The following is a 114660-nucleotide window of genomic DNA, read 5'->3' on the forward strand; positions in this document are numbered from 1 at the left end:
GCTCCGCCTGTTGGCCCCCGTGCTGTCGTTCGCTGCGGAGGAGTCCTGGTCGTGGTTCGAAGAGGGCTCCGTGCACACGGCCGCGTGGCCGACACCGCTCGGCATCGACGGCGACCCCGCCGTCCTCGCCGCGGCGAGCGAGGCGCTGATCGGCATCCGGCGAGCGAAGACCGAGGCGAAGGCGTCGCAGAAGACTCCGGTCTCACGTGCCGCGATCGCCGCTCCCGCCGCGAAGCTCGAGGCGCTGCGTGCCGCCGCCGATGACCTCCGCGCCGTCGGCCGCATCGCCGAACTCGAGTTCAGCGAGGCGGAGGAGTTCGCGGTCACCGCGATCGAGCTCGCTCCGGTCGAGGCTCCGTGATGCAGCTGGGCACCCGCTGGGCCGCGGGATCGGAGCCGCCGGCTTCGGTCCCCGCCTCGTTGCGGCCGGCCATCGCCGACGTGGAGGCGCAGGGCCTGATCGGTCACTGGACCCTCACCTGGCTCGAGGGACGTGCGATCGCTGAGTTCGACGCCGGCTGGGAGGTCTTCCAGACCGCATCCGGTGAGATCGTCGCCCGCCCCTTCGAGGACTGACGCGATACTCCGACAGACGATCGAGACCCCTGGTAGCCGCGTGGCCGCCAGGGGTCTCGTCGTCACCGGAGTATCTCGGCGCGATCGGGTGCGGTCAGCGCCGCGGCGCTCCCATCTGCGCCAGCAGGTGATCCACCGCACCGGGATCGTGTCGTCGCGCCTGCTGCTCACGAAGGATGTCGAGGGCAAGCATGCGCCTCTGCGCGCGCCGGGCGATTCGGTGTTCGACGTACGCGGTGAGACGGCCGGCCAATCGGAGCAGACCGCGCTCCGCCTGAGTCGGTGCCGCGAGGTGAAGCGTCGCGCTGGTCATGATTCCTCCACGGTCTCGACGGTCGGTGCGGACCCCGCCGGCGAGGGTGTCGGCAGGTCGAAGAGCTCGGCACGCAGTGAGACCCGTCGCACGTCGGGGCCGGTCTGCCCGCGGAAACGCTCGATGGCGCTCTCGATGACCGTCTCCAACTCTTCGCGGAGCGACATCGCCTGCGGCGCCGTCATGTCGAGGTGAGTCGTCAGGGTGACACCGATCTCGCGCCACTCCTCGGGCACCTCCGACTGCGGACGGTTCAGGTATGCCATCAACGTCTCGTGCCGCAGCCGGAAGAACTCGGAGGTCACGATCTGTGCCGCCGCGCGATTCGCCGGCGAGGTCATCTCATCGGGACCGGGCACGTCGATGCGGCCCTTCGGCCGTTCCCACCATCTCTCTCGTGCGGTGCCGCGTCCTTCGACCTCGCGGATGAGATCGTGCGCGGCGAGAGCGCGCAGGTGGTAGCTGGTCGAACCCGAGGTCTCTCCCACGAGCGCCGCGAGCGAGCTGGCCGTCTGCGGTCCCCGCGCAGCCAGCAGGTCGAAGATCTTCACGCGGAGAGGGTGAGCCAGGGCCTTCAGTGCCCCGGCGTCGAGGGTGCGGACCTGTGTCTCGTTCGTCATGCATGCAAAGATACCGTTGCAAAGAAATCTTTGCAAGCTTTCCTTTGCACGTGGTGTCGAGTGCACCTGCCGGGTGAGGGACCCGCACGCGAGCCCCCGAGAACCCGGGTCGCTGCGCCGCACGCATGGTTAGGCTCGGAGGATGACCGACGCCACGAATCCGCTGCTGCAGCCGTCCACGCTCCCGTACGGACTCCCCGACTACCGCGCGATCAAGCCGGAGCACTACCTCCCCGCGTTCCAGGCCGGGTTCGAGGAGCATCTCCGCGAGATCGCGCGGATCACCATGGTGCGGTCGATGCCGACCTTCGAGAACACGTTCGAGGCGCTGGAACGCTCGGGCGAGCTGCTCGACCGGGTGGCGCACGCGTTCTACACCGTGAGCTCGGCAGATGCGACGCCGGAGATCCAGGCGATCGACGAGCAGCTCGCACCCCTGATGGCCGCACATCAGGACGCGATCACGCTCGACGGGCCGCTGTACTGGCGAGTGCGGCAGGTCTACGAACAGCGCGACGCTCTCGCCCTGGACCCCGAGCAGCGCTACCTCGTGGAACGTCACCACCGCGAGATGACCCACGCGGGTGCCGCGCTCGACGACGCGGCGAAGGAGCAGCTGACCGCGCTGAACCAGAAGCTCTCCACTCTGACCAACACGTTCGAGCGCAATCTGCTGAACGACACGAACGACCTCGCCGTGGTGTTCGACTCGGCGTCCGAGCTCGATGGCCTCAGCCAGGGCGAGCTGTCGGCTGCTGCGCGGTCCGCGGCCGACCGAGGGCTCGACGGCAAGTTCCTGATCACTCTCCCTCTCTTCACCGGGCACCCCGCTCTGGCTCAGACGCGCGTACGGGAGTCGCGACGTCGCATCATGGCGGCATCGCTCGCCCGGGGGTCGCGTGACAACACCCACGACAACCGGCCCGTTCTGCTCGAGATCGTGCGGCTGCGCGCGGAGCGCGCGAGTCTCCTCGGCTACGACTCGCATGCGGCCTCTGTGACCGCCGACGAGACGGCGGGAACCCCGGATGCCGTCGAGCAGATGCTCCGGCGGCTCGCGGCGCCCGCGGCACGCAACGCGCTCGCCGAGCGGGCTGCGCTCCAGGCGATCGTCGACGAGACGGAGCCCACCCCCTTCCCGGTCGAAGCCCATGATTGGGCGTTCTACACCGAGCGCGTGCGCACGGCCCGATATGACATCGACTCGAGCGCGCTGCGTCCTTGGTTCGAAGCGGAGCGCGTCCTGCAGGACGGTGTCTTCTTCGCCGCCACGCGCTTGTACGGAGTGACGTTCTCCGAGCGCGAAGACCTCGTCGCCTACCACCCCGGCGCGCGGGTCTTCGAGGTGCGCGACCCCGACGGCTCCCCCGTCGGCCTGTATGTGCTCGACCTCTACACCCGCGACTCCAAGCGGGGCGGCGCGTGGATGAACGCGATCGTGAGTCAATCCCGTCTGCGCGGCACCGCACCGGTGGTGGTCAACAACCTGAACGTGCCGCTGCCCGGTGAAGGAGAGCCGACGCTGCTGACCCTCGACGAGGTCACCACCCTGTTCCACGAGTTCGGCCACGCGCTCCACGGCCTCTTCGCCACCGTGACCTACCCGCACTTCGCGGGCACCAACGTGTTCCGCGACTTCGTCGAGTTCCCGAGCCAGGTGAACGAGATGTGGATCCTGTGGCCGGAGGTCCTCGACAACTACGCCCGCCACCACGAGACGGGCGCACCGCTCGACCCGGCCGTCATCGAGCGCCTTCGTGCGACCGAGACCTTCGACCAGGGACACGCGACCAGCGAGTACCTGGCGGCGGCCTGGCTCGACCAGGCCTGGCATCGGCTGAGCGTCGAGGGCGCCGGCCTCGACGACGTCACGGGCTTCGAAGCGGCCGCCCTCACTGACATCGGGCTGCACGACCCCGCGGTTCCCACCCGTTACTCGTCGACCTACTTCGCGCATGTCTTCTCCGGCGGCTACAGCGCCGCGTACTACTCGTACATCTGGAGCGAGGTGCTCGACGCCGACACCGTCGACTGGTTCCATGAGAACGGCGGTCTGACGCGCGAGAACGGCGACCGGTTCCGTGAGCGCCTTCTCGGAGTGGGCGGGTCGAAGGACCCGCTGGAGGCGTACCGCGACTTCCGCGGCCGCGATGCCGAGATCGAACCGCTCCTGAAGCGTCGTGGACTGGATTCGTGAGCCATGAGACCCTGAGCGCATGAACGCATTCCCGGACGCCCCTTTCGGCCCCCTCGAACAGCTCGACCTGGAAGCCACTCCTCTCGCCGTCATCCGCCACAACGGCCTTCGCCTCACAGATCTGCAGGATGCCTTCGACGCGGGATACTCCGCGATCGCCTTGACCTTCGCCGGCGACGTGCTGATCCCGACGGGTCCCGCGCTGGCGATCTACCACGGCGACCCGATGGACGTGTTCGATCTCGAGCTCGGTTTCCCTGTGCAGTCTCCGCTCGCGAACCCGATCCCCACGGCGAGCGGGAGTGTCATCGTCGCCTCGGCGCTCCCGTCCGGTCGCGCCGTCGCGACCACGGTGCTCGGCTCCTACGACGAACTCGGCGCCGGGTGGGCCGGACTCGTCGAGCGCGCCGGCACGGAAGGGCTCCGCCCCGGCGGGGTCTGGATCGAGGTGTACGTCTCGGATCCTGGCACGACTCCGGAGGAACTTCGCACCGATCTCCTCATGCCGACCGCCTGACCTCGCGACGGCGCCACCGCCGGTGCGTCTACCGCGGCGGTGCGGTGTACAGCTCGGCCGAGCAGCCGAGTTCGCCCGGCTCCAGCCAGATCCGGTCGTACGACGGGGAGACGATCTCTCCGTCGGGAAGTCGCACCCGCAGGACGCAGTCGCTTCCCGGTGTCACCCCCACCGCCACGACTCGCTCCCCTGCCGGAGTGTCGACAGCCTCGACCGTGAACTGCGATCCGGGGAACTCCGCACGGAGCGCATCCACGAGATCCGCGACGCCCGTAGCAGTAGCCACCAGAAGCGCTCCGATCCGCTCCGCCGCGTCGGCCGGCAGCTCGGGGCGGTTCGACGAGGGCGGTGCCGCCGACTCCGTGAGCCCTTTGCACGGGATCTCCTCGTACGCGGCATCCTGCGACACCGAAACCGTGTATCGGTAGCATCGCTCGGCCGAGCCCGCTGAGGTGTGCGGGGCGAAGAGCGCTCCGCTGGAGCTCTCCGCGACGACGGCGCTGATGCGCGCCTCGATCGTGATCCCCTTCCCCTCGCCGAGGCTCCCGCTCCAGGTCAACGGCTCGACCGAGGCGCTGCGCGAGTGGAACATCTCTGCGGCGACAGTCTCGGCGTCGGTGAGATCTCGCGCGCCGCGCAGATCGTCGACCAACGCTCGGGCGACGTGTTCGACCTGGTCGGCCGCCAGATCGTCGCCGTCCTTGTCCTGCATCGACACGACGATCACGATGACGAGCACGATCCCGGCGAGAACGACCACCGCGGCCGGGATCGCGAGCACCGTCGCGGTCAGCTTCCACGGCGACCGGTGGGGCTTCACGCGCTCTTGCGCTTGCGCTCCATCACGATGGTGGGGGGCGCGCCTTCGTCGACGGCCGCGCGGGTCACGATCACCTTGGCCACGTCTTCGGCCGACGGGATCTCGAACATGATCGGGCCGAGGACGTCTTCGAGGATCGCCCGGAGACCACGCGCACCGGTCTTGCGATCGACGGCGAGGTCGGCGATGGACCGAAGGGCTTCCTCTTCGAACTCGAGCTGCACGCCGTCGATCTCGAACATGCGCTGATACTGCTTCACCAGCGCATTGCGCGGCCCGGTCAGGATGTCGATGAGCGCAGCCTGGTCGAGCGGCGAGACGGAGGTGACCACGGGCAGACGACCGATGAACTCGGGGATCAGCCCGAACTTGTGCAGGTCTTCCGGAAGCACCTCGCTGAACAGATCGAGGTCCTTGCCCTTGTCGTGCAGCGGGGCGCCGAAGCCGATGCCGTGCTTGCCGACGCGGGCGGACACGATGTCCTCGAGGCCCGCGAAGGCTCCGGCGACGATGAACAGGACGTTCGAGGTGTCGATCTGCAGGAACTCCTGGTGCGGATGTTTGCGTCCGCCCTGCGGCGGCACCGAGGCCACCGTGCCCTCGATGATCTTCAGGAGCGCCTGCTGAACGCCCTCGCCGGAGACGTCGCGGGTGATCGAGGGGTTCTCCGCCTTGCGGGCGATCTTGTCGACCTCGTCGATGTAGATGATGCCCTGCTCCGCGCGCTTGACGTCGTAGTCTGCGGCCTGGATGAGCTTGAGGAGGATGTTCTCCACGTCTTCGCCGACGTAGCCCGCCTCGGTCAAAGCAGTGGCGTCCGCGACGGCGAACGGCACGTTGAGACGCTTGGCCAGGGTCTGGGCGAGATAGGTCTTGCCGCAGCCGGTCGGCCCGATGAGCAGGATGTTGCTCTTCGCGATCTCGACCTCTTCGGCCTTCTGCTCCGCCGGCTGAAGGGTGCCGTGCGCGCGGATCCTCTTGTAGTGGTTGTACACGGCGACGGAGAGCGCACGCTTGGCGGGCTCCTGGCCGACAACGTACTCCTCGAGGAACGAGAAGATCTCGCGGGGCTTGGGAAGCTCGAACTCGGCGACGCCGTCAGCGGACGACTCCGCCATCCGCTCCTCGATGATCTCGTTGCACAGCTCGACGCATTCGTCGCAGATGTACACGCCGGGGCCGGCGATGAGCTGCTGGACCTGCTTCTGGCTCTTTCCGCAGAAAGAGCATTTGAACAGGTCAGCGCTTTCACCGATGCGTGCCATGCGCGTCCTCCTATGGGGGATCAGAGATCGTCCTTCGAGCCTAACCTCTGCATGCGACACAGGGCCGCATTGGCGCGGACTCGTCCTCCGACGAGTCCGCGCCGGGGGTCAACCGCCCCAGTGCCTCCGGACGACTCCTTCGAGGATCGACGCGAGGCCGTACAGCAGCAGGGAGGAGACGGTGATCGCCACGACGCACGCCCAGACGAACGTGTTGTCCGATCGTCCGATGGCCGACACGATCCCGTAGCCGAGGCCGTTGCCCGTCGCAAGCCACTCGGCGAGCAGAGCACCTCCGATCGCGCCGGGGATGGCGATGCGGATCGACGAGAACAGCGCCGGAAGCGCCGCGGGGATGCGGACCATCCGCATCACGGTGGGTCCTCGTCCGCCGTACACGCTGACCAGGTCCGTCATCTGCGGCGGTGTGCTGCGCAGTCCCATGGTGAGGTTCACCAGCGCCGGGAAGAAGACCACGAGACCGCCGATCACCGAGAGCGTCATGATGTCGCGCCCGAAGATCAGGATGACGATCGGGGCCAGCGCCACGAGCGGCACCGAACGCATCATCATCGCCAGCGGCATGATCGCGAACTCGAGCGCCGGGATCAGGACGAAGAGCATGGCGACGATGATCGCCACACCGAGCCCGGCGGTGAAGCCGATCGCCGCATGTCCGAGCGTGGTCGCGGTCTCCCCGAGGATCTGCACGCGGTTCGACGCGGCGTCCTCCGCGGTGAAGAAGAACCCGGCGACGTCGAGCGGGCTCTTGCCGACGAAGGGCGACACGTCGAACACCCGCAGCGCGATGTCCCAGAGCGCGACGAGCACGACGACGGTGAGGAGACTCCACGCGACCGCGCGCCAGCCACCACGGCCGCGCAGGGCATCGTCGGTCGCGAATCCGGCGGTCGTGGCTTCGGCGACGAGTCCGCCCCGGCGAGCGATCCACTGCAGTCCCCCGATCAGCGCGAACGAGCCGCCGGCGATCACCGCCGCGATCAGGGCGACCGCCCAGGTGCGCTCGACGTCCATGTTCTGCTGCGCGTTGACCATCGCGGCTCCGAGGCCCCGATCGACGCCTCCCACGTACTCGCCGAGGATCGCACCGAGCAGTGCTCCGGGAGCAGCGATCTTGAGAGCGCTGAAGATCGACGGCAGCGCGGAGAAGAGCTGCACCTTTCGCAGTCGGGTCACCGGGCCACCGCCGTACGCGGTCACGAGGTCGAGCGCGCGACGATCCGCGGAGCGGAATCCCAGCAGGGCGTTCACGACGGTCGTGAAGAACACGGCGAACGCGGCGAGCACGATCGCGGTTCCCGAGGGCGCTCCGCCACGGGGTGCGCCGACGAGCAGGTAGACGATCGGTCCGATGGCCACGATCGGAACGCAGTAGCTGATCACGGCGAGCTGCACGACGAAGCGCTCCGTCACCGGGACCACCAGCGCCACGGCCGCAGCGAGCAGGCCGAGCCCCACCCCGATGCCGTAACCCTGAATGGCCTCGAGCATCGTGACCGAGGCGTTGGTCCAGTAGAAGGCGAAGCCGTCGCCGACGAGCTGGCCGATCACGGCCGGCGGCGTCGGCACCGTGCCGGCCGCCGCAAGAGGACCTGCCGCGAGCAGCCACCAGATCGCGAGGACGGCGAGCGTCCCCAGCAGCCCCATCAGCCGCGGGTCGATGCTGCGTCGACGCGACAGGGAGCCGACCGCGACCGCGACCGTCGCGCTCATCGCTGCTCTCCGGCGGGCAGGCCGTTCTTCTCCTCGAAGAGCAGCTCGGTGGCGTGGTCGACGAGCTCATGGAACTCGGGCGAACGCAGCAGCTCCGGCGTCCGCGGGCGCGGCAGGTCGATCTCGAGGATCGTCTTGACCCGTCCCGGCCGCGCACTCATCACCGCGACCCGGTCGGCGAGGAAGATCGCCTCGGTGATGCCGTGTGTCACCAGCAGCGTCGAGGCCGGCTTCGCGGCGAGGATGCGCTGCAGCTCGAGGTTCATCCGCTGCCTGGTCATGTCGTCGAGCGCGCCGAACGGCTCGTCGAGGAGCAGCACGGACGGCTGCACGGCCAGCGCCCTGGCGATCGAGACACGCTGACGCATGCCGCCGGACAGCTGCGCCGGTCGCGCGTTCTCGAAGCCTTTGAGCCCGACGAGCCCGATCAGCTCGGTGAGCTGCTCGCGATCCACGTCCACTCCGGAGATCTCCAGGGGCAGTCGGACGTTCGCGTACACACTGCGCCACGGCAGCAGCGCCGAGTCCTGGAACGCGATCCCCATCTGGTGCTGTGCACGGATGCGCGCCGGATCCTCGCCGTGCACGAGCGCCTCGCCCGCGCTGGGCTCGTCGAGGCCCGCGAGGATGCGCAGGATCGTGGACTTGCCGCAGCCGGACGGGCCGAGAAGGGCGAGCAGCTCGCCGCGTCCCGTCTCGAGCGAGACGTCGGAGAGAGCCGTCACCGTACCGCGTCCACGGCCGAAGGTCTTCGTGAGCCCTCTCAGAGAGAAGCCTCCGGATGCGTCGGGGACGGACGACGGCGATGCGGACAGGTCCGCCAGAGGGGCGCTCACTTGGTCACCTTCAGGAGTTCGGGGTGCTCGGCGTAGATCTCCTCGAGCAGGCTCATGTCGAACAGATCCTCGGCGGCGATGTCGACCCCCGCGAAGGAGATGGCCTCGACGTTGCGCTCGATCGCCTCTGGGGTGAGGAGGAACAGGCCCGACTCGATGCTGCTGTCCGGGTAGACATAGCCGACCTGGATCTCGGCCTGTGCAGCCTCCTTCTCGGGGTTCAGCCCGAGGTCGGCCCCGTACTCCTCCAGCGCCAGGTCGACGCCCTTCTGGGGATCGGCGACGGCCTGGGTCCACCCCTTGATCTCCGCGAGGAGGAATGCCTTCACGCGATCGCGGTCCTCCGCGAGCGCCTCCTCCGTGACGATGAAGCTCGTACCGGCGAACGGCAACCCGTTCTCCGCGAGCGGGAGCGAGACGACCTTCTCGCCCTGCTGCTCCAGCACGATGCGCTCGTTGGTGTCGAGGCCGAAGTAGCCGTCGACCTCGCCATTGGTCAGCAGCGCCGGGTTTCCCTCAGCCGGCACGAACTCGATCGAGTCGGGATCGATGCCGTTGGCATTGGCCAGCGCCTCGACGATGGTCTGCGCGGTACCGGCGGTCACACCGATGCGGGCACCTTCGAGATCCTCGGGCGTGCGGATCGCGGTCGGCCCGTCCATCGACAGGATGGTGAATGCATTGAGCTGATAGACGGATCCGATGATCTTCACCGGCATGCCTTCGGCCGCGATGACGTTGGCCGTCGTGAGCGCCGTCGAGAATCCGACATCGGCTTTTCCTGAGGCGACGGAGGCCTCCACCGCCGTCGGGCCGGCGATCAGGTCGACGCTGCTGAATCCTTCGTCGAGATAGAGCCCCTCGCTGTCGGCGATGTACTCGCCGCTGTTCTGGGCGTTCTTGACGAACGAGAGCTGCAGCGCGAGATCACCGAACGACGGCTCGCCGTCCGCGCCGGAGCCGGAGGCGGACGCGGAGCAGGAGGTCAGGGCTGCGAGCAGGGTCACCGCAGAGGCGGCGGCGAGCACGGAGCGGGTGCGGATGGACATCATTGTTTCTCCTCGATCGGGGTCGGGTGTGGGAGTGGATGAGGGAGGGTCACGCGCCGGCGTGGCCGATGTGGGCCTGGAGTCCGCCGCTGCGCCGCGGGCGGCTGATCGCTGCGAGGGCGAGCGCGACGGCATCTGCGGGCGAGTCGACGAACTCGAGCTCGGCGCTGCGGCGTTCATCGAGCCACCGTTCGTCGACGAGCGAGTCGCGGATGCGGTCGGACCAGCCGCCGCTGCCGCGGAGAACCACGACCGGGGTGCCCACGTCGTACGCGATGGTGAGCTCGTTGAGGGTGCCGACGCCTCCGCCGATCATGACGATCGCGTCGCAGCAGCGGGCGGTGAGGATGTTGCGCATGGTACCCATGCCGGTCGGGAACGCCACGTCGAGGTGGTCGTTGGCGTGCGTGTAGTCCGCCTGCGGCAGGAATCCGATGGTGAAGCCTCCTGCAGCCTTGGCTCCCTCGGCCGATGCGTCCATGACTCCACCGGTACCGCCGTTGACGAGTACGGCTCCGGCGTCGGCGATCAGGCGCCCCACCTCTCGCGCCGATGCGAGCAGCTCCGGAGCCAGCACGACGCCCGGTCTCGCGGCGTTGCCGATCACGCCGATCGTGGTCTTCCTCATAGGGGGGTCACTCCTTCTCGAACGCGCGCGATGCGCTGGGCAAGGTCTTCGGTGGCGGGTGCCGCCAGGTCGAGCGGGCTCGCCGCGTCGAGGGCGTAGGTCGCGTAGGCCGAGGCCTCGACGGCCGCGGACAGCAGGTCGCGTCCGGCGGCCCGCGCGGTGGCGAAGGTCCCGCAGAACACATCGCCCGCGCCCGTGGCGTCCAGGTGCTCCCCGACGGGGTACGCGGGAACAGCCCAGGCCTCGCCCGACCTCGCATCGGAGACGAGTGCGCCGTCGGCACCGCGCTTCATCACGACGACGGGCGCGCCGTACTCGTGGAACCGTGCGACCAGATCGTGGTGGTCGACGCCGGGCGCGAAGACGTCGGTGTCCGAGCTGCTGGGAAGGAAGACGTCCACCAGGGACAGGTGGTCCTTGAGCACGGCGTCTCCGTCGCGGCGCAATTCGAAACGAGCCGGGCAGTCGACCTGGATGTCCGCTGCCCCCGCGTCGCGGAGCCCGGTCACCAGCTCGGCGAAGCGCACGGCAGGCAGGAGCCCGAGGTGCCACCGGGCAGCCCGCGTCGGGGCCAGGTCGGCGGCGGTCGGCAGCGTTGCCAGCGTGAGCGCCGGGTCACGGGTCGTGTCGGCGAACTCCGGTCGAACCGTGTCCGGGAGGACCGCGACTGCTCCGGCGGGGGCCGGCTGCGCCCGGGAGCCGTCCGGCCGATAGGCGAAGGTCACACGGGCGTTGCGCGCCGCGTCCGAGCGACGGACACCTGAGACGTCGATACCGCGGGTGGCGATCGTCGCCAGGTCAGCCGGCGAGTAGTCTGCCCCGACGACGGCGTGCGCGACGGGGGCTCCTCCGGCAAGTACGCCCGCCCCCATGGATGCCCACAGCGCATTGCCGCCGAGCTGTCCGGTGGACCAGGTTCCATCGGCGCGGATGATCGCATCGATGGTGAAGCCGCCCACGATGTCGACTCGGTTCTCCGACTGCACTGTCTCACCTCTGTTTAAACAAACGAACTACAATGTCTATTGCTCGACAAGATACTACACATTGAGACCACGCGGAGGACTTTGCCAGAATGACGATCATGAATCTCCCTCCGGTCCGCGATCGCCGTCCGCTGGCCGTGCAGGTGTACGACCGCCTGTTCGATGCCCTCTCCAACGCATCCGGCTCCCCCGCCGCCCTCCCGACGGAAGAAGAGCTGACACGCCAACTGGGCGTGAGCCGCACCACGGTCCGGCAGGCGCTGGCCCTCCTCGAGGAGGACGGCGTGATCGAGCGCGGCCCGGGGCGCCGTCGCCACGTCGCCGGAACCGCTCCGGCGCGCGCCGGCACGGTTGTCGCTCTCGAGACCATGGTCCGCGCGCCGGAGCGTATCCTCGTGCGCCGCATAGCCCGCACCCTCTCCCCCGCCACGGAGTGGAACTCGCGACTGCTCGGCATCGACCGCGGCGACGAGATCGTGACCTGGGAGAGCGAGCTGCTGATCGACGACACCGTCGTCGCCAGTGCGCTGGAGTTCATCCAGGCATCGGACGAACCGGTGACGCAGACGGAGGACGCCACGCTCTTCGCACAGCTCGGTGCCCAGTATCAAGCGAAGGCGGAACTCGCCTCGCTGCGGATCGCGCCGTACATCACCGACACGCGTCGCATCGGTCGCAGAAGACAGGGGGCGTCGCTGATCACTCTCACCTTCACCACCCGCGCCCCCGGGAAGCCGACCTATCTCGCGAAGCACGTGGTCGATCTCGACGCCGTGCCGCTCGAACTGCTGACGGGCTCAGCGGCGGCCGATGCCGAGGGAGGGGACGAGGAGACCGGCTGACTCGTCCGCATGCGCGGAGGGCCCTGCAGCGCTTCACGCGCCGCAGGGCCCTCCGTCGATTCGTGACAGCTGTTACACGAGACTCTTGGTGTGCCAGACGGTCTTCACCTCGGTGAAGGCGCCGATGCGCTCCGGGGAGGCGACGACCTCACCGGGGGCGAGGACGCGCTTCAGAGTCTCGGCGGCGGCGATCTGCATGTCGACCCAGTCGAGGTCGCCCGCACCGGCCAGGTCGAGCGCGTTCACGTCCTGATGGGACGCCAGCCACGGAGCGATCTCCGCCGGAGAGCCGGTGAGCACGTTGACGACTCCGCCGGGGACATCGCTGGTGGTCAGAACCTCGGCGAGGCTGATGGCCGAGAGCGGGTGACGCTCGCTCGCGACGACCACCACCGCGTTGCCGGCGACGAGTGCCGGCGCGACGACCGACACCAGACCGAGCAGCGCCGAATCCTGCGGAGCGACGATCGCGACGACACCGGTCGGTTCCGGCACCGAGATGTTGAAGTACGGCCCCGACACGGGGTTCGCATTGCCCGCGACCTGCGCGTACTTGTCGCACCAGCCCGCGTACCAGACCCAGAGATCGATCGCCTCGTCCACCTGCGCTCCGGCGGCGGCGGTCGACCCGCCCTCCTGCGCGACGATCTCGTCGATGAACTGTGCGCGTCGGCCTTCGAGGACCTCGGCGACGCGGTAGAGCACCTGGCCACGGTTGTAGGCGGTCGCGCCCGACCATCCCTTGACGGCCGCGCGCGCGGCGACGACGGCATCGCGAGCATCCTTGCGGGATCCCTGCGCGGCGTTCGCGAGGAAGGCCCCCTGGGGACTGAGCACCTCGTACGTGCGGCCGGACTCGCTCCGCGGGAAGGCCCCGCCGATCGCCAGCTTGTACGTCTTCGGAACACTGAGTCGGTTGCTGGCACTGGGTCGCTTGCTCATGCTGCGGCTCCCTTGAGGTAGGCGGTGAGCCCCTGGCGGCCGCCCTCGCGGCCGAATCCGGACTCCTTGTAGCCGCCGAACGGGCTCGACGGATCGAAGCGGTTGAAGGTGTTGGCCCAGATCACGCCGGCACGCAGGCGATCGGCCACCGCGAGGATGCGCGAGCCCTTGTCGGACCAGATCCCTGCGGACAGACCGTAGGGCGTGTTGTTCGCCTTCGCGATCGCCTCGGCGGGCGTACGGAAGGTGAGCACCGAGAGCACGGGGCCGAAGACCTCGTCACGCGCGATGCGATGCGACGCCTCGACACCGGTGAAGATCGTCGGTGCGAACCAGAAGCCCTGTTCCGGAATCGCGCAGTCTGCGGTCCAGCGCTCTGCGCCCTCTGCCTCACCGATGTCGCTGAGCTCACGGATGCGAGCGAGCTGCGCGGCGGAGTTGATCGCACCGATGTCGGTGTTCTTGTCGAGCGGATCGCCGAGACGAAGGGTCGACAGGCGCGTCTTGAGCCGGTCGACGACCTCGTCGTGGATCGACTCCTGCACCAGCAGACGGCTTCCGGCGCAGCAGACGTGACCCTGGTTGAAGAAGATCCCGTTCACGATGCCTTCGACGGCCTGGTCGATGGGCGCATCGTCGAAGACGATGTTCGCAGCCTTGCCGCCGAGCTCCAGCGTCAGCTTCTTGCTCGTGCCGGCCACGGCCCGCGCGATGTCGCGGCCGACTCCGGTCGAACCGGTGAAGGCGACTTTGTCGACGCCGGGGTGGCGCACGAGCGTGGAGCCGGTGGCGCCGGCCCCGGTCACGATGTTCACGACGCCGGCCGGAAGGTCGGCCTGCTGCAGGATCTCCGCGAAGATCAGCGCCGTGAGCGGAGTGGTCTCGGCCGGCTTGAGCACGACCGTGTTGCCTGCGGCGAGAGCGGGAGCGATCTTCCACGCCAGCATCAGCAGCGGGAAGTTCCACGGGATGATCTGCCCCGCGACGCCGAGCGCGCGAGGGTTCGCCCCGAGCCCCGCATGATCGAGCTTGTCGGCCCAGCCGGCGTAGTAGAAGAACCAGGAGGCGACGAGCGGCACGTCGACGTCGCGGCTCTCCTTGATCGGCTTCCCGTTGTCGAGGCTCTCCGCGACGGCGAGCTCGCGGGCGCGCTCCTGCACGAGTCGGGCGATGCGGAAGAGGTACTTCCCCCGGTCGCGGCCGCTCATCTTCGACCAGGTCTTGTCGTAGGCACGGCGCGCGGCGGCGACCGCACGGTCGACGTCCTCGTCACTGGCCGAGGCGATCTCGGCGATGTGCTTTTCGGTCGCCGGCGAGATGGTGTTGAACGGGGTGCCGGAGCCGTCGACGAACTCGCCGCCGATGAACAGGCCGTAGCTGTTCTTGAGGTTCAGGACCGCGGTGGACTCCGGTGCCGGAGCGTATTCCAGAAATGACATGTTCGTCTTCCCGTCAGTCGATCGTGACGTAGTCGGGGCCCGAGTAGTGGCCGGAGCTGAGCTTCTGACGCTGCAGGAGCACGTCGTTGAGGAGGCTGGAGGCGCCGAAGCGGAAGAGGTGCGGCTGCAGCCACTCCTCCCCGACCGTCTCGGCGACCGTGACGAGATACTTCACCGCGTCCTTCGAGGAGCGGATGCCACCGGCCGGCTTCACGCCGATCTTCTCGCCCGTTCCCCGATGCCAGTCGCGCACGGTCTCCAGCATGAGGAGCGTCGTCGGAAGCGTCGCCGCAGGCTGCACCTTGCCCGTCGACGTCTTGATGAAATCGCCTCCGGCCAGGATGCCGAGCCAGGAGGCGCGCTTGATGTTGTCGTAGGTGTTCAGCTCACCGGTCTCCAGGATCACCTTGAGCGAGGCGTATGAGCCGTCCTCACGACGGCATGCCTCCTTCACCTGGGCGATCTGATCGAACACGAGGCCGTATCGGCCGGAGAGGAACGCCCCCCGATCGATGACCATGTCGATCTCGTCGGCCCCGGCCGCGACCGCTTCGGCGGTGTCCGCGAGCTTGATCGCGAGCGAAGCACGGCCGCTCGGGAACGCCGTGGCCACGGCGGCGACCGAGATCAGACCGTCATCGGGGTCGCCGTGCAGGCTGCCGAGCGCGGTGACCGCGTCACCGACCATGTCCCCGTACACGCACACCGCGGCGACCCGCGGCGTCGTCGGGTCAGCGGCATCCGGGGTCTTCGCCTTGGCGACGAGCGAGCGCACCTTGCCGGGGGTGTCGGCGCCTTCGAGGGTGGTGAGGTCGATCAGCTTGATGATCGTGTCCAGCGCCCACGCCTTCGAGGTGGTCTTGATGGATCGCGTGCCGAGTCCGGCAGCCCGCTGTTCCAGACCGACGGCGTCCACACCGGGGAGTCCGTGCAGGAAGCGCCGGAGCGTGGCGTCGTCGGGCTCACCGCCGAGAACATCCACCGCCGTCCTGCGGCTGAGTTCTTTGGTCGTCACTGTTCCTCCAACAATGCTCGTGCTGTGGTCTCATCGGTCACCAGTACGCCGCACAGGCCGCTGGTCACGACTGTACGCGCGATGTCGTGCTTGGCGGGGCCCGCCGTGACGAAGATCGCGCGGGTGGCTCCGCGCAGCCGGTCGAGCGAGACGCCGACCGTTCGGGCGTCGAGCTGCGAGTCGACGATGTTGCCCTCGGCATCGACGTATCGGCCGAGAACATCGCCGACCGCGCCGCGTCGGGCGAGCTCTTCCACGTCCTCCGCGCTGAGGTATCCGTTCTCGACATGGGCGGACGAAGCATCGCAGGGGCCGGCGGTGAACAGGAAGGCCTGAGCCTCCGCGGCCTCTTCCAGGACGGCCGCGACGGTGCGGTCCGACTCGATGGCCTGCTTGGTCTCGACGCGCTCCAGGATGGCGGGACTCGGCAGCAAGGACACCTGGCCCGAAGCGCGCTGCGCGATCGTGACGGCCAGTCCGGCCGCCCCGCCGGAGCGACGGTTCAGACTCACTCCCCCGTTGAGCTGCACGACGGTGACGCCGTTGGCCCAGCCGTCCGGGAGCGCCTCGGCGACGGCGCGCAGCGTGCGGCCCCAGCTCACCCCGAGCGTGCGGGGAACCGGCCGCAGGGCGGTCAGGAAATCGGCGGCGGCCTGTGCGACGCGCTCCAGGGTGCCGTCATCGCCCTCGGGTGCGGGCACCACGACGGCGTCCGTCAGACCGAAGCGATCCACCAGAAGCCTCTCGAGGCCGAGTCGACGCGCGCGGGGGTGCACGATCTCGATACGCACGATGCCGCGTTCTCGCGCCTGCGTCAGGAGGCGTCCGACCTTCCAGCGGGAGATCTTCAGGAGTCCGCCGATCTCGTCCTGGGTCTTGTCCTCGTCGTAATACAGCTCGGCGACGCGGACCATGAGCAGATCTTCTTCCACGGCATCCTCCTTCCATCTCCAGCGTAGGCGGTGAACTGCGTTCGCGCATCTGGATGCTCATATGCGCACCGTCGCGTAGGGCCGCTGCACATCCGCCGGAGACGACGAAAGGACGCCCGCCATGATGACGGACGTCCTTTCGAGGTCGAGCGGGTCAGACGCGCTTGCGCGTCGTGAGCACCTGGTCGACGATGCCGTACTCCAGCGCCTGAGCCGCGGAGAGGATGTTGTCGCGATCGATGTCGCGGTTCACCTGCTCCGGAGTGCGCTTGGTGTGCCCGGCGAGGGTCTCTTCGAGCCAGGTCCGCATGCGGAGGATCTCCGCGGCCTGGATCTCGATGTCGGAGGCCTGACCGTGGCCGGCCTCCCCCATCGCGGGCTGGTGGATCAGCACGCGGGCGTTCGGAAGTGCGAGGCGCTTGCCCGGCGCACCGGCCGCCAGCAGCACGGCCGCAGCGGATGCCGCCTGGCCGAGCACCACGGTCTGGATCTGCGGCGCGACGTACTGCATCGTGTCGTAGATCGCCGTCATCGCGGTGAACGAGCCACCGGGCGAGTTGATGTACATCGTGATGTCGCGCTCGGCATCCTGGCTCTCCAGGACGAGGAGCTGCGCCATGACGTCGTCGGCCGAGGCGTCGTCGACCTGCACGCCGAGGAAGATCACGCGGTCTTCGAACAGCTTGTTGTACGGGTCCTGACGCTTGAAGCCGTAGGCCGTGCGCTCTTCGAACTGCGGCAGCACGTAGCGGCTGGAGGGCAGGTCACCGGCTGAGCGGAAGGTGGGTGTGTACATGAGCGTCCTTTCGCTTTCCGTTACTCGGTGTCCTGGTCGGTTCCGCCGCCGCCGATGACGTCGGAGGCCGATTCCCGGATGTGGTCGACGAAGCCGTACTCGAGCGCTTCCTCGGCGGTGAACCAGCGGTCGCGGTCACCGTCGGCGTTGATCTGCTCGACCGACTTGCCGGTCTGCGCCGCCGTGATCTCGGCGAGGCGGTTCTTCATCGACATGATGAGCTGCGCCTGCGTCTGGATGTCGCTCGACGTACCGCCGAAGCCACCGTGCGGCTGGTGCAGCAGCACTCGCGCGTTGGGCGTGATGTACCGCTTGCCCTTGGTGCCGGCGGTCAGCAGCAGCTGACCCATCGACGCGGCCATTCCGATGCCGACCGTGACGATGTCGTTCGGCACGAACTGCATCGTGTCGTAGATCGCCATACCGGCGGTGATCGAGCCGCCGGGTGAGTTCACGTAGAGATAGATGTCTCGCTCGGAGTCTTCTGCGGCGAGAAGAAGGATCTTCGCGCAGATCTCGTTCGCGTTCTCGTCGCGCACCTCCGAACCCAGCCAGATGATGCGGTCCTTCAGCAACCTGTCGAAGACGCTCGTTGCGAGGAGGGGTTCTGCAGCCATGTCAGCTCCTGATTCCGTGTTTCAGTGATTCGAATCTACCGGCGACAACGCAGCGCTCAGGCCGTGTTCGCCGTCGGCATATCAGGTGTCGGCGTCCGCGATCTCGCGGGCGTACGCCGTCATCGAGCGGTGGTAGCGCGGGAGGTGCGGCACCAGGGCGAGCAGCGCCACCGAGAGGCCCTGCGCCGGCCGTCCTGCGCTTGCGAGGATCAGGGCGTGGACCGAGGCGATGGCGTCTCGATACGGGCCGTCGCCCGACAGCTCCTCCTCGGCGCGGATCACCGCCAGCGCTTCGTCGTATTCGCCGAGGTTCCGCAGCGAGCTGGCCATCTGGATCACGCACGGCGGACGATGATCCTCATCCAGCCCGAGCGCCAGCGCACGTCGATACAGCTCCACCGCCTCGGCCGGTCGCCCTGCGGAGTCCCGCGCACCGGCGCGCTCGAACTCGGCACGGCCGTCGTCCGGTCCACGCTCTGCGGCAAGAGCATCGATGCGGGCGATCGTGTCGTCGCCGACCTCTTCGCCTGTCGCGTCGTCCCACACCTCGTCGATGCGCTCATCCCACGTCTTCATCGCTGCCTCTCCTGGATGGAAAAGAGGGCGGATGCCGCAGCATCCGCCCTCTTCACTGGATCGTGTCCGATCACTCGGCCTTGTCGGCCGCCTTCTTGGCCGGAGCCTTCTTGGCGGCGGGCTTCTTGGCAGCAGGCTTCTTCTCGGCGGGCTCCTCCGCAGCATCGGCGTCGGCCTTCTTGGCCGGAGCCTTCTTCGCAGGGGCCTTCTTGGCCGGAGCCTTCTTCGCCGGCTTCTCCTCGGCCTCCGCCTCAGCCTCAGCGGCCTCGTCGTCGGTGACGATGAAGTCGGACAGATCGACGGGCTTGCCGTTGCTGTCGACGACCTTCACCTTGCCGAGCGCGATCGCGAGCGCCTTGTTGCGGGCGACCTCGCCGACGAGCGCCGGCAGCTGGTTGGAGGACTGCAGCGCCTCGACGAACTCCTGCGGCGCCATGCCGTACTGCGCAGCCGACTGGATGAGGTACTGGCTGAGCTCTTCCTGCGACACCTGCACGTCGGCCTGCTCGGCGATCGTGTCGAGGAGCACCTGCGTGCGGAACTGCTTCTCGCTCGCCTCGGTGACCTCGGCACGGTGCACGTCGTCTTCGAGACGACCTTCGCCCTCGAGGTGGCTGTGCACCTCGTCCTCGATGAGCTGCGGCGGGACGGGGATCTCGATCTGCTCGAGCAGCGCCTCGACGAGCTTGTCGCGCGCGGCCGAGCCCTGCGTGAACACGCCCTGCTGCGCGACGCGCTCGGCCAGGCTCTCGCGGAGCTCGGCGATCGTGTCGAACTCGCTCGCGATCTGCGCGAAGTCGTCGTCGGCCTCCGGGAGCTCGCGCTCCTTGACGGCCTTGACCGTCACCGAGACCTCGGCCTCGGAGCCGGCGTGGTCGCCGCCGACGAGAGCCGAGCGGAAGGTGGTGTCCTCGCCTGCGGTGAGCGACTCGATCGCGTCATCGATGCCCTCGAGCAGCTCGCCGGAGCCGATCTCGTAGGAGACGCCTTCGGCGCGGTCGATCTCGGCACCGTCGATCGTGGCGACGAGGTCGAGCTCGACGAAGTCGCCCTTTGCGGCAGGACGGTCGACGGGGACGAGCGTGCCGAAGCGGGCGCGCATGTTGTCGAGCTCGGCGTCGAGCGCGGCCTCGTCGGCCTCGACGGCGTCGACCGTCACGGTGATGCCGTCGTACGAGGGGAGCTCGATCTCGGGGCGGACGTCCACCTCGATGTCGACGAGCAGATCGCCGGAGAAGTCCTTCTCATTCGGCCACTGCGTGATGTCGGCGGCCGGGCGACCGACGACGCGCAGCTTGTGCTCGACCGTCGCGTCGCGGAAGAACTTGTCCAGGCCCTCGTTCACCGCGTGCTCGATCACGGCACCGCGACCGATGCGCTGATCGATGATCGGCGCCGGGACCTTGCCCTTACGGAAGCCGGGGATCTGGACATCCTGAGCGATGTGCTCATAGGCGTGAGCGATGCTCGGCTTGAGGTCGTCCGGGGTGACCGTGATGCTGAGCTTGACCCGGGTCGGGGTCAGCTTCTCGACGGTGCTGTTCGCCATGCTGGTGTGTTCTCCTTGTGATTTCCGCATCGGATCGCGGCTGTAAAGGTCTGTGGGGGCCGTGTCGGGGCGACAGGAGTTGAACCTGCGACCTCCCGCTCCCAAAGCGGGCGCTCTACCAAGCTGAGCTACGCCCCGGGGAATCCGCACGCAGATTCAGCCCCACCGAGTCTAACGGACAGGAGCATGCGTCAGAGTCCGGTATAGTCGATGAGTCGGTACCGAGCCTTCCGAGGCCCGGATCCGGGGCTGTAGCTTAGTGGTAAAGCCTTAGTCTTCCAAACTAATGATGCGGGTTCGATTCCCGTCAGCCCCTCGGATCTCAGAAGGCCCTCACCTCACGGTGGGGGCCTTCTCGCATCCCGCCCCTGCTCGTCGAATACGCTGACAGCATCGCTGCACGCAGTCTCCGATCGGAAGGCACCATCGAATGGGCACGACGTGACCGTCCCCACCCGCCTGGGCACCGACGCGCCTCCGTCCTCTCCGCTCACCGGCGGGCATCAGCTCCCGACGCTCTTCTCCGCGGGGACCACCACCCCCGCTGCCGCACCACGACCGGCGAGGCGCAAGGGCCTCGTCTTCGGGCTGCTCGGCGCCGTCGGTGTGATCGCTGCGCTGGCCATCACCCAGCTGAGTGCGAACCTCGGATACGACGGCGCAGCAGCGCAATACGACGATGCCGCCCAGCAGGCGACCACGGCGAAGGCGGACGTCCGCGCGGACACCGCCGATCTGCGCGGCACCACCGACGCGGGTGGGACGGTGCTCTCGGTGGAGAACCGACCGCTCGTCGTCACGGACGAGGTCGAGACCGCACTGACGGCGGCCGTCGCTGACGGGACCGCGGTCGCCTCCGATGCGGAGGGCGTTCTCGCCACGGGTATCGCCGCAGTGGGCACGAAACCCGTCTGGTTCTGGGAGCTGTTCGGTGCCGCGTCCGCCCTGGAGCAGCGAGGCGCCGAGGTCATTCTCCTGACCGACGACCTCGCGGCGGTGTCGACGGACATCTCGGACGCCCGCGCAGCGATCACCGAGAGCGGCCTGACCCTTCTTTCCGCCGCCGCAGAGGCGGCCCCCGGCTTCGAGACAGCTCACCTCTCCGCGCGCAACGACGCGGTGATCGCCCTGCGGAACGCGGCGGCCTCCGTGACCGCGGCACGCACGATGGACGGATCGGCGGCGACAGCGTACCTCTCGCTGCAGGAGGCGGCGGCACGGGTCATCGCGACCGAGAGCGAGGAGCTGTCCGAGAAGGCAGGACCGCTGATGGATGTCAGGCTCGAGATCGAGGCCTTCGCCCGCTCCCTTGCCCCGGGCGTTCTCCTGGACTTCGACTGGGCTCCGACGGTGAGCGGCGCCGGCGACAACGGCAGCATGGGCGGCTACACGACCTGGTGGTGGGACGATCCGGGACGCGCGACCATCCAACTCTCGAACTCGGTCGCGGAGCAATGGCCGGCGGAGCGGAGCAAGGCGCTCGTCGCGCACGAGGTCGGTCACGCGATCAGCGTGAAGTGTCAGGGCATGTACGACGCATCCACACAGGACAGCATCGAGAAGTGGGCGACCGCGTGGGCCATCAGCATGGGCTTCACCGATGACGCCAACGGGGTCTGGGCCTATGGCTATCCGCCGCAGAACTACATCGACGCGGCAGCCGGGTGCCGCTGATCCCCCGCGCTTTCGGCCGGGCACGGAAGAAGCCGCCGCGATCTCTCGCGGCGGCTTCTTCGATGTCAGCTCGAGGTCACTGCCCCCGGCGCTCACGCAGCTGCGTGAGCGCATCGTCCAGAAGCTGGACGGCCTCCTCGTCGGTACGACGCTCCTTCACATACGCGAGGTGCGTCTTGTACGGCTCCGCCTTCGCGAGAGCAGGAGGGTTCTCCTTGTCGCGCCCGGCGGGCAGCCCGGACTGCGGGTGGTCGATCGTCTCCGGGATCTCCTCTTCGGGGAGGCCCGCAGCGAAGTAGCGCACGGTCTCGTTGCCGAGGCCGTCCCAGTACGACACGGCGATGCGGTCGGCGTGATAGCCGTGGTCCTGCTCCCCCATCGGGCCGGAGCCCACTCGTGTGCCGCGGATCGCGTTTCCACCGGTTGCCATCAGATGACCTCGAATTTCGTGATGAGGCCCAGCGCGACGATGGCGACGAACCATGTCAGAGCCAGGACGACGGTGAAGCGGTTCAGGTTCCGCTCCGCGAGCCCGGAAGAGCCGACAGCGGAGGTCATGCCTCCACCGAACATGTCGGACAGGCCGCCGCCGCGACCTTTGTGCAAGAGGATGAGGAGGGTCAGCAGAACGCTGGTGATGCCCAGCACGACCTGCAGGACGAACTCGAGAATTGCCACGAGAAAGAGCCTTTCGCTGGGGCCGGAGCGCCCCCGTAACGGTCAAGTATACGGTGCAGCGGGGCCGCAGCCCCGCTGCACTCACACGCCGACGTGCTTCTCGAAGCGGATGATCGCAGCGAACTCGTCCACGACGAGGCTCGCCCCGCCGACCAGGGCGCCGTCCACATCGGGCTCGCGCATGAAGCTGGCGATGTTCGCCGCCTTCACCGAGCCGCCATAGAGGATGCGCGTCCGTGCCGCCGCCTCGTCGCCGAGGACCTTCGCGATGACGGCGCGGAGCGCGGCGCAGACGTCCTGCGCCTGCTGCGGCGTCGCCGCCTGGCCGGAGCCGATCGCCCAGACGGGCTCGTACGCCACGACGATGTCGGCCTTCGGCGAGACGCCCTGGAGCGCCGCCTCGAGCTGCGAGACCGGAACAGCGCTCGCACCGAACTTCTCCAGGTCACCCGCGGTCTCGCCGACGCAGATCACCGGCACCAGGCCGTGCTTGAGCGATGCCTGCACCTTGGCCGCCACGACGTCGTCGCCCTCGGCGTGATACTCACGACGCTCCGAGTGGCCGATGATGACGTACTTCGCATCGAGCTTCGCCAGGAACGCACCGGACACCTCGCCGGTGTACGCACCGGAGTCGTGAGCGGAGACATCCTGCGCGCCCAGTGCGAACGGGATCTTGTCCGCGTCGATGAGCGTCTGCACGCTGCGGATGTCCGTGAACGGCGGGAAGACCGCCACCTCGACAGACCCGTCCTCGTGCTTCGCATCCTTCAACGTCCAGTGCAGCTTCTGCACGAACGCGACCGCCTGCAGGTGGTCGAGATTCATCTTCCAGTTTCCCGCGATCAGCGGGGTACGGGCGTTCACACCCATCCGAGGACCTCCAGCCCAGGTAGTTTCTTGCCCTCGAGGAACTCGAGGCTCGCGCCGCCGCCGGTCGAGATGTGACCGAACTGATCGTCGGAGAAGCCCAGCTGACGCACGGCGGCAGCGGAGTCGCCCCCACCCACGACGCTGAGGCCGTCGACCTCGGTGAGCGCCTGCGCCACGGTCTTCGTACCCGCCGCGAAGGCCGGGAACTCGAACACGCCCATGGGACCGTTCCAGAACACCGTCTTCGACTCCCGGATCACCTCGGCGAAACGTGCCGCCGTCGCCGGTCCGATGTCCAGTCCGATTCCGGAGGCACCGAACGGCGTCGACTCGATGGCATCGGCGGCGGCGATCTCATGAGCTGCGTCCGCACCGAAGGAAGCCGCGACGACCACATCGGTGGGGAGCACGAGCTCCACGCCGCGCTCCGCCGCTTCCGCGATGTAGCCGCGAACCGTCTCGAGCTGGTCCTCTTCCAGCAGGCTCGAGGCCACGGCGTGACCCTGCGCCTTGAGGAAGGTGAAGAGCATGCCTCCGCCGACGAGGATCCTGTCGACGCGCGGCAGCAGATGCGAGATCACGCCGAGCTTGTCGCTGACCTTGGAGCCTCCGAGGACGACCGCGTACGGGCGCTCGGGGTTCTCGGTCAGACGGTCCAGCACGTCGAGCTCCGCTGCGATGAGCAGACCTGCCGCGGACGGGAGCAGCTCGGCGAGCTCGTAGACGCTCGCCTGCTTGCGATGCACGACCCCGAACCCGTCGGAGACGAGCACGTCGCCGAGTTCCGCGAGCTCGGCCGCGAAGGCGGCACGTGTGGCGTCGTCCTTCGAGGTCTCCCCCGCGTTGAACCGCAGGTTCTCGATGACGACGACCCCGCCGTCCTCGAGCGAGGCCACCGCATCCCGCGCCGACTCGCCGACCGTGTCGCGGGCGAACGCGACAGGGGCGCCGAGAAGCTCGGACAGTCGCTGAGCCACCGGCTCCAGGCTGTACTGCGGGTCGGGCGCGCCATCCGGCCGTCCGAGGTGGGAGCACACGACGACGCGGGCGCCCGCGTTGATCAGTGCGTTGAGGGTCGGCAACGAGGCACGAACACGGCCATCGTCCGTGATGATCCCATCCCGCAGGGGGACGTTGAGATCACAACGGACGATGACGCGTTTGCCCTCGAGCGACCCCAGGGTGTCCAGGGTGCGCAGAGTCATGTTCCTGAGCTTAGAGGCGCTCGGCCACGTACTCGGTCAGGTCGACCAGGCGGTTGGAGTAGCCCCACTCGTTGTCGTACCAGCTGGAGACCTTGATCAGGTTGCCGCTGACGTTGGTGAGCGTGGAGTCGAAGATCGACGAGTGCGGGTTGTGCACGATGTCGCTCGAGACGATCGGGTCCTCGTTGTACTGGAGGTATCCGGCGAGACGACCCTCGGCCGCAGCCTTCTTGTACGCCTCGTTGACCTCGTCGACCGTGAGGTTCTCGCGGTCGGTGATGAGGGTGAGGTCGACGATCGAGCCGGTGGGGACCGGCACGCGGTACGACGAGCCGCTCAGCTTGCCCTGGAGCTCCGGGAGCACCTCGCCGATGGCCTTCGCCGCACCGGTCGAGGCCGGGGTGATGTTGATCGCGGCGGCGCGTGCACGACGGAGGTCGCTGTGCGGGCCGTCCTGCAGGTTCTGGTCGGCCGTGTAGGCGTGCGCGGTCATCATGAAGCCGCGGTCGATGCCGAACGCGTCGTTGAAGACCTGCGCCAGCGGCGCGAGGCAGTTGGTGGTGCACGAGGCGTTGGAGATGATGTGGTCCGTCTCCGGGTTGTACGTGTCCTCGTTCACGCCCATCACGAACGTGCCGTCGACGCCCGTGCCGGGAGCCGAGATGAGAACCTTCTTCGCGCCGGCCTCGAGGTGCTTCTTGGCGAGCTCGGCCTTGGTGAAGAAGCCGGTCGACTCGATGACGATGTCGACACCCAGCTCACCCCACGGGAGGCCTGCGGGGTCGCGCTCGGCGAAGGCCTTGATCGTCTTGCCGTTGACGGTGATGCTGTCGTCGTCGTAGCTGATCTCGGCGTCGAGGACGCCGCCGACCGAGTCGTACTTCAGCAGGTGCGCCAGGGTCTTGTTGTCGGTGAGGTCGTTGACGGCGACGATCTCAAGGTCCGCTCCCTGCGCGAGAGCCGCGCGGAAGTAGTTGCGTCCGATGCGGCCGAAGCCGTTGATACCGATCTTGACAGACACTCAGGTCTCCCTGTTTCTCGTGCGCTGCACACAGCTTTTCAGCATGCGTGAAGCGCGGGGTTTTTTGGCTGAGAGGGCGTCCCGACGAGCCGTGGCCCGTCGGGACGCGACCCGATTACGACAGTACCAGCAGGCCGTTCGTCTGCTTGCGGGCGACCTCGAGGCGCTGGGCGACGTTCTCCCAGTTAGCGATGTTCCACGCGGCCTTGACGTAGTCCGCCTTGACGTTGAGGTAGTCGAGGTAGAAGGCGTGCTCCCACATGTCGAGCTGGAACAGCGGGATCGTGCCCTGGGCGGTGTTCGACTGCTGGTCGAACAGCTGCTGGATGATCAGCCGCGAACCGATCGAGTCCCAGCTGAGGACGGCCCAGCCGGAGCCCTGGATGCCGGTCGCCGCCGCCGTGAAGTGCGCCTGGAACTTCTCGAAGGAGCCGAAGTACTCGTCGATCGCGGCCTTCAGTTCGCCCTCGGGCTGGCCCCCGCCGTTCGGCGAGAGGTTCGTCCAGAAGATCGAGTGGTTGACGTGGCCGCCCAGGTTGAAGGCGAGGTCCTTCTCGAGCTTGTTGACGTTCGCGAGGTTGCCGCTCTCGCGGGCCTCCGCGAGCTGGTCGAGTGCGGTGTTCGCGCCGGCGACGTACGTCGCGTGGTGCTTGTCGTGGTGCAGCTCCATGATCTTGCCGCTGATGTGCGGCTCGAGGGCTGCGAAGTCGTAGGGAAGGTCGGGGAGCGTGTAGGTCGCCATATCGCTTTCATCCAATCCGCGCCGCGCCGCGGCGCTTGCCGATCCTCCGCGCCGCCGATGTGCGGCGTAGAGCGGACGTGATTCATCCTACTGACGACAACGCGGGTGCGCCCCGGAACCTTCCGCCATGTGACGCTTCTTCCGCTGAGCGCGGATCCGGTCGGGGCCGACTCAGGCGTTCAGACCCATCTGTCGAATGCCGAGGGCGAACGGGCTCAGTGCGAGCTTCCGGCGCTCGACGTACAGCAGGGAGTCCTGGCGGAGGGCCGTCGGATCCGGCGCTCCCGTCGCCACGATCTGCCCCAGGAGCGATGCAGCGGCGGCAGACGCGTTCTCGACCGTCGCGGGGAACGAGATGCGCTCGGCAAGGGCCCTCGCCCCGACCGGCATCACATAGATCTTGCCTGCTCCCGCCTTGAAGGCGATGGTCAGGGATGTCTTTCGGCGGGCCGCCCATCGATCGGGTCTGGCGAGAGCGTCATGCGCCGGGTCGGCGTACCAGACGTGCAACTGCGCCTCGGACCTGCCTTCACCCAGCGCCGCCGTCGTCTCGTACAACGTAGCCAGCGTCTGGGTCATCACGGCACCCAAGGCATCGAAGCCGTCGATCGACCGCTCCCCCGGGAGGTATGTGCCGTCGGGGAGCAGAGCGATGTCGTCGGCACGCCACCGGTACGGGAGAGCCGAGTCGGGCGACGACTCGAAGTCGCGGTACTCCTCGTCCGCCGCCGCAGCAGCGTCTTCGACGACGACGCTCGTACTCCCGGCGGACGAAGGCCGGACAGTGATCAGTCGGTCACCGGCGTACCACCGGACGAAGGGGCCGTCGGCGATCGTCGGAGCGACGCCGAGCACCGACGTCGCTTCCCGCAGCACCGCGGCGAACGGCGCCTGCATCATCGAAGTACCGAACCCCGCACCACACCAGTCGAAATGATCCACGCGGAAAGTGTCTCAGACGTCGAGCCCGACCGGCACTGCGGCCTCGGTGCCGGGGATGCCCTCCTGCTGTGCGCGCTTGTCCGCCATCGCCAGCAGGCGGCGAATACGTCCGGCGACGGCATCCTTGGTCAATGGCGGATCGGCGTGGTGACCGAGCTCGTCCAAGCTCGCATCGCGATGCGCGAGGCGCAGTTCGCCGGCGACCTTCAGGTGATCGGGCACCTCGTCGGCCAGGATCTCGAGTGCCCGCTCGACGCGTGCGCAGGCGGCGACGGCGGCCTGTGCGGAGCGACGGAGGTTCGCGTCGTCGAAGTTGACCAGGCGGTTGACCCCCGCGCGCACCTCGCGGCGCTGGCGGAGCTCTTCCCATGCGATGGCGGTCTTGTGCGCGCCCATCTCGTTGAGGATGGTGCGGATCGCCTCACCCTCGCGAACCACGACGCGCGGCATCCCGCGCACCTCGCGCGCCTTGGCGGCGACGCCCAGACGGTGGGCGGCGCCGACGAGCGCCATCGCGGCTTCCGACGAGGGGCAGACAACCTCGAGCATGGCGGAACGGCCGGGCTCGCTCAGCGTGCCCGCCGCCAGGAAGGCCCCACGCCAGAGACCGGCGACCTCGGCACGGGAACCGGTGGTGAGACGGTTCGGCAGCCCGCGCACCGGCCGCCGACGCTGGTCCAGGAGTCCGGTCTGACGGGCGAGCGTCTCGCCCTGGGCGATCACACGCACCGCCCACCGCGCGCCTTCGTTCGCGGTGCTCGACTGCACCTGTGCGATCTCGGGGCGCACCCCGTAGATCTCGGCCAAGTCCCGTGCGACGCGACGTGCGAGCGTCTCCGCATCCACCTCGGCCTCCACGGCCACGCGACCGGCGATCGAATGCAGACCACCGGCGAACCGGAGGATCGCGGTCACTTCCGCGACGCGCACCGTCGGGGGTGCATTGCGGATGCTGACCAGCTCGGCCTTGACGTCGGTGGTTAGTGCCACGACACTCCTTCACGTTCACGCGCCGGGTCGCGGCGCAAACGTCCAGCTTACTCGGCCGAGCGGCTCGCTATTCTCGGCCCAGGTCCCGGTGACGGACGTTCACGGCGACACCGGGGATGGCTGCGAGCCGACGAGCGAGCTCCTCCGACATCGCGACCGAGCGGTGCTTTCCGCCGGTGCAGCCGATGGCGATGGTGGAATGGCTCTTGTTCTCGCGCTGATACCCCTCGAGCACCGGCACGAGCGCTGACGAATAGGCGTCCAGGAACTCCATCGCGCCCTCGCGGGAGAGGACGTACTCGCGCACCGTCTCGTCCTGTCCCGTCAGGCCGCGCAGCTCCTCGTTCCAGAAGGGGTTCGGAAGGAAGCGCATGTCTGCGACAAGGTCGACGTCGGTCGGGAGACCGTACTTGAACCCGAAGCTGAGCAGGGTGACCCGGTGCCGGGCCTCACCCTCCTCCGAGAAGATGTCCGAGACCTGCGTCGCCAGCTGATGGATGTTGAGCGTGGACGTGTCGATCACGAGGTCCGCAGCTTCGCGAATCGGCGCGAGTCTGGTCCGCTCGATGCGGATGCCGTCGAGCAGAGTGCCGTCCCCCTGCAGCGGATGCGGACGCCGAACCGACTCGAAGCGCCGCACGAGGACATCGTCGGAGGCGTCGAGGAACAGCACCCGGACGGAACCGCGCGAACGCAACGCCCGCGCGACCCCGGGGAAGTCGTCGAACAGGTTGCGACCTCGGACGTCGACCACCGCGGCGACCTTGGGCAGCGCGGTGCCGCCCATGTCGGTCAGATCCAACAGGGGGCGCAGGATCTGAGGCGGCAGGTTGTCGACGACGTACCAGCCGAGATCCTCCAATGCGTTCGCCACCGTGGTCCGGCCCGCACCGGACATCCCTGTGACGATGAGGAACTCGCCCTTCTCCCCGTCAGTCATCGTTCAGCGCTCCCTCTCCCCCTCGGCCTCCAGCCTAGCGAGTGGACAGGTGCGTATGGATGTTCTGGGCGAGCACGGGCCCGATTCCCTGGACTTCCTCGATCTCGCCGGGGGCCGCGGCCCGCAGCGCGGTCACCGACCCGAAGTGCTTCAGCAACACCTTGATGCGCGACGCACCGAGCCCGGGCACCTCGGCGAGCACAGAGCTGATGTCGTTGCGACGCCTCTTGCGCTGGTGCGTGATCGCGAAGCGGTGCGCCTCGTCGCGCAGTCGCTGCAGCAGGTAGAGCGCCTCGCTCGTGCGCGGAAGGATCACCGGGAAGTCGTCGCCCGGGAGCCACACCTCTTCGAGTCGCTTGGCGATGCCGCAGACCGCGATCTCGGTGTGACCGGCGTCTCGGAGCGCTCTGGCCGCAGCCTCGACCTGAGGCTTCCCGCCGTCGACGAGGAGGAGCTGGGGCGGGTAGGCGAAACGCGGTTTGCGCCGGACCGTCGCCTCACCGACGTCTTCCGCGACGACCTCCTCGGTCGTCGGATCGATCAGCTCCAGCTCTTCCGGACGGTCGAGGTGGGCGAGCCGGCGACGAAGGACCTGATACATCGAGTCGGTGTCGTCCGTCGTCTCTGCGATGTTGAACGACCGATACTGGTCCTTGCGGGGAAGCCCGTCCTCGAACACGACCATCGATGCGACCACGTTCGTGCCACCGAGGTGCGAGATGTCGAAGCACTCGATGCGCAGCGGCGCCTCGGTCATCCCCAGCGCTTCCTGCAGATCGGTGAGCGCCTGGGTGCGTGCGACGTAGTCGGTGGTGCGCCGGGTCTTGTAGCGGATCAGCGCCTGCTGCGCGTTGAGCGTCGCCGTGCGCATCAGATCGGCGCGCTGTCCGCGCTGAGCGACGGCGATCTCGACCTTCTTGCCGCGACGTTCCCGCAGCCACAGCTCGAGTTCCGCCGCGTCATCAGGGAGGGTGGGGACCAGGATCCTGCGAGGAACGTCCTGCGCATCCCCGTATGCCTGCTGCAAAACCTGATCGACGAGCTCGGCGCTCGTGATGTCGATCTCCTTCTCGATCGTCAGGGCCCGCACACCGCGAACACGACCACCGCGGATCACGAAGTGCTGGACGGCCGCGGCGAGCTCATCCTCGGCGATGCCGAACAGATCCGCATCTTCGTCGCTGGGGAGCACGAGCGCGCTCTTGCCGAGAACTGCTTCGATCGCCGAGAGCTTGTCGCGGTACTTTGCGGCCGCCTCGTAGTCCATCGCCGCGGACGCGGCCAGCATCCGCGTGGTGAGCTCTCGCGTGAACCGCTCGTCTCCCCCCGCCATGAACGCGACGAAGTCGTCGACCATGGCGCGGTGCTCCTCGATCGACACCGTCATCGAGCACGGCCCGCCGCATTTCCCGATCTGGCCGGGGAAGCACGGACGCCCCGTCTGCATGGCCCGCTTGTAGCTGGCGTCGCTGCAGGTGCGGATCGGGAACGCCTTGATCATCAGGTCGATCGTCTCGTGCACCGCCCACACCTTCGGGTACGGGCCGAAGTAGCGCGCGCCGGGGATCTTCCGATTGCGCGTCACGAGTACACGAGGCGCTTCGTCGCCGAGCGTCACGGCCATGAAGGGGTAGGACTTGTCGTCCTTGTAGCGAACGTTGAAGGGCGGATCGAACTCTTTGATCCACATGTACTCGAGCTGCAGCGAGTCGACGTCGGTGGGGACGACAGTCCACTCGACCGATGCGGCCGTGGTGACCATCCGCCGCGTGCGCTCGTGCAGCGTACGCAACGGAGCGAAGTAGTTCGAGAGGCGCTGACGCAGGTTCTTCGCCTTGCCGACGTAGAGCACACGACCCGCGGCGTCACGGAAGCGGTACACGCCGGGATCGGTGGGGATCTCCCCCGGCCGCGGCTTGTACGACAGCACGTCGGCCATCAGCTGGCCTTCCGCGCGGAGCGCCCCTCACCCAGGATCTCGGCGAGGAACAGCCCGGTGTGACTCTCCTCGACGCGTGCGATCTGCTCGGGTGTGCCCGTGGCGATGATCTGGCCACCACCGGAACCGCCCTCGGGGCCGAGGTCGATCACCCAGTCGGCCGACTTGATCACATCGAGGTTGTGCTCGATGACGATCACCGTGTTGCCCTTGTCGACCAAGCCGTTCAGGACTTCGAGGAGCTTGCGGACGTCTTCGAAGTGCAGACCGGTCGTGGGCTCGTCGAGCACGTAGATGCTGCGGCCGTTGCTGCGACGCTGGAGTTCGGTGGCGAGCTTGACGCGCTGCGCCTCTCCACCGGACAGCGTCGTCGCCGACTGACCGAGCCGCACGTAGCCGAGGCCGACGTCGACGAGCGTCTTCATGTAACGGTGGATGGCCTGGATCGGCTCGAAGAACTCAGCGGCCTCCTCGATCGGCATCTCGAGCACTTCGGCGATGTTCTTGCCCTTGTAGTGCACGGCGAGCGTGTCGCGGTTGTACCGCTTGCCGTGGCAGACCTCGCAGTCGACGTACACGTCGGGCAGGAAGTTCATCTCGATCTTGATCGTGCCGTCACCGGAGCACGCCTCGCAGCGCCCGCCCTTGACGTTGAAGCTGAACCGACCGGGCTGGTAGCCGCGGACCTTCGCCTCGGGCGTCTCGCTGAAGAGGGTGCGGATGCGATCGAACACACCGGTGTACGTCGCCGGGTTGGACCGCGGCGTGCGACCGATCGGCGCCTGGTCGACGTGCACGACCTTGTCGAGGTTGTCGAGCCCGGTCACGCGCGTGTGCTTCCCGGGGACCGTACGAGCGCCGTTCAGACGCGACGCCAGCACCTGGTACAGGATGTCGTTCACGAGCGAGGACTTGCCCGAGCCGCTGACACCGGTGACCGCCGTGAGCACGCCGAGCGGGAAGTCGGCTGTGACGTTTCGGAGGTTGTTGGCGCGCGCGCCCACGACGCTCAGCATCCGCTTCTTGTCGATCTTTCGACGCTTCTGCGGCATCGGGATCTCGCGGCGACCGGAGAGGTACTCCCCCGTCATCGAAGCACTGTCGTTGAGCAGCGCCGAATACGGCCCCGAGTGCACGACCTCGCCGCCGTTCACACCGGCGCCCGGCCCGATGTCGACGACCCAGTCGGCCGCTTCGATCGTCTCCTCGTCGTGCTCCACCACGATCAGCGTGTTGCCGAGGTCGCGCAGCTTCAGCAAGGTGTCGATGAGGCGGCGGTTGTCGCGCTGATGCAGCCCGATCGACGGCTCGTCGAGCACGTAGAGAACGCCGGTCAGTCCGGAGCCGATCTGTGTCGCGAGGCGGATGCGCTGCGCCTCTCCACCGGACAGCGAACCTGCCGACCGACTGAGGTTGAGGTACGAGAGACCGACCTGCAGCAGGAAGTCGAGGCGCAGACGGATCTCACGCAGCACCTGCGCGGCGATCTTCGCCTCGCGGTCGGTGAGGGTGAGGGTCTCCATGAAGGCGCGGGCGTCGGCGAGGCTGAGGTGCGAGACCTCGGCGATCGAGTGACCGTGGACCTGCACGGCGAGGACCTCGGGCTTGAGACGGTTGCCGTCGCAGACCGGGCACGGCACCTCGCGGAGGTACTCGCCCCAGCGGTTGCGCTGATTGTCCGACTCGGCCTGCAGGTACTGCCGCTCGATGTAGGGGACGACGCCCTCGAACCCGGAGGCGTAGCGCATCTCGCGGCCGTAGCGGTTCTTCCACTTGACGGTCACCTTGTAGTTCTCACCGCGCAGCACCGCGTCCTGCACATCCGAATGCAGCTTGCGCCACGGGGTGTCCAGCGAGAAGTCGAGGTCGCGGGAGAGACCTTCGAGCAGTCGCTCGTAGTACTGGAAGAGTCCCTTGCCCTGGGTGGTCCAGGGGATGATGACGCCCTCGCGGATGGAGAGGTCTTCGTCTCCGAGCATCAGGTCGACGTCCACGGACATGCGCGTACCGAGACCGGAGCAGGCCGGGCAAGCGCCGAACGGCGCGTTGAACGAGAACGTGCGCGGCTCGATCTCGGTCAGCGTGAGCGCGTGGCCGTTCGGGCACGCCAGCTTCTCGGAGAAGGTCTGCCACGCATCGTCGCCCTCGCCGTCGACGTAGTTGATCTGCACCACGCCGCCCGCGAGTCCGAGTGCGGTCTCGACCGAATCGGTGATGCGCCCCAGGATGTCGTCTGAGGCGACCAGGCGGTCGACCACCACGGCGATGTCGTGCTTGTAGCTCTTCTTGAGCGTGGGCGGCTCGGCGAGCTGGATGAGGTCGCCGTCGACGATGGCCCGGGAGTATCCCTTCGCACCGAGTTCGCGGAACAGGTCGACGAACTCGCCCTTCTTCTGCGACACGATCGGCGCGACGACCTGATAGCGCGTGCGCTCGGGGAGCTCCATGAGCTGATCGGCGATCTGCTGCACCGTCTGACGCTGGATGCGCTCACCGCACTCCGGACAGTGCGGGATGCCGATGCGCGCCCAGAGCAGACGCATGTAGTCGTAGATCTCGGTGATCGTGCCGACGGTCGATCGCGGGTTGCGGTTCGTCGACTTCTGATCGATCGAGACCGCAGGGCTCAGACCCTCGATGAAATCGACGTCGGGTCGATCGACCTGGCCGAGGAACTGGCGCGCGTACGCGCTCAGCGATTCGACGTAGCGACGCTGCCCCTCGGCGAAGATCGTGTCGAACGCGAGACTGGACTTCCCCGACCCGGACAGGCCGGTGAACACGACGAGCGAGTCGCGCGGGATGTCGATGTCGACGTTCTTGAGGTTGTGGACGCGGGCACCGCGGACACTGAGTTTTCCGGAGGAGGCAACGGGGACGATGGGCACCGAACAAGTCTACGAGGGGCCACGGACATTGGCTCCGTGAGGAGACTCCGCAGTCGGTTCCGCCCCTGCGCGCGCGTTCGTCCCGGCGGGAGCATCCGCCCTCTTCGCGGCCCGCAGCGCGAGGACCACGCCGAGCAGGAGCGCGGTCGCAGCAAGCGGAGCCAGCCAGGCGACACCTCGGTCGACGTCGGAGGGCGCCGACAACCACACCCCGAGCACGAGAGGCTGTGCGAGCAGCTGCACGATGAGGAATCGTCCGAGACTCGGCACCAGCACCGCGAGAGCGAGGCGAGACGACGCCGGGATCACCAGGCTCAGCGACGCCAGCATGTGGATTGCGGGGACGACAAGGACAGCGAGTGCGGTCCGTTCCGGCGCCTGATCGGTCAGGAGCACGCCGAACACCACGCATGCCGCACTCAGCCATGCGGCCAGCGATCGAGGGACGACGACCGCGACCAGCGCGGCGAGCACCGCGACCACCTGCCACACCGGGAAGGGGTTGAGCACGACGACACCAGCCCAGACGACCGCGACGAGCAGGAGCCGGACCGCGATCCCGGGGACCGCGCCGCGCACCCGGAACGAGCGGTTGCCGCGCGTCATCGGCGCACCGTCCGCACCCGCTGCTGACGACGGGCCGCGAGACGCATCGCGACGTCCACATCGGGATCCGCCCATGCGACGACCTCCACTCCCGCGTGACGCAGCTCCGCGAGGATGTCGGAGCGCTCCGCGAGGAGGGTCCGCAGCGCGATGTGCTGCTCAGGGGTGAGCCGGGTCGCGTCCGGAAGCGGCAGGACGTCGACGGCGACCACGGCGTGGCCCGCCGCCCTCCAATTCGTGGCCAGTCGGGCGGCCACGCCGTCGACGAAGGTGGAGAGGACGAACACGATGGATCCCGGTGGCACGAGCGGCGACCGGCGGTATCCGGAGCCCTCCTCTCCCCGACCGGTGGCGGCGACGACGTCGCGCACGCGGGCGAGATGACGTGCACCGCCCCCGGCAGGGATGCTGCGTCCTCCGGGCGAAAGGGAGTGGTACGCGACCCGATCGCCGACGCCGAGCGCCGTGGTCGCGATCGACAGCGCCGCCTCGCGGGCGAGGTCGAGCGACGTGATCCCGGATCGGTCCGTATCATCCGAACCCCATGCGGCCACCACGGCCCCGAGTTCCTCCGCGGTGTCGACGGCGATCACCACCGATGAATCGCTGAGAGTGTTCGTGCGACGCACCAGGAGTTCGCCGGGTCGGCGCGCGGCCCGCGCTGTCGCCCGCCAGTCGACCCGGCGCAGCTCGTCTCCCGGGCCGAACGGATGGATGTCGCGGAAGTCGCCGCCCTGACCAGGACGCGCGCCCTCATGAGCGCCGTGGAGGCCCGTCAGACGCGGGGCGAGCGGGAGCCGTCCGATCCGGAGCGAACGCGGGGATGCGTTCCACTCCACGACGATGCGCGGACTGTGCTCCGACACCCACGCGCCGTCCAGGGCGACCCCTCGGACTGTCACGCCGAGGAGCTCGAGGGGCCCGGAGTGCTGCAGGCGACTGCGCGAGGTGAGCACGCCCGGTCCGGGGCGGACGTCGGCGAGGCCTGTGCGCCGCTGCTCCTGATCGATCGCGACCTGCACCCAGTCGGCTTCGAGCGAGATGTCCGTCGCAGCGGCCACCTCCGGTGCCGTCTCTGCGCCATCGCGGTGTGCACGCACCTCGATGGACACGACGGTGTCGACGGGGCGACGCAGCAGCATCCACGCCGTCGCCAGCGCGAGCGGCAGGCCGATGCCGATCACATCCGGCCGCGAGAACGCGAGTCCCACCGCCGCGAGCACTCCCGCACCGGCGAGTCCGATCGCGATCACGGGCGTCCGGCGCCAGCGCACCGGCGCCCGCGCGGCGACGCGGGTCGACTCGGTCACCGCACTGCGGCCACGGTCGGCGGGACCGGCGTCGTCGAGACCACGGTTGCCACGACCGATCGTGGATCCACCCCTTGTGCCCACGCCTGCGGAGTCAGAGTGAGGCGGTGCGCGAGCACGGCCTCCGCGATGCGTTTGATGTCGTCCGGACGCACGTAGTCCCTGCCGTCCAGAGCCGCGAGAGCTCGGCCGAGCAGCACGAGGGACTGGGACCCGCGGGGCGAAGCCCCCACGGCCACATTCGTCGCGTCGCGCGTCGCCCGCGCGAGATCCACGCAGTAGCGCGCAACATCGGCGTCGACGTGGATCCGCTCGACGGCGGCCTGGATCGCCAGCAGACCCTCGGCGTCGACGACCGGCTCGACGGAGACATCGGGACTCTGCCTGAGGACGCGGTCCAGGATGATGCGCGCCTCATCCTCCGGCGCGGGGTAGCCGACGGCGAGACGAACCATGAACCGGTCGAGCTGCGCTTCGGGTAGGGCGTAGGTCCCCTCGTACTCGATCGGGTTCGACGTCGCGATCACGTGGAACGGCTGCGGCAGCGGGAACCTGTTGCCCTCTACCGTGACCTGGCGTTCGGCCATGGCCTCGAGCATCGCGGACTGGGTCTTGGGGGTCGTCCGGTTCACCTCGTCGGCCAGGAGCAGGCCGGTGAAGATGGGGCCCGGCCGGAACACGAAGTCGCCGCTGGCTGGCGCGTACACGTAGGAACCGGTGACGTCGCCCGGGAGCATGTCCGGCGTGCACTGCAGCCGTCGGAAGTCGAGGCCGAGCGCGGACGCGAGGCTCCGTGCCGCGAGGGTCTTCCCGAGACCGGGGACATCCTCGAAGAGCACGTGCCCTCCCGCCAGGATCGCCGCGAGAGCGATGGTGAGGGGCTCGTCCATCCCCACGACCGCGCCTCGGACGCTCTCGATCACCCGGCGCCCGACGTCGGCGATCTGCGTGGTCTCCTGGGTGCTCATCCGGTCTCCTCCGTGTCGTTCGGGATTCGTTCGATGGCATCGAGCACTCGCTCGATGTCGGTGCGCTGCACTTCGCTGCGGTGGAGGGCATCACGCACGCCCTCCCCGAGGAGCGCGTCGATGCGCGGGTGCTGCGCAGGGTCGTCGAGGTCGAGACCTCGATGGGCGAGCCGCCTTCGCAGCGCGTTCTGCACCCGGCGCACGACCAGATGGCCGGCGACGCCCGTGCGTGAGTTGATCGCCCATGCCATCCGTGACACCTCGGAGCCGCTGGAGGCACGCCTCGGCTCCTCGGGCGGCCAGCTGGCATCATCGTCGAAGAAGATCTGGCGCGCCGCGAGGACGATGGTCAGGACGGTGAGCATCCAGGCGAGCACGAAGGGCACGGGGAACCCCCACTGCCCGAGCAGGATCAGGACGGCGACGGCGACGGCGATGCCGACACCCGTGATCACGAACCGCCCCTTCATCGCCACCCCGCCTGGATGCCCCGCAGGCATGCCGACGCCGTCGCGCGGTCACCCTCGTCGGCATCGCGCCCGCCGAAGCGGACCTGCTCGTAGAGCGCGAGCAGCGTCACGACGTCGGCGGCGATCCCCGTACGGCGCCCGATGATCCGCACCGTGAACTCCGAGGGCGTCTCGTTGGCGCCTCGTCCTGCGCCGGCATCAGCCGCCGATTCCTCCAGCCCCACCCACGCCGCCACGATGCTGTCGCCGGGGGCGGGACGCTCGTCGATCGTCCGGAGTGCTTCGGCGATTCCGCGGCGTATCGTCGCCTCGTCGGGCTCAGCGTCCAGGGCCGCGCCGACGAGCACCTCGGCATCGACGTGCGCCACCTCCTGCCTCGCGAGCGGGCGGTCGCGCCACAGCCCTTTGAGGAAACGAAGCAGCAGACGCAGCCCGAAGTAGGCCGCGGCGAGCACAGCGGCGGCCACGAGGGCGGCGAGGACGAAGCCGATGATCGTGAGCAGCGGCGAGTCCTCCGGCGAGTCCTCCGGCGGTTCCATCGGCGGCGGTGAGGATTCCATCGGCGCCGGAGGAACGACCTCCTCGCTCGTGCTGCTCGGGCCTTCGTCGGGCCCCAACGAGAACTGAGGAAGCCCCTGCGCGGCGACGGCGAACATGACGACAGCGAAGAGACCGGTGATCGCGATCAGGGGAAGCAGCAGATGCCGCGACCGGCTTCTCGCGGCACGTTCCTCCCCCAGGGCCGAGGGTTCGGAGCGCGACATGCCTCCACCCTAGGGGGCGCCTCGTTCGCGACCCGCTCCCCGACTCGGGTTCGAGCGACGCGAACGAGCGCTCAGCCGAGATCCGGGCGTCGCCCCGCGAAGGGGCCGAGACCGTCTCGGAGGGTGGTGATCTCCTCGATGTCCATGCCCACGGCGGCCATCACCTGATGGGGAACATCGACCGCCCGGTCGCGCAGAGCCGCACCCGCCTCGGTCAGCGTGATCTCCAGGCGCCGCTCGTCCTCGCTGCTCCGTTGACGGGCGACCAGCCCTTCGACTTCCAGCCGCTTCACGAGGGGCGAGGCGGTGGCCGGCTCCAGCGCGAGGTCGAGAGCGAGATCGTTCAGAGTGCGCGGAGCGCGCTCCCAGAGCGCCAGCATGACGAGGTACTGGGGATGTGTGAGGCCCAACGGCTCGAGGATCGGGCGGTAGAGGGCGACGACATTGCGCGCCGCGGTCACCAGGGCGAAGCAGAGCTGGTTCTCGAGCCGGAGCAGGTCGTCGGATGCCGTCACAAGGGAGACTATACATCTGCGCTAATAATTAGTACACTAAGGAACATGGCACAGGACTCCGACCGCCCCCCACTCCGCACCCGCATCCGCGAAGCCGGCGGTCTGTACTCGTGGGTCAACACGAACCTCATCCGGTTCGCCGGCCCCGCCTCGGTCGGGCCGTACGAGAAGACCCCGCCGCCCAGTGCCGCCGAACGCGCGGAACGCGCCTGTCCCCTGTGCGGCGCGCCGATGACGCAGCACGAGATCGATCGTTCCGGCCCGAAGACCCTGGTGCACTGCCCGTAGCTGTTAGTCCTTCTCGGTGGCCTCGACCGCCGAGCCCGTGGACTCTCGCGCGACATCGAGCCACGACATGAGCGCGGTGTCATCTTCGATGACGCCGGCGGCCACATCCAGCCAGCCCGAGCTCATCGTGCGCGAACCCATCACCGCGCGCGCGACGCCCGGTTCCGTCAGGAGAGCGGCGCCGCTCTCGTCGTCGACGCGGACGAGAAGAACTCCGCCGGGGCGCGCCCCCACCAGGATGCGGCCGTCATCGAGGAACGCCCGGGTTCCGAACATGCGGCGCTCCTCGATCTCGGCGTCCGCACTCAACAGCGCGCGGACCCGGTCGGCGAGCTCGTTCCCTGCAGCGTCCATCGATCAGTCCTCTGCCTAGGCGTGCCCGGCACGCTCCATGGCACGGAGCTCCTTCTTGAGGTCCTGCACCTCGTCACGCAGACGCCCCGCCAGCTCGAACTTGAGCTCGGCGGCCGCCGCGAGCATCTGATCGGACAGGTCCTGGATCGTGGCCTCGAGCTGCTGCGCACCCTCGGCGGCGATCCCCGTGCGGCGGAGGTTGGGCGTCGGCGACTTGCCCTTGCCCGTCGCTCGCCCACGGCCCGACATCATCTCCGCCGTATCCGCGCCTTCCCGCGCCAGCACCTCGGTGATGTCGGCGATGCGTTTCCGGAGGGGCTGCGGATCGATGCCGTTCTCCTTGTTGTAGGCGATCTGCTTCTCTCGTCGGCGGTCGGTCTCTTCGATCGCCTTGGTCATCGAGTCGGTCATCTTGTCGGCGTACATGTGCACCTCGCCCGAGACGTTTCGGGCCGCACGGCCGATGGTCTGGATGAGGGACGTACCCGATCGCAGGAAGCCCTCCTTGTCGGCGTCGAGGATCGCGACGAGCGAGACCTCCGGAAGGTCGAGGCCTTCACGTAGGAGGTTGATGCCGACGAGAACGTCGTACACGCCGGCGCGCAGCTCGCTGAGCAGCTCGACACGGCGCAGGGTGTCGACGTCGGAGTGCAGGTATCTCACCCGCACGCCGTGCTCGCCGAGGAAGTCGGTGAGTTCCTCGGACATCTTCTTCGTGAGCGTCGTGACGAGCACGCGCTCGTCACGCTCGACGCGAAGGCGGATCTCCTCCAGCAGGTCGTCGATCTGCCCTTTCGAGGGCTTCACGACGATGTGCGGATCCACCAGCCCGGTGGGTCGGATGATCTGCTCGACGATGCCGTCCGCGATTCCCATCTCGTACTTGCCCGGAGTGGCCGACAGATAGACGGTCTGCCCGATGCGGTTCTTGAACTCGTCCCAGCGCAGCGGTCGGTTGTCCATCGCGCTCGGAAGCCGGAACCCGTGATCGACGAGTGTGCGCTTCCGAGAAGCGTCGCCCTCGTACATCGCACCGATCTGCGGCACCGTCACATGCGACTCGTCGATCACCAGGAGGAAGTCGTCGGGGAAGAAGTCGAGCAGCGTATGCGGCGGCTCCCCCGGCATGCGCCCGTCCATGTGCCGGGAGTAGTTCTCGATTCCCGAGCAGAAGCCCAGCTGCTGCAGCATCTCGAGATCGAAGGTGGTGCGCATGCGCAGACGCTGCGCCTCGAGGAGCTTGCCCTGTCGCTCGAACTCGGCGAGACGCTCTTCCAGCTCGTGCTCGATCGTCCCGATCGAGCGCTGGATGACGTCGGTGCCCGCCACATAGTGCGAGGCCGGGAAGATCGGTACCGCGTCCAGCTTCTCGATGACCTCTCCGGTGAGCGGGTGAAGCGAGTACAGTGCCTCGATCTCGTCGCCGAACAGCTCGATGCGGATGGCGTGCTCTTCGTAGACGGGGATGATCTCGATCGTGTCGCCGCGCACGCGGAAGTTGCCACGGGAGAAGTCGACGTCGTTGCGGTTGTATTGCATGGCGATGAACTGACGGATGAGCGCATCACGGTCGTACCGCTCCCCCACCTGCAGCGCCACCATGGCACGGAGGTACTCCTCCGGGGCGCCGAGTCCGTAGATGCACGACACGGTCGAGACGACGATGACGTCGCGGCGGCTGAGCAGCGAGTTCGTCGTCGAGTGCCGCAACCGCTCGACCTCGGAGTTGATCGACGAGTCCTTCTCGATGAAGGTGTCCGTCTGCGGCACGTACGCCTCAGGCTGGTAGTAGTCGTAGTAGGAGACGAAGTACTCGACCGCGTTGTTCGGCATGAGCTCACGGAACTCGTTCGCCAGCTGCGCGGCCAGGGTCTTGTTGTGCGCGAGGACGAGAGTCGGGCGCTGCACCTGCTCGACCAGCCAGGCGGTCGTCGCGGACTTACCGGTGCCGGTCGCACCGAGCAGCACGACATCGGTCTCGCCCGCGTTGATTCGCGCCGCCAGGTCGGCGATGGCCTTCGGCTGATCTCCGGCCGGCGCGTACTCGCTGATGACCTCGAAGGGGCGGACACTGCGCGTGGGTTGCATACCTCCAGCGTATGCCGCCCCTCCGACATCGAGGCCGTGGCCTGAGTAGCTCACCGTCTGCGGATGCGCTCCCAGAGAACATCCGTCTGCTCGCGTGTCCGCTCCAGCGTGTCCGAGGTGTCGATCACGACATCGGCGATGGCCAGCCGTCTCTCATCCGACACCTGCGCATCGATCCGTTCCTGCGCCGCGCGCTCGTCCATTCCGCGCAGCTCGACGAGTCGCTGTCGACGCACGGAGGCCGGCGCATGCGCGACCACGATCAGATCCCACGGATCGTCCACCCGCGCCTCGACGAGAAGGGGCACGTCGTAGACGACGACAGCTTCCGCGTCGTCGGTGAGAGCCGCATCGAAACGTCGCTGCGATTCCTCGCGCACCGCCGGATGCACGATCGCGTTGAGCTGGGCCAGGCGGTCGGCGTCCCCGAAGACCATCGCGCCGAGAGCCGCACGATCGAGCGCGCCGTCCGGTGTGATGACGTCGGCGCCGAAGGTCTCCGCGATCCGCGCGAGCACCGGCGAGCCGGGCGACTGCACGTCGCGCACGATCTGGTCGGCGTCGACGATCACGGCGCCGTGCTCCGCCAGACGGCGGGCGATGGTCGACTTCCCGGATGCGATGCCGCCGGTGAGCGCGATGAGGGGCATGCCGCAAGTCTAGGGTTCGCGGTCGGCGTCCCTCATCGCGCCAGCAGCTGACGCCGCGAGCTGATCACGCCGGTGTCGAAGCCGGCGAGGTGCAGACCTCCGTGGAACCGGGCGTGCTCGATCTTGATGCAGCGATCCATGACCACCGACAGACCGGCCGCTTCCGCGATCGCCGCCGCCTCCTCGTTCCACGAGCCGAGCTGAAGCCAGAGCGTCTGCGCTCCCGCGTCGACGGCCTCCTGCGCGACGCCGGGCAGGTCGTCATGACGGCGGAACACATCCACGATGTCCGGCACCACGGGCAGATCGCTCAGCGAAGCGTAGACGGGCTGCCCGAGGATCTCCGTCTCGCGCGGGTTCACGAGATACACGTCGTACGCCGTGCTGGAGAGAAGGTACGTCGCCACGAAGAACGACGCCCGTGCGGGGTTGTTCGACGCCCCCACGATCGCGATCGACTTCGCGCGGCGCAGCAGAGCGAAGCGCTCCTGCTGCGTCGGCCCCACCCATGCGCGCGCTGCTGCGACGGGCGCCGAGCCGGGCAGCGCGCACGCCGGGGCATCCGTCGCAGCGGGCAGCGCGCATGCGTCGCCCGAGATCGTCGTGCTCATCGGTTCGCTCCTGTCGCGGTCGTGAGAGCCTGATCGAGGTCCCAGATGATGTCGTCGGCGTCTTCGAGACCGACGGAGATGCGGATCAGGTCCGCACGCACACCGGCCGCGACCAGCTGCTCCTCGGTCAGCTGACGGTGAGTCGTGGACGCGGGGTGGATGACGAGAGTGCGGGCGTCGCCGATGTTCGCGAGATGCGAGGCGAGCTGCAGGTTCTCGATCAGCGTCTCCCCCGCGGCACGGCCGTCCTCCGCGGCGACACCGAACGCGAACACCGAGCCGGGCCCGAGCGGCAGGTACTTGGCTGCGCGCTCATGGTGCGGGTGCCCCTCGAGCCCCGCCCACGTGACGTAGGCCACGCGCGGGTCGGAGGCGAGCCAGTCGGCGACGACGCGGGCGTTCGCGAGGTGCGCGTCGATGCGCTGGGGAAGCGTCTCGATGCCCTGAAGCAGGTTGAACGCCGACTGCGGGCTGAGCGCCGGGCCGATGTCGCGCAACTGCTCGGAGCGGAGCTTGGTCAGGAATCCGTACTCGCCGAAGTTGTCCCACCACTTGATGCCGCCGTACGACTCGACCGGTTCGGTCATCTGCGGGAACTTGCCGTTCCCCCAATCGAACGTCCCCTTCTCGATGACGACGCCGCCGAGTGTCGTGCCGTGCCCTCCGAGGAACTTCGTCACGGAGTGGATCACGATGTCGGCGCCGTGCTCGAGCGGGCGCGCGAGGTACGGCGTGGCGAGCGTCGCGTCCACCACGAGGGGCACGCCGGCCTCGTGTGCGACTGCGGCGAGGCCCTCGATGTCGGCGATCTCGCCCGAGGGGTTGCCGATCATCTCGACGTAGACGACCTTCGTCTCGGGACGGATCGCGGCGGCGAAGTCGGCCGGGTCGGTCGATGCGACGAATGTGGTCTCGACGCCGAATCGACGCAGCGTGACGTCGAGCTGCGTCACCGTCCCGCCGTAGAGCTGTGCGGCGGCGACGACGTGATCGCCCGCTCCGACGAGAGCTGCGAACGTGATGAACTCCGCGCTCATGCCCGAAGCGGTGGCGACCGCACCGATGCCGCCTTCGAGAGACGCCAGTCGCTCCTCGAGAGCCGCGACCGTGGGGTTGCCGATGCGGGAGTAGATGTTGCCGTACTTCTGCAGTGCGAACAGGTTCCCGGCATCCGCCGCGTCATCGAACACGAACGAGGTGGTCTGGTAGATCGGCACGGCTCTGGCACCGGTCGAGGCGTCCGGAGTCCCGCCGGCGTGCAGGGCTCTGGTGCGAAACCCGAAGCGATGTTCTTCCGTCATGATGTCCTCAGTTCAGCGGCGGCGAGCACGTCGGCGATGTCGTCGACGGCCCAGGGGTTCTGCAGTGAAGTCGTGTCCCCGAGCGGCTGGGGATCGCGGCCGGCTCTGCGATCCTGCTCGGCCTCCCACAACTGTGCCAGGAGTCGGCGCATGATCTTGCCCGACCGGGTCTTCGGCAGGTCCGGCACGATCACGATGTGCTTCGGCTTCGCGACCGGCCCGATCGACTGCGCGACCTGAGCACGCAATGCGGCCGGGGCCACCTCGGCCTGGCCGGACGACGTGACGAACGCGACGACGGCCTGTCCGGTGACGGGATCGGAGACTCCGGCGGAACCCGCTTCGCCCACGGTGTCGTGGGCGACGAGAGCGGACTCGATCTCGATCGTGGAGAGTCGGTGCCCGGAGACGTTCACGACGTCGTCGAGTCGACCGAGGATCCAGATGTAGCCGTCGGCATCCCGTGTGGCACCGTCGCCAGCCACGTAGAAGCCTCCGAAGTCGCCGCGACCGGTATATGCGGACCAGTAGGCGTCGCGATAGCGGGCCGGGTTCCCCCAGACCGTTCGCGCCATTCCCGGCCAGGGACGCCGGACGACGAGCGTTCCAGAACGACCGGGTTCGACCTCGCGCCCCTCCTCGTCCACCACCGCGGCGTCGATCCCCGGCAGTGGCACCGATGCCGACCCCGGTTTGAGGGTCGTGACGCCCGGCAGCGGGGCGATCATCGCGGCACCGGTCTCGGACTGCCACCAGGTGTCGATCACGGGAAGTTCATCGCGGCCGAAGTTCCGACGGAACCACACCCAGGCCTCGGGGTTGATCGCCTCGCCGACCGTGCCGAGCAGCCGAAGGGTCGAGAGATCATGGCCGGCCGGGATCCCGGTCCCGAACCACGTCATGAAGGTGCGGATCAGGGTGGGCGCCGTGTAGTAGACGGTCACTCCGTAGCGCTCGATGATCTCGAGGTGCCGCTCCCGGTGCGGTGAATCCGGCGTCCCCTCGTAGATCACCTGCGTCAGCCCATTCGACAGCGGCCCGTAGATCTCGTACGTGTGCGCGGTCACCCACGCGAGGTCCGCGGTGCACCAGTGCACGTCGTCCGGCTTCGCGTCGAAATGCGCCCAGTGCGCCCAGCTCGCCTGCGCGAGGTAGCCGCCCGAGGTGTGCACGAGTCCTTTCGGCTTCCCCGTCGTGCCCGACGTGTAGATGATGAACAGCGGATGCTCGGCGTCGAACGCCGACGCGTCGTGCACGGGAGATGCGGTGTCGACGACGTCGTGCCACCACACGTCGCGGCCTTCGGTCCACGGAACTTCCTGACCGGTGCGGCGCAGGACGAGCACATGCTGCAGCTGCGGAAGGTCCTGGGCGGCGACGTCGGCAGTCGGCTTGACCACGGTGGCGGTCCCCCGTCGGTACTGGCCGTCGCTGGTGACGAGCAGCTTCGCACCGGTGTCCTCGAGACGGAATCGCACGGCCTCGGCCGAAAAGCCCCCGAACACGAGGGAATGCACGGCTCCCACTCGCGCGCAGGCGAGCGTGATCACGATCGTCTCCACGAGAACCGGGAGGTAGATCACCACACGATCCCCCGCCTCGATACCCAGCGCGGTGAGGGCGTTCGCGGCGCGGGAGACGCGTCGCTGCAGGTCTGCGTAGGATACGGAGACGCGATCACCCGGCTCCCCCTCGAAGTGCAGCGCGACCTTTTCACCGCGTCCGGCCTCGACATGGCGGTCCACGCAGTTGACCGCGACGTTGAGCGTGCCGCCCACGAACCAGCGCGCCGCAGGAATCGCGCCGTCGGTCGGCGGTTCCCACTCATGAGCGGTGTGCCACGGGTCGACCCACTCGAGACGGCGCGCAGCGTCCTCCCAGAACGCGACCGGATCCGCCGCGGCCCGAGCATATGCCTCGGCGGTCACGTTCGCGTCGACGAATCCGGCGGGAGGGCCATAGACCCTCGACTCCTGCAATCGGGCCTCGGTCACGCTCACACCCATCGACGGAGCAGGTACTTCTCCACCAGCACCAGGACGCCGTTGGTGAGCGTCCCCAGAAGAGCCAGCAGCACGATGGAGAGCAGGATGCGATCGACACGACCGCTGTTCTGCGAGTCCGTCAGCAGGAAGCCGAGGCCCATGGAGGAGGCGATGAGCTCGGCGGCGACCAGGAACAGCCAGGCCTGTGCGAGCGCGAGGCGGAGACCGGAGACGACCGACGGCACGACGGCAGGCAGCTGCACGATCCGGAACAGCGACCAGCCGCGCAGGCTGAACGAGCGTCCTGCCTCGACAAGCTGCGGGTCGACGTGGCGAAGCGCCGAGGCGACGGTCGTGTAGACGGGGAAGAACGCACCGATCGCGATCAGCGTGACCTTCGACTCCTCGCCGATCTGCATCCACAGGATCAGGAGCGGCACCCAGGCGAGCGAAGGCACGGCACGGAGCGCGGCGAGCGTCGGGCTGAGGAGCACATCACCCAGCCGGGAGAGCCCGACCAGTCCGGCAGCAGCGAGCCCGATGACCGAGCCGATCGCGAACCCGAGCAGCACGCGCTGCACCGAGATGGCGATGTGGGTCCACAGCTCCCCGCGCTCGGCGAGTTCGACTCCGGCGGTGAAGACGGAGGCCGGTGTGGGCAGGCGGTAGGGCGGGACGAGTCCGCTCGTCGTGACGAACTGCCAGGCGATCAGGATGACGGCCGGGAGCAGCAAGCCGGCGAGGATCCGCACCGCGGGCCGATCCCACGCCCGCCGAGCACCGGCATCCGGGCGACGATACTCCCCTTTGGCGAAGTCGAGCGCGTCCCGCGAATCCGCGGGGGCGATCACTCGCTGCTCGAAATCGGTCACTCGCCGCCGGCCGCCTTCTTCGCGAACGTGTCGTTCACGATCGAGGACAGTGCCTTGTCGACGGAGTCCTTGCCGCCCTGCACATCACCGGACTCGACCAGCACGGGAGCGATCTTCTCGAGCACGGCGATCTGGTCGTCGCCGGGGATGCCGCTCACGTCGAGGTTGGAGCGCTCCTGGATCACCGTGGTGGCGACGTCGATGTCGATTCCGGCGACCTCGGCGAGAAGGGCGGCGGTCTCCTCAGGGTTCTCGAGGGCCCATTCGCGGGCCTCCTCGTAGGCGTCGACCACGGCCTGCGCGAGGTCGGCGTGGTTCGTGATGAAGTCCTCCGTGGCGTTGAGGAACCCGTAGGTGTTGAAGTCCACGTTGCGGTAGATGAGCTTGTCGCCCGACTCGACCTCGGCCGCAGCCATGATCGGGTCGAGGCCTGCCCAGGCATCCACGGAGCCGCCGTCCAGCGCGGAACGACCGTCGGCGTGCTGCAGGTTCTGCACCTCGACGTCGGAGAGGGACAGTCCGCCCTCTTCGAGCGCCTGGAGCAGGAAGAAGTACGGGTCGGTGCCCTTGGTGGCTGCCACCGATGCGCCCTTGAGGTCTTCGACCGAGGTGATATCGCTATCCGGTCCGACGACGATCGCCGCCCACTCCGGCTGGGAGAAGATGTCGATGACCTGGATCGGCGAGCCGTTCGCACGGGCGAGCAGAGCGGCGGAACCCGCCGTCGATCCGACGTCGACGGATCCGGAGCGCAGCAGCTCGTTGGCCTTGTTCGACCCGGCGGACTGCACCCACTCCACCGTGACGTCGTCCCCGAGGATGTCTTCGAGGATGCCCTGATCGCGGATCACGAGGCTCAGCGGGTTGTACGTCGCGAAGTCGATCGACAGAGTGTCGGAGGACCATTCGGTCGTGCCGGGGGTGCTCTCGGTATCGGTGGCCGCGGCGTTCTCTCCGGCGACGCAGCCGGTCGCGACGAGCATCATCGTCCCGGCGATCGCGATCGCAGGGATGATTCGGCGGGTGGTGATGCTCATCGGGTCTCCTCGGTGATGCGGTGGTGGGTGTCGACGCCGAGACCTTCGAGAAGGTCGGCGCGCAGGTCGGCGAGCCCGCGATCGGCGCGGTCTCGAGGGCGGATGCCCGGCACGACGACCGTGCGGGCGATCGAGGTCTCTTCACCACGGGCGAGCGTGCGCAGCAGCAGCACGCGGTCGGCGAGGTACAGGGCCTCTTCGACGTCGTGGGTGACGAGGAGGATCGTGGTGGGCTCGGCCGCATGGATCTTCAGGAGCAGATCGTGCATGCGCAACCGGGTGAGGGCGTCGAGAGCGCCGAACGGCTCATCGAGGAGCAGCACACCGGGGTTTCGAGCGAGGGCTCTGGCGAGTGAGGCGCGCTGCGCCATGCCGCCGGACACCTCGCTCGGGCGCTGGTCGGCCGCGTGCTCGAGTCCGACCAGGTGCAGCAGCTCTGCCACCCGCTCGCGTCCGGCGCGGCGGGCGGTGCCGCGCGGCAGTCCGAGCTCGATGTTCTGTGCGATCGTGCGCCACGGCAGCAGCCGGGGTTCCTGGAATGCGACGGCCGTGCGCTCGTCGACGTCGGCGACGTGGGTGTCATCGAGGCGGATGCTGCCGCGCGTGGGCGCATCCAATCCGCCGACGAGGCGGAGGAGAGTCGACTTGCCACAGCCGGACGGACCCACGATGGCGACGATCTCACCGGCGGCGACGGCGAGATCGACTCCGCGCAGCACGTCGCGCCGGCCCTGCGCCAGGGGGAACGACCGGTCGATGCCGTCCAGCCGGACGGACTGTGCGGTCTCCGCCGAGGCCGGGGCGTGAGCCGTGCGCGGCGCGGGCAGGAGAGCGGTCATACGCCCATGCTGGCCGAAGGGGTCGATTGTTACGAATGGGGTCGTAACGTTGCGTCACGCACTGTTTTCCTTTCGCCGGGGCATGCGAAACGGGCCGCCACACCCGCCCGAAGGCGAGGTGACGACCCGTTTCAGAGTGCTGCTTAAGCGTTGCCGCCCGAGAGCTTCTCGCGCAGAGCCGCGAGCGCCTCGTCGTCAGCGAGCGTGCCGGCGCCGGCAACCTCGCTGGTGAAGGACTGGCCGCCCCCGAAGTCGTCTCCAGCCGCAGCCTCGGCCTCGGCCGCCTTGACGACCTGAGCCTTGTGCGCCTCCCAGCGAGCCTGGGCCGCAGCGTACTCCTGCTCCCATGCCTCGCGCTGGGCGTCGAAGCCTTCCTTCCACGCACCGGTCTCGGCGTCGAAGCCCTCCGGGTACTTGTACTCGCCGTTCTCGTCGTACTCGGCGAGCATGCCGTACAGGGCCGGGTCGAACTCGGTGCCGTTGGGGTCGACCGACTCGTTGGCCTGCTTCAGCGACAGCGAGATGCGACGACGCTCGAGGTCGATGTCGATGACCTTGACGAAGACCTCTTCGCCGACCGACACGACCTGCTCGGCCAGCTCGACGTGCTTGCTGGAGAGCTCGGAGATGTGGACGAGGCCCTCGATGCCGTCTGCGACGCGGACGAACGCACCGAACGGAACGAGCTTGGTGACCTTACCCGGCGTGACCTGACCGATCGCGTGGGTACGGGCGAAGACCTGCCACGGGTCTTCCTGCGTCGCCTTCAGCGACAGGGAGACGCGCTCGCGGTCGAGGTCGACCTCGAGGATCTCGACGGTGACCTCCTGGCCGACCTCGACGACCTCGGAGGCGTGCTCGATGTGCTTCCAGGACAGCTCGGAGACGTGCACGAGGCCGTCCACGCCACCCAGGTCGACGAACGCACCGAAGTTGACGATCGACGAGACGACACCCTTGCGGACCTGACCCTTGTGCAGGTTGTTCAGGAACGTGGTGCGCGACTCCGACTGCGTCTGCTCGAGCAGCGCGCGGCGGCTCAGGACGACGTTGTTGCGGTTCTTGTCGAGTTCGAGGATCTTGGCCTCGATCTCCTGGCCGAGGTACGGCGTGAGGTCGCGGACGCGACGCAGCTCGATGAGCGACGCCGGCAGGAAGCCACGGAGGCCGATGTCGACGATGAGTCCACCCTTGACGACCTCGATGACCGTACCGGTGACGACGCCGTCGTTCTCCTTGATCTTCTCGACGTCTCCCCAGGCACGCTCATACTGTGCGCGCTTCTTGGAGAGGATCAGGCGGCCTTCCTTGTCCTCCTTCTGGAGAACGAGGGCCTCGACCAGATCGCCGACAGCGACGACCTCGTTGGGGTCGACGTCGTGCTTGATCGAGAGCTCGCGCGAGGGGATGACACCCTCGGTCTTGTAGCCGACATCGAGGAGGACCTCATCGCGGTCGATCTTGACGATCGTGCCTTCGATGATGTCGCCGTCGTTGAAGAACTTCAGGGTCTTCTCGACCGCGGCCAGGAAGTCCTCAGCAGATCCGATGTCGTTGATGGCGACCTGCTTGGTGGCCGGGGCGGTCGTTGCGGTAGTCATGTAGTGGGTTGTCCTTGTGAATGGAGACTCAGGCTGGGAGGCAACGACCGCGCACGGCCGACTGCATGCTTCGCAGCGAAATGGATTTTGGTTTGCTCGTCACGAGGGCATGCGCATGCACGCCACGAGTGACAATCAAGGCTATCAGAAGTTCAGATGCCGCAGGGAGCCGAAGTTCGCGGCCCTCTGCCTGTGGATAACTCCAGCGGCTCTCTCCGCATTCCGCATACCGTGGCCGGGTGCTTCCCGTCGCCTCTCCCCGCTCCCCACTCCGACCCACTCGTCTCGGCGCCGTCACGATGGCGATGATCGCGGTCATGCTCGCGGGGTGCGCCCCGACACCGACGCCCACGCCGACACCGACCGCCCCGTTCGCCTCGGAGGAGGAAGCCTTCGCCGCAGCGGAAGAGACGTATCGGGCGTACACCGACGCTACGAACAGAACGGACCTGGACGATCCCAAGACGTTTGCGCCTGTTTATGACTGGCTGGTCGGCGAGGCGCTGACCGCTGCAATCGAGAATTACGGCGAGTTTCACGCGGCCAAAATCACGCGCACAGGTGCCTCTACGTTCGACACCTTTGATCCGACCAAATATTCGCCCACCAGGATCACGGTCCGGCTCTGTCTGGACGTATCGAACGTGGAACTCTTCGACGCCACTGGCGCGTCCGCCGTTCCCGTTGACAGACCACCCCGTCGGCCAATCGAAGTCGAGTTCGTCCCGGCTGGCACTCCTACGACACTCGCCATCTCGTCGACGATCCCGACAAGTGAGCACCCATGCGACTGAACAGGGAGCACATCGCGGCCATTTTCATGACAACGTGCATCTTGATACCTGCTGGTGAGCTCGACGGCCCCCCACCTCAAACTGGCATCGAAGGCGCGTGGGCGTCTACTGGGAACAACACGGTCGTGATCTCCGGCACCCAGACCCAGCACGACGGACGCGCCACCCCGGACGACAACTCCCCCGGCCGCACCGAGCGTCCTGCAGAGCGCCCCCCGTGCGAGGTCACCGCCGCACGTATCGCGACCTGCGGTTTCGACGCAGTGAAGGTGACGAACGAGGAAGGGCATCCGCTGACGATCACCGACCTCGCGCAGTTCGCCCCCAGTCCCACAACGACCACCGCCGAACCGAGCAATGCGGGTGTCGCGGGCATGCCGTCGAACTTCGTGGCTCCGGCTTCCGTGCAGACCCGGAGCGGTGATCTGTTCGGCCGTCCCGTCGCCGTCCGCTTCACGCCCGCCGGCTTCGACTTCGACTACGGCGACGGCACCAGCGCCACCACGCGCAGCGGCGGTCAGACTTGGGCCGCGCTCGGCCAGGCGCCGTTCACCCCGACCCCGACGAGCCATTCCTACCGAGGCCGCGGCATCTACGCGGCGCACGTCACCGTCCGGTACACGGCGGAGGTGGACATCGGCGGCGGCTGGTTCCCGATCTCCGGCGAGCTGTCGATCGTCGGCGCCGCGCAGCAGATCCGGATCTTCGAGGCGCACACAGCGCTGGTCGCCCGAACCTGCGCCGAGCAGCCTGCGGCTCCGGGATGCTGAACGCGTCAGCCGTCAAACCCGCGCCCGAATCTCCGCCACGCGTCGACGGCGGCGCTAGCGCACGACCCTCAGGATGACGGGGGCTCCATCGGCGTCGACGTGATCCGCGAGAGTCAGAACCTCGTCCGGCGCGACGCCCTCGGCCGAAACGAAGGTGATCTGCGGCACGAGGTCCCTCGTGCAGATGGTGTCCGTATGCGAGTGCAGCCGGACGACACCCTCCTTCTCGCTCGTGGCGTCGAACTCGCCGGAACCCGGCATGCATGTCGACGATCCCCAGGTCAGTACGGCGAGCTCGCCCTCTTCGATCCATGCAGCGGCGGGCACCTGCGCCGACGGACGGTCGGCCGGCTGGATCTCGCCATCCTCGAGGCCCGCCAGCGTGAGTTCGGTGGTCTCGCCCCCTGCCTCGGTCAGGGTCAGTTCCACAGGACGCGACGAATCGAACCCCGCGGGCAACCCGATGTAGGTCCCGTGGGCCGTCCGCACGGTCGCGCATATCTCGTCCTCTCCGGCGACGAGCACGATGTCGAGAGACTGCTCACCCGCGACGATGTCGCCGATCTGCGGCGCGCATGCGTCGCCCCAGGTCTTGATGACGAACGAGGTCGCGTCGAGCCACGCGGCTCGCGGCGCCGACGACTCGTCAGCGACGACCGGGTCGGCCGTGGACTCGGGGGTGGGCGAGGTCCCCGCCGCCGTCGCGCATCCGGTCAGCACGGCGGCCAGCACCAGTCCGCCCAGGACGACAGACGAGCACGCACGCAGAGAGATTGTCATACCTGCGAGTGTCGAGAGCGGTCGAACCGTCTCAGATGCCCGAGCCGGCCCCGTCTCCCCCGGACCGGCGTGCGAGACTGTGGTTCGTGACCGATCGCCTGATGCTGCTCGACACCGCCAGCCTGTACTTCCGCGCCTTCTACGGGGTCCCAGACAAGGTGACCGCGCCGGACGGGTCGCCGATCAACGCCGCGCGGGGCCTGCTCGACATCATCGCCAAGCTCGTCACTCTGTATCAGCCCACGCATGTGATCGCCTGCTGGGACGACGACTGGCGCCCCCAGTGGCGGGTCGATCTCATCCCGAGCTACAAGACGCACCGTGTCGTCGAGGTCGTCGTCAGCGGACCGGACATCGAAGAGGTACCCGACCCGCTCGAGGCGCAGATCCCGCTCATCCGCGAGACGCTCGCCGCCATCGGCATCCCCATCATCGGTATCGCCGACCACGAGGCCGACGACGTCATCGGAACGCTCGCGACGCACGCCACGATGCCGGTCGACATCGTCACCGGCGACCGGGACCTCTTCCAGCTCGTGGATGACGCCCGCGACGTCCGGGTGATCTACACCGCGCGAGGCATGAGCAACCTCGAGATCGTGACCGACGCCACGGTGGTCGCGAAGTACGGAGTTCTCCCGTCCCAGTACGCGGACTTCGCCACGATGCGCGGCGACGCGTCCGACGGTCTGCCCGGAGTGGCCGGCGTCGGCGAGAAGACGGCCGCCACCCTGCTCCAGACGCACAGTGACCTCGAGGGCATCCGGGCCGCAGCCGAAGCAGGAGAGGGAATGAGTGCGGGCGTGCGCGCGAAGATCCTCGCCGCCTCCGCCTACCTCGACGTGGCTCCCACCGTGGTGGCGGTGGCCACCTCGCTGCCGATCACCGACCCCGGCATCCCTCTGCGCGTGCTCGACCCGTCCGAAGTGGACGCGGCGTCCGCTCTCGCCGAGAGATGGAATCTCGGCGGTTCGATGACGCGCGCGGTCGCCGCGGTGTCGAACGCCGCCCTCCCCACGAACTGACGTCGGGATCGGACCGCTCACTCCGCCCAGCCGAGCAACCGCGAAAGACCCCAGGTCGTCACGATCCGCGATGCCGGGATCCCCGCGCGCTCCGCACGTTCCGCCCCGTGGTCGAGCAGCGAGAGCTGTCCGGGGGCGTGCGCGTCGGAGTCGATCGAGAACAGGCATCCGGCCTCGAGGGCGATCGCGATCAGCTCGTCCGGCGGGTCCTGCCGTTCCGGTCGCGAGTTGATCTCGACCGCCACGCCGTTCTCGGCACAGGCGGCGAAGACCGCTGCTGCGTCGAACTCCGATTGCGGCCGAGTGCCGCGATCCCCCTGCACGAGCCTGCCCGTGCAGTGCCCGAGCACATTGACCCGCGGATGCGCCACCGCGGCGAGCATCCGCGCCGTCATGGGTCGCGCGTCCATGCGCAGCTTGGAATGCACCGACGCGACCACGATGTCCAGCTCCGCGAGCAGCGAGTCCTCCTGGTCGAGGGCGCCGTCCTCGAGGATGTCGACCTCGATTCCGGCGAGCAGAGTGAAGCCGTCGCCGGACTCCGCACGCACCAATGGAATCTGCTCGCGGAGGCGCTCAGCCGACAGCCCCCGCGCGACCCGCAGCCTGGGCGAGTGATCCGTGATCGCCTGGTACTCGTGTCCTTGCGCCCGAGCGGCGGCGGCCATCACGGGGATCGACGTCGTGCCGTCGGACCAGTCGGTGTGCGCGTGCAGATCGCCCCGGAGCTTCGCCCGCAGTTCGGACACCCGCTCCGGCTCCACCTCCCCGCGAAGCTCCACGAGATATTCGGGTGTCCGCCCCGCCTGGGCCTGGCGGATCACGGCGAACGTGGACTCGCCGATTCCTTTGGCCGCACGCAGCCGCGTGGGGTCGTCCCTGACGTCGTCCGGCAGATCCTGCAGAGTCGCGGCAGCCTGACGAAAAGCCTTGGCTCGATACCGCGACGCCCGCTCCCGCTCCAGTAGCGAAGCGATCTCGAGCAGGGCATCGACGGGATCCATGATCACTCCTGGGGGGAGGCCAACTCGCGACTCACGCCGATCCACTGATCCAGCTTCGCCAGCGCGCGTCCGTCGTCGACGGCAGCGGTCGCCTTCTCATACGCCTCGCGGAGGCGCTCCAGGATCGGGCGCTGCACCTGACCGGCGTCCTGGGAGAGTTCGAACGCCACGATCCCCGCTGCTGCGTTGAGGAGCACGATGTCTCGCACCGCGCCGGTCTCCCCTGCCAGCGTGCGCCGGAGGACCTCCGCATTGTGCTGCGGCGATCCGCCGATCAGGTCGGAGAGATCGGCGATCGGGATGCCGAGGTCGCGCGGGTCGAGGTCGTGCTCGTGGATATCTCCTCGCGTGACTTCCCAGATGCGGCTGTGTCCGGTGGTCGTGAGCTCGTCGAGCCCGTCATCGCCACGGAAGACGAGCGCCGTCGCCCCGCGGGTCCGGAACACGCCGGTGATCAGCGGGACGCGCTCGATCTGAGCGACACCCACGGCGTTGGCCTCGGCGCGCGCGGGGTTGCAGAGCGGCCCGAGCATGTTGAAGACGGTGGGTACGCCGAGCTGTGCGCGGACCGGGCCCGCGTGCTTGAACCCGGGGTGGAAGGCACCGGCCCACGCGAACGTGATTCCCGTGCGGTCGAGGATGGATGCGACGGCCGCAGGGTCGAGCGACAGCTCGAGTCCCAGTGCCCCGAGGACATCGGACGAGCCGGAGGCTGAGCTCGCCGCACGGTTGCCGTGCTTGACGACCGGCACTCCCGTCGCACCGATGATGATGGCAGCGGTGGTCGAGACGTTCACCGTGCCGACGCGGTCGCCTCCGGTCCCGACGATGTCGAGCACGTCGGGCGACACGGGGAGCGGCACGGCCGCCTCGAGGATCGCGTCGCGGAACCCGACGATCTCGTCGATCGTCTCGCCCTTGGCCCGGAGCGCGACGAGGAATCCGGCGAGCTGAGCCTCGGTGACACCACCCTGCATGATCTGGCGCATCGCCCACGTGGACTCCCAGACGCTGAGATCACGACGCTCCAGCAGAGAGGTGAGCACGTCGGACCAGGTCAGCGAATCAGCCATGTGTGCGATCCTATCGGCGCGGAGAAAACATGCAGATGCTTCCTGGCGGGCGGGCACTCGACGCCGATCCCCTGTTTCCCGCGGATTCACCGGGTATTCGCAGCGTTTTCTTAGGGTCCCCTAAGTCGAAGACGGGCGAATCGAGGGCCGTCAGTGCAAGAATCACGCCCGCGGATCGGCCATAATGGAGGGGTGACGACCTCAGCGACGTATGCCCCGGCGGCGAGAACGATTAAGCGGCCCAACCCGGTAGCTGTCGGCACCATTGTGTGGCTCGGCAGTGAGGTGATGTTCTTCGCGGGACTCTTCGCGATCTACTTCACCCTCCGCAGCACCTCCCCCGAGCTGTGGGCAGACCGGACCGAGCTGCTGAACGTTCCGTTCGCCGCAGTCAACACTGCGATCCTGGTCCTCTCCTCGTTCACGTGCCAGATGGGTGTGTTCGCGGCAGAAGACCTGCAGCCCTACAAGATCGGCAAGGGGCAGAAGAACGGCGCCGGCCGCCGTCGCCTCTTCGGCTGGGGCATGGTCGAGTGGTTCTTCCTCACTTTCGCCCTCGGTGCGATCTTCGTCTCCGGCCAGGTGTGGGAGTACGCGCAGCTGGTCGCTGAAGGCATGCCGATCAACGCGGACTCGTATGCCTCCGCCTTCTACCTGACGACCGGCTTCCACGCCCTGCACGTCACGGGTGGCCTCGTCGCGTTCCTGCTCGTCATCGGCCGTGCGTACGCCGTCAAGAACTTCCGGCACAAGGAGGCGACCTCCTCGATCGTGGTGTCCTACTACTGGCACTTCGTCGACGTCGTCTGGATCGTGCTGTTCCTCGTTATCTACTTCCTGAAATAAGAGCGGAGCTGATCCCCGAGATGGCACGAGAGAAGAAGCGCCGTTCCAGCGGTCGTCGCAGCCCTTTGGCGGCGGCCGCGCTCATCGGAGCAGGCCTCATGATCACGGGCGCCGTGTACGCCGGTGCGTCCGCTGCGTTCGCGGCGAGCGACACCCCGTCCGCGTCGACCCAGCTGACCGTCGAAGACGGCGAGAAGCTGTTCCAGGCGAACTGCGCGACCTGCCACGGCCTCGACCTGCAGGGAACGGCCAACGGCCCGAGCCTCTACGGCGTCGGTGAGCTGGCCACCGAGTTCCAGCTGTCGACCGGTCGCATGCCTCTGCAGATGCAGGGTCCGCAGGCGCCACAGAAGACACCGCAGTTCACCGAAGACCAGATCCTCGCGATCTCGTCCTTCGTGCAGTCCGAGGCCCCCGGTCCGACCTTCCCTGCCGACCACATCCTGGACGGCGAGGGCGACGTGTCCAACGGCGCCGAGCTGTTCCGCGTCAACTGCGCGATGTGCCACAACGTGGCCGCCGCCGGTGGAGCGCTCACCGAGGGCAAGTACGCCCCGGGGCTTCAGGAGACCAGCGCGCTGCACATGTACGCGGCCATGGTCACCGGCCCGCAGAACATGCCGGTCTTCGGCGACATGAACCTGTCCGACGAGGACAAGCGCGACATCATCTCGGCTCTGCTCTTCCAGCAGCAGTCGGTGCAGGTCGGCGGATTCTCGCTCGGTTCGCTCGGTCCGGTCTCCGAGGGCCTGTTCGTGTGGATCTTCGGCATCGGCGCGCTCGTCGCCGTGACCGTGTGGATCACGGCGAAGTCCAACTGACGCTTATTCATCGAAGAGGAACGTACGAGGAGCACCATGGCACACGACGACGACTCGCAGGCTCTTGACAGGGCCTACCAGCCCTCTCCGGGGCTGGGTGTCGCAGTCAGCGATCCCGTGCAGAACCCCGGGCTTCCGCCGCATCGCGAGCGGATGACCGACAAGGACCCGCGCGCTGAGAAGGCCGCTGTCCGCACCGTCTACACGCTGTTCTACCTCTCGCTCGCCGGCAGCATCTGGGCGGTCGCCGCCTACATGCTGTTCCCGATCGAGAGCGGCGCGCTCATCGACATCCGGCAGAACAACCTCTTCATCGGTCTCGGCATCGCTCTCGCGTTGCTGGCCCTCGGCATCGGTGCGATCCACTGGTCCAAGGCCCTGATGTCCGACAAGGAGTTCATCGAGCACCGCCACCCCACCCGCGGAAAGGACGCGACACGCGAGGCGGCCATCAAGGCCTTCGCCGATGCGAACGAGGAGTCCGGCTTCGGGCGTCGTTCGATGATCCGCAACTCGCTGTTCGCCGCCATCGTCGCCTCGATCATCCCGGGCGTGACGCTGTTCCGTGGTCTCGCACCGCACTCGACGCCGGAAGACCCCACCGCGGGCGACCCGGTCGTGCTGCTCAAGCACACGATGTGGGAAGAGGGCGCCCGCCTGGTCCGCGATCCCGACGGCACCCCGATCCGTGCTGCGGATGTGACGCTGGGTTCCGCGTTCCACGTCATCCCCGAAGAGCTCGCCTCCCTCAGCCACCACGACGGCTACCTCGAGGAGAAGGCCAAGGCCATCGTCCTGATGATGCGTCTGCGGCCCGAGCAGCTGATCGAGGCTGAAGACCGCAAGGACTGGTCCTACGACGGCATCGTCGCTTATTCCAAGGTCTGCACGCACGTCGGATGCCCGGTGGCTCTGTACGAGCAGCAGACGCACCACCTGCTGTGCCCGTGCCACCAGTCGCAGTTCGACGTCACGGACCACGCAAAGGTCATCTTCGGCCCGGCGGCACGTCCGCTGCCGCAGCTGCCCATCACCGTCGATGACGAGGGCTACCTGGTCGCACGCAGCGACTTCAAGGAACCCGTCGGCCCGAGCTTCTGGGAGCGCCATTGAGCACCGCAACGCTGTCCAAAGAGGACAAGGACACCAAGGCACCGCTCGGCGGTCGCTTCGTCGGTGCCGCGTCGAACTACATCGATGAGCGCACCAGCCTCTCCGGCTTCGTCAAGGAGCTCGGACGCAAGATCTTCCCGGACCACTGGTCCTTCATGCTCGGTGAGATCGCGCTGTGGAGCTTCGTCGTCGTGTTCCTCTCCGGAACCTTCCTGACGTTCTTCTTCCAGGCCTCGATGGTCGAGACCCACTACACCGGTGCATACGCGCCGATGCGTGGCATCGAGATGTCCGCAGCACTCGAGTCGTCGCTGCACATCTCGTTCGACCTGCGCGGTGGTCTCCTGGTCCGCCAGATCCACCACTGGGCAGCGCTCGTGTTCATCGCCGGCATCGGCGTGCACATGCTCCGCGTGTTCTTCACCGGTGCGTTCCGCAAGCCGCGCGAGCTCAACTGGGTGATCGGCTTCATCCTGTTCATCCTCGCGATGGCCGAGGGCTTCACCGGGTACTCGCTTCCCGACGACCTGCTCTCGGGCAACGGCCTCCGCATCATCGACGGCATGATCAAGGGACTCCCCCTGATCGGCACCTGGACCTCGTTCCTCCTCTTCGGCGGCGAGTTCCCCGGGACCGACATCGTGGGTCGCCTGTACACGTTGCACATCCTGCTGCTGCCGATGCTCGTCATCGCACTGATCGTCGTGCACCTGATGCTCATGATCATCAACAAGCACACGCAGTTCGCCGGCCCGGGCCGCACGAACGACAACGTCGTGGGCTACCCGATGATGCCGGTCTACATGTCGAAGATGGGCGGCTACCTGTTCATCGTCTTCGGCACCATCGTGCTGATCGCGACGTTCTTCCAGATCAACCCGATCTGGAACTACGGCCCGTACGACCCGTCCCCCGTCTCCGCCGGCACGCAGCCGGACTGGTACATCGGCTTCGCCGACGGCGCGCTGCGTCTCGCCCCGTCGAACTGGGACATCGTCTTCCTCGACCACACCTGGTCGTTCGGAATCATCGCGCCGGTCCTGGTCCTCGGTCTCTTCATCGTCGCCGTCGCGATCTACCCCTTCATCGAGGCGTGGGTCACGGGCGACAAGCGCGAGCACCACATCGCTCAGCGTCCGCGCAACGCCGCGACGCGCACCGCGATCGGCGTCGCCGGCGTCGTGTTCTACGCCGTCCTGTGGGCTGCCGCTTCGTCCGACCTCATCGCGACGCACTTCATGCTCACGATGGAGGGGGTCATCCACACCCTCCAGGTGCTGCTGTTCCTGGGTCCGATCCTCGGCTACTTCGTCACGAAGCGCATCTGCATCGCGCTGCAGAAGAAGGACCGCGAGATCGTCCTGCACGGCTTCGAGTCCGGGCGCATCGTCCGCCTCCCCGGCGGCGAGTTCATCGAGGTGCACCAGCCGGTCGACAAGTACGACCGGTGGAAGCTCATCGATGTCGACGGCTACGAGCCCCTCGTTGTCCGCCCGAACGCCAAGGGCCGGATCCCCTGGACGGAGAACCTCCGTTCCTCGATCTCGCGCTGGTTCTTCGAAGACCGCCTCGCTCCGCTCACGCAGGCCGAGGTCGAGGCTGCGGATGCGCACCAGCACCACGTCACGGCTCACAACGACGAGACTGAGGCCGCAGAGATCCAGGGCGCTCACGAGCGCGCAGGGTTCCCTGACGCCCCGCTCACCGTCGATGAGACGCACGTCGACGAGACGCCGAACACGCCGAGCACGGTGATCGCCACCGAGCCGGTGAAGAAGCCTCGCAAGAAGAAGTCGGAGGACGGCGAGTAGTCGCCACTCCCCTGCTGATGAAGGCCTCGTCCATCCGGACGGGGCCTTCATCGTTTCCCCCGAATGAGAGGATCGAACCATGTCATCCGTCGTCACGCTGGTCCGCGCCAGCAGCCTCGCTGAGACCCCCTACGCCTACGCCGCGACCGCTCCGGCCGGCTCCCGACTGATCTTCCTCGCCGGAGCCTGCCCGCTCAACGATGACGGGACCACGGCGGCTCCGGGCGACTACGGCGCCCAGGCCGCGCGGTGCATCGAGACGCTCAAGGGCGCCCTCGCGGTCGCCGGTGCGAGCCTCACCGATGTGATCAGTACGCGAGTCCTGGTGGCCTCCACAGCGCAAGCCGATCTCGTCACTGCCTGGGATGTGGTGCACGCCGCGTTCGGCTCACACGACGTCCCCAGCACTCTGTTGGGAGTCACCGTCCTCGGCTACGACGATCAGCTCGTGGAGATCGAGGCGATCGCTGCCGTTGCCGGAGAATGAGCATGACTGTTCTCCTTCGCCCGGCGCGCGCCAGCGACGATGCCGCGACCGAGCGGATCGAAATCGCGGCAGATGCTCTTCTCGTCGACCGTTTCGGTGCCGTGGACTGGCCTCCCCCGACCTCACCACACGAAAGATCTTCCTGGCCGGGCTACGTCCTGGTTGCGGAGCAGCCTGCAGACGAGGGCGCGGCACCCACCCCGGTCGGGTTCGTGCACGTCCTGGAGATCGACGGGCACGCGCATCTCGAACAGCTCTCCGTGCTCCCTGCGTTCGGGCGTCGCGGTATCGGCCGTCAACTCGTCGAGGCTGCCCTCGCGGAAGCGCGAGAACGCGGTCACTCCCGGATCACCCTGCGCACCTATGCGGACGTGCCCTGGAACGCGCCGTTCTATGCCTCCTGCGGTTTTCGCGTGAGCGAACCGGATACTCCCCTGCTCCGCAAGCTCGTGGAGACGGAGACGGCTCTCGGTCTGTTCCGACACGGGGCGCGTGTACAGATGACGGCTCCTCTCTGACCCCGCCATGCTGTCAGCATCAGCACGCAGAGCGGCAGGAATCCGCTGTGAGGGGATAACCGGGTCGACCTAGGCTGAGGGCATGATCGATCGTGCCGACTACTACGCCGCCAAGCTCGCCTACGAGACCGATCCGAGCGACGTCCACGCCGCGCGCAAGGCAGGGGCGAACATCTTCATCATCGACGTCCGCTCCGATGAGGCGTGGGCGCAGGGTCGAGTCGCCGGGGCCGTGCACATGCATTACAGCGAGATCACCAGGCGGGCTTCGGACGAGATCCCCGCGGACGCGGAAGTGGTCGTGTACTGCTGGAGCCCGGGGTGCAACGCCGGCGCGAAGGGCGCGCTCGAGTTCGCCCGCCTCGGGTATCAGGTGCGCGAGATGATCGGCGGATTCGAGTACTGGGTCCGCGAGGGCTACCCGGTGGAAGATGCCGACGGCATCCACCATCGCCCCGTAGACCCGCTGACGGGCATCGCCCGCGTTCGCACCCGCGCGTGAGACGCACATCGCCGCAGACATGAGGAAGGCCCCCGGACGGATCCGGGGGCCTTCCTCATGGGTATGTGCGTCAGCGGGCGAAGTTGCCGCGGTAGTACTCGTACACCCAGCCCACGATCGCGACGACGAAGATCGCGAGTCCGATCGGCAGGAGGAAGTGGCCTACGGCGAGACCGACGACGAAGACACCGGCAGAACCAGCCAGGACGATGGGCCACCAGGACCACGGGCTGAACTCGCCGAGCTCCGGGTCGCCGTCATCGATGTCCGAGGTCAGGATGTCTTCGGGCAGCTCGCCGTTCTGCGCCTTGTGAGTGCGATCGAGGTAGAACGCGATCATGGCGCTCATGAAAGCCGCGAAGAACAGCGCGACGGTACCCACCCACTCGATCCGCTCCGCGAAGTTGTCGGACGGTGTGGCCAGGATGTGCCAGCCGGTGTACACGACGCCGACGAGGGCGAAGAACGCCGTCAGGATCCACCAGAGAATGACGTTGTCGCGCATGACTTAGTGGGCCTCTCGCTCGCCGGGAGCCGTGGTCGCGAACTCGGCAGCCTCCGGGTGATTCAGATCGAACGCAGGACGCTCGCTGCGGATGCGCGGGATCGACGTGAAGTTGTGTCGCGGCGGCGGGCACGAAGTCGCCCACTCGAGCGATGCACCGTAGCCCCACGGGTCGTTGACTGTGACCTTCGGGGCCTTGCGCGCCGTGATCCAGACGTTCAGGAAGAACGGCAGCATCGAGGCGCCGAGGATGATCGCACCGATGGTCGAGACCTGGTTCTGCCAGGTCCAGCCGTCCGCCTCCGAGTAATCCGCATAGCGGCGGACCATGCCGTCGACTCCCAGCCAGTGCTGGATGAGGAACGTCATGTGGAAGCCGATGAACAGCAGCCAGAAATGCACGTAGCCGAGACGCTCGTTCAGCATCCGCCCGGTCCACTTCGGCCACCAGAAGTAGAAGCCGGCGAACATGGCGAACACGACGGTTCCGAATACCACGTAGTGGAAGTGCGCGACCACGAAGTAGGAGTCGGACAGCGCGAAGTCCAGCGGCGGTGCCGCGAGGATCACACCGGTCAGACCACCGAACACGAACGACACGAGGAATCCGAGAGCGAAGACCATCGGAGTCTCGAAGGTCACGGACCCTCGCCAGAGCGTGCCGATCCAGTTGAAGATCTTCACACCCGTCGGCACCGCGATGAGCATCGTCATCAGGGCGAAGAACGGCAGGAGCACCGAGCCCGTCACGTACATGTGGTGAGCCCACACCGCGACCGAGAGCGCCGCGATGGCGATCGTCGCGTAGACCAGCGTCTTGTATCCGAAGATCGGCTTACGGCTGAAGACCGGGAAGATCTCGGAGACGATGCCGAAGAACGGCAGCGCGATGATGTAGACCTCGGGGTGGCCGAAGAACCAGAAGAGGTGCTGCCAGAGCAGGACGCCGCCGTTGGCCGGGTCGTAGATGTGAGCTCCCAGGATGCGGTCGGCCGCGGCGGCGAAGATCGCCGCTGCGAGAACCGGGAACGCCATCAGGATCAGCAGGCTCGTGATGAGCGTGTTCCACGAGAAGATCGGCATGCGCCACATCGTCATGCCGGGCGCGCGCATGGTGATGATCGTGGTGATGAAGTTGACGGCGCCGAGGATCGTTCCGAAGCCGGAGATGCCGAGACCCACCATCCACAGGTTGCCACCCGCGCCCGGAGAGAACGACGCCCCCGCCAGGGGCTGATAGGCGAACCATCCGAAGGAAGCCGCACCCTGCGGGGTGAGGAAGCCGGCCACCGCGATGGTCGAGCCGAAGAGGAAGAGCCAGAAGGCGAAGGCGTTCAGACGCGGGAAGGCCACGTCGGGAGCGCCGATCTGCAGCGGGAGGATCGCGTTGGCGAACCCGGCGAACAGCGGCGTCGCGAACATGAGCAGCATGATCGTGCCGTGCATCGTGAACAACTGGTTGTACTGCTCCTTCGTCGGGATGATCTGCATTCCCGGCGCGAACAGCTCGGCGCGGATGACGAGGGCCATCACACCGCCGAGGAGGAAGAACAGCACGGAGGCGATGAGGTACATGTACCCGATCGTCTTGTGGTCGGTGGAGGTGATCCACTTGACGACGATGTTGCCCTTCTGCTCCACTCGCGAGGAGCTCATGAGAGCGGCCTGGCGGGCGGGCAGGGTGCTGGGACGCGACTTGGGAGTCTCGTCGGTACGGGGAGCTTCTGTGGTCGACATGACTTACTCCCCTCCTTCCTCGGTGTCGGTCTTCGGGGTGGTGCCCGGGAAGTTCGCGAGACGGTCGTAGGCGTCGGTGATGTCGCCCGTGTTGCCCTTCTCCTCGAGCGACTCGAGGTACGCGTCGTAGTCGTCCTGAGAGACGACCTTCACGTTGAAGAGCATCATCGAGTGGTACTCGCCGCAGAGCTCGGCGCACTTGCCGGCGTACTCACCCTCACGGGTGGGGATGAAGGACCAGGAGTTGTCCTTCCCGATGAACATGTCTTTCTTGTAGAGGAAGTCGATGATCCAGAACGAGTGGATGACATCGCGCGACTGCAGGTCGATCGTGACCTTCTTGTCGACCGGCAGCACCAGGGTGGGCAGCTGCGCCTGGTCGATGTTGCCGTCCTTGTCGGGCTGAGCCTGGATGCCCATGGTCCATACGGCGTCGGAGTTGTCGTCCTCTTCGCCGTCGTACTGGAAGTCCCACGCCCACTGCTTGGCGATCGCGGTGATCTCGACGTCGGGGTCGTCCCACTTCGCCTCGATCTCGGTCTGATCGCGAGCGGTGAAGAAGAACATGCCCAGCACGAGGAAGAGCGGCACGATCGTGTAGAAGATCTCGATCGGCATGTTGTAGCGCATCTGCACGGGGAGACCGGTCTGGCCCTTGCGACGGCGGTAGGCGATCGCGGCCCAGGCCATCAGGCCCCAGGTGATGACGCCGACGGCGAGGAGCACGATCCAGGAGTTCACCCAGAGCGACGAGACGCGCTCGGTCTGGTTGGTGGCCGCGGGTCCACCCTCGACGAAGCCAGGAAGAAAGCCGTTCAGCTCGGTGGGTGAACATCCCGCCAGGGCCAAGGCTGCCGCAACTCCCACAGGGAGGGCGGCCCAACGAAGGCTGCGTTTCGAGGGCACGATGCACCTTTCAGATCGCGAACAGAGCACACCCAAGTCTAGGGCAACCTCACACCTGATTCATGCCAACCACGCAGGTTCCGGAAGCGACTCGGCCGCCGTCACCAGTGGTGACGGCGGCCGAGTCGACAGAGCGAGGATCAGTGGAAGCTGTCTCCGCAGGCGCAGCTGCCCGCTGCGTTCGGGTTGTCGATGGTGAACCCCTGCTCGGAGATCGTGTCCTTGAAGTCGATCGCCGCACCGTCGAGGTACGGAACGCTCATGTTGTCGATGATCACCTCGACGCCGTCGAAGTCGACGGTCTCGTCGCCCTCGAGGTAGCGCTCGTCGAAGTACAGCTGGTAGATCAGTCCCGAGCATCCGCCGGGCTGCACGGCGACGCGCAGACGGAGATCGTCGCGGCCCTCCTGCTCGAGGAGGTTCTTCACCTTGATGGCGGCAGCGTCGGTCAGGGTGACGCCGTGTGCGCGGGTGGTCTCTGGGGAGAGTGTGGTGTCGCTCATGTCGCTCCTTGTGACGGGCCGCGGGTGCACGGCTTCTCGGACGATTCTACCGCCGTGGATCCTGTGAGGCTCAGAGTTCCACCGCATTCATGCGCGCGAGCAGCAGCGCCTCGGTCGCGACCGCATGTCGGAAGGTGTCGAGATGGAGGGATTCGTTCGGGCTGTGCGCACGGGAATGGGGATCCTCCACCCCCGTGACCAGGATCTGAGCGGCCGGGAACTCCCGCACCAGATCGGCGATGAAGGGAATCGAACCACCCACTCCCAGATCCACCGACGGCACTCCGTAACCGTCGCGCATCGCGTCGCGCGTCAGCGAGACCGCCCAGCCGCTGGTGTCGACCAGGAAGCCGTCGCCGAGGTCCACGTCGGAGAAGGTGAGTTCTGCGCCGAACGGAGCATGGGCGCGCAGATGGCCTTCCAGCGCGTCGTAGGCCTCCTGACCGCTCTGTCCCGGTGCAACCCGTGCGCTGACGACGACGGTGACCTCGGGGAGGAGGGTGTTGGACGCCGCAGCCACGCTCGTGGCGTCGATGCCGATGACGGTTACCGACGGCTTGTTCCAGATCCGGCTGAGGATCGTTCCGTCACCGATCGGAGTCGTGCCCGGCAGCAGGCCCGCCTCGTCACGGAGCGTCGCCTCCGTGTACTCGGGGGTCGACGCGTCCCGCTCGGTCATCCCTTCCACCGCGACGGAGCCGTCCGCGTTCCACAGCGTCGACAGCAGCGTGACGGTGGCCATCATCGCGTCCGGCACCGCACCGCCGAACATCCCCGAGTGCGAGGCATGATCCAGGGTGCGAACCCGCATCGTGAACCGGGCGTTGCCGCGCAGGGAGACCGTGAGTCCGGGGGTGATGGAATCCCAGTTGCCGGAGTCGGCCACGACGATCGCGTCGGCACGCAGCGCATCCTTGTTGTCGGAGAGGAACTGCGCGAAGGAGCGGGATCCGTATTCCTCCTCCCCCTCGATGAACATCGCGATCCCGAGATCGAGGTCGTCGCCGAGGGCTTCGCTCACCGCGCGGACCGAGGCGATGTGAGACATGATCCCCGCCTTGTCGTCCGCGGCCCCACGACCGTAGAGGCGGCCGTCCCGCACCGTCGGCTCGAACGGTGGGGTCTCCCACAGTGCGTCCTCCCCCGGCGGCTGCACATCATGGTGCGCGTAGAGCAGGATCGTCGGCTTGCCGTTCCTCGCCGCACGAGTGGCCAGGACAGCCGGCTGCCCGAGCTCGTCCGTGCCGGGAATCGCGGCGCGCAGCACACGGACCTCGTCGAAGACACCCGTACCCGAAGCCAGAGCGGCCACGGCCTCCGCGCTGCGCTCCAGCTGCGTCTGATCGAACGCGGGCCAGGCCATCCCGGGGATGCGCACCAGATGGCCGAGATCCGACAGCGCAGACGGGATACCGGTCGCCACCGCCTCGAGGACGGCTGCTTCGGACTCGCTGGGGAGAACAGGTGAGGTCATGCGAGTAATCTTAAGGTGATCCCCCGTCAGCGAACCGAGGAACTCCGTGGCCATTACCCCTGCCTCCCCTTCGACGAACGACGACGCCCCCGAGACGCCTGCCGTCGGCAAGGGGCGCGCGACGCCGACCCGCGCGGAGCAGGAGGCGGCTCGTCGCCGTCCCCTGGTCGCGAACACCAAGGAGGCGAAGGCGGCCGCCAAAGCCGACCTCAACGAGCGCCGTGCCCGCGCACAGGCCGGCATGGCCGCAGGCGAGGAGAAGTACCTCCCGGTCCGCGACAAGGGCCCGCAGCGACGCTGGGTGCGCGACTACGTCGACGCAGGCTGGCACCCGGCGGAGTTCGTCATGGGGGTCATGGTGCTGGTCATCCTGGCCTCGCTGGTACCGGCGAACACGATCATCTCCTTCTACGCGTACATCGTGATGATGGGGTATCTCGTGATCGCGATCGGCGGGATGGTCCTGCTGGCCATGCGGGTCAAGCGCAAGGCCGCGGCGAAGTTCGGCAAGGAGCGCCTCGAGCGCGGTCTCGGCTGGTACGCCGCGATGCGCGCCCTGCAGATGCGTTTCATGCGACTGCCGAAGCCGCAGGTCAAGCGCGGACAGTACCCCGACTGACCAGCCCCCTGTTGATCTCGCGACCCCAGAAGGGACCGCGATACAGGAACGCGGTATACCCCTGGACGAGGGTCGCACCGGCATTCAGACGCTCCTGCACATCGGCCGGGGTCTCCACCCCTCCTACCGCGATGACGCAGAAGTCGGCCGGCACGGCATCGCGCACGACGCGGAGGACTTCGAGCGACCGCTGCTTCAGCGGCGCGCCGGAGAGGCCGCCCGCTCCTGCCGCCTCGACTGTCGCGGCGTCGGTGAGCAGACCGTCGCGACTGATAGTGGTGTTGTGCGCGATGATTCCCGCGAGCCCCTCATCCACGGCCATCTGCGCGATAGCCGTGATCTCCTCGTCCGGGAGGTCCGGTGCGATCTTGACGAGCAGCGGAGTGGCGCCCGACGCCGCGCGAACCGCGCGCAGCAGAGGCGCGAGCGTCTCGACCGCCTGCAGACCGCGCAGCCCCGGCGTGTTCGGGGACGACACGTTCACGGCCAGATAGTCGGCAAGAGGTGCGAGCCGGGTCGCTGAGGCGACGTAGTCCGCGGTCGCATCCTCGACTTCGACCACCCTGCTCTTGCCGATGTTCACGCCGATCACGGTGTCGGGAGCTCCCCGGCGGAGGCGGGCGAGACGGCGAGCCGCCGCATCGGCACCGGCGTTGTTGAAGCCCATCCGGTTGATGACGGCGCGGTCGGCGACCAGACGGAACAGGCGGGGCTTCGGGTTCCCTTCCTGGGGAATCGCCGTCACGGTGCCGACCTCGACGTGACCGAAGCCCAATGCGGCGAGACCGCGCACACCGACCGCGTTCTTGTCGAAACCGGCCGCGACGCCGAACGGCGAGGGGAACGTGAGCCCGAGCGCCTCGACGCGGAGCGACGGGTCGGGCCGCGTGAGCGCGCGCGTCGCCCAGGAGAAGGGAGGCGCACCGAGGACACGAACCACCGCCATGCCGGCGTGGTGGGCGAACTCGGGGTCGAAGCGCGAGAGGACAGCGCGAAAGAGCAGCGGATACATCCCTGCCAGATTACCGGTCCTCGAGCTCCTGCTCCGTGTGGTCGGCGCGCAGATCGGTGATCGCGGCCTCGAAGTCCTCCAGGGAGTCGAACGCCTGGTAGACGCTGGCGAAGCGCAGGAACGCGACCTCGTCGAGGTCGCGCAGCGGTCCGAGGATAGCGAGACCGATCTCGTTCGTGTCGAGCTGCGAGACGCCGGTCTGTCGGACGGCCTCTTCCACACGCTGCGCGAGGATGGCGAGGTCGGCTTCCGTCACCGGTCGCCCCTGGCAGGCCTTCCGCACGCCGGTGATGACCTTCTCCCGGCTGAACGGCTCCATCACACCGGAGCGCTTGATGACGTTGAGGCTCGCAGTCTCGGTGGTCGTGAAGCGCCCACCGCACTCCGGGCACTGCCGACGTCGTCTGATCGAGAGTCCGTCGTCACTGGTTCGAGAATCGATGACGCGGGAGTCGGAGTGACGACAGAAGGGGCAGTGCATCTGACCGATCCTACGCGGTGAAGCGAGCCTCGATCGCCTCGCCGTGCGCGGGAAGCACCTCGGTGTCGGCGAGGGCGACGACTCCCGCTCTCACGGCGGCCAGCGCGGCCCTGTCATAGGAGATGACCTGCTGAGGACGGAGGAACGTGTACGCGCCGAGACCGGGCGCGTACCGCGCCTGTCCGCCGGTCGGCAGGACGTGATTGCTCCCCGCCATGTAGTCACCGAGACTGACCGGCGTCTGGTCGCCGACGAAGACGGCACCGGCGCTGGTGAACGCGGCTGCCGCCTCTTCGGCGTCGACGAGGTGCAGCTCGAGGTGCTCCGGCGCATACGCATTGCTGAAGGCAGTCGCCATGGCGCGGTCGTCGACGAGGACGATCGCGGACTGCGGCCCGGCCAGCGCCGCACCGACGCGTTCGCTGTGTCGCGTCGCTGCGGCGATCCGCTCCACTGCGCTTGCGACCTGCTCGGCCACCTCCGCGGCATCGGTGACCAGAACGGCGGACGCCTGTTCGTCGTGCTCGGCCTGGCTGACGAGGTCGGCGGCGATCAGACGCGGATCAGCATCGGCATCGGCGACGACCAGGATCTCCGTGGCGCCCGCCTCCGAATCCGTGCCGACGACGCCGGCGACGGCACGCTTGGCGGACGCGACGTAGTTGTTGCCGGGGCCGGAGACGACATCGACAGGATCCAGGCCGAGCGACGGGACACCGTGCGCGAAGGCTCCGATCGCGCCGGCTCCACCCATCGCATAGACCTCGGTGACGCCCAGAAGCGCGGCGGCGGCGAGGATCGTCGGGTGGATCCGTCCCCCCTGATCGGCCTGCGGGGGCGAGGCCAGGGCGATCTGTTCGACACCCGCGACCTGCGCCGGGACGACGTTCATGATCACGCTGGACGGATAGACCGCCTTGCCGCCCGGGATGTACACGCCGACACGGTGCACCGGCTGCCAGCGCTGGGTGATGACGGCGCCCTCTCCGATCCGGGTGACCTGGGTCGGAGGAACCTGGGCGGCAGAAGCGAGTCTCACCCGACGGATAGCCTCCTCGAGTGCCGCTCGCACGTCGGGGGCCAGAGCGGTCAGCGCCTCGGTGATGTGCGCCTCGGGGACGCGGACATCGTGCCCGGTCACCGCGTCGAACTGCTCCGCCTGCTCCCGAAGTGCCGTCTCCCCGCGCTCACGCACGTCCTCGACGATGCGTGCGGCGGTATCGAGCGCCTCGGCACGTGCCTGTGTGGCTCGAGGCACCGCAGCGAGCATGTCGGCGGGCGAGAGCTCGCGCCCTCGCAGATCGATCGTTCGCATGTCAGCCTTTCGTGATGTCGGAGATGTCGTGGAGGTAGCCGATCCGTCCGTCGTCATGTCGGACGACGTACGCACCTCCGCGGTCCTCGATCACAAGAGCCCAGGCGCTCGGGCCGATACGGAAAAGCGGTTCTCCGCGCTCATCGTGCACGTCGCGCTCCGAGGGCGCGAGAATCCAGAACGGCTGGGCGGCCGGGACAGCCTCGCGCGGGTTCGTCGCCTCGAGATCGGCGACCTCGAAGCGACTCGTCTCGGTCGCATCGGCGTCGGCGAACACGTCGCCCGTCTCGACGCGCGCCGCTGTCTCCAGGAGCGATTCGATGCTGCCCGTGTCCGAGACGATCTCGGGTTCGACTGCCCGCGAGCGGCGCGCGTAGGTCGGCACGTAATGCTCGTCCGCGGTCGATTGCTCAGTGCCGGTGCCTCCGCCGGAGGCGTGAGCGGTGAGGGGCACCTGCTCCGCGAGATCGAGACGCGAGACCTCGTCGGTATCGAGGCGGTCTTCGACCACAATCTCGACATCCGTGACCGATTCGCCGACCGCGATCGGCCCGTCGGCGGGAGTCTGCTCGGGACGCGGGCGGGCGATCACAGGACGTACCGGGTTCGCATTCCGGTGAGCCAGCGTCACGAGGCGACCGTGGAAGTCTTCCTTCAGTCCAGGCACGAGCGGGGCGAACACCGTGAGCACGACCAGCGCGAGGGCGGCGACGACCATCACCACGCCGTTCCACGGGAGTCCCCAATAGCCGGTGGCGATCAGTCCGGAGATGGTGAGCCACAGATTGCCGACCCAGACGACGGCCGCGACGGAGAACGCCACCGAGGCGAACTGGTCGATGCCCAGCGAGCCGACGCGGCGGATGCCGTCGGGCGAGAAGCGGCGCAGGACGAGGAGGAACACAGCGACGGTCGGCACAGCGATCGGAAGGATCCACTGGATGCCGACGCCCCAGAGCGAGACGCCTCCCGCCAGGGGGAAGAACGACAGGACGAACGACACCAGCCACACCCCGACGATGAGCAGCTCGCGCAGGGTGAAACCGAGGATTCCGTACTCTGGGGTCACCTCGTCGTCGTAGAGGACGCCGTCGTCATCGCTGAAGACCGAGTCCTCTTCCTCCAGCTCGGGGAGATCCGGGTCGGGGATGTCCGTGCTCATGAGTGGTCCTTTCGTCACAGTGCTCGACGGGGGCGTTCGTCGTGCTGCCGACGGCTCACGATCCTACCCGCTCACCCCAGACAGGTGGGTCCGAGCAGCGACTTGAGGTCACCGAAGAGATCGGCGGTGACCTTGACCGGCATAGGGACCTCGAACACCTTCGCCGTCCCGCCGCGGTGCACCCGGAGCACGACCTCGGTGTCGCCGTTGTGCCGGCGCAGCACCTCCGCCAACTCCGTCATCACGCGCTCCGTGGCCCGCTGCTCGGCGAGCACCAGTGACAGCGGCCCCGCTGCGTCGAACGATCCGACGTCGGGCGCGAAGGCAGACTGGGCATGAAGGTTGAGTCCGTCGTCACGTCTCGAGACGCGCCCGCGCACAGCAAGGATCGCGTCCTGCTGCAGCGTGTGCTGGAACTCGGTGTAGGTCTTGCCCATGAACATCACGGTGACCTCGCCGTTGAAGTCCTCGATGGTGATCATGCCGTACGGGTTTCCGCTGGCCTTGGCGACGCGGTGTTGCACGCTCGTCACGAGCCCGGCCACCGTCACCTGGTCGCCGTCCTGCATGTCCTCGGAGTTGTTGAGGTCGTTGATCGAGATCGACGCGTGCTTCGCCAGCGGGACCTCGAGCCCAGCGAGCGGATGATCGGACACGTACAGACCGAGCATCTCGCGCTCGAAGGCGAGCTTGTCCTTCTTGACCCACTCGGGTCGAGCGGGCACCTTCGCCGGAGCCGCCTCTTCCATACCGTCGTAGAGGCTGTCGAAGTCGAACCCGATCGCACCCTGGGCCTCGTTGCGCTTGCGGTCGACAGCTGCTTCGACCGCGTCTTCGTGCACCTCCATGAGCGCTCGGCGGGTATCACCCATCGAGTCGAAGGCGCCGGCCTTGATCAGCGATTCGACGGTGCGCTTGTTCGAGACGTGCAGTGGCACCTTGTCGAGGAAGTGGTGGAACGAGGTGAACCGCTCGTCCTTGCGCGCCTGCACGATCCCCTCCACGACGTTGCTGCCGACATTGCGCACTGCGCCGAGGCCGAAGCGGATGTCGTCGCCGACGGCGGCGAAGAAGTTGATCGAGTCGGACACGTCGGGCGGGAGCACCTTGATCCCCATGCGACGGCATTCGTTCAGATAGAGCGCCATCTTGTCTTTGGAGTCGCCGACGCTGGTGAGCAGTGCCGCCATGTACTCCGCGGGGTAGTGCGCCTTGAGGTAGGCGGTCCAATACGACACGAGGCCGTACGCGGCGGAGTGAGCTTTGTTGAACGCGTAGTCCGAGAACGGAAGCAGGATGTCCCAGAGCGCCTTGATCGCCGCCTCGCCGAATCCGCGCTGCTTCATTCCGCCCGCGAAGCCCTCGTACTGCTTGTCGAGCTCGGACTTCTTCTTCTTGCCCATCGCTCGACGGAGGATGTCTGCTTGTCCGAGGCTGAACCCGGCTACCGCTTGAGCGATGGCCATGACCTGCTCCTGGTAGATGATGAGACCGTAGGACTCCTCGAGGATCTCCGCCAGCGGCTCCTCGAGCTCAGGGTGGATCGGCGTGATCTCCTGCAGACCGTTCTTGCGCAGCGCGTAGTTCGTGTGGGAGTTCGCTCCCATCGGGCCCGGGCGGTACAGGGCGATGAGGGCCGAGATGTCGCCGAAGTTGTCGGGCTTCATCAGGCGCATGAGGGAACGCAGCGGTGGGCTGTCGAGTTGGAAGACGCCCAGTGTGTCGCCGCGGGCGAGGAGCTCGTACACCCCCGGATCGTCCAGGCCGAGATGTTCGAGGTCGAGTTCCTCGCCCCGGTTCGTCCGGATGTTGTCGAGCGCGTCGGAGATGATCGTGAGGTTGCGGAGCCCCAGGAAGTCCATCTTGATCAGGCCGAGCGACTCGCACGACGGGTAGTCGAACTGCGTGACGATCTGACCGTCCTGCTCCCGCTTCATGATCGGGATGATGTCGAGCAGCGGGTCGGACGACATGATCACGCCGGCGGCGTGCACGCCCCACTGACGCTTCAGACCTTCGAGACCGAGAGCGCGGTCGAAGACCGTCTTGGCCTCGGGGTCGGTCTCGATCAGCGCACGGAACTCGCTCGCCTCTTTGTACCGGGGGTGCGCGGAGTCGAACATGCCGTCGAGGGGCATGTCCTTGCCCATGACGGGCGGCGGCATCGCCTTGGTCAGCCGCTCCCCCATGCTGAACGGGAAGCCGAGCACTCGACCCGCGTCCTTCAAGGCCTGCTTGGACTTGATGGTGCCGTAGGTGACGATCTGCGCGACGCGCTCCGAGCCGTACTTCTCCGTGACGTAGTCGATGACCTCGCCACGGCGCCGGTCATCGAAGTCGACGTCGAAGTCGGGCATCGAGACGCGGTCGGGGTTCAGGAACCGCTCGAAGATCAGGCCGTGCTCGAGAGGGTCGAGGTCGGTGATCTTCATCGCATACGCGACCATGGAGCCGGCACCGGAGCCACGGCCGGGACCGACCCGGATGCCGTTGTCCTTGGCCCAGTTGATGAAGTCGGCGACGACCAGGAAGTACCCGGGGAAGCCCATCTGCAGGATGATGCCGGTCTCGTACTCGGCCTGCTTGCGCACCTTGTCGGGAATGCCACCCGGGTACCGGTAGTGCAGTCCGGTCTCGACCTCTTTGATGAGCCAACTGTCTTCGGTCTCGCCGTCCGGCACCGGGAACCGCGGCATGTAGTTCGCTGAGGTGTCGAACTCGACCTCGCAGCGCTCGGCGATCAACAGGGTGTTGTCGCAGGCCTCCGGGTGATCGCGGAACAGCTGCCGCATCTCCGCGGCGGTCTTGATGTAGTAGCCGTCGCCGTCGAATTTGAAGCGGTTCGGATCGTCCATGGTGGAGCCCGACTGCACGCACAGCAGAGCCTCGTGCGCATCTGCCTCGTGCTGGTGCGTGTAGTGCGAGTCGTTGGTCGCGACCAGCGGGATGTTCAGGTCTTTCGCGAGGCGGAGGAGATCGGTCATCACCCGGCGCTCGATGGAGAGACCATGGTCCATGATCTCGGCGAAGTAGTTCTCCTTGCCGAAGATGTCCTGGAACTCCGCCGCCGCCGCGCGCGCCGCGTCGTACTGGCCCAGCCGGAGCCGCGTCTGCACTTCGCCCGACGGGCACCCCGTCGTCGCGATGATCCCCTTGCCATAGGTCTGGAGCAGCTCGCGGTCCATGCGGGGCTTGAAGTAGTAGCCCTCCATGCTCGACCGGGAACTGATCCGGAAGAGGTTGTGCATGCCTTCGGTGCTCTGGCTCCACATGGTCATGTGGGTGTAGGCGCCCGAGCCGGAGACGTCGTCGCTCTTCTGGTCGGGCGAACCCCACTGCACGCGCGTCTTGTCGCTGCGGTGCGTGCCCGGGGTCATGTACGCCTCGAGCCCGATGATCGGCTTGATGCCCGCGTTCCGCGCCGCGTTGTAGAACTCGAACGCCGCGAAGGTGTTGCCATGGTCGGTCACCGCGATGGCCGGCATGCCGTAATCGGCGGCCGCCTGGGTCATCGCATTGATCTTCGCCGCACCGTCCAACATCGAATACTCGCTGTGCACATGCAGGTGGACGAAGGAGTCGGATGCCATGCTTCGAGTCTAAGGTGGGGCCCCGACACCGGAGGTCGGTGTCGGGGCCCTGGGACGCCCCTCCGGTTAGGGCAGCGCGTCGACGATCGCGGCGGTGAACGTCTTACGGATGTCCGGGACATCCGTCGGGACCATGTCTCCAGCCGCGTCATCGGTCCGATCGAACCGGATGCTCAGCTGCGTCACCCATCCGGTCGCCGTGTCGATCGAGATCCACTGCGTCTGCGGGGAGTCGATGGCGGTCACGCGGAGCCGGTAGGTGACGACGGTCCCGTCGGCCGCCACCACCTCTGTGCCCGAGCGACCGCTGAATGATCTCGCTGTCTGTGCTCACACCATCTATTGCTCCGAAATCCACCGACGGTTCGAAACTCGTCACGGAGCAGTGTCGACGACGGACACCGAATACGAGCGTCGCGAGTCTGGCACCGCATCGGGCACGAGTGCGGAGCCGGAACCGCTCGTGACCGTGGTCTCCGTCACGAGACCGGTGCTCATGTCGATCGCAGCCGTCCGGCGCACCGTCGTGGGGTTGCCCGCGAGGTCCTCGATCGGGGTCACCAGAGCGACCGTGAAGACGTTTCCTGCGACGCCCGTGAGCTCGAATCCATCGAGCATGCTCAGGGCGGTGTACATCGCAGCGCGTACCTCTGCCGACCCGATGTTCTTGGAGAGAAGCTCGATCAGCAGCCAGCCGACCTTGGTGTTATGCGCCTCGGGCGGCGTGTCCTGGTGCTCATCGATCCAGTCGATGAGCTGTGCGGGATCCTTCGGCATCGATTCGAGGAAGTCCACGAGCAGGGTGCTTCCTTCGACCGTCGTCCACGGTGCGAGAGGGCCACCGACCATGCTGGTCGGCCCGGACGGCGCGGAGCCCGCCCCCGCGTCGAGCAGATACTGCTGCAGCCCCTGCTGGGCGTCCTGTCCATAGAGAGTGCCCGTCGCACTGGACGTGCCGAGGTATCGCCACTCGCCATGTGGATCCGCCGGCACGTAGGTCTCGAACGTTCCGCCCATCTCCCAGGCGCCGGTCGCGGTCGACCTGTCCGCCGCGAGCTCACCCCAGCCGTTGACCGGCTCGTAGTACACGACATCGTGCAGGTCCGCCTGGATTCGGAGGTACTGCCCCGGCGCGACGGTCAGCCCCGAGAAGGTCGCGGCAGCAGTGCCCGCCGCCCCGAACGCGCTCGAAACCGTGAGCGGCTCGACCGTCGGCTGCGGAGTGGGACTCGGCTCGACCGACGGTCGAGGCTCCGGGGTGGGCACAGCCTCGACACGGCCTGCCGGCGGCGCGAACGCGTTCACGACCAGGACTCCAGCGGTGACCGCGGCAGCGGCGCCCACGAGTCCGGACGCGATGATCCAGCCCCGACGTGCAGCGCGCTGCCGAACGGGCTGTGGCGCACCGTGGATCTCGGTGAGCAGCCGCTGACGTGCGGTCGAGATGTTCTCCTCGGCGCCCTCGATCTCCGGACGCGTCTGCGTGACCTTCTCAAAAACGTTCATGGGAGACTCCTTCCTGCTCGACCTCGACCGACTGTGCGTGTGCCTGCGCCCTGCGCGCCGGATCCAGACGGCGGCGCACACGGTTCAACCGTGACCGAACGGTCCCCACCGGCACTCCGAGCGCCGTCGCGACCTCGTCATAGGTCAGGCCGTGCCAGGCATAGAGCAGCAGCGTCTCGCGGTCCTTCGGCGCGAGCGCGGCGATCCGGGACTTCATCGACTTCACCCGACGTTCCGCATCGACCCTCGTCATCGCTTCGTCGACCCCACCCTCCGACGAATGCTCCTCGCCCGTGACGGATGCCGCGAACGACCGCCAATGCTTCGCCTCCACCGCCCGGTGCCTGCGAATCAGGCGCGAGGCGATGCCGAGCAGCCAGGGCACTGCCGATTCGACGTCGGCGTCGTAGTCGGCACGGCGGCGGAAAGCGACGAGGAACGTCTCGCTCAACACGTCTTCCGCGGCATGCCGTCCGATGCGATAGGTCGCGAAGGCGTTCACGGCGCGCGAATGTCGGTCGAAGAGCTCGGCGAATGCCGGCGGATGCGTCAGAGATCGTCTGATGATCTCGCTGTCAGTGCTCACGCTGTGTATTGGTCGTTATCCGCCGAACGGTTCACGCTTTCTTCGTCTTGCTCGACTTCTTCCCCGATGTCCGAAGATCGAGTCGCATCAGGACCCGGGGGAACCCGTCGAGCACTGACTCGGTGTCGGCCGCCTTCACGAAACCGGCGCTCTCGAAGAGCGCCCGTGTACCCACGTACGCCATCGTCAGATTCACCTTCTCCCCGCGGTTGTCGACCGGGTAGCCCTCGATGGCCGGAGCGCCGCGCTCCCTCGCGAACGCGACAGCACCCTCGATCAGCGCATGCGAGATCCCCTGCTTCCGATGGCCGGGACGCACGCGGATGCACCACAGCGACCAGACATCGAGGTCGTCGACGTGCGGGATCAGCCGGTTGCGTGCGAAGCTCGTGTCGGTCCGCGGATGCACGGCCGCCCAGCCGACGGGCTCGTCGTCCAGATACGCGATCACACCCGGCGGCGGATCCTCGTGGCAGAGCTGGCGGACCCGGTCGGCACGAGCCTCGCCCTTCAGCGCGACGTTCTCTTTGCTGCCGATGCGGTAGCTCAGGCAGAAGCACACGTTGGACGTCGGCTTCTTCGGCCCCACCAGTGTCGCGACGTCGTCGAACACGGTCGCCGGGCGAACCTCGATGGTCATGCGCTCAGTGTCGCGCACTTCACGGACATCCTGAGGGAGAAGCGCGGTCTACTCGCCGCGCAGCACGTCCAACGCGTGACGGAAGTCATCGGGATACGGAGACTCGAACTGCACCCAGTCCCCCGTCGCCGGGTGGGCGAACGCCAGCCGATGAGCATGCAGCCACTGACGGGTGAGCCCCAGTCGTGCCGACATGGTCGGGTCGGCGCCGTACAGCGGGTCCCCGACGCACGGATGCCGGTGCGCGGCCATGTGCACGCGGATCTGGTGAGTGCGGCCGGTCTCGAGGTGGATCTCGAGCAATGATGCCCCGGGGAACGCCTCGAGCGTCTCGTAGTGCGTGACCGATGGCTTCCCGTCCGGGACGACGGCGAACTTCCAGGAGTGGTTCGGATGACGGCCGATCGGTGCATCGATCGTCCCCGCCAACGGATCGGGATGCCCCTGGACGACTGCGTGATAGATCTTCTCCACCGTGCGGACCTTGAACGCCTGCTTCAGGACCGTGTAGGCGTGCTCGGACTTCGCGACGACCATCAGGCCGCTGGTGCCGACATCCAGACGGTGCACGACCCCCTGACGCTCCGGAGCGCCGCTGGTCGCGACGCGGAAACCCGCCGCGGCGAGGGCTCCGACGACAGTGGGTCCCTCCCACCCGACAGAGGGATGCGCGGCGACACCGGTCGGTTTGTCGACCACGACGATGTCGTCGTCGTCGTACACGATGCCCAGCTCGGGCACCGCGATCGGGACGATCTTCGGTGCCTCCTTCGGCTGCCATTCGACGTCGAGCCAGCCGCCGCCGCGCAGGCGGTCCGACTTGTCGAGCGTCACCCCGTCCAGACGCACGCCACCGGCGGCGGCGACGTCAGCCGCGAACGTGCGGGAGAACCCCATCAGCTTCGCCAGCGCAGCGTCGACGCGCGTCCCGTCCAAACCGTCGGGAACGGGCAGAGACCGTGACTCCACGGTCAACGCCCTTCCGATGCGGGAGCAGCATCCTCCGAAGGCGCGTCGTCGTCGGTCGCGAGTTCTGTTCCCGCGGTCTTCGTCGAGACGTCGTCCCCATCCACGAAGTCGGCATCCGTCTCGGTCGCGGCCACAGCAGCTGCGGCGGCCGCTTCGGCCTCTTCCTCGGTCTCGACCACGGCGTGATCACGTTCCCGAGTGCCGTCGAAGCGGAGGCCGAAGACCACGAGCAGGGCGACCGAGATCATGCCCGTCACGATGAAGATGTCCGCGACGTTGAAGATCGCCGGCATCATCCACGGCATCGAGATCATGTCGACCACGTGCCCGACCGGGAATCCCGGTTCACGGAACAGCCGATCGCTGAGATTGCCCAGGACGCCGCCGAGCAAGCAGCCGAGAACGACGGCCCAGAGTCGCGAACGAAGCCCGAACGCCTTCCAGATGATCACGGATGCGACCACTGCAAGGGCGATCGTGAAGATCCAGGTGACCTCTGACCCGAGAGAGAAGGCTGCTCCGGGGTTTCGGACGTAGTACAGCTGAAGGAACTCACCGAGCACCGGTACCGGCTCCTGCAACGGCAGGTTCTCGATCGTGAGGTACTTCACAAACTGATCGGCGGCCAGTACGAGCGCTGCGAGAATCGCAACGACCGCACCGGCCGCCGACCGACGAAGGGGACGGCGTCCTGACAAGAGGGCGCCTTACAGACCGATCGCGGAAACGGGCGTGGAATCCGTGGTCGCCGACTTCTCGTCGAGCTCGCGGAGCTGGCCCTCGATGTAGCCGCGCAGCTGCGAGCGGTAGTCGCGCTCGAAGTTGCGGAGCTCGGTGATGCGAGCTTCGAGAGTGTTGCGCTCGCGCTCGAGACGCGCCGACTCTTCACGCTGCTTGGCCTCGGCCTCGGTGCGGATACGGGCGACCTCGGTCTCGGCCTCGGCGATCAGCGCGTTGCGCTTCGCCTCGCCCTCGGCGACGTGCTCGTCGTGCAGACGCTGTGCGAGCTCGATGATGCCGGCGGTCGCGGTGGCGGAGCCGGTCGGAGCGGGCTCGGCCGGGACCTCGGCGACAGGAGCCGGAGCCTCTGCAGCGGCCGGAGCGGCGGCGGGCTGGGCGGCTTCAGGAGCTGCACCGGACTCGTACGCGGCCAGCTTGGCCTTGAGCTCGACGTTCTCCTCGAGGGCCTTGCGCCACTCGATGACGATCTCGTCGAGGAAGTCGTCCACCTCGTCCGGGTCGAAGCCGTCCTTGAAGCGGACGTGCTGGAACTGCTTGGTGACGACGTCATCCGGGGTAAGTGCCATGGGTGGCTCCTCTTTCGATGAGTTCGATTGCCAGTATCGATGTATGGCGTGGTCGTGATGTGGCGCGAACCCGGGGCGCGCACCTGGGTGCCAGCATAGTCCCCGCGCCTCAGCGTCGCGATGTCACGACACCCAGAGTGCGTGAACTCGTCGTCGCCTCACCGAGGGATCTGCCAGGAGTTCAGCGGATGAACAGCCCCACGATGTTCATCAGGATCAGGACGATGAGCAGGGTGAGCGCAAACCCGAAATCGAGTGAGAGCGTACCGATCCGCAGCGGTGGGATGATCCGCCGGAAGAACCGGATGGGTGGATCGGTGACCGTATAGACGGCCTCAGCGGCGACCAGGCCGAACCCCTTCGGACGCCACTCCCGGTTGAACATCGGGATGTAATCCAGAATCAGGCGTGCGAAGAGCACGAAGATGTACAACAGCAGCACCAGATGGACGATGCTCGCTGCGACGGAGACCAGCTCCACGGGCTACGACTGGTCGAAGCCCGCAGACTCAGCGTCTGCGTGTGCGATGCCCCCGTGGCCCGAGACGGCGATGTTCTCCGGCGAAAGCAGGAAGACCTTCGAGGTCACGCGCTCGATACGGCCGTAGAGGCCGAGGGAGAGCCCGCTCGCGAAGTCGATGAGGCGGCGCGCATCGGCATCGCTCATCTGCGAGAGGTTGATGATGACCGGGACGCCTTCGCGGAAGCTCTCCGCGATCAGCTGAGCGTCACGGTACTGCTTCGGGTGGACGGTGAGGATCTCGTTCACGGCTCCTGCAGACGGCTGTCGGACGGCGACGGGGCGACGCAGCGGCGTGACGGGGGCCGGTGCCGGCTCCTCGCGATCACGGTCGCGTTCGCGGTGAGCGCGGGCGGGCGCCTGCGTCTCCTCTTCGTAGACCTCTTCTTCATCGGCGAGGCCGAGATACACCATGGTCTTCTTCAGCGGGTTACCCATCGTGTCCTCCGGTTCGAACGTGTCGGGCTGGTCTTTTCACAGGTTAACCCCGGTCGGGCCGGGGGCCGGTGATTGCGGAGCCGATCCGCAGGTGTGTCGCGCCGGCGGCGATCGCCTCGACGAAGTCGCCGGTCATCCCGGCGGAGATCCAGGACGCGGAAGGTTCCACGCCACGGATGGCGTCCGCGACGTCGCGCAGACGTGCGAATGCGGAGGCGGGCTCCTCATCCAGGGGTGCGACGGCCATCACACCGCGCAGACGCAGCGACGGGAGATCCAGAACGTGCTCCGCGAGCGCGACCGCGTCAGCGGGCACGACCCCTCCTCGCCCCTGGTCGTCGGTGAGGTTGATCTGCACGAGGACGTCGAGCAGATCATCGTCGTCCGCCGCCTTGTGCAAGGCGTCCGCGAAACGGTCGCGATCGACCGAGTGGACGACATCCGCGCTTCGCCGGATCGCCGCCGCCTTGTTGGTCTGGCCCTGCCCGATGAAGTGCCAGCGCAGATCGAGAGCCTCGAGCTCCCCCTCCTTGGCCGACAGTTCCTGCTGACGGTTCTCCCCGACGTCCCGCACGCCGAGCCCGTGCAGCTCCTGCACCAGGGATGCCGGGTGGAACTTCGTCACCACGATTCGGGTGATCTCCTCGGGGTCTCGACCGGCCGACTGCGCGGCCGCGGCGATCCGTTCATCGATCGCCGACAGCCGCGCTGCCAAACCGGAAGGCGCGGGGGCGTCGACCGGCGAGGTCACTTCAGGAATTCGGGGATGTCGATGTCGTCGTCTGCGAAGGCCGGCTCGATGCTGGTCGCCGGAACGCGCTGCTGCACGGGCTCGGGCTGGGCCGGCTCGCTGGCCGACTCCGCCTCGTCCGTGAGGGCGACCTCGGGAAGCGATGCCGTCGACGGACGCGAGACGACCATCGGGTCCAGTCGCAGGGACGGCTCTCCGCCGTCGAAGCCTGCGGCGATGACGGTCACCCGCACCTCGTCGCCGAGGGTGTCGTCGATGACGGTACCGAAGATGATGTTGGCCTCGGGGTGCGCCGCTTCCTTCACGAGGTCTGCGGCGTCGTGGATCTCGAAGATGCCGAGGTTCGAGCCACCCTGGATCGAGAGCAGCACACCGTGCGCACCCTCGATGCTCGCCTCCAGGAGAGGCGATTCCACGGCCAGCTCTGCCGCCTTGATCGCACGGTCCGCACCGCGCGCGGACCCGATACCCATGAGCGCGGAGCCCGCGCCCTGCATGACCGACTTCACGTCGGCGAAGTCGAGGTTGATGAGACCCGGGGTCGTGATGAGGTCAGTGATGCCCTGCACACCGGCGAGGAGCACCTGGTCTGCCGTCGCGAACGCCTCGATCATCGAGATGCCGCGGTCACTGATCTCCAGGAGACGGTCGTTCGGCACCACGATGAGGGTGTCGACCTCTTCCTTGAGCTTGGCGACGCCCGCCTCCGCCTGGCTCTGGCGGCGGCGACCCTCGAACGAGAACGGCTTGGTCACGACACCGATGGTGAGGGCGCCGATGGACTTCGCGATGCGAGCCACCACGGGCGCACCACCGGTTCCGGTGCCGCCGCCCTCGCCGGCCGTCACGAAGACCATGTCGGCGCCGGTCAGGGCCTGCTCGATCTCCTCGGCGTGGTCCTCCGCAGCGCGGCGACCCACCTCCGGATCCGCTCCGGCACCGAGCCCGCGGGTGAGCTCGCGGCCCACGTCGAGCTTCACGTCGGCGTCGCTCATGAGCAGCGCCTGCGCGTCGGTGTTCACGGCGATGAACTCGACTCCTCGGAGACCGAGATCGATCATGCGGTTCACGGCGTTGACGCCGCCACCGCCGACGCCGACGACCTTGATCACGGCGAGGTAGTTCTGGTTCTGGCTCATGGCCGGCCTCCGATTATTCGAGCCTGGAAGTGGGTGAACCTTAAACCTCAACTAGAGGTGTAAAGTATTTCCCGGTATTGCGTTCTCTTTGATCGACGGTAAGCGCCGCCTGCCCGCGCGCGCGCAAAGACATGGGCGTGTCGCGCCATTCCCCGCGAAAGCCGTCAGCCGACGACGGCCACGTCGGGAGAAGTGACGTCGATCGACCCGGCGTCCGGATGGGCGGCCATGGTCGCCGAGAGGGTGACGGCCTTGAAGGCGGAGTCGTCCGCGCTCCCCCAGACCACGGTGAGCCCGCTGCTGAGAGTCAGAGTCACATCGTCCGCGGTGGTCGCGACGACACCGGTCAGCACGGCTCGGACGTCCGGAGGCAACGACCGGACCACAAGACCCGCGCTGCGAAACGCCGCCGAGTCCACGCCCCCTTCGACGTCGATCACCGGCTGTCCGGCGGGCTGGTCCGATGTGGTCGAGAGAGCGACGCCGGCCGCGTCCACCAGCGTGTACCCGGCATTCGAGCGGATCACGCCGACAGGGGTGCGCTCCACGATGCGCACAGTGAGGTCGTGCGGTGGTCGCGCTTCGAGGGAATAGGTCTCGATGAGCGGGAAGGCCAGCAACGCGGCCTTCACCTCGCTGGTGTCGACGAGCGCGAGGGGTGTGCCGATCTGCTCGCCGAGCGCCGCCTCGATCGTCGCGGGGTCGAGCGTGGAGGCACCCGCGATCGTGATCTTCTCGACGGCGAAGAGGGGGCTGTAAGCGGCCGCGACACTTCCGCCGATCAACAGCACGAAGGCGCCCATACTGCTCAGCCAGATGATCCTCCGCCGTCGCGAACGCTGCGTGAATCGGCGGATCTCCGCCCGAAGCGCCTTGCGTCTGGCGCGCGCCGCCCGCCACACGTCCCTGGTCGATGTCGGCTGCGGGTCGTCGGTCGCGACGCTCTCCGGGAAGCCGACGGCGGCCGATGTGCCGGGCAGCCCCTCGTCCGGCCCTGCCAGGTCCTCCACGGCACCGGCATCGCGTCGCCGCTGGCGGCTCTTCTCCCCCGGCGCGGCATCCTTCTCGCCCGGGGTGTCCGGGGCGGTCGGAAGCGGTGCAGGCCGGCGCATCGACTACGCCTCGTCGGTCCGACGCAGCGAGTCGAGAACCTGCGGGATGATCTGGTAGACGTTGCCACAACCGAGCGTGACGACGAAGTCACCGTCACGCGCAACCGTGGCGGTGTAGTCGGCGGCCTGCTGCCAGTCCACGACGTAGTGCACGTGGGACGGGTCGCGGAAGGCACCGCTCACCAGCTCTCCCGTGACTCCGGGGACGGGATCCTCGCGCGCACCGTATACATCGAGCATCACCGTGTGGTCCGCGAACTCCTCGAGGACGTCGGCGAACTCCTGGTACATGTGCTGCGTGCGGGAGTACGTGTGAGGCTGCTGGATGGCGATGATCCGCCCCGAACCCGCGATGCTGCGCATCGCCTCGAGAGCGGCACGCACCTCGGTCGGGTGGTGGGAGTAGTCGTCGTACACCGTCACTCCGCGCTCGACACCGTGCTGCTCCAGCCGACGCACGGTGCCGGCGAACCCCTCGACGGCGCGCACGGCATCGACGAGCGGGTAGCCCAGGGAGCGCAGGACCGCGACGGCTCCCGCCGCGTTGATCGCGTTGTGCACCCCGGGCACCGCGAGCTGCATCCGCGCCTGGTCGCCCTCGTGCGTGATGGTCGCCGCGACGGGGCCGGATGCGACGATGTCGGTGACTCGCACGTCGGCGAACTCCGCCTGGCCGAACGTGACCACGTTCCCGTGGGAGAGGTCGGCCCTGACGCGGAGCGCACCGGGGTCGTCGCTGGAGATCACGACCGCTTCCGTCGCCGCGTCGGCGAACTGCACGAAGGCCCGATGGAAGGCCTCGTCGGATCCGTAGTGATCCAGGTGGTCGGGATCGACGTTGGTGATCAGCGCCACCGCGGTGTCGTAGAGCAGGAAGGTGCCGTCGGACTCATCGGCCTCGACCACGAACAGATCTCCCGTGCCCGTCGCACTCGATGTGCCGAGCTGCTCGATCACACCGCCGTTGACGAAGTGCGGGTCGGCACCGAGGTCGCGAAGCGCGGTGACGATCATGCCGGTCGAAGTGGTCTTGCCATGCGCTCCGGCGACGGAGACCAGCCGGCGGGAGCCGATCAGCCAGTGCAGGGCCTGCGAGCGGTGGATGACGTGGAGTCCGCGCGCCTTCGCGGTGACGAACTCGGGATTCTCCGGCCAGATCGCGCCGGTGTGGACGACGGTGTCGGCGTCGCCGAGATGGGCCGCATCGTGGCCCACGTGCACGGTCGCTCCCGCTGCAGCCAGCGCACGCAGATTGTCGCTGTCGGCGCGGTCGCTGCCGGAGACACGAATGCCGGCGTCGAGGAACATCTTCGCGAGGCCGCTCATGCCGGATCCGCCGATGCCGATGAAGTGCGCGGAGGTGATCGTCTCGGGAATGGGGAGGGAGAGGTCGGGTCTGATCATGTCCGGTTCAGTCTACTTTTCTTCGGTGTCTTCGACCGCGTCAGGCCGCGTCGAGCGCGCGGTCGATGAGGGTGATCACGTTCTCGGTGCCGGAGCGGGTACCTGCCGTCTCGGCCGCCGCTGCCATCCGCGCGATCCGCTCGCGGTCGCTGAGCAGAGGGACGACCAGACGTCTGACGGCGTCGCCGTCGAAGGTCGCGTCGTCGAGGAGCTCAGCCGCTCCGGCGGCGACGGCCGACGCCGCGTTCAGACGCTGCTCGCCGTTGCCCACCGAATACGGCACGTACAGCGCGGGGATGCCCAGGGCGCTGATCTCGCTCACGGTCGCCGACCCGGACCGGGACACGATCAGATCCGCGAGGGCGAACGCGAGATCCATCCGGTCGATGTAACGGCGCAGGGCGTATCCGGGGGCCCCCGGATCGGCGAGATCACTGCGCTCACCCGTCACGTGCAACAGCTGCCACCCGGCAGCCAGGACGTCCTGCCAGGAATCGGCCAGAGCCTCGTTGAGTCGCTGCGCGCCGAGCGAGCCGCCGAAGACGAGGAGAACGGGCCGTTCGGCATCGAGCCCGAAGTACTCGGCCGCCTCCGCGCGGGACGCGGTGCGGTCGAGCGTGATCACTTCCTGGCGCAGGGGCATGCCGACCACCACGCTGCCGCGCAGCGGAGTGCCCTCGAACGCGACGCCCACGGCCGCGGCTCGACGAGCGCCGAGCACGTTCGCCAATCCCGGCTTCGCGTTGGCCTCGTGCACGACGAACGGCACGCCTTCCCGCCGCGCCGCCACGTAGGCCGGTGCCGACGCGTATCCGCCGAATCCGACGACGACATCGACGGAGTGCCGACGGATGTGCTCACGCACCTGAGAGATGGCTCGGCGGAACCGGCCCGGGAATGCGAGGGCCTGACGGTTCGGTCGGCGGGGGAAGGGGACCTTGTCGACGATGAGCAGTTCGTAGCCTCGTTCCGGAACGAGACGGGACTCCAGCCCCTCGGCGGTGCCGAGCACGAGAACGGAGGCGTCGGCGTCGCGCTCGCGAAGCGCATCCGCGACGGCGAGCAGGGGGTTCACATGACCGGCGGTGCCACCGCCGGCGAGGAGATACGAGGTCACTTGGCGACCCTACCCCGCTCGGCTGACTGCTTCTCGGTCACGGGGATCGTGCGCGCGAAGGCGAGGAGCACGCCGCACGCGATGAGCACGGCGAGCAGGGCCGTGCCGCCCTGGGACATGAACGGGAGCGGGACTCCCATCACGGGGAACAGGCCGATGACGACGCCGATGTTCAGCACCGCCTGGCCGACGATCCACACCGTGATGCCACCTGCGGCGACCCGGATGAAGGGATCCGGCGTCTTCCGGATGATGTGGAACGCGCCGACCGTGAAGAACGTGAACAGAGCGAGCACCACGATGCATCCGATCAGGCCCAGCTCCTCCCCCACGATCGCGAAGATGAAGTCATTGCCCGCAGCAGGCAGCCACCCGTACTTCTCCTGGGAGTTGCCGAGTCCCAGTCCGAAGATCCCGCCGGTGGCCATCCCCCAGATCCCGTGGATCGACTGGTAGCAGTCGGTGTAGTACAGCGCCATGTTGTCGCAGGTGGCCGTGATGCGCCGCATCCGGTCCTCGCTCGACAGCGCATACGCGAGCACGGCGACGACGCCCAGTACCACCGGGATGATGAACAGACGGAGCTTGACCCCGGAGAAGAACAGGCAGCCCAAGAGGATGAGGACCAGCACCATCGCGGTGCCGAGGTCCTTGCCCGCAAGCACCGTGCCGATCGCGAGCGCGCCGACCGGGATCACGGGGATGAACACGTGATGCCAGGTGCCGAGCATCGTGCGCTTGCGCAGCAGCACGGCCGCGATCCACAGCGCGAGCGCGAGCTTGAGGAACTCGGACGGCTGCAGCGTGAAGCCGGCGATCTTGACCCAGTTCCGGTTTCCACCGTCTTCAATGCCGAGCGGCGTGAACACGAGCATCTGCAGGGCGACCGCGCCGAACAGAGCCGGCCACGCCATCTTCTTCAGGAACGCGATCGGGAGGCGGCTGATCAGGAACATCAACGGGATGCCGAGAAGGGCGAACACGCCCTGACGGAGCACACCGTCCATGGGGTTCACGCCCCGGGAGACGGCCGTCGCGCTCGTCGCCGACAGCACCATGACCAGACCGAACAGAGTGAGCAGCAGCGCGGTCGAGGCGATGAGCAGGAACTCCGTCGACACCGGGGTGAACCGGCGCCCGAGCGAGACCCTGGCCGCGAGACCGCCGGACTCAGAGCGCGGAGGGCGGGACACCTGCGTCATCGGCGCTCCCCCGGTCGATCCAGTTCCGCACCGCCTCGGCGAAGCGATGGCCCCGATCCGAGTAACTGGAGAACTGGTCGAAGGATGCCGCCGCCGGGGCCAGCAGAACCGTGCCCTCGCCGTCGACGATCCCCGCCGCGATCTCCACGACACGGTTCATGACTTGTCCAGTCTCGTCAGCTTCCACCTCGAACACCGGCACCGCGGGCGCGTGTCGTCGGAATGCCGCGACCACCGCGGCGCGCTCGACTCCGATCACGACGGCCGCGCGGGCTGTTCCGCCGACATCCGCGACGAGATCGGCGATGTCGACGCCCTTCAGATCGCCGCCGACCACCCACACGGCTCCCGGGTACGCTCGCAGCGACGACGCGGCGGCGTGGGGGTTCGTGGCCTTGGAATCGTCGATCCAGACGACGCCCGCATGGCGGGCGATGACCTGGATGCGGTGGGCATCGAGCCGGAACGACTTCAGCGCTGTGTGGATCGCCTCCGGCTCGATGCCGAGCGACCGCGCCAGGGCGGACGCCGCGAGGATGTTCTGCACGATGTGCGGCGCCACGAGGCCCACCTCGGCGAGGTCTGCGATCGTCGTCAGCTCGAGGGCGCTGCGCGCACGATCGTCGAGGAAGGCGCGATCGACGATCAGTCCCTCCACCACGCCGATGTCGCTCGGCCCCGGGATGCCGAGGTCGAAGCCGATCGCCCTGGCGCCTTCGACGACCTCCGCCTCCTCGACCATGACCCGAGTGGCTTCATCGGCCTTGTTGTAGACGCAGGCGACGCGGGTGTTGCGATACACCACGGCCTTCGCGTCGCGGTACGCCTGGGCGCTTCCGTGCCAGACAAGATGGTCGTCGGCGAGGTTGAGGCACACCGAGGCGTACGGGAACAGCTCGCCCTCGGGCCGGGACTGACCGAGGTACCAGAGCTGATGGCTCGAGAGCTCGACGACGAGGACGTCGAACCCGGCCGGGTCACGCACCGCGTCGAGCACCGGCACGCCGATGTTGCCGCACGGGGCTGCCCGGAGCCCGCCCTCGACCAAGAGGGTGGCCGTCAGCTGGGTCGTGGTCGTCTTGCCGTTCGTCCCGGTGATGAGCACCCAGTCCGCCGGAGTGCCGTCGGCACGGACGACCTTGTCACGCACCCGCCAGGCGAGCTCCACGTCGCCCCAGATCGCGATGTCCGCGTCCTGGGCCCAGCGGATCACCGGGTGGGACGGGGCGAACCCCGGCGAGGCGATCACGACTTCGGGCGCGAAGTCGACGAGAGCGGCCGGCACCTCGGCGAGCGGGCCCAGTTCGAGCCGGGCGCCGATCACCGGGAGCAGACGCTCGTATTCCTCGTCGGCGGATTCGCTGAGCACCAGCACATCGGCGCCGAGCTCGGTCAGGGTGTCCGCCACCGAGAAGCCGGTCATCGAGAGGCCGAGGACGGCGACGCGCAGGCCACTCCAGTCGGCGTTCCAGCTGGTCAGGCCGCGGAGTCGCTCAGCCGACACGTGTGAGCCATTCGACGTAGAAGAGTCCGACGGCGGAAACCGCGAGCAGGCCAGCGATGATCCACATCCGGACGACGATCGTGACCTCGGACCAGCCCCGCATCTCGAGGTGGTGGTGGAACGGGCTCATGAGGAACAGGCGCTTGCCGCGAGTGATCTTGAAGTAGGCGCGCTGCAGGATGACGGAACCGGACGACAGGACGAATACACCGGCGATCACGAGCAGGAGAAGCTCGGTGCGGGTGAGGATCGCCATCGCGGTGATGACGCCGCCGATCGCCATCGAACCGACGTCTCCCATGAAGACCTTCGCCTTGGGCGCGTTCCACCAGAGGAATCCGATGAGGCTGGCTGCGACCGAGGCGGCGATGATCGCCAGGTTGAACGGATCACGCACCTCGTAGCATCCGCCGAGGGCGTCGGGGTCGCCTCCGATGCAGGGCTGCTTGAACTGCCAGAAGGCGATCACGCTGTAAGCGCCCACGACGATGACACCCGCGCCGGCGGCGAGGCCGTCGAGACCGTCGGTGAGGTTGACGCTGTTCGAGGTGGCGACGCCGATGATCGAGATCCATGCGAGGTAGAGGATCCAGCCCAGGATCACCCCGAACGCGAACAGATTGAGCCAGGTGATGTCGCGGAACAACGAGATCGAGGCGCTCGCGGGCGTCTGCCCCCACTTGTTCGGAAAGCTCAGCGCGACGATGCCGAACGGGATGATGACTAGCAGCTGGCCGATGACCTTCCGCCAGCCGGAGAGTCCGAGACTGCGCTGGCTGCGCACCTTCATGTAGTCGTCGATGAAGCCGACGGCGCCGAATCCGACCATCAGCCAGATCACCAGGATCGCCGACAGCGCCGGAACCTCGCCGCTGACGAAGACGCCGGTGAAGTAGCCGACGATGGACCCGACGATGAAGATGACCCCGCCCATCGTGGGGGTGCCCCGCTTCGCCTCATGGCTCGGATTGTGAACGGACTCCGGGGTGCGGATGACCTGCCCCCAGCCCCACTTCCGGAAGAGCCGGAGGAAGACGGGAGTCAGGAACAGGGTGAAGGCGAGCGAGATCGCCGCCGCCATGATGAGTGACCTCACGAGAACAATTCTCCCAGACGATCGCCGAGATGCCGGAGGCCCACGGAATTGGATGACTTCACGAGCACGCGGTCGCCGTCGCGGAGCTCGGTGCGGAGGTACTCGAAGGCTGCCTCCTGGTCGGGCAGGTGGATGGCCTCACTGTCCCAGGAGCCTTCGCCGACGGCCGCGAGATAGAGCCTTCTCGCCTCGGGACCGACCACGACGATCCGCTGGATGTTGAGTCGCACGGCGAGCAGCCCGATCCGGTCGTGCTCCTCCCCCGCACTCTCTCCGAGTTCGCTCATGGCACCGAGGACCGCGACGGTGCGCTCCTCCGGGCCAGTGATCTGCGCGAGCGTGCGCAGCGCGGCAGCCATCGAGTCCGGGCTGGCGTTGTAGGCGTCGTTGATGATGCGCACCCGGTCGCTGCCCAGAGGCTGCATGCGCCACCGCTCGGCGATCTCCACCGTCTCCAGGCGCGCGACCGCGTCGGCGGGAGCGACGCCGAGCACGAGCGCCGCAGCGATCGCGGCCAGCGCGTTCGAGACATGGTGGGCGCCGAGCACGCGGAGGCGCAGGGGAAGCTGCTCGCCTCCTGCGGCGATGAGGCAGGATGTGCCGGATGCCGACACAGTGATGTCGCTCGCGCGCACGTCAGCCGCCGGCCCCTGTCCGAAACCGATGACCTGAAGGCCACGCTCGTTCGCGAGTTCCCGCATTCCGGCGACGCGGGGGTCGTCGACGTTGAGCACGGCCGTTCCGGGCACGCGGGCCGCAGCCACGAGCTCGGCCTTCGCCTTCGCGGTCGCCTCGATCCCCCCGAAGCCTCCGGCGTGGGCCATGCCGACCATGAGCACGACCGCGACGTCGGGCTCGACGAGGCCTGCGAGGTGCGCGATGCTCCCGGGCGCGGCCGCCCCGAACTCGCTCACGAGGAAACGGGTGCGCTCGGTCACTCGCAGCATGGTGACCGGAGCGCCGACCTCGTTGTTGAAGGACTTGATCGGGGCGACGGTCTCACCCTCGCCCTCGAGGATGCGTGCGAGGAAGTTCTTGGTGGTGGTCTTGCCGTTCGACCCCGTTATGCCCACGATCCGGAGTGCACCGCCGGCACGGACGCGCGCGACCACCTCGCGGGCGAGGTCTCCGAGTGCCGCGACCGCATCCGAGACGATGATCTGGCTGACGCGCACGTCGACCATGTGCTCGACGATGGCGAGCACGGCTCCCGCCTCCACGGCCGATCCCACGAAGCGATGTCCGTCGGTCTCGGCTCCGGGCTTCGCGACGAAGATCGATCCGGGGGCCATCGTGCGGGAATCGGTGTCGACGAGACCGTCGACCACCGTCTCCGTCGTGTCCTCTCCGGCCACACGCAGTTCACCACCGACAGCGGCGGCGATCTCAGCGAGCGTCAGGGCGATCATTTCATCTCCATGCGCGGCTCTCGCCGACTATCCGAACTTGGGAAGGAGCTCGTCCATCGGGACAGAGGACGGCATCACGCGATAGGTCTTCATCACCTGCGTCATCGCCTTCTGGAAGGCGGATGCGGTGGCCGCGGACGATACAACCTTAGTCGGCTCATCCAGGGTGACCACGACGACGTACTGCGGATCGTCGACCGGAGCGAAGCCCACCATGCTGGTGTAGTAGACCCCCGCCTTGTAGCCGCCGTTGCCGTCCGAGACCTGCGCCGTACCCGTCTTGCTCGTGACCCGGTACCCGGGAACCTGGATGCGATCGGCGTTGCCGCCCTGCACGGCCACGTTCTCGAGCATCCGTGTGAGCTCGGCGGCCGTCTGCTCGGTGACGATCTGCTCGTGCTTCGGGGCCTTCGGGGTGGTGACGCTGCCGTCCGAACCGGTGCACGACTCGACCAGTGAGATGTCGATCTTCTCGCCCCCGTTCGCGATCGCCTGATAGGCCCCCGCGAGCTGTGCCGCCGTGACGGTGAAGTACTGGCCGAAGGTCGTCGTGTAGAGGGACTGGCTGTCCCAGTCGCTGACCGGATGCAGGATGCCGCCGACCTCGGAGGGGAAGTCGAGCGTCTTCTCGCCGACGCCGAACCTCTCGAGGTAGTCGTAGCGCACCTCGGGAGCGACCATGGTTCCGAACTTCGACAGCGCCACGTTCGAGGAGTCGATGAGGCCACCGGCGAGCGTGTAGTTGTAGGCCGGGTGGCTGAACGCGTCGTTGACCACCGCACCGTTCGGGAACTTCTCGCGGGAGGCGGCGCTCACCGTGCTCAGCGGTGTCAGACCGGCGCCTTCGATGGCGGCGGCAGCGGTGATCGCCTTGAACGTGGAACCCGGTTCGAAGTCATGGTGGAAGATCTGGCTGGCCCTGGTCGCCGGCGTGGAGGCGTCGAGGTCGTTGGGGTCCAGCGCCGGCCACTCGGCGGCCGCGCGGATCTTCCCCGTCTTCACCTCGACCACGGTGACCGTTCCGCCCTTGGCACCCTGCTTCTGCGCCTCTTCGGCGATCATCTGCTGCAGGTACCAGTTGAGATCGCTGTTGATCGTCAGCTGCACGGAACCGCCGTCGACGGCTTCGACCGTGCGTTCGCTTCCCGGGATCACGACCCCGTCCTTGCCCTTGCGGTAGGTCTCCTCGCCGTCGATGGGCGCGAGGCACGCGTCGTCCAGCTGTTCGACTCCGGCCTGCGCTTCGCCCGAGTTGTCGAGGAACCCGAGGATGTTGCCGGCGACCGCACCGTTCGGGTACACCCGCGTCTCGCGCGACGGCATGCTCAGGTACGAAGAGATTCCGAGCTCACGGAGCTTGATGTACTGCTCGGTGTTCAGACCGCGCTTCAGCTCCACATACTGACTGTCCGGGTTCTCGGCGAGTGCGTTGGACACCAGCGCCCGCACCTCGTCTCCGGTCTGCCCGGTGATCGCGGCGATCTTGTCCGATGCCTCCGCCCACGGCAGCTCGGGATCCTTCTCCTCGACCAGCATGATCACCTGCGGGCTGAGCTGCGCGTCGTAGACGAGCACGCTGGAAGCGAGCACCGTCCCGGCGGAATCGACGATCGAACCGCGCTGGCCGGGGATGGAAGAGCCGGCACCGAGATGCTCGAGCGATTGGGAGACGTGCTCGTCCGCGCTCACGACCTGGATGTCGACCAGTCGCACGACGAAGGCCGCCAGCACGGAGAGGATGACCGCGAGGGCGACGACGGTGCGTCGCCGCGGTCCGCGGGTGGCTCGTGTCGTCATGGGATCTCTCCGTCGATCGTGTGTGCGGTCAATGCGTGGTGGGGCTCGGCAGCCCGTCGGTGATCGCCGGCGGAAGGTCTTGCGCCGGCTGATCGGTGGCCTCGTCTTCCGTCGCCGTCGCCGGAGGCGGTGGGTCGACGATCAACGCATTGCTCACCGCGCCGGCGCCGTCGGGGTTGACCGTCGAGTTCCAGTCCGCTCCGGCTCCCGTGCCGAAGACGGCGCCATCGCTGAGACGGAGGTACGAGGGCGAGCCGGCCACCACCATCCCCAGACCGGCGGCGCTGCTCGCGAGCACCTGCGGCGAGCTCAAGCCGGTGAGCTCCTCCTGCAGCGCGTGCGTGCGCAGGTTCAGCTCACGCTGCTGGGACGAGAGGCCGGCGAGAGTGAACGAGTCCTGGGTGATGGCAAGGGACAGCCCGACCTGGGCCGCTCCGATCGCGAGCGCTCCGCCCAGAGCGATGAGGGCGTACGCGAGCTTGGGCTTGCGACGTGCGGCGGGGCGGTTGACCGGCTGCAGCCGCCGCTGAGGTTCGCGTGCCGGTGCGACCGGCTGCGCCGGTTTGCGGACTGCGGCATTCAGGCTCATGCGCTCTCCCGCAGCTTCTCGGCGGCGCGCAGGCGCACCGGGATCGCACGGGGGTTCCGTGCGCGTTCGTCGTCAGCGGCGAGTTCGGCGCCCTTGGTGAGGATGCGGAAACGCGGAGCGTGCTCAGGGAGTTCGACGGGGAGACCGGCCGGGGCCGTCGAGGCTGCGGCTGCGGCGAACGCCTGCTTGACCAGGCGGTCTTCGAGCGACTGGTAGGACATCACCACGATGCGGCCGCCGACTCCGAGTGCTTCCATCGCAGCGGGAATCGCGTCGGCGAGCACGTTGAGCTCGGTGTTCACCTCGATCCGGAGTGCCTGGAACACGCGCTTCGCCGGGTGCCCTGCGCGCTGCGCCGCGGCGGGAGTTGCGGCGATGAGTATCTCCACCAGCTCCCCGGAACGGGTGATCGGCTGCTTCTGGCGGGCCTCGATGATGAATCGCGCGTAGCGGCCTGCGAGCTTCTCTTCGCCGTACCGTTCGAAGATACGGCGAAGATTCCCTTCGCTGTACGTCGCGATCACGTCGGCGGCGGTGACGCCCTTCGTCTGATCCATCCGCATGTCGAGCGGGGCATCCTTGGAGTACGCGAAACCACGCTCGGCTTCATCCAGCTGGAGCGAGGAGACACCGAGGTCGAAGAGGATCCCGGATGCTCCCTGAGCGTGCAGCCCGATCTCGTCGTAGACCGTGTGCACGAGAGTGAGGCGATCCCTGAAGCGGGCCAGCCGCTCGCCCGCGATGCGCAGTGCGTCGGTGTCGCGGTCGAGTCCGATCAGGCGGATATTCGGAAAACGCTCGAGCAGCGCCTCCGAGTGACCGCCCATGCCGAGAGTGGCATCGACGAGCACCGCCCCGTCCGCCTTGAGGGCGGGGGCGAGCAGCTCGACGCATCGGTCGAGCAGTACTGGGGTGTGAATGTCTCGGAGGTTCATGATCTTTCTCGGGGTGACCTTCGGCTCTGATCCCCCTCCGCTTCTCGACCCGGCACCGGGGAAGTGTGTCGGGGCGGGAGCGGCGGGGCATCACAGCCGTGGTCAGAAGAGTCCCGGAATCACCTCCTGCTCGAGGTCGGAGTAGGTCTCCTCGCCGGCGGCGAGGTAGGCGTTCCAGCTCTCGGCATCCCAGATCTCGGCGTGGGCGCCGACTCCGGTGACGATGAGCTCCTTCTGCAGTCCTGCGTACTGACGCAGGTGCACAGGGATGGTGATGCGGTTCTGGCTGTCTGGCATCTCCGCACTCGCACCGGAGAGGAACAGGCGCATGAAGTCACGCGCCTGCTTGTTGGCGAGCGGAGCCTGACGGATCCGCTCGTGCATCGCCTCGAACTCGGCCGTGCTGAACACATAGAGGCAGCGCTCCTGCCCGCGGGTGACGACGATTCCGCCGCCGAGGTCCTCGCGGAACTTCGCAGGAAGGATGACCCGTCCTTTGTCGTCCAGCTTGGGTGAGTGCGTACCCAGCAACATCGGCCATCACCCCCTCTGCGTCCGGCCAACTCGAGGTGCGCCCCACTTTACTCCACTTTCCTCCACATTCCTACGATCAATCCGCGGAATCACGGCTGAAGGCTCACCTGGCGCGTCGAAGAACCGCGTGATTCCGCGGTGGAGGAGAGTGGAGGCGTGGTGGAGGACTCAGCGAAGGCCTGACGAGACCCCTGCGCGTCGCTCGTTAACGAGAGAAGCCCGGATGCTCAGCATCCGGGCTTCTCTTGCGAAGTCGTGAAGGGGTCAGTGACCGTCTTGGCGGCGATCCCATCGATCGTTCATGCGATCCATGAACGAAGCGGAATCCTGCCGCTTGGGCGCGGGGCGCTCGCGAGACTCCACCGGGCTCACCCGGCGCACCGGGGTGACCGCGACCATGACACCGGCGAGCATCGCGGCGAAACCGACGACGCCCACCACGATGCCCCACACGCCGCCGAGGATGACGCCGGCGACCAGGCCGCCGACACCGGCGAGCAGGAGGAGTGCGCCGTAGACGAGATTTCGGTAGCTCAATGCGCGATCGCCGGACGGCGCGCTCACGACGTCGGCGTCGTTGTGGAGGAGATGGCGTTCCATCTCGTCGAGCAGACGCTGCTCCTGTTCGGAGAGTGGCATTTCGTCCCCCTCGGGTATCGTGCCTTCCATTCTACGCGCGCCGAGGCGTCCGCGGCTAGCAGTTCGACCTCCCCTTGCTTTACGTATGCTGGGAGTCGTGCCGTCCTCCTCCCCCGTCCCTGACGCCGTCGCCGCACGATTGGACCGCTTCCTCGCGAGAGTGCGCGATGAATCCTCGGACTACGGCCCGGATGCCGAAGCGTTCCTGGATGCCGCCGCAAGAACCCTCGACGGCGGGAAGCGGTTGCGCGCCCGGTTCTGTCACGCCGGGTGGCGCGCTGTCGCCCGCTTCAGCGATCGCGCAGCGACGGAGACGGATGCTCTCTGGGACATCTGCACCGCCCTGGAGATCTTCCAGTCGGCCGCGCTCGTCCATGACGATCTGATCGACAACTCGGACACCCGCCGCGGTCGCCCGGCGGCGCACCGCGCACTCGAGGCCTCGCACCGCGCAGCGGCATGGTCAGGAGACGCTGAGGCCTTCGGTCGTGCCTCCGCCATCCTGCTCGGCGACCTCCTCGTCGCCTGGAGCGACGATCTGCTCGAGTCCGCCCTCGAGGGGCTCGCGCACGCCCGCGACGTGCGTTCCGAATACGCCAGGATGCGCCGCGATGTGACCACGGGCCAGTTCCTCGACATCGCCGAGGAGTCGGCCTGGAGCGTCAACGACGGTCGCCTCCACGCCGAACGAGCATTGCGCGTGGCGTCGCTCAAATCCGCCCGGTACAGCATCGAGCAGCCGCTGATCCTGGGTGCCGCCCTCGCCGGCGCCCAGGCGGATCAGACGGCGGCGCTGCGGCGCTTCGGCCACCCGATCGGCATGGCCTTCCAACTCCGCGACGACGTGCTCGGGGTCTTCGGCGATGCGTCCGTCACGGGCAAGCCGGCCGGGGATGATCTTCGAGAGGGCAAGCGCACCGTTCTCGTCGCCCTCACCCGGCAGTCTCTGGACGCGTCTGCGAGGAGTCTTCTGGATGAGATGCTCGGAGACCCGGATCTGACAGCACAGCAGGTGTCGTTCCTGCAGGCCACGATCACCGGATCCGGTGCGTTGGATCAGGTGGAGGCGATGATCGCCGACTACGCGCGCGAAGCCGACCGGGCCCTGTCGGGCGCTCGTCTCGACAACGCCGCGGTCGGGGAGCTGCGCGAGCTCGCTCGAGCAGCGACGGTGCGCGCCGCCTGAAGCGGGCTCGTCTCAGGCGAGCGTGCGCGCGAGGCGGCGGACCGCGCTCTTGTGTCCCGCGAGCAGCGCGTCGATCGGCGAGCGGCCGAGGCTCTCCTCTTCGGCGAGCAGCCAATCGATCAGCTCGTCGTCGGAGAAGCCGGCGTCCTGCAGGACGATGATCGTTCCGCGCAGCGAGCTCAGCGGGTGCCCATCGACGATGAAGATGCCGGGCACGGCGAAGACACCCGTACGCCGGGAGCCGACCAGGTAGTGGTCGTCGATCAGACGGCGTACTCGGCCGAGGGGCTCATCCAGCGCCTCGACGAGGTCGGGCATCGTCAGCCACTCGACGGCAGCGGCGGCAGGGGTTCCAGCAACGTTCTCAGACACGTTGCCCACTATCTCACCTTCGTACGGGCCTCGCATGTCGACCCACCAGTCACATCCGTCACTTGCGCCACTCCTGTTGACTTCTGTTTACATCCGTGTCAGCGTGAAGTGCTCGAAAAGGGGGCACGCCTTGACACTCAAGACCGCCATGCGTCGAACGCGACAGCTGCAACTCGGAGTGCCTGCAGCAGTGCTCGGAGCCCTCGCGACCACGTTGGCTGCAGCGCCGGCGAACGCGTCCATCCAGGAGACCGCTCCGGTCGAACGGCAACGCGTCGTTCCCGCCCGAGTGGTGCCCGCACAGGCCCCGCCGTCGAACTATGCGGTGCAGCCGGGCGACACGGTCTCGGCGATCGCCGCACGGTTCGGTCTGCGCACGGTCGACGTCCTGACCTGGAACGGCCTTTCCTGGCGTTCGGTGATCTATCCCGGACAGACTCTGAGCCTCCACGCGACAGCCCCCGCGGCGGCACCTGCGGTCGCACCCGCACCTGCCCCGGTCGCCGCGACCCACCAGGTCGTCGCCGGAGACACCGTGTACGCCATCGCGCAGCGGTACGGGACCACGGTCGACGCCGTGCTCACCGCGAACGGACTGACGCGCGCCTCGATCATCTTCCCCGGTCAGAGCCTGGTCGTCTCCGGAGCCGTCGCTCCGCCGGCGGCCGCAGCGGCACCCGCACCCGCACCCGCACCCGCACCCGCAACCGCAACCGCAACGACGCATACCGTCGTCGCAGGCGACACGGTCTTCGGCATCGCCCAGAAGTACGGCACGACGACGCAGACGCTTTTCGCCCTGAACGGTCTCGGCCCCTCGTCGATCATCTACCCCGGCCAACAGCTCGCCGTGCACGGCACACCCGCGCCCGCGCCCGCGCCGTCATCGACCGGCGGCCAGCAGAGCGCGGCTCTCAGCACGGAGCAGGCCGCCAATGCCGCACTCATCATCCGCATCGGCCGTGAGCTCGGGGTCTCCGATCGGGCCATCGCCCTCGCGCTCGCGACCGGCATGGTGGAATCAGGGCTGCGCAACCTCGACTGGGGCGATCGCGACTCCCTCGGCATCTTCCAGCAGCGTCCGAGCACCGGGTGGGGAACCCCCGCCCAGATCATGGATCCCGACCGGAGCACCCGGGTGTTCTATGGCGGACAGGGCGATCCGAACGGCCAGATGACGCGAGGGCTGCTCGACATCCCCGGCTGGGAGAGCATGTCGTTCACGGCAGCAGCCCAGGCCGTTCAGATCTCCGCCTACCCCGACAAATACGGGCAGTGGGAGACCCAGGCCTACGCGTGGCTCGGGCTCTACGGGTGACCTTCTCGGAAAACCCGAAGGCGCCAGGGGTGAGCCGTTCCCGGAGCTTTCAGGCAGTTCTCTCTAGACTTCTGTCGTGACGACCAATCAGCAGGCCGACCCCCTCATCGGGCGGCTTGTCGACGGCCGCTACCGCGTGCGCGCCCGCATCGCCCGCGGGGGCATGGCCACGGTGTACGTGGCGACGGACCTCCGACTCGAGCGCCGCATCGCCCTCAAGGTGATGCACGCCCATCTCAGCGACGACTCCGCGTTCCAGAGCCGGTTCATCCAGGAGGCCCGTGCGGCCGCGCGGTTGGCGGACCCGCATGTCGTCAACGTCTTCGATCAGGGGCAGGACGGCGAGCTCGCCTACCTCGTGATGGAGTACCTGCCCGGAATCACGCTACGTGAGCTCCTCCGCGAGCAGAAGCGCCTGACGATCCCGCAGACCATCACGATCATGGATGCGATCCTCGCGGGCCTCTCCGCTGCGCACCGGGCGGGCATCGTGCATCGCGACGTCAAGCCCGAGAACGTGCTCCTGGCGGAAGACGGCCGCATCAAGATCGGCGACTTCGGCCTGGCCAGAGCGACGACCGCGAACACGGCCACCGGACAGCAGCTGCTCGGCACGATCGCATATCTCGCGCCCGAACTCGTCACCCGCGGCACCGCCGACGCCCGCAGCGACATCTATGCGCTCGGGATCATGCTGTACGAGATGCTGGTCGGCGAACAGCCGTACAAGGGCGAGCAGCCGATGCAGATCGCCTTCCAGCACGCCACCGAGTCGGTTCCGCGCCCGAGCGTCCGCAACCCGGCCGTCCCGGAGCAGCTCGACGAACTCGTGCTCTGGGCGACCGAGAAGTCCCCTGACGAACGCCCGGACGACGCGCAGCAGATGCTGGAGCGACTGCGCGAGATCGAGCGCGACCTCGGCGTCACGCCGACCGCCGCCCGGGCCACTGCTCCGCAGCACAGCAACGCCGACTCCGGCGACCTCACCAAGGTGATGCCGGGCACCATGGTCATCTCCGACCCGACCGCACCTGTTCCCGCAGCGGTCGACAACGCGACTCTCCTGCGTCGACGGGCGTCGAAGCGCCGCGCGCGAGGTGCTTTCCTGCTCACGCTCGTGCTTCTGCTGGCCGTGCTCGCCGGCGGTGTCGGCTGGTGGTTCGGCTCCGGTCCCGGATCTCTCGTCGCCGTCCCCGGCGTCGCGGGGAGCACATATGACCAGGCCGCGTCCGTACTCACGGAAGCAGGCTTCGTCCCGACGCAGAAAGATGAGTTCTCCGTCGACATCGAGAAGGGCACGGTGATCGAGACCGACCCCGGCGAAGGGACGCGCCTCGACAAGGGCGATCCGGTCACGGTGATCGTCTCCGCCGGTCCCGCGAATCACACGCTCGAGGCGCTGAACGGTCGCACCGAGGATGACGCTCGCGCCTACTTGGCCAGCCTCAACGTCAATGTCGATGAGGAGTCGCTCATCCTGTTCTCCGATGCCGATGCCGACATCGTCATCAACGCGTACGTCACCCCGCGAGACGGCAGCGAGGCGTATCCCTGCGGCGACGGCTGCGAGATCTTCGAGGACGACTCGGTGGAGTTGTACGTCTCCGCCGGGGCCTTCCCCGACGTGTCCGAGATGTCCGTCGATGAGGCGCGGAGCACTCTCACCGACAAGGGTCTCCTCGTCACGGACGAGCCCCAGTACGCATTCAGCGAGAGCGTCGCCAAGGACCTCGTCATCGGAGTCGCGGACCGAGCGGAGCAGGGCAACTGGCGCCCGGGCGACAGCGTGCAGCTCATCGTCTCGAAGGGCCCCGAGCTCTTCCCTGTGCCCGATGTCACGGGCAGGACCCTGAATGAGGCCAAGCAGATCCTCACCGACAACGGCTTCAAGTCGACGTATGCCGCGTGGGGCGACCTGCCCGGATTCGGAGAGATGGCCACGGTCACCGGCCAGGATCCCGGCTCGGACAAGTCACTCCCCCGCGGCGGCACGGTGAACCTGTCGATCCAGCTGGCCGGCTGAACCGCACGGTCCCCTCACGAAGGCCGCCCTCCCGAGGATTCGGGAGGGCGGCCTTCGTGAGGGGGATGTCTGCCGTGCGTCAGCGCTTCTCGAGCTCCTCAGCGACGAGGAACGCGAGCTCGAGCGACTGCATGTGGTTCAGACGCGGGTCGCAGAGGCTCTCGTACCGAGTCGCCAGCGCCGCCTCGTCGATCCGCTCCGACCCACCGAGGCACTCGGTGACGTCGTCGCCGGTCAGTTCCACGTGGATGCCCCCGGGGAAGGTGCCCACGGCACGGTGGGCCTCGAAGAATCCGCGCACCTCGTCGACGACATCGTCGAAGCGACGCGTCTTGTAGCCGGTCGGGGTGGTGATGCCGTTGCCGTGCATCGGGTCGGTCACCCACAGGGGCTGCGCCCCCGAGTCACGGACCGCTTCCAGCAGCGGCGGCAGCGCGTCGCGGATCTTGCCCGCGCCCATGCGCGTGATGAACGTCAGTCGTCCCGGCTCGCGCTCGGGGTCGAGCTTGTCGATCAGGGCGAGCGCCGTCTCGGGGGTCGTGGTCGGCCCCAGCTTCACGCCGATGGGGTTGCGGATCTTGGAGAAGTAGTCGACGTGCGCGCCGTCGAGCTCGCGTGTGCGCTCGCCGATCCAGAGGAAGTGCGCAGACGTGTTGTACGGAGTGTCCGTCCGGGAGTCGATGCGCGTCATCGGACGCTCGTAGTCCATCAGCAGACCCTCGTGGCCGGTGAAGAACTCGACGCGCTTGAGCTCGTCGAAGTCCGCGCCGGCGGCCTCCATGAACTTGATCGCACGGTCGATCTCGGCCGCCATGCGCTCGTAGCGCTGGTTGGCCGGGTTCTGCGCGAAACCCTTGTTCCACGAGTGCACCTCGCGGAGATCGGCGAATCCGCCCTGGGTGAATGCGCGGATCAGGTTCAACGTCGATGCCGCCGTGTGGTACCCCTGGAGCAGGCGACCGGGGTCGGCCGTACGCGAGCCTTCCGTGAAGTCGTAGCCGTTCACGATGTCGCCGCGGTAGGCGGGCAGAGTGACGTCGCCCCGCGTCTCGGAGTCGCTCGAACGCGGCTTCGCGAACTGGCCCGCCATGCGGCCCATCTTGACGATGGGCATCGAGGCGCCGTAGGTCAGGACGACCGCCATCTGCAGCACCGTCTTGATGCGGTTGCGGATCTGCTCGGCTGTCGCACCGGCGAAGGTCTCTGCGCAGTCGCCTCCCTGAAGGAGGAATGCCTGCCCGGATGCCGCTCTGGCGAGTCGGTCACGGAGGTTGTCGACCTCACCCGCGAAGACGAGCGGCGGCAGGGTCGCGATCTGCTGGGAGACGTCGGCGACGCGGTCCGCGTCGGGCCACTGCGGCTGCTGCTTGATGGGAAGCGAGCGCCATGCATCAAGGGCTTCGATGTGGTGCGGGAGCATGCGTCCAGCCTAGTGGTCGTGGGTACCGCCCAGATCCGCGCGAAGCCTATGTGACGCGGGTGGGAATGCGGTCCTTCACGGTCGAAGCGTAGACGTCTTCGTACTTCTGCTCACCCAGGCGCTGCAGGGCGACCATGATCTCGTCCGTGACGGATCGCAGGATGTATCGGTCGTTCTCCATGCCCGCGTAACGGGAGAAGTCGAGCGGCTCCCCGATCACGATGCCGACACGAACGATGCGGGGCAGACGCCTGCCGATCGGCATCGCCGTGTCGGTGTCGACCATGATGACGGGCACGACGGGAACCTTCGCCTCCAACGCCATCCTGGCGATGCCCGTGCGCCCGCGGTACAGCTTGCCGTCGGGGCTTCGCGTCCCCTCCGGATAGATCCCGAGCAGGTCTCCCCCTCCGAGCACCTGCAGTCCGGTGTTGAGAGAGGCCTCTGAGGCCTTGCCTCCCGATCGATCGATCGGGATCTGACCCGTGGCCTTCATGAAGAACTTCGTGGCCCAGCCCTTGATGCCGCGTCCGGTGAAGTAATCGCTCTTCGCCAGGAAGGACATCGATCTGTCGATCACCAACGGAAGGAAGATGGAGTCGGCGAAGGAGAGATGGTTGCTGGCGAGGATCGCCGCACCGTTCGCAGGCACGTTCTTCCGCCCCACGATCCACGGGCGGAAGACCGCTTTGACCACGGGCCCGATCACGACGTACTTCATCAGCCAGTAGAACATCGAGGTGAAGTCTAGCGCCGCCGTCGGCGTCCGCCCGGGTGATCTTCACGCAGCACCGTGGCACGCGACTGAGTTTCACCCCGAGCGCGACCCGGTCCCATGCCCTAGACTCGAAATCACACCCGTGCCCGACCGGTACCGAAGGAGCTGCCGTGGTCCAGTTTGAAGTCCCTGCGATCGTCCCCGCCGACCCCGACGCGAACGTCGCCGACCTCCTGGTGAAGCGCGTCGAAGCCACGCCGGATCGGGCGCTCTTCTCCGTTCCCGAGGGCGACGGATGGCGCGACATCTCCGCCGCCGACTTCCAGACGGCAGTGATCGCCCTGGCCAAGGGCTTCGCCGCCGCGGGCATCCAGCCCGGAGAGAAGGTCGGATTCCTCGCGCGAACCACCTACGAATGGACCCTCGTCGACTTCGCGCTGTTCTATGCCGGCGCGGTGATGGTGCCGATCTACGAGACCAGCTCTCCTTCGCAGATCCAGTGGATCCTCGAGGACTCCGGTGCGATCGCCCTGATCGTCGAATCGCCAGAGCACTTCGCCCGAGTCGACGAGGTCCGCGGCGACCTTCCCCTGATCCGCGAGATCTGGCAGCTGCACCTCGGAGCGATCGACACGCTGACCGCACAGGGCGCCGCCGTGACCGACGACGAGATCGAGCGTCGCCGCACCCTCGCGGTCGGATCTGACATCGCGACTCTCATCTACACGTCGGGCTCCACCGGACGCCCGAAGGGCTGCGTGCTCACCCACAGCAACTTCGTCGAGCTCTCCCGCAACTCGGCGAAGGCGCTGGACGCGGTCGTCCAGACACCGGGCGCATCCACGCTGCTGTTCATCACGACCGCGCACGTCTTCGCGCGGTTCATCTCGATCCTCGACGTCCACGCCGGCGTGCGCACCGGGCACCAGCCCGACACCCGCCAGCTTCTTCCGGCCCTCGGCTCGTTCAAGCCGACCTTCCTCCTCGCGGTCCCCCGCGTGTTCGAGAAGGTCTACAACTCCGCCGAGCAGAAGGCCGAAGCCGGCGGGAAGGGCAAGATCTTCCGCGCCGCAGCGGATGTCGCCATCGAGCACTCGAAGCTCGTCGAAGAGGGGAAGAAGATCCCCTTCGGCACCAAGCTCAAGTTCGCCCTGTTCAACAAGCTCGTGTACAGCAAGCTTCGCGAGGCCATGGGCGGCAACGTCGTCTACGCCGTCTCCGGCTCCGCTCCCCTCGGTTCGCGCCTCGGACACTTCTTCCACAGCCTCGGCGTCGTCATCCTCGAGGGATACGGCCTCACCGAGACGACGGCTCCGGCCACGGTGAACCTCGCCGACAAGTCGAAGATCGGCACGGTCGGCCCCGCACTCCCGGGCGTCGGCGTGCGTCTCGCGGAGGACGGCGAGATCGAGGTCCGCGGCATCAACGTCTTCAAGGAGTACTGGAACAACCCGGAAGCGACCGCTGAGGCCTTCAGCGAGGGCGGATGGTTCCACACCGGCGACATCGGCAGCTTCGATTCTGAAGGCTTCCTCACGATCACCGGACGCAAGAAGGAGATCATCGTCACCGCCGGCGGAAAGAACGTCGCCCCTGCCGCACTCGAGGACCCGATCCGCGCGAACCCGATCATCGGGCAGGTCGTCGTCGTCGGCGATCAGCGTCCGTTCATCTCCGCGCTCGTCACGCTGGACCCCGAGATGCTCCCGACTTGGCTCGCGAACAACGGACTCGAGTCCACCATGTCGCTCGCGGACGCATCGAAGAATGCCGCTGTCCGCGCCGAGGTGCAGCGGGCGGTGGACGCCGCGAACAACCGGGTGTCGCGTGCGGAATCGATCCGGAAGTTCACGATCCTCGAATCCGAGTGGACCGAGGCCTCCGGCCACCTGACCCCGAAGCTCTCGATCAAGCGCAACGTCATCATGAACGATTTCGCCGACGAGATCGCCGCGATCTACGACGAGCCCGTCGCGACGACGAACGTCCCGATCGGCGGCTGACGCTCCGACGCATGAAGAAGGGCCCCGCTCGCGCGGGGCCCTTCTTCATGCGTTCAGAACCAGGCGCTCTCCCGAACCTCGCGCATGGCGGTCTTGCGGGTCTCCGGATCGAGCCGCGTCAAGAAGAGCTTTCCGTCGAGGTGGTCGGTCTCGTGCTGCAGAGCCTGGGCGAGCAGCCCCTCGCCCTCGAGCACCACGGCGTTGCCGTCGAGGTCGATCCCCTCGACGCGCGCCCACGGATGACGCTGGGCGTCGTGCCAGAGTCCGGGAACAGACAGGCACCCCTCCCCCGTCGGCTGCGGCTCGCCGCGGACCTCGGTGAGGACGGGATTGAGCACGTACCCGATGTCGCCGTCTATGTTGTAGCTGAAGGCGCGCAGGGCGACTCCGATCTGCGGAGCCGCGACGCCCGCGCGGCCGGGCAGCTCGACCGTGTCGACGAGGTCTGCGACCAGAGCCCGCACCCCGTCGTCGATCTCCTCGATCGGCGAGCACACGGTGCGCAGCACGGGGTCGCCGAAGATGCGGATCTCACGAACCGCCATCAGGCGGCCCTTGCCCGCAGGCCCTCGACCAGCAGCGCCGCCAGCTCGCGGGCGGCGATCCGGGTCTCCGGAAGGAGATTTGCGAACACGATCGTCCCCCCACCCGCGATCTGCGGGTCGTACGGAACCCGGACGACACGGCGTGCCCGGGTGGCGAAATGGGCCTGCAGCTCGTTCAGGCGAACGAGGGGCGCGCCCGGCGTCGATTGGTTGAGCACCACGATCGCCTCGCGTGCCTGCTCGGCGTATCCATTGGTCTCGAGCCAGGTGAGAGTCTCGGAGGCCAGCCGGGCTTCGTCGACGCTGAGCCCCGAGACGATCACGATCTGATCCGCCAGATCGAGGGTCGCCGACATCACCGAATGCACGATCCCCGTTCCGGTGTCGGTGAGCACGAGCGAGTAGTAATGCGCCGCCACCCCGGCCACATCACGGTAGTCGCTGTCACTGAAGGCCTCTGCGATCCGCGGGTCGGAATCAGAGGCGAGCACATCGAGACGCGTCGCGTCCCGCGCCACGATCGCCGAGATGTCGTGGTAGCCCTTGACGTCGTCATGGATCCGGACGAGGTCACGCACCGACTTGCTGTGGTGCGGGCGCACGATGCGCTCGGCGAGCGTTCCCCGATCGGGGTTGGCATCCACAGCGATCACGCGATCCTCGCGGGCGTCGGCCAGTGCCATGCCGAGCAGTGCGGTGATCGTCGTCTTGCCGACGCCGCCCTTGCGCGAGAGCACGGGCACGAAGCGGGCTCCCCCGGAGAGCGGGGCCGCGATCCGTGCCGACAGCGCCTTGCGCTCACGCGCACGCCGCCCGTCGCCGATGTTGATGCGTCGCCCCGAGACGGTGTAGAGGAAGTGACTCCACGCTCCCTCGGGCTCCGGCTTCGCGACCCGGTGGGGGTCGAGCAGCCGGTCGGCGGTCAGCAGGTCCGCAGATTCGCGGGACGAGTCGCCCAGATCGTCCAAGCGCTTGGAGGTGAGGGTCACGTCCGCGCGGGATGTCGCCCGCGCAGGCTGCGGCACGACGGACTTCTCTTCGGGGGTAGACATGGTCCTGGTCTCCTTCTCGACGGATGCCCGTTCGGCGGACGCCGGAGCGGGAGAAACCGTCTCGATCTCGGAACGGGCGCCTGCGAGGAACCGGGCGGCGGCGGCTTCTTCTGCCACCCGTTCCGCCGCGGCTTCGTGATCTTCGATGACCGGTTCGGGTCGGGGCTCCGCGGCGGACTCGGGCTCGGGCTCAGGCTCAGGCTCAGGCTCAGGCTCAGGCTCAGGCTCAGGCTCAGGCCCAGGCTTGGACTCGGGACCAGGCTCGGGCTCGAGGTCCTCGACGACGATCGCATCGACGACGTCGTCTGCGTGAGAAGGCTCCGAGACCTCGATCACGATCGATTCGATGACCGGAGTCTCTTCGATCACTCCGGTCACCGCAGGGGGCTCCACGCTGGGCTTCGTCACCGATGCGGGCTCGAAGGTCGAGGGCCTCGCCGTCTGCTCGGCCGATGCCGAGGCAGGTGTGGACAGGGGCTGCGGAGTCGATGCCACCTTCGGGAGCGGCTTCGCCTTCGCCGGCGACTTCGACTTCACCTCGCGGGGCGGATCGATCACGAGGTCGCCGATGACCTCGCCCTCCACGACCCCGTCGTCGGCGAGGTCGTCGTCCTCGTCGATCGGCAGAGTCACGCTGACCTGGGCGGTCCCGCCGAGGATGCCGATGCCCGCCGTGTCGAGTGACGCGGCTTCGTCGAGCACCCCCAGCGGGTTCTCCTCGGGGTCGGTGGTGTTCTTCGGTGTCACGATGTCGCTCCCAGCCTGCGCGGGCCTCGGGTGCGCATGCGATGCGCGGCCCTCGCCCGCCCAAGATTAGTGCGCCGGACGGATCACGACCAAAAGATCTCCCGCATCCACCTGCTGGGTCTCGGCGATCGCGTGACGCTCGATGACACCGTCGACGGGCGCGGTGATGGCCGCCTCCATCTTCATCGCCTCGATGGATGCGACCGGTTCTCCGGCGCGGACCGCTGCTCCGACCTCGGCCTTCAGAGTGACGACACCCGAGAACGGAGCCGCGACCTGGCCGGGTACGGAGGTGTCCGCCTTCTCGACTTCGTGCGCATCCACCGTGATGGACCGGTCGCGGACGAACACCGGACGGAGCTGTCCGTTCAACGTCGTCATGACCGTGCGCATGCCCTTGTCGTCCGCGTCGCCGATCGCTTCGAGTCCGATGTACAGCCGCACGCCGCGATCGATCTCGATCTGGTGCTCCTGACCCGCTACCAGGCCGTAGAGGTAGTCGCTCGTGTCGAGGACCGACAGGTCGCCGAACAGCTCCCGGCGTTCGGCGAACTCCGCTGTGGGGGCGGGGAACAGCAGCGAGTTGAGCCGCGTCCGCCGCTCCGCACTGGTGCCCGCGAGCGCTGCCTCGTCGTCCTTCGTGATCTCGGTCAGTCCGATGCGCACCGAACGCCCTGCCAGGACCTTGGTGCGGAACGGCTCGGGCCATCCGCCGGGCAGGTCGCCGAGCTCCCCCGCCATGAAGCCGACGACCGAGTCCGGCACGTCGTACTTCTCCGGGTTGGCCTCGAAGTCGGCCGGATCCGCCTTCACCGCTGCCAGATGGAGAGCGAGATCTCCTACGACCTTCGACGAGGGAGTCACCTTGGGGACGCGGCCCAGGATCCGGTCCGCCGCGGCGTACATGTCCTCGATGAGCTCGAAGTCGTCCGCGAGACCGAGCGCCTTGGCCTGCTGCCGCAGGTTGGACAGCTGACCGCCGGGGATCTCGTGGTGGTAGACGCGCCCCGTGGGTCCGGGAAGACCCGACTCGAACGGTGCGTACTGCCGACGGACCGCCTCCCAGTAGGGCTCGAGGTCGGAGACCCCGTCGAGCGAGATGCCGCTGTCGCGTTCGGTGTGCGCGAGCGCGGCGACCAGTGAGGAGAGCGAAGGCTGGCTGGTGGTTCCGGACAGCGGCGCCGAGGCGGCATCCACTGCATCCACTCCGGCGGCGCTGGCCGCGAGGAGCGTCGCGAGCTGCCCGCCGGGGGTGTCGTGCGTGTGCAGGTGGATCGGAAGATCGAAGCGCTCGCGCAGCGCCGCGACGAGCTTGGCTGCCGCGGCCGGACGAAGCAGGCCCGCCATGTCCTTGATCGCGATGATGTGCGCTCCGGCCGCCACGATCTGGTCCGCCAGGCCCAGGTAGTAGTCGAGGGTGTAGAGGTCTTCGGCCGGATCGAGCAGGTCGCCGGTGTAGCAGAGAGCGACCTCCGCGACGGCGGTGCCGGTGTTGCGGACCGCCTCGATCGCCGGACGCATCTGCTCCACGTCGTTGAGCGCGTCGAAGATACGGAAGATGTCGACCCCGCTGGCCGCGGCCTCCGTGACGAATGCCTCCGTCACGGCGGTCGGGTACGGGGTGTAGCCGACCGTGTTGCGCCCGCGCAGGAGCATCTGGATCGCGATGTTCGGCAGCGCCGCGCGCAGCTTGTCGAGGCGCTCCCAGGGGTCTTCCCCGAGGAATCGCAGCGCGACGTCGTAGGTCGCGCCGCCCCAGGCCTCGACCGAGAGCAGACCGGGGGTCGACCTGGCGAGGTAGGGGGCCGCGGCGACGAGGTCCTTCGTGCGCACCCGTGTCGCCAACAGGGACTGATGCGCGTCGCGGAAGGTGGTGTCGGTGATCGCCAGGGCGGTCTGCTCACGCAGGCTGCGGGCGAAGCCCTCCGGTCCGAGTTCGAGGAGTCGCTGGCGCGAGCCGGGTTCCGGCGTCGACGTCAAGTCGACCGCGGGCAGCTTGGTGACCGGATCCACGACGCCGGGGTGGGCGCCATGCGGCTTGTTGACGGTGACGTCGACCAGCCAGTTCAGCAGCTTGGTGCCGCGGTCCTTGGAGACGCGTCCGCGCAGCAGCTCCGGACGCTCATCGATGAACGAGGTGCTGACGTCGCCGGCGATGAAGGCGTCGTCTTCGAGCAGCGCCTGCAGGAACGGGATGTTGGTGGAGACGCCTCGGATGCGGAACTCCGCGAGGGCACGGCGTGCCCGGGCGACGGCCGCGGGGAAATCCCGCCCACGGCAGGTCAGCTTCGCCAGCATGGAGTCGAAATGAGGGCTGATCTGCGCGCCCTGGTGGACCGTGCCGCCGTCGAGACGGATGCCGGCGCCGCCGGGCGAGCGGTACGTGGTGATCTTGCCCGTGTCGGGACGGAAGCCCTGGGTCGGGTCCTCCGTCGTGATCCGGCACTGCAGCGCAGCCCCCCGCAGATGCAGGTTCTCCTGCTGCAGTCCGAGGTCGGCCAGCGTCTGCCCTGACGCGATCCGCATCTGGCTCTGCACCAGATCGACGTCGGTGACCTCCTCCGTCACGGTGTGCTCGACCTGGATGCGCGGGTTCATCTCGATGAAGACGACCTCGCCGGTGCGCTCCCCCGCGGTCTCCAGGAGGAACTCGACCGTGCCGGCGTTCTCGTAGCCGATGGACCGGGCGAAGGCGACCGCGTAGCCGTGCAATGCGGTGCGGACGCTGTCGTCGAGGTTCGGCGCCGGAGCGATCTCGACCACCTTCTGGTGACGCCGCTGAACCGAGCAGTCACGCTCGAACAGGTGCACGGTCTCGCCCGTCTTGTCGGCGAGGATCTGCACCTCGATGTGCCGGGGACGCACCACCGCCTGCTCCAGGAACATCCGGGCGTCTCCGAAGGCGCTGGATGCCTCGCGCATGGCTTCTGCCAGCGCCGGAGCGAGATCACCGGATGTCTCCACGCGGCGCATGCCCCGACCGCCACCGCCGGCGACGGCCTTGGCGAAGAGCGGGAAGCCGATCTCGTCCGCCTGCGCGACGAGGGCATCGACATCGTCGGACGCCTCGGTGGAGCGGAGCACGGGAACGCCCGCCTCGATCGCGTGACGCTTCGCCTCGACCTTGTTGCCTGCCATCTCGAGCACGTTGGAAGGCGGGCCGATGAACACGATGCCGTTCGCGGCCGCCTTCTCCGCGAGCTCGGGGTTCTCGGAGAGGAACCCGTAACCGGGGTAGATCGCATCTGCACCCGACTCGAGCGCGACGCGGATGATCTCGTCGACGTTCAGGTACGCGCGCACGGGATGCCCGCGCTCGCCGATCTCGTAGGCCTCGTCGGCCTTCAGCCGATGCACCGAACCACGGTCTTCGTGCGGGAAGACCGCGACGGTGCGCGCCCCGACTTCGACTGCCGCACGGAAGGCGCGGATCGCGATCTCGCCGCGGTTCGCCACAAGGATCTTCTGGAACATGCACACCTCTGGGAGCTCGATGCGCAGCGTTTTCGATGCGCATGGGGCGGGGCTGAGTGTTCCCCCAGCCTAGGGGAAGGTAACGTGGTGTCCGTGCACGTACTCAGCGTCAGCTCTCTCAAGGGGGGCGTCGGCAAGACGACCGTGACTCTCGGGCTGGCCTCCGCGGCCTTCGCCCGAGGCGTCCGGACTCTCGTCGTCGACCTCGACCCGCAGTCCGACGTCTCCACCGGGATGGATATCCAGGTTGCCGGACGACTCAACATCGCCGACGTCCTGGCGAACCCGAAGGAGAAGGTCGTCCGTCAGGCGATCACCTCCAGCGGATGGGCGAAGGTGCACCCCGGCACGATCGACGTGCTCATCGGCAGCCCCTCCGCGATCAACTTCGACGGCCCGCACCCGAGTGTCCGCGACGTGTGGAAGCTCGAGGAGGCACTCGCCTCCGTCGAGGCCGACTACGACCTCGTGCTCGTCGACTGCGCACCCTCGCTGAACGCACTGACGCGCACGGCATGGGCCGCGAGCGACCGTGTCATGGTCGTGACCGAGCCCGGGCTCTTCTCCGTCGCCGCAGCCGACCGTGCGCTGCGTGCGATCGAGGAGATCCGCCGGGGCCTCTCGCCGCGTCTCCAGCCGCTGGGCATCGTCGTGAACCGCGTGCGCCCTCAGTCCATCGAGCACCAGTTCCGCATCAAGGAGCTGCGCGACATGTTCGGACCGCTCGTCCTCTCCCCGCAGCTGCCGGAGCGCACGTCGCTGCAGCAGGCTCAGGGAGCCGCCAAGCCGCTGCACATCTGGCCGGGCGACTCCGCGCAGGAGCTGGCGTCCGACTTCGACCAGCTGCTCGACCGGATCATCCGCACCGGACGGATCCCCGTACCCGAGAGCGGCACTCAGAGCTGACCCGCGCGACGCGCACAGACGAAACGGCCATCCTCATCGAGGGTGGCCGTCGTGCGTGGGGCGCCGAGCGCTTCGACGCTCTCCGCAGATCGCGGAAGCGTCGTCAGGCGGAGCGCTTCGTCCGACGGGCGGACAATTCGTCGACGGGATCGGGTGCGGTCGCGTCGAAGGCGACGAGAGTCGACTCCACCTCGCGGAGCACCTTTCCGACGGCGATGCCGAACACGCCCTGCCCGCGGCTGACGAGGTCGATGACCTCGTCGTTCGACGTGCAGAGGTAGACGGAGGCGCCGTCGCTCATGAGCGTGGTGCCTGCGAGATCGCGGATGCCGGCGCGGCGCAGCTCTTCCACGGCGGTGCGGATCTGCTGCAGCGAGATACCGGTGTCGAGGAGGCTCTTCACGAGCTTCAGCACCAGGATGTCGCGGAAGCCGTAGAGACGCTGCGAGCCGGAGCCGCTGGCACCACGGACCGTGGGCTCGACCAGCTCGGTGCGGGCCCAGTAGTCCAGCTGACGGTAGGTGATACCGGCTGCGCGAGCGGCGACTGCCCCGCGGTAGCCGACCTCGTCATCCATGGCCGGGAGACCGTCCGTGAAGAGGAGTTCGGGTACGAACCGCGGGTCGCCTGTGAGCTCATCCGCATTCATCTGAAATCCTCCCTGGAACGGTTATCTTCCACGGTAGAGCAGTGCCTGTGCACCGGCAATCACATCCGTGCGACGGCGAAGGTGTGTCGCAATCAGTTCGTTACGAAAGCGCGCGCGAGAGCGCGTCCTTGACGAAGAGCGATCGCACTTCGTCGATCCTCGAGGCCAGCTCCGGACCCAGTTCGCTGGCCTTCGCACGGGACGCCGCATCCGTCCGGCGAAGCAGCGAGGACATCGCCGATTCGATGAGGGCGACCTCGCGCTCGGCTCCCTGACGCAGAGAACGCAGGTGCCGCGGTTCGATTCCGTGCCGGTCCAGCGCGACGAGTCCGCGCAGCAGCGTCACCGTCGCCTCCTGGTAGCTCTCCTGGGCGGTGATCACGCCGGTGCTGATCGCGTCGTTGAGGAGCTGCGGGCCGGCTCCCGCAGCGGCGAGGAGCTCGTCGCGGCGATAGCGCCGGGGCGCCGGGGCGATCGACGGCGGCGGCACGAGCGACGTCGTCTCCCCGCCGGCGTCGGCCTCGTCGAGCTGCTCGCGGATGACGCTCAGCGGAAGGTAGTGGTCGCGCTGCAGCGTGAGACCGAGGCGGAGGCGCTCGATGTCTGCTGCCGAGAACTTGCGGTAGCCGGATTCCGTGCGGGAGGGGCTGACGATGCCCTGCACTTCGAGGAAGCGCAGCTTGCTGGAGGTGAGGTCGGGGAACTCCGGCGTGAGCCGAGCAAGGACCTGGCCGATACTCAGCAGGCCCGCGGACGCAGAGCGTTCGCGGGCGGGGGAAGCCGCCATCAGGCGTTCGCCGCCACGCGGTCGCGGGGAGAGGCGAAGAAGTTCAGACGGAACTTGCCGACACGGAGCTCGGAACCGTCGACCAGCGTGCTGCGGTCGACGCGCTCACCGTTCACGTACGTCCCGTTGAGCGAGCGCTGATCGATGATCTCGAACGTCGAGCCGGTGCGGGTGATCTCGGCATGCCGACGCGAGACCGTCACGTCGTCGAAGAAGATGTCGGCCTCCGGGTGACGACCCACGGTGGTCACGTCGGTGTCGAGGAGGTAGCGAGCACCGGCGAGCGCGCCGGAGCGCACCAGCAGCAGCGCCGATCCCGCGGGCAGGGCAGAGATCGCGCTCTGCTCGACGTCGGTCAGTTCCACACCGAACGGCACGAAGGACAGATCGGAATCGTGTCCGAACGTCTGCGTCACGTCGTGTTTTTGTTCACCGGAACGGTGAATCGCGGCTTCTCCGGCCGGTCGGCTGTCGCTGTCTGTCACTGTGCCCTCCTGATTGTCCAGACTAACGGATCCCGAGGCGGTCGCGGGAGGCCGCTTCATACTCAGCCATCACATACCGGGTATTCATAGGGTGGAGTCGTGAAGACCATAGCCCTGCGCCACTCGGCCACTCCGATCGCCCTCGCCGCGGCACTGCTCGCCGCCTTCCTGGTGCTCTTCGCCCCTCTCTCCGCTTCCGCACACGACGCCCTCGTGTCGTCATCCCCGGCAGCCGACGAGTCGGTCGAGACCGTGCCGACAGAGCTGACACTCACGTTCAGCGCGAAGCTCATCGACGGCGAGGGCGCCACCGAGGTCGTCGTGACCGCCCCGGACGGAACATCGGTCACCGACGGAGCCGCGGCGGTGGAGGGCGCGATCGTCACCCAGCCGCTGCAGGGAGCAGGACCTGCCGGCGAGTACCACGTGATCTGGAAGGTCGTCTCGAGCGACGGACATCCCACCTCCGGCGAGTACTCCTTCACGGTCACCGTCGGCGACGACGGATCGGCCACGTCGGCGCCCACCGCCAC

At 67.7% G+C, this 114660-nt stretch carries 113 protein-coding genes and 2 tRNA genes (1 of these 115 only partly in view); 25 read left to right on the forward strand and 90 right to left on the reverse strand.

Features of this window, described 5'->3' with window-relative positions; genetic code table 11:
• A protein-coding gene (gene valS / locus CQ045_RS13215; protein WP_105724435.1) for a valine--tRNA ligase crosses the window boundary here: on the forward strand, nucleotides 1-361 show its 3' end. 2255 nt of this gene lie to the left of the window's left edge; only the last 361 of its 2616 coding nucleotides appear in the window; its start codon lies beyond the left edge, outside the window; the stop codon is at nucleotides 359-361.
• Nucleotides 361-576, forward strand: coding sequence for a hypothetical protein (locus CQ045_RS13220; protein ID WP_105724437.1), 216 nt, complete (start codon nucleotides 361-363; stop codon nucleotides 574-576). Before valS ends, CQ045_RS13220 begins: the two co-directional genes overlap by 1 nt.
• A gap of 94 nt (nucleotides 577-670) precedes the next feature.
• Here CQ045_RS13220 and CQ045_RS13225 read toward each other — a convergent pair whose 3' ends face one another.
• Entirely contained in the window at nucleotides 671-889 is a 219-nt protein-coding gene (locus CQ045_RS13225; RefSeq protein WP_105724439.1) for a hypothetical protein, read from the reverse strand.
• Nucleotides 886-1509 carry a transcriptional regulator gene (locus CQ045_RS13230; RefSeq protein WP_105724441.1) on the reverse strand — a complete coding sequence of 208 codons (624 nt, stop codon included), beginning with the start codon at nucleotides 1507-1509 and terminating at the stop codon, nucleotides 886-888. The genes CQ045_RS13225 and CQ045_RS13230 overlap by 4 nt, the downstream gene beginning before the upstream one ends.
• Before the next feature lie 142 nt (nucleotides 1510-1651).
• Here CQ045_RS13230 and CQ045_RS13235 point away from each other — a divergent pair, with 142 nt between their 5' ends.
• Nucleotides 1652-3706, forward strand: coding sequence for a M3 family metallopeptidase (locus CQ045_RS13235; protein ID WP_105724443.1), 2055 nt, complete (start codon nucleotides 1652-1654; stop codon nucleotides 3704-3706).
• Nucleotides 3707-3725: 19 nt separating this feature from the next.
• Nucleotides 3726-4223, forward strand: a complete 498-nt coding sequence (locus tag CQ045_RS13240) for a GyrI-like domain-containing protein (protein ID WP_105724445.1) — start codon at nucleotides 3726-3728, stop codon at nucleotides 4221-4223.
• Nucleotides 4224-4251: 28 nt separating this feature from the next.
• Here the strand turns inward: CQ045_RS13240 and CQ045_RS13245 are convergent, their stop codons facing one another.
• The 7 genes from CQ045_RS13245 to CQ045_RS13275 form a co-directional block, all read right to left on the reverse strand.
• Nucleotides 4252-5043 carry a hypothetical protein gene (locus CQ045_RS13245; RefSeq protein ID WP_105724447.1) on the reverse strand — a complete coding sequence of 264 codons (792 nt, stop codon included), beginning with the start codon at nucleotides 5041-5043 and terminating at the stop codon, nucleotides 4252-4254.
• Nucleotides 5040-6308 carry an ATP-dependent Clp protease ATP-binding subunit ClpX gene (clpX, locus tag CQ045_RS13250; protein ID WP_105724449.1) on the reverse strand — a complete coding sequence of 423 codons (1269 nt, stop codon included), beginning with the start codon at nucleotides 6306-6308 and terminating at the stop codon, nucleotides 5040-5042. Before clpX ends, CQ045_RS13245 begins: the two co-directional genes overlap by 4 nt.
• Nucleotides 6309-6416: 108 nt before the next feature.
• On the reverse strand, nucleotides 6417-8042 hold the full coding sequence (locus CQ045_RS19065; protein WP_105724452.1) for an ABC transporter permease: 1626 nt from the start codon (nucleotides 8040-8042) through the stop codon (nucleotides 6417-6419).
• Entirely contained in the window at nucleotides 8039-8878 is an 840-nt protein-coding gene (locus tag CQ045_RS13260) for an ABC transporter ATP-binding protein (protein WP_105724454.1), read from the reverse strand. Before CQ045_RS13260 ends, CQ045_RS19065 begins: the two co-directional genes overlap by 4 nt.
• Nucleotides 8875-9930 carry an ABC transporter substrate-binding protein gene (locus CQ045_RS13265; RefSeq protein WP_181156558.1) on the reverse strand — a complete coding sequence of 352 codons (1056 nt, stop codon included), beginning with the start codon at nucleotides 9928-9930 and terminating at the stop codon, nucleotides 8875-8877. Before CQ045_RS13265 ends, CQ045_RS13260 begins: the two co-directional genes overlap by 4 nt.
• Before the next feature lie 46 nt (nucleotides 9931-9976).
• Nucleotides 9977-10555: a TIGR00725 family protein gene (locus CQ045_RS13270; protein WP_105724458.1), complete on the reverse strand. Its 579-nt coding sequence runs from the start codon at nucleotides 10553-10555 to the stop codon at nucleotides 9977-9979.
• Nucleotides 10552-11541, reverse strand: coding sequence for a carbohydrate kinase family protein (locus CQ045_RS13275; RefSeq protein WP_105724460.1), 990 nt, complete (start codon nucleotides 11539-11541; stop codon nucleotides 10552-10554). Before CQ045_RS13275 ends, CQ045_RS13270 begins: the two co-directional genes overlap by 4 nt.
• Before the next feature lie 98 nt (nucleotides 11542-11639).
• On the opposite strand from CQ045_RS13275, the gene CQ045_RS13280 reads away from it, so the two are divergent.
• Nucleotides 11640-12383 (forward strand): GntR family transcriptional regulator, encoded by a 744-nt coding sequence (locus CQ045_RS13280; protein WP_181156559.1) that lies wholly within the window; start codon nucleotides 11640-11642, stop codon nucleotides 12381-12383.
• 72 nt (nucleotides 12384-12455) lie between these two features.
• Here the strand turns inward: CQ045_RS13280 and CQ045_RS13285 are convergent, their stop codons facing one another.
• The 9 genes from CQ045_RS13285 to CQ045_RS13325 all read right to left on the reverse strand — a co-directional run bounded on the left by CQ045_RS13285 (nucleotide 12456) and on the right by CQ045_RS13325 (nucleotide 20387).
• Entirely contained in the window at nucleotides 12456-13325 is an 870-nt protein-coding gene (locus CQ045_RS13285; protein ID WP_105724464.1) for an aldehyde dehydrogenase family protein, read from the reverse strand.
• Nucleotides 13322-14764, reverse strand: coding sequence for an aldehyde dehydrogenase family protein (locus CQ045_RS13290; RefSeq protein WP_105724466.1), 1443 nt, complete (start codon nucleotides 14762-14764; stop codon nucleotides 13322-13324). The genes CQ045_RS13285 and CQ045_RS13290 overlap by 4 nt, the downstream gene beginning before the upstream one ends.
• A gap of 13 nt (nucleotides 14765-14777) precedes the next feature.
• Nucleotides 14778-15779, reverse strand: a complete 1002-nt coding sequence (gene deoC / locus CQ045_RS13295) for a deoxyribose-phosphate aldolase (protein ID WP_105724468.1) — start codon at nucleotides 15777-15779, stop codon at nucleotides 14778-14780.
• Nucleotides 15776-16711, reverse strand: coding sequence for a sugar-binding transcriptional regulator (locus tag CQ045_RS13300; protein WP_105724470.1), 936 nt, complete (start codon nucleotides 16709-16711; stop codon nucleotides 15776-15778). Before CQ045_RS13300 ends, deoC begins: the two co-directional genes overlap by 4 nt.
• 154 nt (nucleotides 16712-16865) lie before the next feature.
• A complete protein-coding gene (locus CQ045_RS13305) occupies nucleotides 16866-17507 on the reverse strand; it encodes an ATP-dependent Clp protease proteolytic subunit (protein ID WP_021201511.1) in 642 nt (213 codons plus the stop codon).
• Nucleotides 17508-17527: 20 nt separating this feature from the next.
• On the reverse strand, nucleotides 17528-18124 hold the full coding sequence (locus tag CQ045_RS13310) for an ATP-dependent Clp protease proteolytic subunit (RefSeq protein WP_017830295.1): 597 nt from the start codon (nucleotides 18122-18124) through the stop codon (nucleotides 17528-17530).
• Between the two features lie 81 nt (nucleotides 18125-18205).
• Nucleotides 18206-18700: a tetratricopeptide repeat protein gene (locus CQ045_RS13315; RefSeq protein WP_105724472.1), complete on the reverse strand. Its 495-nt coding sequence runs from the start codon at nucleotides 18698-18700 to the stop codon at nucleotides 18206-18208.
• 70 nt (nucleotides 18701-18770) lie between these two features.
• Nucleotides 18771-20249 (reverse strand): trigger factor, encoded by a 1479-nt coding sequence (tig, locus tag CQ045_RS13320; RefSeq protein WP_181156561.1) that lies wholly within the window; start codon nucleotides 20247-20249, stop codon nucleotides 18771-18773.
• 64 nt (nucleotides 20250-20313) lie between these two features.
• Nucleotides 20314-20387 (reverse strand) — tRNA-Pro (locus CQ045_RS13325).
• A gap of 107 nt (nucleotides 20388-20494) precedes the next feature.
• Between CQ045_RS13325 and CQ045_RS13330 the strand changes: the two genes are divergently transcribed.
• Nucleotides 20495-20565 (forward strand) — tRNA-Gly (locus tag CQ045_RS13330).
• A 125-nt stretch (nucleotides 20566-20690) separates the two neighbouring features.
• Nucleotides 20691-21923, forward strand: a complete 1233-nt coding sequence (locus tag CQ045_RS13335; protein ID WP_105724476.1) for a hypothetical protein — start codon at nucleotides 20691-20693, stop codon at nucleotides 21921-21923.
• A 76-nt stretch (nucleotides 21924-21999) separates the two neighbouring features.
• Here CQ045_RS13335 and CQ045_RS13340 read toward each other — a convergent pair whose 3' ends face one another.
• From CQ045_RS13340 to CQ045_RS13420, 17 genes are all read right to left on the reverse strand, one after another.
• The gene (locus CQ045_RS13340; RefSeq protein ID WP_017830291.1) at nucleotides 22000-22353 is read right to left on the reverse strand and encodes an RNA polymerase-binding protein RbpA; all 354 of its coding nucleotides are present in this window, start codon (nucleotides 22351-22353) and stop codon (nucleotides 22000-22002) included.
• Nucleotides 22353-22601: a preprotein translocase subunit SecG gene (secG, locus tag CQ045_RS13345; RefSeq protein WP_029261623.1), complete on the reverse strand. Its 249-nt coding sequence runs from the start codon at nucleotides 22599-22601 to the stop codon at nucleotides 22353-22355. The genes CQ045_RS13340 and secG overlap by 1 nt, the downstream gene beginning before the upstream one ends.
• Before the next feature lie 81 nt (nucleotides 22602-22682).
• Nucleotides 22683-23474 (reverse strand): triose-phosphate isomerase, encoded by a 792-nt coding sequence (gene tpiA / locus CQ045_RS13350; RefSeq protein ID WP_105724478.1) that lies wholly within the window; start codon nucleotides 23472-23474, stop codon nucleotides 22683-22685.
• Nucleotides 23465-24679 (reverse strand): phosphoglycerate kinase, encoded by a 1215-nt coding sequence (locus tag CQ045_RS13355; protein WP_105724480.1) that lies wholly within the window; start codon nucleotides 24677-24679, stop codon nucleotides 23465-23467. Before CQ045_RS13355 ends, tpiA begins: the two co-directional genes overlap by 10 nt.
• A gap of 10 nt (nucleotides 24680-24689) precedes the next feature.
• The gene (gap, locus tag CQ045_RS13360; RefSeq protein WP_105724482.1) at nucleotides 24690-25700 is read right to left on the reverse strand and encodes a type I glyceraldehyde-3-phosphate dehydrogenase; all 1011 of its coding nucleotides are present in this window, start codon (nucleotides 25698-25700) and stop codon (nucleotides 24690-24692) included.
• Between the two features lie 115 nt (nucleotides 25701-25815).
• A complete protein-coding gene (locus CQ045_RS13365) occupies nucleotides 25816-26442 on the reverse strand; it encodes a superoxide dismutase (protein ID WP_029261619.1) in 627 nt (208 codons plus the stop codon).
• Nucleotides 26443-26613: 171 nt separating this feature from the next.
• Entirely contained in the window at nucleotides 26614-27384 is a 771-nt protein-coding gene (locus tag CQ045_RS13370; protein WP_146115244.1) for a hypothetical protein, read from the reverse strand.
• 12 nt (nucleotides 27385-27396) lie between these two features.
• Nucleotides 27397-28374 (reverse strand): DNA-binding protein WhiA, encoded by a 978-nt coding sequence (gene whiA / locus CQ045_RS13375; RefSeq protein ID WP_105724486.1) that lies wholly within the window; start codon nucleotides 28372-28374, stop codon nucleotides 27397-27399.
• A 67-nt stretch (nucleotides 28375-28441) separates the two neighbouring features.
• The gene (gene rapZ, locus CQ045_RS13380) at nucleotides 28442-29314 is read right to left on the reverse strand and encodes an RNase adapter RapZ (RefSeq protein WP_105724488.1); all 873 of its coding nucleotides are present in this window, start codon (nucleotides 29312-29314) and stop codon (nucleotides 28442-28444) included.
• A gap of 34 nt (nucleotides 29315-29348) precedes the next feature.
• Complete coding sequence (gene uvrC / locus CQ045_RS13385; RefSeq protein WP_105724490.1) at nucleotides 29349-31253, reverse strand: excinuclease ABC subunit UvrC; 1905 nt, start codon at nucleotides 31251-31253, stop codon at nucleotides 29349-29351.
• Nucleotides 31253-34141 (reverse strand): excinuclease ABC subunit UvrA, encoded by a 2889-nt coding sequence (gene uvrA, locus CQ045_RS13390; RefSeq protein WP_105724492.1) that lies wholly within the window; start codon nucleotides 34139-34141, stop codon nucleotides 31253-31255. The genes uvrC and uvrA overlap by 1 nt, the downstream gene beginning before the upstream one ends.
• Nucleotides 34142-34150: 9 nt before the next feature.
• Entirely contained in the window at nucleotides 34151-34747 is a 597-nt protein-coding gene (locus CQ045_RS13395) for a hypothetical protein (protein WP_105724494.1), read from the reverse strand.
• Entirely contained in the window at nucleotides 34744-36057 is a 1314-nt protein-coding gene (locus CQ045_RS13400; RefSeq protein WP_258131064.1) for a DUF58 domain-containing protein, read from the reverse strand. Before CQ045_RS13400 ends, CQ045_RS13395 begins: the two co-directional genes overlap by 4 nt.
• A complete protein-coding gene (locus CQ045_RS13405) occupies nucleotides 36054-37025 on the reverse strand; it encodes a MoxR family ATPase (RefSeq protein ID WP_105724496.1) in 972 nt (323 codons plus the stop codon). The genes CQ045_RS13400 and CQ045_RS13405 overlap by 4 nt, the downstream gene beginning before the upstream one ends.
• Nucleotides 37022-37480 (reverse strand): YeaH/YhbH family protein, encoded by a 459-nt coding sequence (locus CQ045_RS13410; protein ID WP_258131065.1) that lies wholly within the window; start codon nucleotides 37478-37480, stop codon nucleotides 37022-37024. Before CQ045_RS13410 ends, CQ045_RS13405 begins: the two co-directional genes overlap by 4 nt.
• 11 nt (nucleotides 37481-37491) lie before the next feature.
• Entirely contained in the window at nucleotides 37492-38259 is a 768-nt protein-coding gene (locus CQ045_RS13415) for a DUF4129 domain-containing protein (protein WP_105724500.1), read from the reverse strand.
• 71 nt (nucleotides 38260-38330) lie between these two features.
• Entirely contained in the window at nucleotides 38331-38774 is a 444-nt protein-coding gene (locus CQ045_RS13420; RefSeq protein WP_105724502.1) for a MarR family winged helix-turn-helix transcriptional regulator, read from the reverse strand.
• A gap of 45 nt (nucleotides 38775-38819) precedes the next feature.
• Here CQ045_RS13420 and CQ045_RS13425 point away from each other — a divergent pair, with 45 nt between their 5' ends.
• The gene (locus CQ045_RS13425) at nucleotides 38820-39062 is read left to right on the forward strand and encodes a hypothetical protein (RefSeq protein ID WP_105724504.1); all 243 of its coding nucleotides are present in this window, start codon (nucleotides 38820-38822) and stop codon (nucleotides 39060-39062) included.
• A 3-nt stretch (nucleotides 39063-39065) separates the two neighbouring features.
• Here CQ045_RS13425 and CQ045_RS13430 read toward each other — a convergent pair whose 3' ends face one another.
• The 10 genes from CQ045_RS13430 to rpsA form a co-directional block, all read right to left on the reverse strand.
• Nucleotides 39066-39416, reverse strand: a complete 351-nt coding sequence (locus tag CQ045_RS13430; RefSeq protein WP_181156563.1) for a TfoX/Sxy family protein — start codon at nucleotides 39414-39416, stop codon at nucleotides 39066-39068.
• Nucleotides 39417-39431: 15 nt separating this feature from the next.
• A complete protein-coding gene (gene uvrB, locus CQ045_RS13435; RefSeq protein ID WP_105724506.1) occupies nucleotides 39432-41504 on the reverse strand; it encodes an excinuclease ABC subunit UvrB in 2073 nt (690 codons plus the stop codon).
• A gap of 50 nt (nucleotides 41505-41554) precedes the next feature.
• The gene (gene coaE, locus CQ045_RS13440) at nucleotides 41555-42154 is read right to left on the reverse strand and encodes a dephospho-CoA kinase (RefSeq protein ID WP_105724508.1); all 600 of its coding nucleotides are present in this window, start codon (nucleotides 42152-42154) and stop codon (nucleotides 41555-41557) included.
• Nucleotides 42155-42186: 32 nt separating this feature from the next.
• On the reverse strand, nucleotides 42187-42765 hold the full coding sequence (locus tag CQ045_RS13445) for a CoA-binding protein (protein ID WP_105724510.1): 579 nt from the start codon (nucleotides 42763-42765) through the stop codon (nucleotides 42187-42189).
• The gene (locus tag CQ045_RS13450; RefSeq protein ID WP_105724512.1) at nucleotides 42762-44066 is read right to left on the reverse strand and encodes an O-acetylhomoserine aminocarboxypropyltransferase/cysteine synthase family protein; all 1305 of its coding nucleotides are present in this window, start codon (nucleotides 44064-44066) and stop codon (nucleotides 42762-42764) included. The genes CQ045_RS13445 and CQ045_RS13450 overlap by 4 nt, the downstream gene beginning before the upstream one ends.
• Nucleotides 44063-46072: an acetate--CoA ligase gene (acs, locus tag CQ045_RS13455; RefSeq protein WP_105724514.1), complete on the reverse strand. Its 2010-nt coding sequence runs from the start codon at nucleotides 46070-46072 to the stop codon at nucleotides 44063-44065. Before acs ends, CQ045_RS13450 begins: the two co-directional genes overlap by 4 nt.
• Entirely contained in the window at nucleotides 46063-46923 is an 861-nt protein-coding gene (locus CQ045_RS13460) for an ABC transporter permease (protein WP_105724516.1), read from the reverse strand. Before CQ045_RS13460 ends, acs begins: the two co-directional genes overlap by 10 nt.
• On the reverse strand, nucleotides 46920-47960 hold the full coding sequence (locus CQ045_RS13465) for an aliphatic sulfonate ABC transporter substrate-binding protein (protein ID WP_105724518.1): 1041 nt from the start codon (nucleotides 47958-47960) through the stop codon (nucleotides 46920-46922). The genes CQ045_RS13460 and CQ045_RS13465 overlap by 4 nt, the downstream gene beginning before the upstream one ends.
• Nucleotides 47957-48799 (reverse strand): ABC transporter ATP-binding protein, encoded by an 843-nt coding sequence (locus CQ045_RS13470; protein WP_105724520.1) that lies wholly within the window; start codon nucleotides 48797-48799, stop codon nucleotides 47957-47959. Before CQ045_RS13470 ends, CQ045_RS13465 begins: the two co-directional genes overlap by 4 nt.
• A 143-nt stretch (nucleotides 48800-48942) precedes the next feature.
• A complete protein-coding gene (rpsA, locus tag CQ045_RS13475) occupies nucleotides 48943-50400 on the reverse strand; it encodes a 30S ribosomal protein S1 (protein WP_105724522.1) in 1458 nt (485 codons plus the stop codon).
• A gap of 299 nt (nucleotides 50401-50699) precedes the next feature.
• On the opposite strand from rpsA, the gene CQ045_RS13480 reads away from it, so the two are divergent.
• Nucleotides 50700-51194, forward strand: a complete 495-nt coding sequence (locus CQ045_RS13480) for a hypothetical protein (protein ID WP_105724524.1) — start codon at nucleotides 50700-50702, stop codon at nucleotides 51192-51194.
• Nucleotides 51195-51319: 125 nt separating this feature from the next.
• Nucleotides 51320-51964, forward strand: a complete 645-nt coding sequence (locus tag CQ045_RS13485; RefSeq protein WP_105724526.1) for a hypothetical protein — start codon at nucleotides 51320-51322, stop codon at nucleotides 51962-51964.
• A gap of 54 nt (nucleotides 51965-52018) precedes the next feature.
• Here the strand turns inward: CQ045_RS13485 and CQ045_RS13490 are convergent, their stop codons facing one another.
• Entirely contained in the window at nucleotides 52019-52744 is a 726-nt protein-coding gene (locus CQ045_RS13490; protein WP_105724528.1) for a hypothetical protein, read from the reverse strand.
• An 86-nt stretch (nucleotides 52745-52830) separates the two neighbouring features.
• Between CQ045_RS13490 and CQ045_RS13495 the strand changes: the two genes are divergently transcribed.
• Nucleotides 52831-53769, forward strand: coding sequence for a 5'-3' exonuclease (locus tag CQ045_RS13495; protein WP_105724655.1), 939 nt, complete (start codon nucleotides 52831-52833; stop codon nucleotides 53767-53769).
• Between the two features lie 17 nt (nucleotides 53770-53786).
• On the opposite strand, the gene CQ045_RS13500 is transcribed toward CQ045_RS13495, so the two are convergent.
• Both CQ045_RS13500 and trpD read right to left on the reverse strand, forming a co-directional pair.
• On the reverse strand, nucleotides 53787-54773 hold the full coding sequence (locus tag CQ045_RS13500; protein WP_181156564.1) for a PHP domain-containing protein: 987 nt from the start codon (nucleotides 54771-54773) through the stop codon (nucleotides 53787-53789).
• Nucleotides 54774-54775: 2 nt separating this feature from the next.
• Nucleotides 54776-55846, reverse strand: a complete 1071-nt coding sequence (gene trpD / locus CQ045_RS13505) for an anthranilate phosphoribosyltransferase (protein WP_105724532.1) — start codon at nucleotides 55844-55846, stop codon at nucleotides 54776-54778.
• A 288-nt stretch (nucleotides 55847-56134) separates the two neighbouring features.
• Between trpD and CQ045_RS13510 the strand changes: the two genes are divergently transcribed.
• The 7 genes from CQ045_RS13510 (at nucleotide 56135) to CQ045_RS13540 (ending at nucleotide 61944) form a co-directional block, all read left to right on the forward strand.
• Nucleotides 56135-56692, forward strand: a complete 558-nt coding sequence (locus CQ045_RS13510) for a heme-copper oxidase subunit III (protein ID WP_205828862.1) — start codon at nucleotides 56135-56137, stop codon at nucleotides 56690-56692.
• Nucleotides 56693-56712: 20 nt separating this feature from the next.
• The gene (locus CQ045_RS13515) at nucleotides 56713-57513 is read left to right on the forward strand and encodes a c-type cytochrome (protein ID WP_105724534.1); all 801 of its coding nucleotides are present in this window, start codon (nucleotides 56713-56715) and stop codon (nucleotides 57511-57513) included.
• 36 nt (nucleotides 57514-57549) lie between these two features.
• On the forward strand, nucleotides 57550-58626 hold the full coding sequence (locus CQ045_RS13520) for a ubiquinol-cytochrome c reductase iron-sulfur subunit (protein ID WP_105724536.1): 1077 nt from the start codon (nucleotides 57550-57552) through the stop codon (nucleotides 58624-58626).
• Nucleotides 58623-60437, forward strand: coding sequence for a ubiquinol-cytochrome c reductase cytochrome b subunit (locus CQ045_RS13525; protein WP_105724538.1), 1815 nt, complete (start codon nucleotides 58623-58625; stop codon nucleotides 60435-60437). Before CQ045_RS13520 ends, CQ045_RS13525 begins: the two co-directional genes overlap by 4 nt.
• Before the next feature lie 79 nt (nucleotides 60438-60516).
• Complete coding sequence (locus CQ045_RS13530) at nucleotides 60517-60924, forward strand: RidA family protein (protein ID WP_105724540.1); 408 nt, start codon at nucleotides 60517-60519, stop codon at nucleotides 60922-60924.
• Between the two features lie 2 nt (nucleotides 60925-60926).
• A complete protein-coding gene (locus CQ045_RS13535) occupies nucleotides 60927-61442 on the forward strand; it encodes a GNAT family N-acetyltransferase (RefSeq protein ID WP_105724542.1) in 516 nt (171 codons plus the stop codon).
• An 82-nt stretch (nucleotides 61443-61524) separates the two neighbouring features.
• Nucleotides 61525-61944 carry a rhodanese-like domain-containing protein gene (locus CQ045_RS13540; RefSeq protein WP_105724544.1) on the forward strand — a complete coding sequence of 140 codons (420 nt, stop codon included), beginning with the start codon at nucleotides 61525-61527 and terminating at the stop codon, nucleotides 61942-61944.
• Between the two features lie 70 nt (nucleotides 61945-62014).
• On the opposite strand, the gene CQ045_RS13545 is transcribed toward CQ045_RS13540, so the two are convergent.
• From CQ045_RS13545 to CQ045_RS13565, 5 genes are all read right to left on the reverse strand, one after another.
• Nucleotides 62015-62449, reverse strand: a complete 435-nt coding sequence (locus CQ045_RS13545) for a cytochrome c oxidase subunit 4 (protein WP_105724546.1) — start codon at nucleotides 62447-62449, stop codon at nucleotides 62015-62017.
• Nucleotides 62450-62452: 3 nt separating this feature from the next.
• Nucleotides 62453-64186 carry a cytochrome c oxidase subunit I gene (gene ctaD / locus CQ045_RS13550; protein ID WP_181156565.1) on the reverse strand — a complete coding sequence of 578 codons (1734 nt, stop codon included), beginning with the start codon at nucleotides 64184-64186 and terminating at the stop codon, nucleotides 62453-62455.
• Between the two features lie 3 nt (nucleotides 64187-64189).
• Nucleotides 64190-65092: a cytochrome c oxidase subunit II gene (coxB, locus tag CQ045_RS13555; protein ID WP_105724548.1), complete on the reverse strand. Its 903-nt coding sequence runs from the start codon at nucleotides 65090-65092 to the stop codon at nucleotides 64190-64192.
• A gap of 140 nt (nucleotides 65093-65232) precedes the next feature.
• On the reverse strand, nucleotides 65233-65595 hold the full coding sequence (erpA, locus tag CQ045_RS13560; protein ID WP_105724550.1) for an iron-sulfur cluster insertion protein ErpA: 363 nt from the start codon (nucleotides 65593-65595) through the stop codon (nucleotides 65233-65235).
• Nucleotides 65596-65665: 70 nt separating this feature from the next.
• Nucleotides 65666-67069, reverse strand: coding sequence for a dipeptidase (locus CQ045_RS13565; protein ID WP_105724552.1), 1404 nt, complete (start codon nucleotides 67067-67069; stop codon nucleotides 65666-65668).
• Nucleotides 67070-67115: 46 nt separating this feature from the next.
• Here CQ045_RS13565 and CQ045_RS13570 point away from each other — a divergent pair, with 46 nt between their 5' ends.
• Nucleotides 67116-67688: a DUF3043 domain-containing protein gene (locus CQ045_RS13570; protein WP_105724554.1), complete on the forward strand. Its 573-nt coding sequence runs from the start codon at nucleotides 67116-67118 to the stop codon at nucleotides 67686-67688.
• On the opposite strand, the gene CQ045_RS13575 is transcribed toward CQ045_RS13570, so the two are convergent.
• The 28 genes from CQ045_RS13575 to CQ045_RS13710 form a co-directional block, all read right to left on the reverse strand.
• Nucleotides 67663-68700: a quinone-dependent dihydroorotate dehydrogenase gene (locus CQ045_RS13575; RefSeq protein ID WP_105724556.1), complete on the reverse strand. Its 1038-nt coding sequence runs from the start codon at nucleotides 68698-68700 to the stop codon at nucleotides 67663-67665. The genes CQ045_RS13570 and CQ045_RS13575 overlap by 26 nt on opposite strands.
• Before the next feature lie 10 nt (nucleotides 68701-68710).
• The gene (nrdR, locus tag CQ045_RS13580; protein ID WP_105724558.1) at nucleotides 68711-69181 is read right to left on the reverse strand and encodes a transcriptional regulator NrdR; all 471 of its coding nucleotides are present in this window, start codon (nucleotides 69179-69181) and stop codon (nucleotides 68711-68713) included.
• 10 nt (nucleotides 69182-69191) lie between these two features.
• Complete coding sequence (hisD, locus tag CQ045_RS13585) at nucleotides 69192-70496, reverse strand: histidinol dehydrogenase (RefSeq protein ID WP_105724560.1); 1305 nt, start codon at nucleotides 70494-70496, stop codon at nucleotides 69192-69194.
• Between the two features lies 1 nt (nucleotide 70497).
• Nucleotides 70498-71658, reverse strand: a complete 1161-nt coding sequence (locus CQ045_RS13590; RefSeq protein WP_105724562.1) for a hypothetical protein — start codon at nucleotides 71656-71658, stop codon at nucleotides 70498-70500.
• 71 nt (nucleotides 71659-71729) lie between these two features.
• A complete protein-coding gene (gene dnaE / locus CQ045_RS13595; RefSeq protein ID WP_105724564.1) occupies nucleotides 71730-75248 on the reverse strand; it encodes a DNA polymerase III subunit alpha in 3519 nt (1172 codons plus the stop codon).
• Between the two features lie 66 nt (nucleotides 75249-75314).
• Nucleotides 75315-75494, reverse strand: a complete 180-nt coding sequence (locus tag CQ045_RS13600) for a hypothetical protein (protein WP_146115245.1) — start codon at nucleotides 75492-75494, stop codon at nucleotides 75315-75317.
• A 129-nt stretch (nucleotides 75495-75623) separates the two neighbouring features.
• Nucleotides 75624-76754: a hypothetical protein gene (locus CQ045_RS13605; RefSeq protein ID WP_105724568.1), complete on the reverse strand. Its 1131-nt coding sequence runs from the start codon at nucleotides 76752-76754 to the stop codon at nucleotides 75624-75626.
• Nucleotides 76741-77340: an RNA polymerase sigma factor gene (locus CQ045_RS13610; protein WP_105724570.1), complete on the reverse strand. Its 600-nt coding sequence runs from the start codon at nucleotides 77338-77340 to the stop codon at nucleotides 76741-76743. The genes CQ045_RS13605 and CQ045_RS13610 overlap by 14 nt, the downstream gene beginning before the upstream one ends.
• 31 nt (nucleotides 77341-77371) lie before the next feature.
• Nucleotides 77372-77980 carry a GNAT family N-acetyltransferase gene (locus CQ045_RS13615; protein WP_105724572.1) on the reverse strand — a complete coding sequence of 203 codons (609 nt, stop codon included), beginning with the start codon at nucleotides 77978-77980 and terminating at the stop codon, nucleotides 77372-77374.
• 48 nt (nucleotides 77981-78028) lie between these two features.
• Entirely contained in the window at nucleotides 78029-78949 is a 921-nt protein-coding gene (locus tag CQ045_RS13620; RefSeq protein ID WP_105724575.1) for an RluA family pseudouridine synthase, read from the reverse strand.
• Between the two features lie 2 nt (nucleotides 78950-78951).
• Nucleotides 78952-79647 carry a signal peptidase II gene (lspA, locus tag CQ045_RS13625; RefSeq protein ID WP_374955025.1) on the reverse strand — a complete coding sequence of 232 codons (696 nt, stop codon included), beginning with the start codon at nucleotides 79645-79647 and terminating at the stop codon, nucleotides 78952-78954.
• 9 nt (nucleotides 79648-79656) lie between these two features.
• On the reverse strand, nucleotides 79657-80256 hold the full coding sequence (locus CQ045_RS13630; RefSeq protein ID WP_105724578.1) for a DivIVA domain-containing protein: 600 nt from the start codon (nucleotides 80254-80256) through the stop codon (nucleotides 79657-79659).
• A 181-nt stretch (nucleotides 80257-80437) separates the two neighbouring features.
• A complete protein-coding gene (locus CQ045_RS13635) occupies nucleotides 80438-80737 on the reverse strand; it encodes a YggT family protein (RefSeq protein WP_105724580.1) in 300 nt (99 codons plus the stop codon).
• A gap of 3 nt (nucleotides 80738-80740) precedes the next feature.
• On the reverse strand, nucleotides 80741-81214 hold the full coding sequence (locus CQ045_RS13640; protein WP_017830233.1) for a cell division protein SepF: 474 nt from the start codon (nucleotides 81212-81214) through the stop codon (nucleotides 80741-80743).
• A 43-nt stretch (nucleotides 81215-81257) separates the two neighbouring features.
• Nucleotides 81258-81965: a YggS family pyridoxal phosphate-dependent enzyme gene (locus CQ045_RS13645; RefSeq protein WP_105724582.1), complete on the reverse strand. Its 708-nt coding sequence runs from the start codon at nucleotides 81963-81965 to the stop codon at nucleotides 81258-81260.
• Entirely contained in the window at nucleotides 81962-83104 is a 1143-nt protein-coding gene (ftsZ, locus tag CQ045_RS13650; RefSeq protein ID WP_105724584.1) for a cell division protein FtsZ, read from the reverse strand. Before ftsZ ends, CQ045_RS13645 begins: the two co-directional genes overlap by 4 nt.
• Before the next feature lie 164 nt (nucleotides 83105-83268).
• Complete coding sequence (locus CQ045_RS13655) at nucleotides 83269-84216, reverse strand: FtsQ-type POTRA domain-containing protein (RefSeq protein WP_105724586.1); 948 nt, start codon at nucleotides 84214-84216, stop codon at nucleotides 83269-83271.
• Nucleotides 84217-84219: 3 nt separating this feature from the next.
• Nucleotides 84220-85620: a UDP-N-acetylmuramate--L-alanine ligase gene (gene murC, locus CQ045_RS13660; RefSeq protein WP_105724588.1), complete on the reverse strand. Its 1401-nt coding sequence runs from the start codon at nucleotides 85618-85620 to the stop codon at nucleotides 84220-84222.
• Between the two features lie 40 nt (nucleotides 85621-85660).
• Nucleotides 85661-86737: a glycosyltransferase gene (locus CQ045_RS13665; RefSeq protein ID WP_105724590.1), complete on the reverse strand. Its 1077-nt coding sequence runs from the start codon at nucleotides 86735-86737 to the stop codon at nucleotides 85661-85663.
• Entirely contained in the window at nucleotides 86734-87939 is a 1206-nt protein-coding gene (gene ftsW, locus CQ045_RS13670) for a putative lipid II flippase FtsW (protein WP_105724592.1), read from the reverse strand. Before ftsW ends, CQ045_RS13665 begins: the two co-directional genes overlap by 4 nt.
• A complete protein-coding gene (gene murD / locus CQ045_RS13675) occupies nucleotides 87908-89443 on the reverse strand; it encodes a UDP-N-acetylmuramoyl-L-alanine--D-glutamate ligase (protein ID WP_105724593.1) in 1536 nt (511 codons plus the stop codon). The genes ftsW and murD overlap by 32 nt, the downstream gene beginning before the upstream one ends.
• Entirely contained in the window at nucleotides 89433-90539 is a 1107-nt protein-coding gene (gene mraY, locus CQ045_RS13680) for a phospho-N-acetylmuramoyl-pentapeptide-transferase (protein ID WP_105724595.1), read from the reverse strand. Before mraY ends, murD begins: the two co-directional genes overlap by 11 nt.
• Nucleotides 90536-91948 (reverse strand): UDP-N-acetylmuramoyl-tripeptide--D-alanyl-D-alanine ligase, encoded by a 1413-nt coding sequence (gene murF, locus CQ045_RS13685; protein ID WP_105724597.1) that lies wholly within the window; start codon nucleotides 91946-91948, stop codon nucleotides 90536-90538. Before murF ends, mraY begins: the two co-directional genes overlap by 4 nt.
• A gap of 27 nt (nucleotides 91949-91975) precedes the next feature.
• Nucleotides 91976-93745, reverse strand: a complete 1770-nt coding sequence (locus CQ045_RS13690) for a penicillin-binding protein 2 (RefSeq protein WP_105724598.1) — start codon at nucleotides 93743-93745, stop codon at nucleotides 91976-91978.
• 28 nt (nucleotides 93746-93773) lie between these two features.
• Nucleotides 93774-94334, reverse strand: coding sequence for a hypothetical protein (locus CQ045_RS13695; RefSeq protein WP_105724600.1), 561 nt, complete (start codon nucleotides 94332-94334; stop codon nucleotides 93774-93776).
• A complete protein-coding gene (gene rsmH / locus CQ045_RS13700) occupies nucleotides 94331-95269 on the reverse strand; it encodes a 16S rRNA (cytosine(1402)-N(4))-methyltransferase RsmH (RefSeq protein ID WP_105724602.1) in 939 nt (312 codons plus the stop codon). The genes CQ045_RS13695 and rsmH overlap by 4 nt, the downstream gene beginning before the upstream one ends.
• Before the next feature lie 102 nt (nucleotides 95270-95371).
• Nucleotides 95372-95803, reverse strand: a complete 432-nt coding sequence (gene mraZ, locus CQ045_RS13705; protein WP_028501511.1) for a division/cell wall cluster transcriptional repressor MraZ — start codon at nucleotides 95801-95803, stop codon at nucleotides 95372-95374.
• Nucleotides 95804-96067: 264 nt separating this feature from the next.
• Entirely contained in the window at nucleotides 96068-96442 is a 375-nt protein-coding gene (locus tag CQ045_RS13710) for a DUF3040 domain-containing protein (protein WP_105724604.1), read from the reverse strand.
• A 97-nt stretch (nucleotides 96443-96539) separates the two neighbouring features.
• On the opposite strand from CQ045_RS13710, the gene CQ045_RS13715 reads away from it, so the two are divergent.
• A complete protein-coding gene (locus CQ045_RS13715; protein WP_258131066.1) occupies nucleotides 96540-97628 on the forward strand; it encodes a polyprenyl synthetase family protein in 1089 nt (362 codons plus the stop codon).
• A 12-nt stretch (nucleotides 97629-97640) separates the two neighbouring features.
• On the opposite strand, the gene CQ045_RS13720 is transcribed toward CQ045_RS13715, so the two are convergent.
• Complete coding sequence (locus tag CQ045_RS13720; RefSeq protein ID WP_374955026.1) at nucleotides 97641-98009, reverse strand: Rv2175c family DNA-binding protein; 369 nt, start codon at nucleotides 98007-98009, stop codon at nucleotides 97641-97643.
• A 121-nt stretch (nucleotides 98010-98130) separates the two neighbouring features.
• Here CQ045_RS13720 and CQ045_RS13725 point away from each other — a divergent pair, with 121 nt between their 5' ends.
• Complete coding sequence (locus CQ045_RS13725; RefSeq protein ID WP_105724608.1) at nucleotides 98131-99318, forward strand: LysM peptidoglycan-binding domain-containing protein; 1188 nt, start codon at nucleotides 98131-98133, stop codon at nucleotides 99316-99318.
• A gap of 76 nt (nucleotides 99319-99394) precedes the next feature.
• Nucleotides 99395-101341, forward strand: coding sequence for a Stk1 family PASTA domain-containing Ser/Thr kinase (pknB, locus tag CQ045_RS13730; protein WP_105724610.1), 1947 nt, complete (start codon nucleotides 99395-99397; stop codon nucleotides 101339-101341).
• 79 nt (nucleotides 101342-101420) lie between these two features.
• On the opposite strand, the gene CQ045_RS13735 is transcribed toward pknB, so the two are convergent.
• The gene (locus CQ045_RS13735) at nucleotides 101421-102761 is read right to left on the reverse strand and encodes a class II 3-deoxy-7-phosphoheptulonate synthase (RefSeq protein WP_105724612.1); all 1341 of its coding nucleotides are present in this window, start codon (nucleotides 102759-102761) and stop codon (nucleotides 101421-101423) included.
• 46 nt (nucleotides 102762-102807) lie between these two features.
• Entirely contained in the window at nucleotides 102808-103497 is a 690-nt protein-coding gene (locus CQ045_RS13740; RefSeq protein WP_105724614.1) for a 1-acyl-sn-glycerol-3-phosphate acyltransferase, read from the reverse strand.
• A gap of 152 nt (nucleotides 103498-103649) precedes the next feature.
• Between CQ045_RS13740 and CQ045_RS13745 the strand changes: the two genes are divergently transcribed.
• Entirely contained in the window at nucleotides 103650-105482 is a 1833-nt protein-coding gene (locus tag CQ045_RS13745) for a long-chain fatty acid--CoA ligase (protein WP_105724616.1), read from the forward strand.
• Nucleotides 105483-105535: 53 nt separating this feature from the next.
• On the opposite strand, the gene def is transcribed toward CQ045_RS13745, so the two are convergent.
• From def to CQ045_RS13760, 3 genes are all read right to left on the reverse strand, one after another.
• On the reverse strand, nucleotides 105536-106027 hold the full coding sequence (gene def, locus CQ045_RS13750) for a peptide deformylase (protein WP_105724618.1): 492 nt from the start codon (nucleotides 106025-106027) through the stop codon (nucleotides 105536-105538).
• Entirely contained in the window at nucleotides 106027-107826 is a 1800-nt protein-coding gene (locus CQ045_RS13755) for a MinD/ParA family protein (RefSeq protein ID WP_105724620.1), read from the reverse strand. Before CQ045_RS13755 ends, def begins: the two co-directional genes overlap by 1 nt.
• A gap of 66 nt (nucleotides 107827-107892) precedes the next feature.
• The gene (locus CQ045_RS13760) at nucleotides 107893-111300 is read right to left on the reverse strand and encodes a pyruvate carboxylase (protein WP_105724622.1); all 3408 of its coding nucleotides are present in this window, start codon (nucleotides 111298-111300) and stop codon (nucleotides 107893-107895) included.
• 93 nt (nucleotides 111301-111393) lie between these two features.
• Here CQ045_RS13760 and CQ045_RS13765 point away from each other — a divergent pair, with 93 nt between their 5' ends.
• Nucleotides 111394-112206: a ParA family protein gene (locus tag CQ045_RS13765; RefSeq protein ID WP_105724663.1), complete on the forward strand. Its 813-nt coding sequence runs from the start codon at nucleotides 111394-111396 to the stop codon at nucleotides 112204-112206.
• Between the two features lie 103 nt (nucleotides 112207-112309).
• Here CQ045_RS13765 and CQ045_RS13770 read toward each other — a convergent pair whose 3' ends face one another.
• From CQ045_RS13770 to CQ045_RS13780, 3 genes are all read right to left on the reverse strand, one after another.
• Nucleotides 112310-112855: a MerR family transcriptional regulator gene (locus tag CQ045_RS13770; RefSeq protein ID WP_021199318.1), complete on the reverse strand. Its 546-nt coding sequence runs from the start codon at nucleotides 112853-112855 to the stop codon at nucleotides 112310-112312.
• A gap of 100 nt (nucleotides 112856-112955) precedes the next feature.
• Nucleotides 112956-113642: a MerR family transcriptional regulator gene (locus CQ045_RS13775; RefSeq protein ID WP_105724624.1), complete on the reverse strand. Its 687-nt coding sequence runs from the start codon at nucleotides 113640-113642 to the stop codon at nucleotides 112956-112958.
• On the reverse strand, nucleotides 113642-114127 hold the full coding sequence (locus tag CQ045_RS13780) for an FHA domain-containing protein (protein WP_105724626.1): 486 nt from the start codon (nucleotides 114125-114127) through the stop codon (nucleotides 113642-113644). Before CQ045_RS13780 ends, CQ045_RS13775 begins: the two co-directional genes overlap by 1 nt.
• A gap of 99 nt (nucleotides 114128-114226) precedes the next feature.
• Between CQ045_RS13780 and CQ045_RS13785 the strand changes: the two genes are divergently transcribed.
• Nucleotides 114227-114660: copper resistance CopC family protein (locus CQ045_RS13785; RefSeq protein WP_105724628.1), on the forward strand; the 434-nt coding region annotated here is incomplete at its 3' end.

This window comes from Microbacterium sp. MYb66 (assembly GCF_002979435.1).
GTDB lineage: Bacteria > Actinomycetota > Actinomycetes > Actinomycetales > Microbacteriaceae > Microbacterium.

Coding starts and splice junctions, on each gene's coding strand:
- CQ045_RS13220 (WP_105724437.1), top strand. CDS start 361: ATGCAGCTGGGCACCCGCTGGGCCGCGGGATCGGAGCCGCCGGCTTCG.
- CQ045_RS13225 (WP_105724439.1), bottom strand. CDS start 889: ATGACCAGCGCGACGCTTCACCTCGCGGCACCGACTCAGGCGGAGCGC.
- CQ045_RS13230 (WP_105724441.1), bottom strand. CDS start 1,509: ATGACGAACGAGACACAGGTCCGCACCCTCGACGCCGGGGCACTGAAG.
- CQ045_RS13235 (WP_105724443.1), top strand. CDS start 1,652: ATGACCGACGCCACGAATCCGCTGCTGCAGCCGTCCACGCTCCCGTAC.
- CQ045_RS13240 (WP_105724445.1), top strand. CDS start 3,726: ATGAACGCATTCCCGGACGCCCCTTTCGGCCCCCTCGAACAGCTCGAC.
- clpX (WP_105724449.1), bottom strand. CDS start 6,308: ATGGCACGCATCGGTGAAAGCGCTGACCTGTTCAAATGCTCTTTCTGC.
- CQ045_RS19065 (WP_105724452.1), bottom strand. CDS start 8,042: ATGAGCGCGACGGTCGCGGTCGCGGTCGGCTCCCTGTCGCGTCGACGC.
- CQ045_RS13265 (WP_181156558.1), bottom strand. CDS start 9,930: ATGATGTCCATCCGCACCCGCTCCGTGCTCGCCGCCGCCTCTGCGGTG.
- CQ045_RS13270 (WP_105724458.1), bottom strand. CDS start 10,555: ATGAGGAAGACCACGATCGGCGTGATCGGCAACGCCGCGAGACCGGGC.
- CQ045_RS13280 (WP_181156559.1), top strand. CDS start 11,640: ATGAATCTCCCTCCGGTCCGCGATCGCCGTCCGCTGGCCGTGCAGGTG.
- CQ045_RS13285 (WP_105724464.1), bottom strand. CDS start 13,325: ATGAGCAAGCGACCCAGTGCCAGCAACCGACTCAGTGTTCCGAAGACG.
- CQ045_RS13290 (WP_105724466.1), bottom strand. CDS start 14,764: ATGTCATTTCTGGAATACGCTCCGGCACCGGAGTCCACCGCGGTCCTG.
- CQ045_RS13305 (WP_021201511.1), bottom strand. CDS start 17,507: ATGTACACACCCACCTTCCGCTCAGCCGGTGACCTGCCCTCCAGCCGC.
- CQ045_RS13310 (WP_017830295.1), bottom strand. CDS start 18,124: ATGGCTGCAGAACCCCTCCTCGCAACGAGCGTCTTCGACAGGTTGCTG.
- CQ045_RS13315 (WP_105724472.1), bottom strand. CDS start 18,700: ATGAAGACGTGGGATGAGCGCATCGACGAGGTGTGGGACGACGCGACA.
- tig (WP_181156561.1), bottom strand. CDS start 20,249: ATGGCGAACAGCACCGTCGAGAAGCTGACCCCGACCCGGGTCAAGCTC.
- CQ045_RS13340 (WP_017830291.1), bottom strand. CDS start 22,353: ATGGCAACCGGTGGAAACGCGATCCGCGGCACACGAGTGGGCTCCGGC.
- tpiA (WP_105724478.1), bottom strand. CDS start 23,474: ATGGGTGTGAACGCCCGTACCCCGCTGATCGCGGGAAACTGGAAGATG.
- CQ045_RS13355 (WP_105724480.1), bottom strand. CDS start 24,679: ATGACTCTGCGCACCCTGGACACCCTGGGGTCGCTCGAGGGCAAACGC.
- CQ045_RS13365 (WP_029261619.1), bottom strand. CDS start 26,442: ATGGCGACCTACACGCTCCCCGACCTTCCCTACGACTTCGCAGCCCTC.
- rapZ (WP_105724488.1), bottom strand. CDS start 29,314: ATGACTGACGGGGAGAAGGGCGAGTTCCTCATCGTCACAGGGATGTCC.
- uvrC (WP_105724490.1), bottom strand. CDS start 31,253: ATGGCCGACGTGCTGTCGTACAAGCCGCGGCCGGGGGAGATCCCCACC.
- CQ045_RS13395 (WP_105724494.1), bottom strand. CDS start 34,747: ATGACGCGCGGCAACCGCTCGTTCCGGGTGCGCGGCGCGGTCCCCGGG.
- CQ045_RS13405 (WP_105724496.1), bottom strand. CDS start 37,025: ATGAGCACCCAGGAGACCACGCAGATCGCCGACGTCGGGCGCCGGGTG.
- CQ045_RS13415 (WP_105724500.1), bottom strand. CDS start 38,259: ATGTCGCGCTCCGAACCCTCGGCCCTGGGGGAGGAACGTGCCGCGAGA.
- CQ045_RS13425 (WP_105724504.1), top strand. CDS start 38,820: ATGGCACAGGACTCCGACCGCCCCCCACTCCGCACCCGCATCCGCGAA.
- CQ045_RS13430 (WP_181156563.1), bottom strand. CDS start 39,416: ATGGACGCTGCAGGGAACGAGCTCGCCGACCGGGTCCGCGCGCTGTTG.
- uvrB (WP_105724506.1), bottom strand. CDS start 41,504: ATGCAACCCACGCGCAGTGTCCGCCCCTTCGAGGTCATCAGCGAGTAC.
- coaE (WP_105724508.1), bottom strand. CDS start 42,154: ATGCCCCTCATCGCGCTCACCGGCGGCATCGCATCCGGGAAGTCGACC.
- CQ045_RS13445 (WP_105724510.1), bottom strand. CDS start 42,765: ATGAGCACGACGATCTCGGGCGACGCATGCGCGCTGCCCGCTGCGACG.
- CQ045_RS13450 (WP_105724512.1), bottom strand. CDS start 44,066: ATGACGGAAGAACATCGCTTCGGGTTTCGCACCAGAGCCCTGCACGCC.
- acs (WP_105724514.1), bottom strand. CDS start 46,072: ATGGGTGTGAGCGTGACCGAGGCCCGATTGCAGGAGTCGAGGGTCTAT.
- CQ045_RS13465 (WP_105724518.1), bottom strand. CDS start 47,960: ATGAGCATCACCACCCGCCGAATCATCCCTGCGATCGCGATCGCCGGG.
- CQ045_RS13470 (WP_105724520.1), bottom strand. CDS start 48,799: ATGACCGCTCTCCTGCCCGCGCCGCGCACGGCTCACGCCCCGGCCTCG.
- rpsA (WP_105724522.1), bottom strand. CDS start 50,400: ATGACTACCGCAACGACCGCCCCGGCCACCAAGCAGGTCGCCATCAAC.
- CQ045_RS13480 (WP_105724524.1), top strand. CDS start 50,700: ATGGCGATGATCGCGGTCATGCTCGCGGGGTGCGCCCCGACACCGACG.
- CQ045_RS13490 (WP_105724528.1), bottom strand. CDS start 52,744: ATGACAATCTCTCTGCGTGCGTGCTCGTCTGTCGTCCTGGGCGGACTG.
- CQ045_RS13500 (WP_181156564.1), bottom strand. CDS start 54,773: ATGGATCCCGTCGATGCCCTGCTCGAGATCGCTTCGCTACTGGAGCGG.
- trpD (WP_105724532.1), bottom strand. CDS start 55,846: ATGGCTGATTCGCTGACCTGGTCCGACGTGCTCACCTCTCTGCTGGAG.
- CQ045_RS13510 (WP_205828862.1), top strand. CDS start 56,135: ATGTTCTTCGCGGGACTCTTCGCGATCTACTTCACCCTCCGCAGCACC.
- CQ045_RS13515 (WP_105724534.1), top strand. CDS start 56,713: ATGGCACGAGAGAAGAAGCGCCGTTCCAGCGGTCGTCGCAGCCCTTTG.
- CQ045_RS13520 (WP_105724536.1), top strand. CDS start 57,550: ATGGCACACGACGACGACTCGCAGGCTCTTGACAGGGCCTACCAGCCC.
- CQ045_RS13530 (WP_105724540.1), top strand. CDS start 60,517: ATGTCATCCGTCGTCACGCTGGTCCGCGCCAGCAGCCTCGCTGAGACC.
- CQ045_RS13535 (WP_105724542.1), top strand. CDS start 60,927: ATGACTGTTCTCCTTCGCCCGGCGCGCGCCAGCGACGATGCCGCGACC.
- CQ045_RS13540 (WP_105724544.1), top strand. CDS start 61,525: ATGATCGATCGTGCCGACTACTACGCCGCCAAGCTCGCCTACGAGACC.
- CQ045_RS13545 (WP_105724546.1), bottom strand. CDS start 62,449: ATGCGCGACAACGTCATTCTCTGGTGGATCCTGACGGCGTTCTTCGCC.
- ctaD (WP_181156565.1), bottom strand. CDS start 64,186: ATGTCGACCACAGAAGCTCCCCGTACCGACGAGACTCCCAAGTCGCGT.
- erpA (WP_105724550.1), bottom strand. CDS start 65,595: ATGAGCGACACCACACTCTCCCCAGAGACCACCCGCGCACACGGCGTC.
- CQ045_RS13565 (WP_105724552.1), bottom strand. CDS start 67,069: ATGACCTCACCTGTTCTCCCCAGCGAGTCCGAAGCAGCCGTCCTCGAG.
- CQ045_RS13575 (WP_105724556.1), bottom strand. CDS start 68,700: ATGTATCCGCTGCTCTTTCGCGCTGTCCTCTCGCGCTTCGACCCCGAG.
- nrdR (WP_105724558.1), bottom strand. CDS start 69,181: ATGCACTGCCCCTTCTGTCGTCACTCCGACTCCCGCGTCATCGATTCT.
- hisD (WP_105724560.1), bottom strand. CDS start 70,496: ATGCGAACGATCGATCTGCGAGGGCGCGAGCTCTCGCCCGCCGACATG.
- CQ045_RS13590 (WP_105724562.1), bottom strand. CDS start 71,658: ATGAGCACGGACATCCCCGACCCGGATCTCCCCGAGCTGGAGGAAGAG.
- dnaE (WP_105724564.1), bottom strand. CDS start 75,248: ATGGCATCCGACTCCTTCGTCCACCTGCATGTGCACAGCGAGTATTCG.
- CQ045_RS13605 (WP_105724568.1), bottom strand. CDS start 76,754: ATGAACGTTTTTGAGAAGGTCACGCAGACGCGTCCGGAGATCGAGGGC.
- CQ045_RS13615 (WP_105724572.1), bottom strand. CDS start 77,980: ATGACCATCGAGGTTCGCCCGGCGACCGTGTTCGACGACGTCGCGACA.
- CQ045_RS13630 (WP_105724578.1), bottom strand. CDS start 80,256: ATGGCACTTACCCCGGATGACGTCGTCACCAAGCAGTTCCAGCACGTC.
- CQ045_RS13640 (WP_017830233.1), bottom strand. CDS start 81,214: ATGGGTAACCCGCTGAAGAAGACCATGGTGTATCTCGGCCTCGCCGAT.
- ftsZ (WP_105724584.1), bottom strand. CDS start 83,104: ATGAGCCAGAACCAGAACTACCTCGCCGTGATCAAGGTCGTCGGCGTC.
- CQ045_RS13655 (WP_105724586.1), bottom strand. CDS start 84,216: ATGCGCCGGCCTGCACCGCTTCCGACCGCCCCGGACACCCCGGGCGAG.
- murC (WP_105724588.1), bottom strand. CDS start 85,620: ATGATCAGACCCGACCTCTCCCTCCCCATTCCCGAGACGATCACCTCC.
- ftsW (WP_105724592.1), bottom strand. CDS start 87,939: ATGACGCAGGTGTCCCGCCCTCCGCGCTCTGAGTCCGGCGGTCTCGCG.
- murF (WP_105724597.1), bottom strand. CDS start 91,948: ATGATCGCCCTGACGCTCGCTGAGATCGCCGCCGCTGTCGGTGGTGAA.
- CQ045_RS13690 (WP_105724598.1), bottom strand. CDS start 93,745: ATGACGACACGAGCCACCCGCGGACCGCGGCGACGCACCGTCGTCGCC.
- CQ045_RS13695 (WP_105724600.1), bottom strand. CDS start 94,334: ATGAGCCTGAATGCCGCAGTCCGCAAACCGGCGCAGCCGGTCGCACCG.
- rsmH (WP_105724602.1), bottom strand. CDS start 95,269: ATGAACCTCCGAGACATTCACACCCCAGTACTGCTCGACCGATGCGTC.
- mraZ (WP_028501511.1), bottom strand. CDS start 95,803: ATGTTGCTGGGTACGCACTCACCCAAGCTGGACGACAAAGGACGGGTC.
- CQ045_RS13710 (WP_105724604.1), bottom strand. CDS start 96,442: ATGCCACTCTCCGAACAGGAGCAGCGTCTGCTCGACGAGATGGAACGC.
- CQ045_RS13735 (WP_105724612.1), bottom strand. CDS start 102,761: ATGCTCCCGCACCACATCGAAGCCCTTGATGCATGGCGCTCGCTTCCC.
- CQ045_RS13740 (WP_105724614.1), bottom strand. CDS start 103,497: ATGTTCTACTGGCTGATGAAGTACGTCGTGATCGGGCCCGTGGTCAAA.
- def (WP_105724618.1), bottom strand. CDS start 106,027: ATGGCGGTTCGTGAGATCCGCATCTTCGGCGACCCCGTGCTGCGCACC.
- CQ045_RS13760 (WP_105724622.1), bottom strand. CDS start 111,300: ATGTTCCAGAAGATCCTTGTGGCGAACCGCGGCGAGATCGCGATCCGC.
- CQ045_RS13770 (WP_021199318.1), bottom strand. CDS start 112,855: ATGAATGCGGATGAGCTCACAGGCGACCCGCGGTTCGTACCCGAACTC.
- CQ045_RS13775 (WP_105724624.1), bottom strand. CDS start 113,642: ATGGCGGCTTCCCCCGCCCGCGAACGCTCTGCGTCCGCGGGCCTGCTG.